This is a genomic window from Pseudonocardia alaniniphila (genome assembly GCF_022524485.1).
Taxonomy (GTDB): Bacteria; Actinomycetota; Actinomycetes; order Mycobacteriales; family Pseudonocardiaceae; genus Pseudonocardia; species Pseudonocardia alaniniphila.
On record NZ_JAKXMK010000028.1, the window covers coordinates 1 to 111,883 of the forward strand.

At 70.1% G+C, this 111,883-nt stretch carries 114 protein-coding genes, 2 tRNA genes, 1 other RNA gene and 1 pseudogene (1 of these 118 cut by a window edge); 58 read left to right on the forward strand and 60 right to left on the reverse strand.

The window, feature by feature from the left end; genetic code table 11:
• From MMF94_RS28720 to MMF94_RS43610, 5 genes are all read left to right on the forward strand, one after another.
• Positions 1-1,082: glycosyltransferase (locus MMF94_RS28720; protein WP_241040350.1), on the forward strand; the 1,082-nt coding region annotated here is incomplete at its 5' end.
• Positions 1,079-2,968 carry a right-handed parallel beta-helix repeat-containing protein gene (locus MMF94_RS28725; protein WP_241040351.1) on the forward strand — a complete coding sequence of 630 codons (1,890 nt, stop codon included), beginning with the start codon at positions 1,079-1,081 and terminating at the stop codon, positions 2,966-2,968. The genes MMF94_RS28720 and MMF94_RS28725, both read left to right, overlap by 4 nt.
• Positions 2,965-3,951: a polysaccharide lyase gene (locus MMF94_RS28730; protein ID WP_241040352.1), complete on the forward strand. Its 987-nt coding sequence runs from the start codon at positions 2,965-2,967 to the stop codon at positions 3,949-3,951. The genes MMF94_RS28725 and MMF94_RS28730 overlap by 4 nt, the downstream gene beginning before the upstream one ends.
• Positions 3,952-4,131: 180 nt before the next feature.
• Positions 4,132-4,395 (forward strand): hypothetical protein, encoded by a 264-nt coding sequence (locus MMF94_RS28735; protein WP_241040353.1) that lies wholly within the window; start codon positions 4,132-4,134, stop codon positions 4,393-4,395.
• Positions 4,278-4,679: an alpha/beta fold hydrolase gene (locus MMF94_RS43610; protein WP_338104379.1), complete on the forward strand. Its 402-nt coding sequence runs from the start codon at positions 4,278-4,280 to the stop codon at positions 4,677-4,679. Before MMF94_RS28735 ends, MMF94_RS43610 begins: the two co-directional genes overlap by 118 nt.
• Before the next feature lie 16 nt (positions 4,680-4,695).
• Here MMF94_RS43610 and MMF94_RS28745 read toward each other — a convergent pair whose 3' ends face one another.
• Both MMF94_RS28745 and MMF94_RS28750 read right to left on the reverse strand, forming a co-directional pair.
• The gene (locus tag MMF94_RS28745; RefSeq protein ID WP_241040355.1) at positions 4,696-5,244 is read right to left on the reverse strand and encodes a hypothetical protein; all 549 of its coding nucleotides are present in this window, start codon (positions 5,242-5,244) and stop codon (positions 4,696-4,698) included.
• A 53-nt stretch (positions 5,245-5,297) separates the two neighbouring features.
• Positions 5,298-7,376 carry an NAD(+) synthase gene (locus tag MMF94_RS28750; protein ID WP_241040356.1) on the reverse strand — a complete coding sequence of 693 codons (2,079 nt, stop codon included), beginning with the start codon at positions 7,374-7,376 and terminating at the stop codon, positions 5,298-5,300.
• A gap of 148 nt (positions 7,377-7,524) precedes the next feature.
• Between MMF94_RS28750 and MMF94_RS28755 the strand changes: the two genes are divergently transcribed.
• The gene (locus tag MMF94_RS28755) at positions 7,525-7,725 is read left to right on the forward strand and encodes a hypothetical protein (protein WP_241040357.1); all 201 of its coding nucleotides are present in this window, start codon (positions 7,525-7,527) and stop codon (positions 7,723-7,725) included.
• A 114-nt stretch (positions 7,726-7,839) separates the two neighbouring features.
• Here MMF94_RS28755 and MMF94_RS28760 read toward each other — a convergent pair whose 3' ends face one another.
• Positions 7,840-12,210, reverse strand: a complete 4,371-nt coding sequence (locus MMF94_RS28760) for a Pls/PosA family non-ribosomal peptide synthetase (protein WP_241040358.1) — start codon at positions 12,208-12,210, stop codon at positions 7,840-7,842.
• A complete protein-coding gene (gene ectB, locus MMF94_RS28765) occupies positions 12,207-13,493 on the reverse strand; it encodes a diaminobutyrate--2-oxoglutarate transaminase (protein ID WP_277398846.1) in 1,287 nt (428 codons plus the stop codon). The genes MMF94_RS28760 and ectB overlap by 4 nt, the downstream gene beginning before the upstream one ends.
• A 387-nt stretch (positions 13,494-13,880) precedes the next feature.
• Between ectB and MMF94_RS28770 the strand changes: the two genes are divergently transcribed.
• Positions 13,881-14,624, forward strand: a complete 744-nt coding sequence (locus tag MMF94_RS28770; RefSeq protein WP_241040360.1) for an SDR family oxidoreductase — start codon at positions 13,881-13,883, stop codon at positions 14,622-14,624.
• Positions 14,625-14,634: 10 nt separating this feature from the next.
• On the opposite strand, the gene MMF94_RS28775 is transcribed toward MMF94_RS28770, so the two are convergent.
• From MMF94_RS28775 to MMF94_RS28820, 10 genes and pseudogenes are all read right to left on the reverse strand, one after another.
• Positions 14,635-15,408 carry an SDR family oxidoreductase gene (locus MMF94_RS28775; RefSeq protein WP_241040361.1) on the reverse strand — a complete coding sequence of 258 codons (774 nt, stop codon included), beginning with the start codon at positions 15,406-15,408 and terminating at the stop codon, positions 14,635-14,637.
• 60 nt (positions 15,409-15,468) lie between these two features.
• Positions 15,469-16,452, reverse strand: coding sequence for a Bug family tripartite tricarboxylate transporter substrate binding protein (locus tag MMF94_RS28780; protein WP_241040362.1), 984 nt, complete (start codon positions 16,450-16,452; stop codon positions 15,469-15,471).
• 17 nt (positions 16,453-16,469) lie between these two features.
• On the reverse strand, positions 16,470-17,441 hold the full coding sequence (locus MMF94_RS28785) for a tripartite tricarboxylate transporter substrate binding protein (protein ID WP_241040363.1): 972 nt from the start codon (positions 17,439-17,441) through the stop codon (positions 16,470-16,472).
• A 37-nt stretch (positions 17,442-17,478) separates the two neighbouring features.
• The gene (locus tag MMF94_RS28790; protein WP_241040364.1) at positions 17,479-18,150 is read right to left on the reverse strand and encodes a 3-oxoacid CoA-transferase subunit B; all 672 of its coding nucleotides are present in this window, start codon (positions 18,148-18,150) and stop codon (positions 17,479-17,481) included.
• The gene (locus tag MMF94_RS28795; RefSeq protein ID WP_241040365.1) at positions 18,147-18,812 is read right to left on the reverse strand and encodes a 3-oxoacid CoA-transferase subunit A; all 666 of its coding nucleotides are present in this window, start codon (positions 18,810-18,812) and stop codon (positions 18,147-18,149) included. The genes MMF94_RS28790 and MMF94_RS28795 overlap by 4 nt, the downstream gene beginning before the upstream one ends.
• Positions 18,809-20,464, reverse strand: coding sequence for a thiamine pyrophosphate-binding protein (locus tag MMF94_RS28800; RefSeq protein ID WP_277398847.1), 1,656 nt, complete (start codon positions 20,462-20,464; stop codon positions 18,809-18,811). The genes MMF94_RS28795 and MMF94_RS28800 overlap by 4 nt, the downstream gene beginning before the upstream one ends.
• On the reverse strand, positions 20,457-21,425 hold the full coding sequence (locus MMF94_RS28805) for a Bug family tripartite tricarboxylate transporter substrate binding protein (RefSeq protein ID WP_241040546.1): 969 nt from the start codon (positions 21,423-21,425) through the stop codon (positions 20,457-20,459). The genes MMF94_RS28800 and MMF94_RS28805 overlap by 8 nt, the downstream gene beginning before the upstream one ends.
• Complete coding sequence (locus MMF94_RS28810; RefSeq protein WP_241040547.1) at positions 21,425-22,207, reverse strand: tripartite tricarboxylate transporter permease; 783 nt, start codon at positions 22,205-22,207, stop codon at positions 21,425-21,427. The genes MMF94_RS28805 and MMF94_RS28810 overlap by 1 nt, the downstream gene beginning before the upstream one ends.
• 73 nt (positions 22,208-22,280) lie before the next feature.
• Positions 22,281-22,991: pseudogene (locus MMF94_RS28815) on the reverse strand (tripartite tricarboxylate transporter permease); the annotation flags it as partial.
• A 1-nt stretch (position 22,992) separates the two neighbouring features.
• Positions 22,993-23,493: a tripartite tricarboxylate transporter TctB family protein gene (locus MMF94_RS28820; RefSeq protein ID WP_241040366.1), complete on the reverse strand. Its 501-nt coding sequence runs from the start codon at positions 23,491-23,493 to the stop codon at positions 22,993-22,995.
• Positions 23,494-23,641: 148 nt separating this feature from the next.
• On the opposite strand from MMF94_RS28820, the gene MMF94_RS28825 reads away from it, so the two are divergent.
• From MMF94_RS28825 to MMF94_RS28835, 3 genes are read left to right on the forward strand one after another with little or no spacing between them, the layout of a single operon-like run.
• Positions 23,642-24,553 (forward strand): LysR substrate-binding domain-containing protein, encoded by a 912-nt coding sequence (locus MMF94_RS28825; protein ID WP_241040367.1) that lies wholly within the window; start codon positions 23,642-23,644, stop codon positions 24,551-24,553.
• Positions 24,546-25,103: a DinB family protein gene (locus MMF94_RS28830; protein ID WP_241040368.1), complete on the forward strand. Its 558-nt coding sequence runs from the start codon at positions 24,546-24,548 to the stop codon at positions 25,101-25,103. The genes MMF94_RS28825 and MMF94_RS28830 overlap by 8 nt, the downstream gene beginning before the upstream one ends.
• Positions 25,104-25,111: 8 nt before the next feature.
• Positions 25,112-25,798: a FadR/GntR family transcriptional regulator gene (locus MMF94_RS28835; RefSeq protein WP_241040369.1), complete on the forward strand. Its 687-nt coding sequence runs from the start codon at positions 25,112-25,114 to the stop codon at positions 25,796-25,798.
• Between the two features lie 72 nt (positions 25,799-25,870).
• On the opposite strand, the gene MMF94_RS28840 is transcribed toward MMF94_RS28835, so the two are convergent.
• Both MMF94_RS28840 and MMF94_RS28845 read right to left on the reverse strand, forming a co-directional pair.
• A complete protein-coding gene (locus tag MMF94_RS28840; RefSeq protein ID WP_241040370.1) occupies positions 25,871-26,854 on the reverse strand; it encodes an aldo/keto reductase in 984 nt (327 codons plus the stop codon).
• Between the two features lie 99 nt (positions 26,855-26,953).
• Positions 26,954-27,724, reverse strand: a complete 771-nt coding sequence (locus MMF94_RS28845; RefSeq protein WP_241040371.1) for an SDR family NAD(P)-dependent oxidoreductase — start codon at positions 27,722-27,724, stop codon at positions 26,954-26,956.
• 452 nt (positions 27,725-28,176) lie between these two features.
• Between MMF94_RS28845 and MMF94_RS28850 the strand changes: the two genes are divergently transcribed.
• Positions 28,177-28,434: a hypothetical protein gene (locus MMF94_RS28850; protein WP_241040372.1), complete on the forward strand. Its 258-nt coding sequence runs from the start codon at positions 28,177-28,179 to the stop codon at positions 28,432-28,434.
• A gap of 29 nt (positions 28,435-28,463) precedes the next feature.
• Here the strand turns inward: MMF94_RS28850 and MMF94_RS28855 are convergent, their stop codons facing one another.
• Positions 28,464-29,462: an N-acetylglucosamine kinase gene (locus MMF94_RS28855; protein WP_241040373.1), complete on the reverse strand. Its 999-nt coding sequence runs from the start codon at positions 29,460-29,462 to the stop codon at positions 28,464-28,466.
• 109 nt (positions 29,463-29,571) lie between these two features.
• On the opposite strand from MMF94_RS28855, the gene MMF94_RS28860 reads away from it, so the two are divergent.
• From MMF94_RS28860 to MMF94_RS28890, 7 genes are all read left to right on the forward strand, one after another.
• Positions 29,572-30,528, forward strand: a complete 957-nt coding sequence (locus MMF94_RS28860) for a MurR/RpiR family transcriptional regulator (RefSeq protein ID WP_241040374.1) — start codon at positions 29,572-29,574, stop codon at positions 30,526-30,528.
• Positions 30,528-31,304 carry a sugar isomerase domain-containing protein gene (locus tag MMF94_RS28865; RefSeq protein WP_241040375.1) on the forward strand — a complete coding sequence of 259 codons (777 nt, stop codon included), beginning with the start codon at positions 30,528-30,530 and terminating at the stop codon, positions 31,302-31,304. Before MMF94_RS28860 ends, MMF94_RS28865 begins: the two co-directional genes overlap by 1 nt.
• Positions 31,305-31,409: 105 nt before the next feature.
• Complete coding sequence (ngcE, locus tag MMF94_RS28870) at positions 31,410-32,837, forward strand: N-acetylglucosamine/diacetylchitobiose ABC transporter substrate-binding protein (protein WP_241040376.1); 1,428 nt, start codon at positions 31,410-31,412, stop codon at positions 32,835-32,837.
• 6 nt (positions 32,838-32,843) lie between these two features.
• Positions 32,844-33,755, forward strand: a complete 912-nt coding sequence (locus tag MMF94_RS28875) for a carbohydrate ABC transporter permease (protein WP_241040377.1) — start codon at positions 32,844-32,846, stop codon at positions 33,753-33,755.
• An 11-nt stretch (positions 33,756-33,766) separates the two neighbouring features.
• Entirely contained in the window at positions 33,767-34,687 is a 921-nt protein-coding gene (locus tag MMF94_RS28880; protein WP_241040378.1) for a carbohydrate ABC transporter permease, read from the forward strand.
• 64 nt (positions 34,688-34,751) lie between these two features.
• Entirely contained in the window at positions 34,752-35,897 is a 1,146-nt protein-coding gene (locus MMF94_RS28885) for an alpha/beta hydrolase (protein WP_241040379.1), read from the forward strand.
• A gap of 127 nt (positions 35,898-36,024) precedes the next feature.
• Positions 36,025-36,759, forward strand: a complete 735-nt coding sequence (locus tag MMF94_RS28890; protein WP_241040380.1) for a maleylpyruvate isomerase family mycothiol-dependent enzyme — start codon at positions 36,025-36,027, stop codon at positions 36,757-36,759.
• A 29-nt stretch (positions 36,760-36,788) separates the two neighbouring features.
• On the opposite strand, the gene MMF94_RS28895 is transcribed toward MMF94_RS28890, so the two are convergent.
• Together MMF94_RS28895 and MMF94_RS28900 are read right to left on the reverse strand one after the other, a co-directional pair.
• Positions 36,789-37,238, reverse strand: a complete 450-nt coding sequence (locus MMF94_RS28895) for an MSMEG_6728 family protein (protein WP_241040381.1) — start codon at positions 37,236-37,238, stop codon at positions 36,789-36,791.
• A gap of 10 nt (positions 37,239-37,248) precedes the next feature.
• Complete coding sequence (locus tag MMF94_RS28900) at positions 37,249-37,848, reverse strand: hypothetical protein (protein ID WP_241040382.1); 600 nt, start codon at positions 37,846-37,848, stop codon at positions 37,249-37,251.
• Positions 37,849-38,017: 169 nt separating this feature from the next.
• Here MMF94_RS28900 and MMF94_RS28905 point away from each other — a divergent pair, with 169 nt between their 5' ends.
• From MMF94_RS28905 to MMF94_RS28920, 3 genes are all read left to right on the forward strand, one after another.
• On the forward strand, positions 38,018-38,539 hold the full coding sequence (locus MMF94_RS28905; RefSeq protein ID WP_241040383.1) for a VOC family protein: 522 nt from the start codon (positions 38,018-38,020) through the stop codon (positions 38,537-38,539).
• Between the two features lie 312 nt (positions 38,540-38,851).
• On the forward strand, positions 38,852-39,883 hold the full coding sequence (locus tag MMF94_RS28915) for an LCP family protein (RefSeq protein ID WP_277398849.1): 1,032 nt from the start codon (positions 38,852-38,854) through the stop codon (positions 39,881-39,883).
• Positions 39,884-39,947: 64 nt separating this feature from the next.
• On the forward strand, positions 39,948-41,111 hold the full coding sequence (locus MMF94_RS28920) for a serine hydrolase domain-containing protein (protein WP_241040385.1): 1,164 nt from the start codon (positions 39,948-39,950) through the stop codon (positions 41,109-41,111).
• Positions 41,112-41,132: 21 nt separating this feature from the next.
• Here the strand turns inward: MMF94_RS28920 and ku are convergent, their stop codons facing one another.
• Complete coding sequence (gene ku, locus MMF94_RS28925; RefSeq protein WP_241040386.1) at positions 41,133-42,059, reverse strand: non-homologous end joining protein Ku; 927 nt, start codon at positions 42,057-42,059, stop codon at positions 41,133-41,135.
• A gap of 83 nt (positions 42,060-42,142) precedes the next feature.
• Between ku and ligD the strand changes: the two genes are divergently transcribed.
• On the forward strand, positions 42,143-43,054 hold the full coding sequence (ligD, locus tag MMF94_RS28930; RefSeq protein WP_241040548.1) for a non-homologous end-joining DNA ligase: 912 nt from the start codon (positions 42,143-42,145) through the stop codon (positions 43,052-43,054).
• A gap of 174 nt (positions 43,055-43,228) precedes the next feature.
• Positions 43,229-43,837, forward strand: coding sequence for a putative glycolipid-binding domain-containing protein (locus tag MMF94_RS28935; RefSeq protein WP_241040387.1), 609 nt, complete (start codon positions 43,229-43,231; stop codon positions 43,835-43,837).
• A 20-nt stretch (positions 43,838-43,857) separates the two neighbouring features.
• Here the strand turns inward: MMF94_RS28935 and MMF94_RS28940 are convergent, their stop codons facing one another.
• The 3 genes from MMF94_RS28940 to MMF94_RS28950 are packed head-to-tail and all read right to left on the reverse strand — an operon-like array spanning position 43,858 to position 47,426.
• Complete coding sequence (locus MMF94_RS28940; RefSeq protein WP_241040388.1) at positions 43,858-44,796, reverse strand: prephenate dehydrogenase; 939 nt, start codon at positions 44,794-44,796, stop codon at positions 43,858-43,860.
• Positions 44,797-44,826: 30 nt separating this feature from the next.
• Complete coding sequence (locus MMF94_RS28945; protein WP_241040389.1) at positions 44,827-46,155, reverse strand: amidase; 1,329 nt, start codon at positions 46,153-46,155, stop codon at positions 44,827-44,829.
• Between the two features lie 53 nt (positions 46,156-46,208).
• The gene (locus tag MMF94_RS28950; RefSeq protein WP_241040390.1) at positions 46,209-47,426 is read right to left on the reverse strand and encodes a M20 metallopeptidase family protein; all 1,218 of its coding nucleotides are present in this window, start codon (positions 47,424-47,426) and stop codon (positions 46,209-46,211) included.
• Positions 47,427-47,518: 92 nt separating this feature from the next.
• Between MMF94_RS28950 and MMF94_RS28955 the strand changes: the two genes are divergently transcribed.
• The 3 genes from MMF94_RS28955 to MMF94_RS28965 all read left to right on the forward strand — a co-directional run bounded on the left by MMF94_RS28955 (position 47,519) and on the right by MMF94_RS28965 (position 48,983).
• Complete coding sequence (locus MMF94_RS28955; RefSeq protein WP_241040391.1) at positions 47,519-48,040, forward strand: tRNA adenosine deaminase-associated protein; 522 nt, start codon at positions 47,519-47,521, stop codon at positions 48,038-48,040.
• A gap of 62 nt (positions 48,041-48,102) precedes the next feature.
• Positions 48,103-48,537: a nucleoside deaminase gene (locus MMF94_RS28960; protein WP_241040549.1), complete on the forward strand. Its 435-nt coding sequence runs from the start codon at positions 48,103-48,105 to the stop codon at positions 48,535-48,537.
• Positions 48,538-48,557: 20 nt separating this feature from the next.
• Entirely contained in the window at positions 48,558-48,983 is a 426-nt protein-coding gene (locus tag MMF94_RS28965) for an NUDIX hydrolase (RefSeq protein ID WP_241040392.1), read from the forward strand.
• Between the two features lie 181 nt (positions 48,984-49,164).
• Here MMF94_RS28965 and MMF94_RS28970 read toward each other — a convergent pair whose 3' ends face one another.
• From MMF94_RS28970 to MMF94_RS29000, 7 genes are all read right to left on the reverse strand, one after another.
• On the reverse strand, positions 49,165-49,419 hold the full coding sequence (locus MMF94_RS28970; protein ID WP_241040393.1) for a type II toxin-antitoxin system Phd/YefM family antitoxin: 255 nt from the start codon (positions 49,417-49,419) through the stop codon (positions 49,165-49,167).
• Positions 49,420-49,438: 19 nt separating this feature from the next.
• Complete coding sequence (locus tag MMF94_RS28975) at positions 49,439-50,188, reverse strand: amino acid ABC transporter ATP-binding protein (RefSeq protein ID WP_241040394.1); 750 nt, start codon at positions 50,186-50,188, stop codon at positions 49,439-49,441.
• Positions 50,185-51,039: an amino acid ABC transporter permease gene (locus MMF94_RS28980; protein WP_241040395.1), complete on the reverse strand. Its 855-nt coding sequence runs from the start codon at positions 51,037-51,039 to the stop codon at positions 50,185-50,187. Before MMF94_RS28980 ends, MMF94_RS28975 begins: the two co-directional genes overlap by 4 nt.
• Complete coding sequence (locus tag MMF94_RS28985) at positions 51,036-51,896, reverse strand: ABC transporter substrate-binding protein (RefSeq protein ID WP_241040396.1); 861 nt, start codon at positions 51,894-51,896, stop codon at positions 51,036-51,038. Before MMF94_RS28985 ends, MMF94_RS28980 begins: the two co-directional genes overlap by 4 nt.
• A 112-nt stretch (positions 51,897-52,008) precedes the next feature.
• Positions 52,009-53,019 (reverse strand): amidohydrolase family protein, encoded by a 1,011-nt coding sequence (locus MMF94_RS28990; RefSeq protein WP_241040397.1) that lies wholly within the window; start codon positions 53,017-53,019, stop codon positions 52,009-52,011.
• Positions 53,019-53,420 (reverse strand): metal-sulfur cluster assembly factor, encoded by a 402-nt coding sequence (locus MMF94_RS28995; protein WP_241040398.1) that lies wholly within the window; start codon positions 53,418-53,420, stop codon positions 53,019-53,021. Before MMF94_RS28995 ends, MMF94_RS28990 begins: the two co-directional genes overlap by 1 nt.
• Before the next feature lie 77 nt (positions 53,421-53,497).
• Positions 53,498-54,247, reverse strand: a complete 750-nt coding sequence (locus tag MMF94_RS29000) for an IclR family transcriptional regulator (protein ID WP_241040399.1) — start codon at positions 54,245-54,247, stop codon at positions 53,498-53,500.
• Positions 54,248-54,412: 165 nt separating this feature from the next.
• On the opposite strand from MMF94_RS29000, the gene MMF94_RS29005 reads away from it, so the two are divergent.
• From MMF94_RS29005 to MMF94_RS29025, 5 genes are all read left to right on the forward strand, one after another.
• Positions 54,413-54,500 (forward strand) — tRNA-Ser (locus tag MMF94_RS29005).
• Positions 54,501-55,169: 669 nt separating this feature from the next.
• Positions 55,170-55,697: a glyoxalase superfamily protein gene (locus tag MMF94_RS29010; RefSeq protein WP_241040400.1), complete on the forward strand. Its 528-nt coding sequence runs from the start codon at positions 55,170-55,172 to the stop codon at positions 55,695-55,697.
• 303 nt (positions 55,698-56,000) lie between these two features.
• A complete protein-coding gene (locus tag MMF94_RS29015) occupies positions 56,001-56,666 on the forward strand; it encodes an AAA family ATPase (RefSeq protein ID WP_241040401.1) in 666 nt (221 codons plus the stop codon).
• A 111-nt stretch (positions 56,667-56,777) separates the two neighbouring features.
• Positions 56,778-57,317 (forward strand): helix-turn-helix domain-containing protein, encoded by a 540-nt coding sequence (locus tag MMF94_RS29020; RefSeq protein WP_241040402.1) that lies wholly within the window; start codon positions 56,778-56,780, stop codon positions 57,315-57,317.
• Positions 57,277-57,873 (forward strand): IS630 family transposase, encoded by a 597-nt coding sequence (locus MMF94_RS29025; RefSeq protein ID WP_241040403.1) that lies wholly within the window; start codon positions 57,277-57,279, stop codon positions 57,871-57,873. The genes MMF94_RS29020 and MMF94_RS29025 overlap by 41 nt, the downstream gene beginning before the upstream one ends.
• Positions 57,874-57,880: 7 nt before the next feature.
• On the opposite strand, the gene MMF94_RS29030 is transcribed toward MMF94_RS29025, so the two are convergent.
• Positions 57,881-59,068, reverse strand: coding sequence for an MFS transporter (locus MMF94_RS29030; protein ID WP_241040405.1), 1,188 nt, complete (start codon positions 59,066-59,068; stop codon positions 57,881-57,883).
• Positions 59,069-59,154: 86 nt separating this feature from the next.
• Between MMF94_RS29030 and MMF94_RS29035 the strand changes: the two genes are divergently transcribed.
• Positions 59,155-59,604, forward strand: coding sequence for a helix-turn-helix domain-containing protein (locus tag MMF94_RS29035; protein WP_241040406.1), 450 nt, complete (start codon positions 59,155-59,157; stop codon positions 59,602-59,604).
• A 246-nt stretch (positions 59,605-59,850) separates the two neighbouring features.
• Here MMF94_RS29035 and MMF94_RS29040 read toward each other — a convergent pair whose 3' ends face one another.
• The 7 genes from MMF94_RS29040 to MMF94_RS29070 form a co-directional block, all read right to left on the reverse strand.
• Complete coding sequence (locus MMF94_RS29040) at positions 59,851-61,083, reverse strand: RNA polymerase sigma factor (RefSeq protein ID WP_241040410.1); 1,233 nt, start codon at positions 61,081-61,083, stop codon at positions 59,851-59,853.
• On the reverse strand, positions 61,080-61,433 hold the full coding sequence (locus MMF94_RS29045) for a YciI family protein (protein ID WP_241040550.1): 354 nt from the start codon (positions 61,431-61,433) through the stop codon (positions 61,080-61,082). Before MMF94_RS29045 ends, MMF94_RS29040 begins: the two co-directional genes overlap by 4 nt.
• 21 nt (positions 61,434-61,454) lie before the next feature.
• Complete coding sequence (locus MMF94_RS29050; RefSeq protein WP_241040411.1) at positions 61,455-62,180, reverse strand: dihydrofolate reductase family protein; 726 nt, start codon at positions 62,178-62,180, stop codon at positions 61,455-61,457.
• Between the two features lie 167 nt (positions 62,181-62,347).
• Positions 62,348-62,968: an RBBP9/YdeN family alpha/beta hydrolase gene (locus MMF94_RS29055; RefSeq protein ID WP_241040412.1), complete on the reverse strand. Its 621-nt coding sequence runs from the start codon at positions 62,966-62,968 to the stop codon at positions 62,348-62,350.
• A gap of 157 nt (positions 62,969-63,125) precedes the next feature.
• Positions 63,126-63,479, reverse strand: coding sequence for a VOC family protein (locus MMF94_RS29060; RefSeq protein WP_241040413.1), 354 nt, complete (start codon positions 63,477-63,479; stop codon positions 63,126-63,128).
• Between the two features lie 162 nt (positions 63,480-63,641).
• Positions 63,642-64,049 carry a RidA family protein gene (locus MMF94_RS29065; RefSeq protein WP_241040417.1) on the reverse strand — a complete coding sequence of 136 codons (408 nt, stop codon included), beginning with the start codon at positions 64,047-64,049 and terminating at the stop codon, positions 63,642-63,644.
• A gap of 129 nt (positions 64,050-64,178) precedes the next feature.
• Entirely contained in the window at positions 64,179-65,009 is an 831-nt protein-coding gene (locus MMF94_RS29070) for a transglutaminase-like domain-containing protein (RefSeq protein WP_241040418.1), read from the reverse strand.
• A 426-nt stretch (positions 65,010-65,435) separates the two neighbouring features.
• On the opposite strand from MMF94_RS29070, the gene MMF94_RS29075 reads away from it, so the two are divergent.
• Both MMF94_RS29075 and MMF94_RS29080 read left to right on the forward strand, forming a co-directional pair.
• Complete coding sequence (locus MMF94_RS29075) at positions 65,436-66,101, forward strand: VOC family protein (protein WP_241040420.1); 666 nt, start codon at positions 65,436-65,438, stop codon at positions 66,099-66,101.
• 50 nt (positions 66,102-66,151) lie between these two features.
• Complete coding sequence (locus MMF94_RS29080) at positions 66,152-66,910, forward strand: SDR family oxidoreductase (RefSeq protein ID WP_241040421.1); 759 nt, start codon at positions 66,152-66,154, stop codon at positions 66,908-66,910.
• A 20-nt stretch (positions 66,911-66,930) separates the two neighbouring features.
• Here the strand turns inward: MMF94_RS29080 and MMF94_RS29085 are convergent, their stop codons facing one another.
• Together MMF94_RS29085 and MMF94_RS29090 are read right to left on the reverse strand one after the other, a co-directional pair.
• The gene (locus MMF94_RS29085) at positions 66,931-68,103 is read right to left on the reverse strand and encodes a Cmx/CmrA family chloramphenicol efflux MFS transporter (protein ID WP_241040423.1); all 1,173 of its coding nucleotides are present in this window, start codon (positions 68,101-68,103) and stop codon (positions 66,931-66,933) included.
• Between the two features lie 255 nt (positions 68,104-68,358).
• Positions 68,359-69,216: an aminoglycoside phosphotransferase family protein gene (locus tag MMF94_RS29090; RefSeq protein ID WP_241040424.1), complete on the reverse strand. Its 858-nt coding sequence runs from the start codon at positions 69,214-69,216 to the stop codon at positions 68,359-68,361.
• 158 nt (positions 69,217-69,374) lie between these two features.
• On the opposite strand from MMF94_RS29090, the gene pyrE reads away from it, so the two are divergent.
• Positions 69,375-69,905 (forward strand): orotate phosphoribosyltransferase, encoded by a 531-nt coding sequence (gene pyrE / locus MMF94_RS29095; RefSeq protein ID WP_241040425.1) that lies wholly within the window; start codon positions 69,375-69,377, stop codon positions 69,903-69,905.
• Positions 69,906-69,945: 40 nt separating this feature from the next.
• Here pyrE and MMF94_RS29100 read toward each other — a convergent pair whose 3' ends face one another.
• The 4 genes from MMF94_RS29100 to MMF94_RS29115 form a co-directional block, all read right to left on the reverse strand.
• Positions 69,946-70,269, reverse strand: coding sequence for a winged helix-turn-helix domain-containing protein (locus tag MMF94_RS29100; protein WP_241040426.1), 324 nt, complete (start codon positions 70,267-70,269; stop codon positions 69,946-69,948).
• A complete protein-coding gene (locus MMF94_RS29105) occupies positions 70,266-70,718 on the reverse strand; it encodes a hypothetical protein (RefSeq protein ID WP_241040427.1) in 453 nt (150 codons plus the stop codon). The genes MMF94_RS29100 and MMF94_RS29105 overlap by 4 nt, the downstream gene beginning before the upstream one ends.
• 125 nt (positions 70,719-70,843) lie before the next feature.
• Positions 70,844-71,146 (reverse strand): putative quinol monooxygenase, encoded by a 303-nt coding sequence (locus MMF94_RS29110; RefSeq protein ID WP_241040428.1) that lies wholly within the window; start codon positions 71,144-71,146, stop codon positions 70,844-70,846.
• Between the two features lie 102 nt (positions 71,147-71,248).
• Positions 71,249-72,322 carry a GlxA family transcriptional regulator gene (locus tag MMF94_RS29115; RefSeq protein ID WP_241040431.1) on the reverse strand — a complete coding sequence of 358 codons (1,074 nt, stop codon included), beginning with the start codon at positions 72,320-72,322 and terminating at the stop codon, positions 71,249-71,251.
• A 149-nt stretch (positions 72,323-72,471) separates the two neighbouring features.
• Between MMF94_RS29115 and MMF94_RS29120 the strand changes: the two genes are divergently transcribed.
• Complete coding sequence (locus MMF94_RS29120; RefSeq protein WP_241040432.1) at positions 72,472-73,251, forward strand: class I SAM-dependent methyltransferase; 780 nt, start codon at positions 72,472-72,474, stop codon at positions 73,249-73,251.
• Between the two features lie 23 nt (positions 73,252-73,274).
• On the opposite strand, the gene MMF94_RS29125 is transcribed toward MMF94_RS29120, so the two are convergent.
• Entirely contained in the window at positions 73,275-73,775 is a 501-nt protein-coding gene (locus MMF94_RS29125; RefSeq protein ID WP_338104376.1) for a DinB family protein, read from the reverse strand.
• A gap of 214 nt (positions 73,776-73,989) precedes the next feature.
• On the opposite strand from MMF94_RS29125, the gene MMF94_RS29130 reads away from it, so the two are divergent.
• Complete coding sequence (locus MMF94_RS29130) at positions 73,990-75,078, forward strand: alanine racemase (RefSeq protein WP_241040434.1); 1,089 nt, start codon at positions 73,990-73,992, stop codon at positions 75,076-75,078.
• A gap of 437 nt (positions 75,079-75,515) precedes the next feature.
• Positions 75,516-76,790 (forward strand): cytochrome P450, encoded by a 1,275-nt coding sequence (locus MMF94_RS29135; RefSeq protein WP_241040435.1) that lies wholly within the window; start codon positions 75,516-75,518, stop codon positions 76,788-76,790.
• Here the strand turns inward: MMF94_RS29135 and MMF94_RS29140 are convergent.
• Both MMF94_RS29140 and MMF94_RS29145 read right to left on the reverse strand, forming a co-directional pair.
• Positions 76,733-77,755 (reverse strand): threo-3-hydroxy-L-aspartate ammonia-lyase, encoded by a 1,023-nt coding sequence (locus tag MMF94_RS29140; protein ID WP_241040436.1) that lies wholly within the window; start codon positions 77,753-77,755, stop codon positions 76,733-76,735. The two genes, MMF94_RS29135 and MMF94_RS29140, sit on opposite strands and share 58 nt — an antisense overlap.
• 146 nt (positions 77,756-77,901) lie before the next feature.
• A complete protein-coding gene (locus MMF94_RS29145) occupies positions 77,902-78,825 on the reverse strand; it encodes a hypothetical protein (RefSeq protein ID WP_241040437.1) in 924 nt (307 codons plus the stop codon).
• Positions 78,826-78,884: 59 nt separating this feature from the next.
• Here MMF94_RS29145 and MMF94_RS29150 point away from each other — a divergent pair, with 59 nt between their 5' ends.
• Positions 78,885-79,361, forward strand: coding sequence for a class F sortase (locus tag MMF94_RS29150; RefSeq protein WP_241040439.1), 477 nt, complete (start codon positions 78,885-78,887; stop codon positions 79,359-79,361).
• A gap of 72 nt (positions 79,362-79,433) precedes the next feature.
• Here the strand turns inward: MMF94_RS29150 and MMF94_RS29155 are convergent, their stop codons facing one another.
• The 6 genes from MMF94_RS29155 to MMF94_RS29180 form a co-directional block, all read right to left on the reverse strand.
• Positions 79,434-79,709, reverse strand: a complete 276-nt coding sequence (locus tag MMF94_RS29155) for a GlsB/YeaQ/YmgE family stress response membrane protein (RefSeq protein WP_241040440.1) — start codon at positions 79,707-79,709, stop codon at positions 79,434-79,436.
• A 320-nt stretch (positions 79,710-80,029) separates the two neighbouring features.
• The gene (locus MMF94_RS29160) at positions 80,030-80,998 is read right to left on the reverse strand and encodes a universal stress protein (protein WP_241040441.1); all 969 of its coding nucleotides are present in this window, start codon (positions 80,996-80,998) and stop codon (positions 80,030-80,032) included.
• Between the two features lie 328 nt (positions 80,999-81,326).
• A complete protein-coding gene (locus MMF94_RS29165) occupies positions 81,327-82,151 on the reverse strand; it encodes an inositol monophosphatase family protein (RefSeq protein ID WP_241040442.1) in 825 nt (274 codons plus the stop codon).
• A gap of 163 nt (positions 82,152-82,314) precedes the next feature.
• The gene (locus MMF94_RS29170; RefSeq protein WP_241040443.1) at positions 82,315-84,723 is read right to left on the reverse strand and encodes an ABC transporter permease; all 2,409 of its coding nucleotides are present in this window, start codon (positions 84,721-84,723) and stop codon (positions 82,315-82,317) included.
• Complete coding sequence (locus tag MMF94_RS29175; protein ID WP_241040444.1) at positions 84,723-85,424, reverse strand: ABC transporter ATP-binding protein; 702 nt, start codon at positions 85,422-85,424, stop codon at positions 84,723-84,725. Before MMF94_RS29175 ends, MMF94_RS29170 begins: the two co-directional genes overlap by 1 nt.
• Before the next feature lie 17 nt (positions 85,425-85,441).
• A complete protein-coding gene (locus MMF94_RS29180; RefSeq protein ID WP_241040445.1) occupies positions 85,442-86,083 on the reverse strand; it encodes a M15 family metallopeptidase in 642 nt (213 codons plus the stop codon).
• A 416-nt stretch (positions 86,084-86,499) separates the two neighbouring features.
• Here MMF94_RS29180 and MMF94_RS29185 point away from each other — a divergent pair, with 416 nt between their 5' ends.
• Positions 86,500-87,195, forward strand: coding sequence for a response regulator transcription factor (locus MMF94_RS29185; protein WP_241040450.1), 696 nt, complete (start codon positions 86,500-86,502; stop codon positions 87,193-87,195).
• On the forward strand, positions 87,188-88,288 hold the full coding sequence (locus MMF94_RS29190) for a sensor histidine kinase (protein ID WP_241040451.1): 1,101 nt from the start codon (positions 87,188-87,190) through the stop codon (positions 88,286-88,288). Before MMF94_RS29185 ends, MMF94_RS29190 begins: the two co-directional genes overlap by 8 nt.
• A 64-nt stretch (positions 88,289-88,352) precedes the next feature.
• On the opposite strand, the gene MMF94_RS29195 is transcribed toward MMF94_RS29190, so the two are convergent.
• A complete protein-coding gene (locus MMF94_RS29195; protein ID WP_241040452.1) occupies positions 88,353-88,712 on the reverse strand; it encodes a hypothetical protein in 360 nt (119 codons plus the stop codon).
• Between the two features lie 216 nt (positions 88,713-88,928).
• A tRNA-Ser gene (locus tag MMF94_RS29200) sits at positions 88,929-89,013 on the reverse strand.
• Positions 89,014-89,067: 54 nt separating this feature from the next.
• On the opposite strand from MMF94_RS29200, the gene ffs reads away from it, so the two are divergent.
• The 3 genes from ffs (at position 89,068) to MMF94_RS29215 (ending at position 94,012) form a co-directional block, all read left to right on the forward strand.
• Positions 89,068-89,162: signal recognition particle sRNA small type (ffs, locus tag MMF94_RS29205), an RNA gene on the forward strand.
• Between the two features lie 58 nt (positions 89,163-89,220).
• Complete coding sequence (locus MMF94_RS29210; RefSeq protein ID WP_241040454.1) at positions 89,221-91,527, forward strand: DNA polymerase III subunit gamma and tau; 2,307 nt, start codon at positions 89,221-89,223, stop codon at positions 91,525-91,527.
• Positions 91,528-91,648: 121 nt separating this feature from the next.
• Positions 91,649-94,012, forward strand: a complete 2,364-nt coding sequence (locus tag MMF94_RS29215; RefSeq protein WP_241040456.1) for an HAD-IC family P-type ATPase — start codon at positions 91,649-91,651, stop codon at positions 94,010-94,012.
• A gap of 11 nt (positions 94,013-94,023) precedes the next feature.
• Here the strand turns inward: MMF94_RS29215 and MMF94_RS29220 are convergent, their stop codons facing one another.
• A complete protein-coding gene (locus MMF94_RS29220) occupies positions 94,024-94,815 on the reverse strand; it encodes an N-acetylmuramoyl-L-alanine amidase (RefSeq protein WP_420852451.1) in 792 nt (263 codons plus the stop codon).
• Positions 94,816-94,964: 149 nt separating this feature from the next.
• Between MMF94_RS29220 and MMF94_RS29225 the strand changes: the two genes are divergently transcribed.
• Positions 94,965-95,285: a YbaB/EbfC family nucleoid-associated protein gene (locus tag MMF94_RS29225; protein ID WP_241040552.1), complete on the forward strand. Its 321-nt coding sequence runs from the start codon at positions 94,965-94,967 to the stop codon at positions 95,283-95,285.
• Between the two features lie 3 nt (positions 95,286-95,288).
• Positions 95,289-95,906, forward strand: coding sequence for a recombination mediator RecR (gene recR / locus MMF94_RS29230; protein ID WP_241040461.1), 618 nt, complete (start codon positions 95,289-95,291; stop codon positions 95,904-95,906).
• Positions 95,907-95,982: 76 nt separating this feature from the next.
• On the opposite strand, the gene MMF94_RS29235 is transcribed toward recR, so the two are convergent.
• The gene (locus tag MMF94_RS29235) at positions 95,983-96,168 is read right to left on the reverse strand and encodes a hypothetical protein (RefSeq protein WP_241040462.1); all 186 of its coding nucleotides are present in this window, start codon (positions 96,166-96,168) and stop codon (positions 95,983-95,985) included.
• A 388-nt stretch (positions 96,169-96,556) separates the two neighbouring features.
• Between MMF94_RS29235 and MMF94_RS29240 the strand changes: the two genes are divergently transcribed.
• From MMF94_RS29240 to MMF94_RS29275, 8 genes are all read left to right on the forward strand, one after another.
• On the forward strand, positions 96,557-97,429 hold the full coding sequence (locus MMF94_RS29240) for a helix-turn-helix domain-containing protein (protein ID WP_241040463.1): 873 nt from the start codon (positions 96,557-96,559) through the stop codon (positions 97,427-97,429).
• 334 nt (positions 97,430-97,763) lie between these two features.
• Entirely contained in the window at positions 97,764-97,952 is a 189-nt protein-coding gene (locus tag MMF94_RS29245; RefSeq protein ID WP_241040464.1) for a DUF397 domain-containing protein, read from the forward strand.
• Between the two features lie 202 nt (positions 97,953-98,154).
• Complete coding sequence (locus MMF94_RS29250) at positions 98,155-98,313, forward strand: hypothetical protein (protein WP_241040465.1); 159 nt, start codon at positions 98,155-98,157, stop codon at positions 98,311-98,313.
• Positions 98,314-98,566: 253 nt separating this feature from the next.
• A complete protein-coding gene (locus MMF94_RS29255) occupies positions 98,567-100,243 on the forward strand; it encodes an ABC transporter substrate-binding protein (RefSeq protein WP_241040466.1) in 1,677 nt (558 codons plus the stop codon).
• A 115-nt stretch (positions 100,244-100,358) separates the two neighbouring features.
• The gene (locus MMF94_RS29260) at positions 100,359-101,363 is read left to right on the forward strand and encodes an ABC transporter permease (protein WP_241040467.1); all 1,005 of its coding nucleotides are present in this window, start codon (positions 100,359-100,361) and stop codon (positions 101,361-101,363) included.
• 31 nt (positions 101,364-101,394) lie between these two features.
• The gene (locus tag MMF94_RS29265) at positions 101,395-102,318 is read left to right on the forward strand and encodes an ABC transporter permease (protein WP_241040468.1); all 924 of its coding nucleotides are present in this window, start codon (positions 101,395-101,397) and stop codon (positions 102,316-102,318) included.
• 159 nt (positions 102,319-102,477) lie between these two features.
• Positions 102,478-103,458: an ABC transporter ATP-binding protein gene (locus MMF94_RS29270; protein WP_241040469.1), complete on the forward strand. Its 981-nt coding sequence runs from the start codon at positions 102,478-102,480 to the stop codon at positions 103,456-103,458.
• Positions 103,459-103,463: 5 nt separating this feature from the next.
• Entirely contained in the window at positions 103,464-104,579 is a 1,116-nt protein-coding gene (locus tag MMF94_RS29275; RefSeq protein ID WP_241040470.1) for an ABC transporter ATP-binding protein, read from the forward strand.
• Here the strand turns inward: MMF94_RS29275 and MMF94_RS29280 are convergent.
• Positions 104,557-105,165 carry a DedA family protein gene (locus tag MMF94_RS29280; protein ID WP_241040471.1) on the reverse strand — a complete coding sequence of 203 codons (609 nt, stop codon included), beginning with the start codon at positions 105,163-105,165 and terminating at the stop codon, positions 104,557-104,559. The two genes, MMF94_RS29275 and MMF94_RS29280, sit on opposite strands and share 23 nt — an antisense overlap.
• A gap of 121 nt (positions 105,166-105,286) precedes the next feature.
• Here MMF94_RS29280 and MMF94_RS29285 point away from each other — a divergent pair, with 121 nt between their 5' ends.
• Positions 105,287-105,898: a hypothetical protein gene (locus MMF94_RS29285; protein WP_241040472.1), complete on the forward strand. Its 612-nt coding sequence runs from the start codon at positions 105,287-105,289 to the stop codon at positions 105,896-105,898.
• Between the two features lie 45 nt (positions 105,899-105,943).
• Here the strand turns inward: MMF94_RS29285 and leuA are convergent, their stop codons facing one another.
• A complete protein-coding gene (gene leuA, locus MMF94_RS29290; protein ID WP_241040473.1) occupies positions 105,944-107,740 on the reverse strand; it encodes a 2-isopropylmalate synthase in 1,797 nt (598 codons plus the stop codon).
• Between the two features lie 310 nt (positions 107,741-108,050).
• Here leuA and MMF94_RS29295 point away from each other — a divergent pair, with 310 nt between their 5' ends.
• The 3 genes from MMF94_RS29295 to MMF94_RS29305 all read left to right on the forward strand — a co-directional run bounded on the left by MMF94_RS29295 (position 108,051) and on the right by MMF94_RS29305 (position 111,122).
• Positions 108,051-108,353, forward strand: a complete 303-nt coding sequence (locus MMF94_RS29295; RefSeq protein WP_241040474.1) for a hypothetical protein — start codon at positions 108,051-108,053, stop codon at positions 108,351-108,353.
• A gap of 255 nt (positions 108,354-108,608) precedes the next feature.
• Positions 108,609-109,874, forward strand: a complete 1,266-nt coding sequence (locus MMF94_RS29300) for an aspartate kinase (RefSeq protein ID WP_241040475.1) — start codon at positions 108,609-108,611, stop codon at positions 109,872-109,874.
• 144 nt (positions 109,875-110,018) lie between these two features.
• Positions 110,019-111,122 carry an aspartate-semialdehyde dehydrogenase gene (locus MMF94_RS29305; RefSeq protein ID WP_241040476.1) on the forward strand — a complete coding sequence of 368 codons (1,104 nt, stop codon included), beginning with the start codon at positions 110,019-110,021 and terminating at the stop codon, positions 111,120-111,122.
• 24 nt (positions 111,123-111,146) lie between these two features.
• Here the strand turns inward: MMF94_RS29305 and MMF94_RS29310 are convergent, their stop codons facing one another.
• Positions 111,147-111,883, reverse strand: partial view of an endonuclease/exonuclease/phosphatase family protein gene (locus tag MMF94_RS29310; protein WP_241040477.1) — the 3' portion only. It continues 214 nt past the right edge of the window; the window shows 737 of its 951 coding nt (coding positions 215-951); its start codon lies beyond the right edge, outside the window — the gene reads right to left on this strand; it ends in the stop codon at positions 111,147-111,149.

Genomic DNA, 111,883 nt, shown 5'->3' on the forward strand with positions numbered 1-111,883 from the left:
ATCGGGCCAGCGTGAGTGTGGTGGTGCCGGTGTACCAGGAGGATCCGGCGGTGTTCACCGCGGCGATCGAGTCGTGGTTGGACAACGACGTGCTGGAGGTCATCCTGGTGATCGACGCTTCCGACACGACGTGTCGGGAGATCGCCGCCCGGTATCCGGTCACGGTGTTGGTGACCGATGTGCCCGGGAAGCGGGATGCGTTGCGGCGGGGGTGGAACGCCGCGGCGGGGGAGTTGGTCGCGCTGGTGGATTCAGACACGATCTGGGCCCCGGATGTGGCCGAGCAGGTGTGTAAGCCGTTCGCCGATCCCCGGATGGGTGGGGTCGGGACGCGGCAGAGTGTCTACGGTTCGAGTGGGTTCCTGGCGCGGATCACCGACATGTTCCTGGATCACCGGTATTTCGACGAGAACGCCTCGCAGAGTCTGTTGGGCCAAGCGGTGTCGTGCCTGTCGGGGCGGACGGCGGTGTATCGGCGGGAGTTGTTGCTCGAGATCGAGCACGATTTCATGAACGAGACGTTTCTCGGGGTGCCGTGTCTGTCCGGTGACGACAAGCGTTTGACCACGCTGATCCTGGAGCGCGGGCACAAGACGTTCATGCAGCGCTCGGCCGAGGTGTGGTCGACTTTCCCCGATCATTGGCGGATCTTCGTGCGGCAGCGTTTGCGGTGGGCCCGCAACACGTGGCGGTCGGACCTGCGAGCACTGTCGCGGCGGTGGGTGTGGCGTCGTCCTTTCCTGGCCTACACGATGATCGACAAGGCGGTGTCGAGCTTCACCCTGCTCCTCGGGTTGTCCTTCATGATCGCCTCGATCGTCGAGCGGCAGTGGGTGTTCGTGATCGTGCTGGCTCTGTGGTGGCAGATCAGCCGGTCGGCGAAGCTGTTGCCCCACCTGCGCAGGCGTCCGTCCTCGTTCTTCTACATCCCCGGCTACATCGCCGTGTCCTGGCTCATGGCCGTCATCAAAATCCACGCCCTGGCCACCATCCGCCAACAACGCTGGCTCACCCGCCAAGTCGCCGTCGAAAACGGCACCGTCGTCCGCACCAACGAGCAGCCGGAGGAGATTCCGGCATGACGCGCGTATGCATGAGCATTCTGCTCGTGACTTTTGTGGTCGCGGCGTTCCTCGGAATCGGCACGGGCACCGCCGCCGGTACACCCCTGCTCGCGCCCATCGCCTGGTCGGCTCCGGTGCAGCTCGCCCCCGAGGATCAGCGGATCCGGAAGCAGTGGGAGGACCGGGGGCGTCCGAACAAGATGGTGATCGTGCGAGACACCCGGATCGATGCGGTGACCGATGGGCAGGTATCGCAGCGGGTGCCCTCGGGCTCGGCCGCGCTGAGCCTCGCAGCATTGGACCGCATGCTCGCTCCGGGCTGGCTGACCATCACCGACGGCACCGCGGAGCTGGGGGCCACCATCGTGCTGACCAGGGGAACCGCGTTGGACGTCAGCGGCGTGCGCACCCTGAGGCTCACCGGCGGCGACAGCACGACGCAGACGGCGTCGATCTACACCGGCGGTGGGCGCTTGAGCTTGAGCGGGGTCACGGTCACCTCGTTCGATCCGGCCACCGGGAACCCGGTGCCCCTCGCGCCGGGACGGCCGTCGATCGTGGCCGCGGCCGGCGGCAGGCTGGAGGTCACCGACTCCACGATCAGCGACCTGGGCACTCCGGCCAATGAGGTCGACAACGGCCGGCCCGCAGTGGCGTTCAACCCCGCCAGCAGCGGTTCGCTGGTGCGCACCACACTGCAGCGCAGCAGCACCGGCGTGGAGCTGTCCCGGTCCGACGGCGTGCGCCTCGAGGGGGTGACCGTCACCGAGTCCACCGGCGACGGCATCGTCTTCCGCGGTGACAGCGGCACGACGATGACCGAGGTTCATGCCGAGCGCAACGGCCGTAACGGCCTGCTGTTCACCATGCTCAGTGCCGACCGCCGCCCCGCGGGCAGCACGAGCCGTCCGGTGGCATCCGTGACGGGCCGCCGCATCACGGGTGTGTCCACAAAGGGCAACGGTGAGTACGGCATGGTGCTGGTCGGGCAGCAAGGCGCGCATGTCATCGGAGTCGCCACGACCGCGGACAAGGCCGGCGGGCTGCGAGTGAGCCGGTCCAATGACACGCTGATCGCCGGCTTCACCGCCACTGACCAGCCGGTCGGCTTGTTCACCCACATCAACACCACCAACACGGTGCTCGAAGGGGTGCGGACGACGGGTGGGCGCCGTGGCGTGGTGGCGGAGAAGAGCACGCAGGGGCTGACCATCACGGACTCGACGTTCCACGGCGCCCGGGTGGCCGGGATCTCGGTCGGTGGTCAGGACGTGCAGCTCACCGGCGTGCGCGTGAGCGACTCGGGCACCGGCGTGCGTATCGAGCGCGGTGCCCGCACGATCACGTTGACCGGGCTCACCCTGGTGGGCGGGCACCACGGCGTCGTCGCCACCCCGAACACCAGCGGGGTGGTGGTGCAGGATCTGGTCGCCGAACACGTCGCCGCCGACGCCGTGCGCACGTTCAGCCCGGACACCCGCATCATCGGTGGTCGCATCACCGGCGGTGCCACCGCGATCGACGTCGCCGCCGCGGCCACGATCTCCGGCATCACCATCAGCCAGGCCCGGGAGGGCATCCGGACCCGATCGACCCAGCCGGTGCACGCCCACAACATCGACGTCACCACGAGTTCGCTGGGAATCAACGCCGCCCCCGGCAGCCCGTTCACGCTCACCGCGTCCCGGGTGCACGCTCTCGAGTCGGTGCGCGGTCAGGTGGGCCAGCACGGCATCAACGAGCTGAGCCTGCCCCCGCTCAACCTGCTCGGGGCGATCGGCGTGCCACTCATCCTGCTGGCGTTCGTGCTGGAGCAGGTGCACGTTCGCCGGCTACGACGCGCAGGAGCAGACACGAGGCGTCGCCCACCGCCCGCGTACCCGCCTCCCACGCCGAAGCAATGATCCGCAGACACGTCGTCGAACAACCCGCCGGGCCGACCCCGCCGCGGGCCGGGGGCCTGCGTGGATCGGTGCTGCGGATGCGCCGCCCGGCACGGCATGAGCACCGGGGCGTCCGGCGCCGGATCGCCGCGGGTGTCGTGGCGGTGGCGGCACTGGCCGCGTGCCAGGCCGCGCCGCCCGCGGAGCGCGTGACGTCGTTGGACCCCGAGGTGTTCCCGGCGAAGCTCCAACAGTTCCTGGGTAACCAACTGCACTACACCGACCACGGCGACTTCGGCCTCGACCACGCCGAACTCCTGACCACCACCCCACCCGACCGGCGATTCCTACGCATCACCTACCCCGCAGGCTCCGCCAGCCGATCCGCAGGCGGCACCGACGGCGGCACCCAGGCCTACCTCGAACTCCCCCAGCCCACCGACACCCTCGACCTGTACTACCAACTCCGCTTCCCCTCCGGCTTCGACTTCGTCAAAGGCGGCAAACTCCCCGGCCTCTACGGCGGCACCACCACCAGCGGACAACACATCCCCGACGGCACCAACGGCTTCTCCACCCGCTACATGTGGCGCGCCGACGGCAACGCCGAGATCTACGCCTACCTGCCCACCTCCCGCGACCACGGCACCTCCCTCGGCCGCGGCTGCTGGCAGTTCACCCCCGGCACCTGGACCAGCCTGCGCCAACGCGTCCAGCTCAACACCCCCGGACTCAGCAACGGCCGCATCACCGTCTGGCAGGACGACAACCTCGTCCTCGACCACACCGGCCTGCAATTCCGCACCACTGACGAGCTCCGCATCCAAGGCCTGTTCTTCTCCACCTTCTTCGGCGGCGACGACACCACCTGGGCCACACCCACCGACCAACACACCGACTTCGCCGACTTCACCCTGACCACCGGCACCCCGCCGCCCGACACACCGGCGCCCGACACCCGCCCGATGGCCGACACGGACTGCGGAACGGGCGACGCGTCATGACCAGGCAGGCCGGCGACCAGCGGTGGAAGGTAGTGCTCGCAGAGGTGACGGACCGGTGGAGATCCCGCGAACGCGGGTCGTGGCGGTAGCCGTTCCGTCACCCTGAGGTGTTAGCGTCCCGCCGTCAGCGTCGCCGTGGAGCCCACCGCGGCTCGCCCGTCCATCTTTCGGAGGCGACCGATGAGCGGCCCGAACATCGACCCCGCAGCAATCCCCGACGGGCCGATCGCGGCGGGTACACCCGCCGCGGAGGCCCAGGAGCACCCCCCGGTCTGGGACGTCCGCGGCAAGCGTTGGGACTACGTCGCCAAGCTCGGCGGATGGGTGTGCGAGCACGACGCAGGCACCCTGAGCCGCGACATCGGCTCCATCCCCGTGGAGTTCCAGCCCACCTACGGCTACCCGCCGCCGCACCCGCCGGTTCTTCCTGGCGACCCGCTGTAGCGGATCCGTCAGAAGCTCGCTGCCGGCGCCCGGCCCAACTGGTGCCCCAGAGCATCCGGGCCTTCACCGGGCCACTGACCGCGGCGGCGTGGAAGACGATCCCCTCCGCCTTCGTGCGCTGCGAGAACGACCAGATCTTCCCGCCTGTGCTCGACGAGCGGGCGCACGAGCGGGCAGGCGCGGTCTACCGGCTGCCGAGCTCCCACTCCCCGTTCCTGTCCATGCCCGAGGAGCTTGCGGCTCTCATCGGCAGGATCGTGGGCACCGCGCCGGGCGGCCGCTGAGGGACCCGCCTCGCCTTCAGCTTGCCGGTGCCTTGTCCCCGGTGGGCGTGATGACGAACCAGGTGTTGTCCAGGCCGTTCCGTCCGGCATTCGGGTTGCCGCCGGGGTCGTCACGGTCACGGTAGAGGGGCCATCCGGCGAGCGTGAGCTGCGTGGTGCCCTCGGGGCGCGTGATCGTGCCGACCGCGCCGGGGTCGACACCGAGGAGCTGGGGCTTCACACCCGCGGTGACCAGCACGGGCAGCCACGTCTGGGCGCACTCTCCGGTGCAGTTCGACGTGGGTGGGTTGGCGCTGTCGGCGTCGGATCGGTACATGAGGTGCCCGGCGCCGTCGGTGGTGACGACGCCGAGCGGACCGGTCTGCACGGCCCACAGAGCCGGCGCACTGGACTCGTGGCCCTGGTGTCCACCGTGCTCGCCGTGCCCGCCGGGTTGCTGCGCACCGCTCGGTGCGGCGGCTGGCGGCGCGGCCGGAGCCGGGGGTGGCGCGGCGGTGCAGCCGGCGACGGCGAGCGCGCCGGCGGCCAGGACGGAACCGATGAGTGCGAGCCTGGAACGGGACACGGCTGCCGATCCTCTCGCTAGGCCCGTTCGGCGTCGACCCCCGGGGGTCGATGTCATTCCTCGGGTACCTCGCGATCGATCTCGTCCAGCCAGATCCGGGCGGACATGTCGGAGGGGGCCCGCCAGTCGCCGCGGGGGGAGAGTGATCCACCGGCGGAGACCTTCGGGCCGTTGGGCAGGGCGGAGCGTTTGAACTGGCTGAAGCTGTAGAAGCGCTTCGCGAAGACCTGCAGCCAGTGGCGGATCTCGGCGAGCGTGTAGGACGGGCGCTTGTCGGCCGGGAATCCGGAGGGCCACTTGCCGGCGTCGGGGTCGTGCCAGGCGTGCCAGGCCAGGAACGCGATCTTCGAGGGGCGGAACCCGTAGCGCAGCACGTGGAACAGGGAGAAGTCCTGCAGGGAGTACGGGCCGACCATGGCCTCGCTGCTCTGGACCTGCTCGTCCTCGCCCGTGGGGACGAGCTCGGGGGTGATCTCGGTGCCGAGCACGGACTCCAGGACCTCGCCGACCTCCGGCTCGAACTGCTTGGAGCTCACGACCCAGCGGATCAGGTGCTGGATCAGGGTCTTGGGCACCCCTCCGTTGACGTTGTAGTGCGACATCTGGTCGCCCACGCCGTAGGTGCTCCACCCGAGCGCCAGCTCGGAGAGGTCGCCGGTGCCGAGCACGATCCCACTGCGCTGGTTGGCCGCCCGGAACAGGTAGTCGGTGCGCAGACCGGCCTGCACGTTCTCGAAGGTGACGTCGTACTGCGGCTCGCCGCGGGAGAACGGGTGGCCGAGGTTCGTCAGCATCAGCCGGGCGGTGTCGGTGATGTCGATCTCTTCGAACGTGATCCCGAGCGCTTGCGCCAGCCGCATCGCGTTGCCCTTGGTGTGCTCGCCGGTGGCGAAGCCGGGCAGGGTGAAACCGAGGATGTCGCTGCGCGGGCGCCCCAGGCGGTCCATCGCCTTCGCGGCGACGATCAGGGCATGGGTGGAGTCCAGCCCGCCGGAGACGCCGATCACCACCTTCGGTTGCCCGATCGCTCGCAGCCGCTGCTCGAGCCCGGAGACCTGGATGCTGTACGCCTCGTAGCAGTCCTGCTCGAGCCGCGACTCGTCCGCAGGCACGAACGGGAACCGCTCGATCTCGCGGCGCAGCCCGATGTCGCCGCGGGGTGGGTCGAGGCGGAACTCCACACGCCGGAACTCGTCCGTGCGCGCGGAGTGGTGGCGGCGGTTGTCGTCGAAGGTGCCCATCCGCAGCCGTTCGGCCCGGATGAGGTCGAGATCCACGTCGGCGACCGAGCGTCGCTCACCTTCGGGGAAGCGCTCGGTCTCGGCCAGCAGCACGCCGTTCTCGTAGATCATGGTCTGGCCGTCCCAGGCCAGGTCGGTGCTCGACTCGCCCTCACCCGCGGCCGAGTACATGTAGGCGGCGAGGCACCGTAACGAAGCCGAACGGCAGAGCAGCTTGCGGTCCTCCGCGCGCCCGATGGTGATCGGGCTGCCCGACAGGTTCGCCAGCACCGTGGCACCGGCGAGCGCTGCCTCCGCGCTCGGCGGCACCGGTATCCACATGTCCTCGCAGATCTCCACGTGCAACACGAGCCCGGGCACGTCTGTGGCTGTGAACAGCAGGTCAGGTCCGAACGGGACATCTACGCCCGCGTCGGGGCCACCGATCCGGATCGTCGTGACGATGTCATCGCCGGGGGCCAGTTGGCGGCGCTCGTAGAACTCCCGGTAGGTCGGCAGGTACGACTTCGGCGCCACGCCCAGCACCCGTCCGCGGTGGATCACCACGGCGGTGTTGTAGACGCGATGGCGGAACCGGAGCGGCGCACCCACCACCAGCACCGGGAGCAGGTCGGCCGACCCGGTGACCACGTCGAGCAACGCCTCCTCGACGGAGTCCAGCAGCGTCTCCTGCATCAGGATGTCCTCGATCGAGTACCCCGACAGCGTCAGCTCGGGGAACACCGCCACCCCGACGCCGTCGTCGTGGCACTCACGCGCGACGCGCAGCACCGCCTCGGCGTTGGCGGCCGGAACGGCGATCGAGGTCTCGGTCGTGCATGCCGCCACCCGGACGAACCCGTGGCGGTATGCGGAGTGGAAGTCCATGCGAGCGGAGACGACCTTCCTCATGAGGGGCAACACCGGAGAACCTGCTTTTAGTGTGCCCTTCCTGTGCAGCGGGGGAACGTCAGCCGCGCTGCGGGTGCGGTCTTCGTCCGGTTTGGGGGCGGTCACGTGCCGGGTACCGGGAGTACACGATCTCGGGGGAGCTGGGTGCATGGGCCGGGTAGGTGGAGTGATCGTCGTCCTGTGGCTGGTGATCGGGTTGCTCGCGGCCTACCAGCGCGGCTACTTCGAACGGTCGGAGGTGAACTGCGCCGAGCTCGGAACGGTGCTGGTCACGATCGTCGTCGGGCCGTTGAACTACCTGGGGGTGAACCCGCGGATCGAGTGTGAGGTGCCCCGGCCGTCGCCGTGAGACCGTCGGAGCCGTCGCCGTGAGGCGGTCGGAGCCGTCGCCGTAGCCGCGGTTACAGCCGGGATCGCAGTGGCGCCGCATCCCCGGTGCGGCGCCACTGCAGGCGGTCGGCGCTCAGCTCCTCCGCCGCCGCCAGTGAGTGATGGTGCGGGTCTCCGGGGTGCCCGACTCGGCCCCTGGTGCCTCCGGGCGGCGGGTGCGGGGCAGCTCGGCGTGTGCGGCGGCCGACCCTGAGGGGGCACGGGTCACCGTGCACCGGGCGGGCCCGGTCTTCCTGGCCTTGGCGTGCCGTCCGTGCCGGGCCTGCCAGGCGGCCAGCCGGGCGGCCTCCCGGGCCTCGCGGTCGAGCTTCCGGACGAGCCGGCGGACCGTCGGGGAGACCACCGGAGCATCGCCTTCCGCAACCTCACGGGCCGGGTTGCCCCGCCACCGGGAGTCCGCGACCGGCTCCTCGCCCTTCATCAGGAAGGAGTCGGCGTCGACCACGACACGCTCGCCCATGGTCACGCCGTAGTGCACCCAGGCGTTGGCGCCCACGGTGCTGCCGTTCCCGATGACGGTGTAGCCGGACTTGAAGCTGCCGTCCTCCAGCGAGTGGCACTGGATCGTGGCCTGCGCTCCGAGGGTGCAGTAGTCGCCGATCGTCACAAGCGTCTTCTCCGGGATGCCGGCGCCGTCGTCGAACAGCTTCTTCCCGACGCGCACGCCGAGCATCCGCCACACGATCGACTTGAACGGCGTGCCGTTGAAGATCTGCAGGTAGCCGGTTCCGCTCAGTTTCCAGAGGCGTTCGTGGCGCCAGAAGTACGGCTGGTAGATCGAGCAGAACTGCGGTGAGAGCCGGCGGAACCCGATGCTCGCGCGTTCGGCCAGCACCGAGAACAGCGTCGTGAACACCAGCGCTGCGATGATTCCGAGCGCGTACGAGCTGACTCCGATGTCGCTGTAGAAGTAGGTCGACAGCAGCCCGATGAGGACGACGCCGAACCACTGCAGCCATCGTTGCAGGAGGAACATCGCGATCGTGATCGCGTTGGAGCGGTTCTTCCGGGCCAGGCGCGCCGGAAGCTCCTCGGGGCTGCGGTACCACTCGAGGTCGACGTCGCGCTGCACCGAGCGGGGGATCTCGAAGGGGGGAGACCCCAGCAGGCCCACGCCTTCCCGCACCGGCCCGTCGACGGGGATCATCGCCTTCGTCGCGAGGAGGATGTTGTCCCCGGTCCGTCCTCCGGCCGGATAGGTGACGGCGTTGCCGATGAAGCTGTTGGCGCCGAGTGACACCCGCGACACCATGAACGACGTGTTCGAGTAGTCGGCGTTCGCGAGCGACAAGCCGTCCGAGACGAGCGTGCCGGTGCCCACGTGGGACAGGAACGGCGACTCGTGCTTCTCCATCAGCCCGAAGTTCGACCCCGTCTGCTGCACGGTGGAGAGGTCGTAACCGAGCAGCTGGAGGTAGCGGATGATGAAGGAGCTGTCGCCCAGCAGGTTGGTGAAGAACGGGATGTTGGTCAGCCGGCGCAGAGCGCGGTGGGCCGTGTAGCGGAACCCGTAGAGCGGGTGCGCGGTGTCCGGCGGGACGATCCTCCTCAGCACACGCGGCACGATGGCCGCCGCCAGCAGCCCGAGGAGCATCACGCCGAACAGCAGCGCGCCGGAGACGAGGAAGTAGTCCACGTAGAACCGGGGTTGGGCGAACACGCTGCGGTCGGTGCCGTCCACCACGGCCTGCACCGCTGATGCGGTGTTCACGGCCGGGAAGACGCTCGGCAGGAGGACGAAGATCAGCCCGGTCGCGAGGGGGGCCCAGATCAGGAGCATCGCGAGGAGCTGAGTGGCCCCGTACGTGAAGCGGCGCAGGCCGTTGCCACCCTGCGACTCCATCCGTCGGTAGTCGGCTGTCGTCTCCTGGGCGGGAGAGCCGTGGTAGCGCTTCCCGGCCGGCACCTTCTGCCCGATCCGCAGTGCCGATGTGTGGCCGAGCTGGGCGCCGTCCCCGACGGCGGTGTCGATCTCCAGCACGGTGGCCTCGCCGATCAGGGCGTTCGCCCCGATGTCGACGCGGCCCGTCCGGATCCACCCGGACTCGGCGTGGTAGCCGCTGAAGTACGAGTCCTTACGCACGACGGCGCCTGCGCCGATGGTGATCAGGTCGCTGCAGACCGGCAGCGCCGTGGAGAGGACCACGGCTCCCTTGCCGACCTTCGTCCCCAGCATCCTGAGGTAGACCAGGTACAGCGGCGAGCCGACGAACGCCAGCGCGGGGCTGATCCGCAGCAGTTGGCGCACGATCCAGAACCGCAGGTAGCGCAGACCCCAGATCGGGATCACGCTCGCCTTCCACCGGCCGATCAACACCCATTTCGCCACGACCGGGAGCAGGGTGAGGACGAGGAACACGGCCCCGCCGAGTGCGACCGAACGCAGGTAGATGTCGAGGATGCCGGTCGCGTCGGACAGCCACCCGTACGCGGTGACGCCTGCGAAGGCGACGAGGTAGGCGAAGCCCAGGTACACCGCTGTCTGCGCCACACCGGTGAGCAGGTACGGCACGGTGCCTGCCCGGCGGATCGTGCGCGGCTCGGCGGAGGCCTGGCGAGGTGCGGCGTCCTGCAGCGTCGCCGAGAGCGCGCGCACCGTCGGGTTCAGGTACACGTCCTTCATGGCGATCGGGGGCAGCTGCTCGTGCACGCGCAGCTTGGCCGACATCTGCGCGATCAGCAGGGAGTTCATCCCGAGGTCTTCGAAGAGGTTGCTCTCGACGGACACGCGGTCGAGCGACAGCATCTCCGCGACGGTGCCGGCCAGCAGCGTCTCGACCTCGCCCTCGGCTTCGACGATCTCGCCCTGCGCGGCCGTGTACCGGGGGCCCTGCGGGGCAGGGAGGTTCTTCCGGTCGGCCTTGTCGCTGGGCAGCATCGGGATGTGCTCGAGCTGCTCGAAGTAGGCGGGCACCATGTACGACGGCAGCCGCCTGCGCAGCTCGTCGTGCACGCTGTCGATGTCCGCGGGCTGCCCGGGGCGACGCAGTGTGTAGTAGGCCACGAGCTCCACCACGCCCGGGGCGGGCTCGTAGGTGTCCACCACGGCCTGGGCGATCTCCGGCAGCTGCAGGAGCAGCGACTCGATCTCGGTCAGCTCGATGCGGTAGCCGCGGACCTTCACCTGCGTGTCGATCCGGCCGAGGCATTCGACGAGACCGTCCTCGGTGATCCGGCCGAGGTCACCACTGCGGTAGATCAGGCCGGACGTGTTGTTGGGGATGCCGATGACGTCGGGAATGAAGGCCTTCGCGGTGAGGTCGTTGCGGCCGACGTATCCGGCGGACAGGCCGATGCCGGCGATGCCGATCTCGCCCAGCTGCCCGGGGGGAAGCGGACGCTGGTCGTTCTCGTCGAGGATCACGACCGAGTACGTGGGGAGGGGCACGCCGATCGTCACGGGCCGGTCGGGTTCCAGTGTGGTCCACGTGGCGGTGACGGTGGCCTCGGTCGGGCCGTAGACGTTGAGGAAGCGCCGTCCGGGGCGGTGCCAGCGGGTCACGAGGTCCTGCGGGCACGCCTCGCCGGACACCAGAAGGAACCGCAGGTCGGGAAGGTCGTCGTCCATCGTCGCGAGCAGCGTGGGAACGCAGCACATCGCGGTGACGCGCTCTTCGCGCAGGAAGTCGGCGAGATCCTCGCCCAGCAGGCTGCCGCCCCGCTTCGGCACGAGCGTCGCGCCGACCACGAGCGAGATCCAGATCTCCTCGACGGAGAAGTCGAACGCGATTGTCATGCCCTGGTACATGCGGTCCTCGGGCACCACGCCGTAGACCTCGGCCGCGACCCGCACGAAGTTGCAGATGCTCGCGTGCTCGATCGCGACGCCCTTGGGCCGTCCCGTCGTGCCGGAGGTGTAGATGATGTAGCAGAGGTCCTCCACCGGGGTGCCCTGCTCGACGGCACTGAGCCGCGAAGGGTCCTGGGCGTCGACCTGCTCCTGCACCTCGTCGACGCACACCACCGCGGCACCCGGTTCTCCCACACGTTCGCGCAGGTGGGAAAGGGTGAGCACGACGGTGACGCCGGCGTCGCCCACGATGTAGGCGATGCGGTCGGCGGGGAACACCGGGTCGAGTGGCACGTACGCGGCGTTGATCTTGAGCACGGCGAGGATGGCGGTGTAGGACTGCAGCGGCTCGTCGAACACGAGCCCAACCCGCGAACCCGGCCCCACGCCCTGGCTGCGCAGGAACCGGGCCATCCGGTTCGCGCGGGCGTCCAGCTCCGGATAGGTCACTGCGAGATCCCGGCCGGCCACGGCCAGGTGGCCGGGGTCCCCCTCGGCGCGGAACGAGTCGCATCGCTGCTCGAACAGGTGGTGCAGCCGTTCACCCGGGGTCCAGCGGACCGACTGGTCGGCATCGTCGCTGCTGAGTACCAGATCGGCTAGTCGACCGAACTCCCCGACCGGTCGAGTTCCCTGGTCGAATCCCGTGCTCATGCGACGGCGTGCAGGCCGGCCGCGGCTGATTCCTCGAGGATGTCGAGGCCGCGGTTCAGGATCTGCTCGGACGTGGTGAGCGGGGCAAGGATCTTGATGACCTCGTCCTTGGGCCCGGCGGACTCGATGATCAGACGCCGCTGCGCGCTGCGGCGGCAGATCTCGGCGGCGACGTCCCCGTCGCGGACGTCGATGCCCTGCATCATCCCGCGGCCCTTGACCGTGGCGCCCGGAACGAGCCGGGCGATGCGGGCCAGTCGCTCGCCGACGAGGGCGCTGCTGCGCTCGATCTCGTGCTGGAAGCTCCGGTCACCCCAGAACTTCTCCAGCGCCACACGTGCGGTGACGAAGGCGTGCGCGTTGCCGCGGAAAGTGCCGTTGTGCTCGCCCGGCTTCCAGACGTCGAACTCCGGTTTTATCAGGAGCAGCGACATCGGCAGGCCGAAACCGGAAATGGACTTGGACAGCGTCACGAGATCCGGGGTGACGCCCATGCCCTCGAAGCTGAAGAACGAACCCGTACGCCCGACACCGGCCTGGATGTCGTCGACGATGAGCAGCGCGCCGTTGGCCTTGGCGATGGCAGCGACACGGCGCAGCCACGGCCGTGAGGCGACATTGAGGCCGCCCTCGCCCTGAACCGTCTCGAGCAGGATCGCGGCGGGGGCGTCGACACCGCTGGACGGGTCGGACAGCACACGCTCCAGCAGTTCCGAGGTGTCGACGGAACCTCCGAGGTACCCGTCGTAGGGAAGACGGGTGACGTCCGGAAGCGACACGGTGGCGCCGCCCATGCGGTGGTCCCGGTTCCCGGTGGCGGCGAGAGCGCCCTGGCTGACGCCGTGGAACCCGTTCGTGAACGCGATGACGTTGCGGCGCCCGGTGGCCTTTCTGGCCAGCTTGAGCGCGGCCTCCACCGCGTTGGTTCCGGTCGGGCCGGTGAAGTGGATCCGGTAGTCCATGGAGCGCGGCTCGAGGACAAGACCCTCGAAGGTCTCGAGGAACTCCATCTTCGGTCGCGTGAAGAGGTCGAGACCCTGCGCGATGCCCCCGCGGCGGATGTGGGCGACGAGCGCCTCAGCCATGTCGGGGTCGTTGTGGCCGTAGTTCAGGGAGCCTGCCCCGGCGAGGAAATCCATGTACTCGCGACCGTCGGCGTCCCAGACCAGGGTGCCGCGGGCCTCCTCGAACACGATCTCGTACTTGCGGCTGTAGCTGCGCACTCGCGACTCACGGCGCGCGAAAACTTCCTTCCCGGTTGAGCCCCGGTTTTCAGTGACCATGTATGGGGCTACGCGGCGGCCCGGGATTTTGTTCGCACTGTCGGCCGTGACCGTACTCACCCCGTTTACGGCAATGCCTTCTCTCAATGATTCGTAAGGTTGCAGTAAAAGAAGAACCGAGATGAAACCATGGTTACGGGTGCTAACCGGACACTGTCGGGGAGGCGGCGGAACGCACTGGCGCAGGTGTGATCCCGGCCATGGCAGATTGTCCGTGAAGCCCGGAATAACCCCTCGACCGCCGCTGTCCGCACACCATCCTCGACGCCCCCGGTGACGGAGCGTGCGGCAGCGGGTGCGTCCGCGTGGATACGGTCTGTGCTGCCCGGCAACAGTGCGGCCGGCGCGGGGCCGGCCCGCCCGGCCTCACGATCGAAGGGGGAAGCGGTGGCGGACGAACCAGTCGCGGTGGTGACGGGTGCGGGTTCCGGGGTCGGACGGCTCATGGCGCGGGCCCTGCTGGAGAACGGGTTTCGCGTGGCGCTCGCGGGCAGACGCCGCGAGGCCCTGGACGGCACGGCTTCCGGCGATCCGGCGGCTCTGGTGGTGCCCACGGACGTGGCCGACGCCGGCTCCGTCGCCCAGCTGTTCGACACGGTGCGGGACACGTGGGGCCGGGTCGACCTGCTGATCAACAATGCCGGCAGTTTCGGCCCCAGCGGCAGCCCCGACGAGATCGCCGTCGAGGACTGGACGGCCGCCGTGGCCACCAACCTGACGGGCACGTTCCTCTGCACGCGCGAGGCCTTCGCGACGATGCGCGCCCAGCAGCCGCAGGGCGGGCGGATCATCAACAACGGGTCGATCTCCGCCCACGTCCCGCGCCCCGGAAGCGCCGCGTACACCGCGACGAAGCACGCGATCACCGGCCTGACGAAGTCGATCTCGCTGGACGGCCGCCCCTACGGCATCGCGTGCGGACAGATCGACATCGGCAACGCGGCCACCGAGATGACCGCGGGGATCTCCACCGGTGCGCGTCAGGCCGACGGCAGCGTCCGGCCGGAGCCGACCTTCGACCCCGCCCATGTCGCCGAGGCGGTGCTGTTCATGGCCCGCCTGCCGCTCGACGCCAACGTGCAGTTCCTCACCATCACCGCCACGACGATGCCGTTCATCGGGCGCGGGTGACCGCAGCCGGTCAGTGCGCGCGGATCATCCCGCCGTCGCACCGGACCTGCTCGCCCGTCACGTAGGACGCCGCGGCGCTCGCGAGGAACGTGACGACGGCTGCGAACTCCTCGGGCGTGCCGTAGCGCCCGGCGGGGATCGTCGCCTCGGCGCGGGCCCGCTGCTGGTCCGGCGTGGTGCCCGAGCGCTCGGCGACGGCGCGATCCAGCACGGCGACGCGGTCGGTGTCGATGCGGCCGGGCAGCACCATGTTGACCGTCACGCCGTCGGCGGCGACCTCACCGGCGAGGGTCTTGAGGTATCCGGCCAGTGCGGCGCGTGCCGCGTTGGACGCCACGAGCCCATCGATCGGCTGCTGCACGCCGCTCGACCCCACAGCGACGATCCGGCCGAACCCGCGCTCGCGCATGCCCGGCAGCACCCCGGCCACGAGCCGCAGGTGGGGCTGCACGAGGAGGTCGACGGCGGTCGCGAACTGCTCGGGGGTGAAGTCGGCGGCCAACCCCGGCGGCGGCCCGCCACCGTTGAGAACCAGCACGTCCACCGGCCCGAAGCGCTGCTCGGCCTCGGCCACGAGCCTCGCGGGCACGCCGGGATCGGCGAGATCCGCCTCGACCCCGACGGCCGACGGCAGCGCGGCGGCCTCCTTCTGCACCAGCTCACCGCGCCGGCCCACGAGCACGACGTTGGCGCCCTCCGCAGCGAGCGATCGGGCCACGGCGAGCCCGAGCCCGGAGCTCGACCCCGGCACGATCGCGGTGCGTCCCTGCAGTCCCGTGTCCATCAGGCGCTCACCGCCGCCATGTCCTGCAGACCTCGATCACTGGGTTCCATGTGTAGGGAGTCAACCACCTCGCAGCTCCTGCGCCACCGGGCCGTACACGCGGACGATCTCGTCGAGCATGGTCCGGAACTCGGCCGCGCCGATGAACTCGTCCGGCACGTACGCCTCGTCGAGCTGGGTGCGCAGGGCCGGGTCGGCCAGCCCGGCGCGCATCGTCTCCTCCAGCTCCGCGATGATCTCGGGCGGCGTTCCCACCGGCGCGCCCAGCCCGAACAGCGAGGTGCTGTAGGTGAGGCCCGGGAAGCCCAGCTCGGCCAACGTGGGGGTGTCCGGGAGGTAGTCGACCCGCTCGGCGGGACTGATCGCCAGCGGCCGGAACTCGCCCGCGTCGAACTGGGCCCGGATGTCCTGCGAGACGTTGACCAGCAGCGCGTCGACCGTGCCACCGAGCAGCGCCTGGATGAGCTCCGCGTTGCCGTTGAACGGAACGACGGTGACCTGGACGCCGTACTCGCTCGCCAGCCTGCGTAGCTCGATGCCCTGCGACGTGGTGGCGCCGGGCGTCCCGACCGTGAGCTCGCCGGGGCGTGCACGAGCGGCGTCGAAGAACGCGGCGGCATTGGCGAACTCGGAGCGCGCACCCACGGCCAGCACCGACGGCACCTCGGTGATCACGCCGATGGTCTCGAAGTCCTCCGGTCCGTAGGACACGTCCTGGATGAGCGGGGTGACCACCGTCGAGGGGGCCGCGACCAACGTGAGCGTGTGGCCGTCGGGCTCGCTGCCCACCAGTTCGTTCATCGCGAGTGCCCCGGCAGCGCCGGGCAGGTTCTCGACGATGACCGGCTCGCCCAGAGCACGCTCGAGGTGCGTGCCCATCGTGCGGGCGGCGAGGTCGGTCGGGCCGCCCGCGGTGTAGGGGACGATCACCCTGATCTCTTTCGTCGGATACTCCCCGGCCGCCTCGGGCGCGCTTCCTCCTTCCGAACAGGAGACCGTCAGCGCCGTCATGGCGGCGAGGGCCGCCCATCTTCCGTACCGCATCATCCGGGTCCTCCCGCTCAACCGGTCAGGATCGGCTCGTACACGGCCCGGGTGCGGTCGAGGACCGCGCGCAGGTCGGCGGCACCGACGAAGCTGGTGCCGGTGTAGCGCTCGCCCACCCTCGCCACGACGTCCGGATCGGCGTGCGCGCGGCGCAGCGCGTCCTCCAGCCGGGTGGCCACGGCGGCGGGCAGCCCCGCCGGCCCGGCCAGCCCGAACGTCGAGCCCGACAAGGTGAGACCGGCGAACCCGGACTCGACGAGCGTGGGGGTGTCGGAGAGCCAGTTCAGGCGCTGCTCGGTGGACACCGCGAGTGGCCGGAATCGGCCGGCGTCGATGTTCTCGACGACGTCCTGCGATGCGTTGATCAGGACGGCGTCGACGTTGCCGCCCAGCAGCGCGGTTGTCATCTCGGCGTTGCCGTTGAACGGGACGACGGCGAACTCGACGCCGTGCTCGTCGCGCAGGCGTTGCAGCTCGATCCCCTGCGGGGTGGACGCCCCGGGCACCGCCACGGACACCGCACCCGGCTGTGCGCGCGCGGCCGCGACGAGCGCCGCGATGTCACGGTGGGGCGATCCGGCGCCGACGGCGAGCAGCGACGGCACCTCCGACATCACGCCGACGGGGGTGACATCGGCGGCGGTGTAGCCAACGTCGTTGGCGAGCGGCGTCAGCACCACCGTGCCTGCGGTGATCAGCGCCAACGTGTGCCCGTCCGGGTCCGCCGAGACGAGCTCCTGCGTGGCGAGCGCCCCGGATCCACCGGGTTTGTTCTCGACGACCACCGGCTGCCCCAGGTCCCGTTCGAGGAACTCCCCGTAGGCGCGCGCGGTGAGGTCGGTGGGCCCGCCCGCGGCGTAGGGCACGAGCAGCCGGATCGACTCGCTCGGGAAACCGGCGTCAGCGCGCTGCTGGCCCCCACAGGCGGCCAGCAGCGCGAGCACGGCGAGGGTGATCGCCGTCCGGCCGAGGATGCGACGTTGCACTGGTTCCTCACGGTCGGTGGTCGGGACGGGGCAGCGGTCAGGTGGGGACGAGCACGGCGAGGTCGGCGGCGAAGTGCAGCGGAGCGGCGGTGACGGCCCGCAGGTCGTCCGGGGTCGTGCCGGCCACGAGCTCGCGGACCACGAAGCCGTCGGGCGTCACGTCGATGACGGCCATGTCGGTGTAGACGCGGTCCACCACGGCAGCGGCGGTGAGCGGGTAGCTGCACTCGGCGAGCAGCTTCGGCCGGCCGTCACGGGTGGTGTGGGTGGTCATGACGAGCACCCGGCGCGCACCGACGGCGAGGTCCATCGCCCCGCCGACGGCCGGCGGCATCGTCGCCTCGTCGGTGGCCCAGTTGGCGAGGTCGCCGGTTGCGGAGACCTGGAACGCGCCGAGCACCGTGATGTCGATGTGGCCGCCCCGCATCATCACGAAAGCGTCGGTGTGGTGGACGTAGGCGCCGCCGGGCAGCAGCGTCACCTGCTCCTTGCCTGCGTTGATCAGCTCGGGGTCACCGGTGCCGGGCGCGGGTGCCGGTCCCATCCCGAGAATCCCGTTCTCGCTGTGATAGATGATCTCCCGGTCCGGCGGGACCACGTCGGCCACGAGCGTGGGCATGCCGATCCCGAGGTTGACGTACGAGCCGTCCGGGATGTCGTGTGCCACCCGGCGTGCCATCTCCTGCGCGGTCAGCCTGCGATCGCTCACGCCGGCACCTCCACCACGCGCTGAACGAAGATCCCGGGTGTCACCACGGCCTCCGGGTCGAGCGTCCCGAGCTCGACGAACGTGCGCACCTGCGCCACCGTCAGCGCGGCGGCGGTGGCCATCACGGGACCGAAGTTGCGGGCGGCGCTGTGGTAGACGAGGTTGCCCCAGCGATCGGCCCGGTCGGCCTTGATGAGGGCGACGTCGGCCGGCAGTGGCTTCTCGAACACGTGCCTGCGCCCGTCGATCACCCGCACCTCCTTGCCTTGCGCGAGTGGGGAGTCGGCGCCTGCCGGGGTGAAGAAGCCACCGAGCCCCGCCCCTGCCGCACGCATCCGCTCGCTGAGCGTGCCCTGGGGCACCAGCTCCAGCTCGATCTCGCCGGCACGCCAGAACTTCTCGAACCAGACGGAGCCCGCCGACCGCGGGTACGAGCAGATGATCTTCCGGACCCGGCGCTCGCGGATGAGCGCCGCGATGTCGGTCTCGCCGCTGCCCGCGTTGTTGGTGACGACGGTCAGGTCGCGAGCTCCCAGTTCCAGCACGGCGTGCACGAGGGCCACCGGCACTCCGGAGTTGCCGAACCCGCCCACCAGCACCGTCGCGCCGTCACCGATCCCCGCCACGGCGTCGGCCAGCGACGCCACCCGTTTGTCGATCACCGCGGCGCCTTCGCGCGGTACCACCGCGGTGAGGTCGAGGGTGGCGGAGTGAGCGCGGCACGGACAGCGATGAGGTTCGGGCCGTCGGCGTCGAGGCTCTTCGCCAGCGCGGCCTCGAACGCGTCGCCGAACCCGTCGACCTGTTCCCCCGGCACCCCGAACGCCGCGGCGAGCGCGACGAAGTCGGGGGTGGCCAGGTCGACGCCACGAGTGGGCACCCCCGCCTGCACCTGGTCGAAGCGCAGCATCCCGTAGCCGCCGTCGTCGACGAGCACGACGGTGAGTGGCAGCTGCTCCTGTGCCGCGGTGGCCAGCTCACCGCAGGCGAAGAGGAAGCCACCGTCGCCCACCACCGCGACCGCGCGGCCCACACCGGCGGCGGCCGCGCCGAGCGCGGCCGGGAAGGCGAAGCCCAGCGTGCCCCAGCCCATCGGGTAGGCGAGCCGGCGCGGACCGGGCACGCGGTGGAAACCGGCCACCCAGTAGCCCGCGATGCACATGTCGGCGAGCACCGTCGCGTCGGCGGGGACCAGCCGGTCGAGCGCGTCCAGCAGCAGAGCGGCCTGCGGCTCCTCCTCCCGCACCAGCGCCGCGACCTCACCGCGCAGCCCCTCGATCCGCGCGGTGAGGTCGCCCCGGCCGTCGCGGGCCGGAACGGCGGCCGCCAGCCGTTCGGTGACGGCCAGCGCGTCGCCGACGAGGACGAGGTCGGGCCGGTAGTTCTTCGCGGCGTCCTCGGCGTCGACGTTGATCGCGAGCAGCGCGGGCGGTGCGGGCATCCGCCAGTTCTGGGTGGTCATGCCGTCGAAGTCGCTGCCGATGGCGATCACGAGGTCGGCCTGGTCCCACAGCGCCCCGATGGCCGGGACGTGCGCGGGGCCGGGCACCAGGCACGGGTGGTCGGGCGGGAGGACCCCGCGGCCGTTGTACGTGGTGATCACCGGGGCGCAAAGCCGTTCGGCGAGCAGACCCACCGCGTCGCCCGCGCCGGCCCGCAGCGCCCCGCCCCCGACCCACAGCAGGGGCCGCTGCGCGCGCTCCACCATCGCGAGCGCATCCCGCAGCTCACCGCCGGACGACGGGCGTTGCGGGGGGAGGCCGGGATCGGCGTGCGAGCCGCCGGTGGCCTGGCTGAGGAGATCGGTGGGGACGCCCAGGTAGACCGGGCCCGTCGGGGCGGCCAGCGCCGTCCGGCCGGCCAGCAGGACGGCGGCGTACAGCTCGGATGCCGCGCCGGCGGTGGTGGCCGCCTTGGTCACCGGGGCGAACATCGCCGCCTGGTCGCGGGTCTCGTGCAGCACGCCGCGGTACACGCCGGGACGGCGCAGCGTCGACGGGATGTCGGTGGCGAGCACGAGCACGGGTGCGCCCGACGTCATCGCCTCGCCGGTGGCACCGAGGGTGTTGGCCGCGCCCGGCCCGGTGGTCACCACCGCGACCCCCAGCCGTCCCGTCGCTCGTGCGTACCCGTCGGCCGCGTAGGCGGCGGCCTGCTCGTGCCGCACGCCCACCAATCGGATCCCGGCGGCCGCGCACGCCTCCCACACGGGCAGGTTGTGCACGCCGGGCAGACCGAACGCGATGTCGACGTCGAGCTCGCGCAGCGCCTCCACCAGCGCGGTTGCTCCGCTGTCCGCTCCTACCTCAGCCACCGGCCACCCCTCGAAACGTCTGCTCGGTCTCGGCGAACAGCGCCGCGAGCTCGGCGCCGCCCATGAACTGCCCGGGCACGTATCGCTCGTCGAGGCCCTGGCGGACTCCAGCATCCGCCGAGGCGGCGCGCATCGTCTCCTCCAACCGGGCGATCACGGGCTGGGGCGTCCCGCCCGGTGCGATCACGCCGAACGTCGTGGTGCTCTTGGTGATCTCCGGAAACCCCTGCTCCACGAAGGTCGGCGCGTCCAGGTAGGGCAGGCGCTCCTCGGTGCCCACGGCGAGCACCCGCAGGGCACCCGACTCGATCGAGGGCAGCATGTCCTGCGAGACGTTGACGAACCCGGCGGTCGTGTTGCCGCCCAGGAGCGCCGTCAGTACCTCCTGGTTGCCGTTGAACGGCAGCACCGTCAGCGGCACGTCGTAGAGCTGGGCGATGCGGCGCGTCTCCGCGGCGTGGGTGTTGGTCGCCCCCGGTGTGCCGACGGTGACCTTGGCGGGATCGGTTCGCGCGTCGGCGAAGAGCGCCCCGAGATCGGTGTAGGGCGAGGTGGCCGGGACGACGAGCGCCGAGGGCACCTGCGTGATCACGCCGATCGGTGCGAAGTCCTCGCGGGTGTAGCCGACGTCGTTGACCAGGTAGTTGAGCACGGCCGTCGGCAGGGCGGTCATCGAGAGCGTGTGCCCGTCCGGATCGGAGGAGAGGAGCCGCTGGTAGGCCGCCGAGCCCGAGGCGCCGGGCTCGTTCTCCACCACGACGGTCTGGCCGAGCGTGCTCTCCATGTACTTCGCGAGCGAGCGCGCAGCGATGTCGGTGGGGCCGCCTGCCGTGTAGGGGACGAGCATGCGGATCGGCTCGGACGGGTACGCGGCAGGCTCACCGGAGCCGGCCCCCTGGCCGCAGGCCGCGAGCACGAGTGCCGCCGTGAGCACGGCGGCGAACAGGCGCAGTCGGTTCATCACTCTCCCGGGGTCGTGCGGCGGTCGGGCTCGGGTGTGGACGTGGCGAGCTCGTCCTCCGCCGGGAGGGCGCCGGCACGCTGCACGAGACGACGTCGACGGGCGGTCACGATGCCGGCCACGATGACGAGCGCCATCACCAGGAAGATCCCGCCGGAGATCGGCCGCGTGACGAAGATGTCCAGGCTGCCGCCGGAGATCAGCATCGACTGGCGGAACGCGCGTTCGAGGATCGGGCCGAGCACGAAGGCCAGCACGAGCGGGCCGGGCTCGAACCCGGTCTTCTTCATCAGCCAGCCCAGCACGCCGAACGCGAGCACCACCCACATGTCGGTGACGTCGTTGTTGATCGAGAAGACGCCCGCCATCGTCACGAGCAGGGCGAACGCGGCGAGGATCCCGGCCCGCACCCGCAGGATCTGCACGAACACCCCGACGAGCGGGATGTTCAGCGCGAGCAGCATGAGGTTGCCGACGAACATCGACGCGATCACGCCCCAGAAGATCTCCGGGTGCTGGTCGATGAGCTGCGGGCCGGGCGTGATGCCCTGCACGAGCAGGGCTCCGAAGATCAGTGCGAGCACGACGTTGGCCGGGATGCCGAGCGTGAGCAGCGGGATGAACGCCGACGTCGACGAGGCGTTGTTGGCCGTCTCGGGGCCTGCGACGCCCTCGATGGCGCCCTTGCCGAACCGGGTCGGGTCCTTCGCGCGGCGCTTCTCCAGTGCGTACGAGGCCAGCGACGAGACGACCCCGCCACCCCCGGGGAGCACACCGATCACGAACCCGAGCATCGCTGCCCCGGCCGATCGCGCCCGCGGACCGGCGCAGGTCGGTGCGGCTCGGCCAGATGTTCCTGATCCTCTTCGTGACGGCCTGGACCTTCTCGGTGCGCTCCAGGCTGTGCAGGATCTCGCCGACACCGAACAGCCCCATCGCCACGGCGACGAAGTCCAGCCCGTCGAAGAGCGAGACCTCGCCGAACGTGAACCGGGTGGTGCCGGTGATCGGGTCCTGGCCGATCGTGGCGAGCAGGAGCCCCAGCGCTGCCATGCTCAGGCTCTTCAGCGCCGAACCGGTGCCCAGGTACGTCACGAGGAGGATCCCGAGCACCGTCAGCGCGACGTACTCGGGCGGCCCGAAGGAGACGGCGAGCGATGCCAGCGGCGGGGCGAGCAGCGTGAGCCCGACGACTGCCAGGATCCCGCCGATGAACGAGCCGATCGCGGCGATCCCCAGCGCCGGCCCGGCACGGCCCTGCTTGGCCATCTCGTAGCCGTCGAAGGTGGTGACGACGGACGCGGCCTCGCCCGGCAGGCGCAGCAGCACCGAGGTGATCGTGCCGCCGTACATCGACCCGTAGTAGATGCCGGCCAGGAGGATGACGGCCGTGCTGGGCTCGATCTCGTAGGTCAGCGGCAGGAGCAGGGCGATCGTCGCGGTCGGGCCGAGACCCGGGAGCACACCGATGACCGTGCCGATGAGCACGCCCACGAAGACGTAGAGGATGTTGACGGGGTCGAGCGCGACCGCGAAGCCCTGGGCGATCCCCTGCAGCAGGTCCATGTCAGGCGCCGACCAGCCCGGCCACGACGTCGTCGGGGAACGGCACCCCGAGCAGCTGGTCGAACAGCAGGTAGATCCCGACGGACCCCGCGAGGGCGAGGCCGAGCGACCAGCGCCGGCTCTCCCCGCCGAAGACGCGCAGCCACAGCAGGAGCATCAGGAAGGCCGGGAGCAGGAACCCGATCGCCTCGAACGCCAGTATGAACACGGCGAGCCCGGCCACGCCGCCGGCGATCCGCGCGGAACCGCGCGTCCAGGGCTCGTAGTCGGCGGGGTCGTCGACCACCACGAGCACCAGAGAGGTGCCGGTCAGCAGCAGCGCGACGATGAACGGCCACAGCCCCGGGCCGGGTTCGGTCAGCGCACCGAGGGACAGCCCGGCGGCACCGACGAGGGCGGCGACACCGATGCCGAGAACCACGAGCGGGCCGAGCCGATGAAGCTGTCCGCGCAGCCAGTGGTGCGCCGCGCCACCCGTCGACGGCGCTGTCGAACGATCCATCGGCACCTCACCCGTGAGGGACGAACGCTGTGAAACGGACATTAGGCAGGCACACTGATCCGGTCCAATACAAGATCACGGCACCACTGAGAGCGCAGGCTTATCAATCCGCTGCATCAGTGCCGCCACCAGCGAAGGGGTGAAGACGATGGAGCTGCGGCACCTCCGTGCATTCGCCGCAGTCGCCGAGGAGCTGCACTTCGGCAGGGCCGCCGCCCGGCTGCACATGGCCCAGCCGCCGCTCAGCCAGCAGATCAAGCATCTGGAACGAGACCTCGGTGTGCTGCTGTTCGAGCGCACCACCCGGCAGGTCCGCCTCACCAACGCCGGCGTCGTCTTCCTCGACCATGCCCGCCGCGTGCTCGCCGAGGCGGATCGGGCCCGGGAGTCCGTGCTGCTCGCGGAGCGGGGTGAGCGCGGGGAGATCCGGCTCGGGCTCACCGGCGTGACCACGTGGCGGCTGTTGCCCAGGATGACCAGGGCGTACCGAGAGCGCTATCCGCTGGTACGCCTCGAACTGCACCCCTCCGTCTTCAGCGGCCCGCAGACGAGCTCGCTGCTCGACGGCGGCATCGACGTCGGCATCCTGCGGGCGCCGGTCCCATCACCACTGGCCAGCCGGACCATCGTCGACGAAGAGCTGATGGCCGTGCTGCCCGAGGAACACCCGCTCGCGGCCCGGCCCGCCGTGGCGCTCGCCGACCTGGCCGAGGAGAACTTCGTCAGCTACCCGGCGCAGCAGGGCTCGTTCCTGCGCGACACCGCGATGCGCGCGTGCTCCTCCGTTGGCTTCTGGCCCCGGGTCGCGCAGGAGGCCAAGGACACCTACACGGTGGTGGCGCTGGTCGCGGCCGCGGTCGGCGTCGCGCTGCTGCCGGAGTCAGCGGAGGAGCTGCAGTTCGAGGGCGTCGTCTTCCGGCCGGTCACCGGCGCCGACGTGCGGGTGCCGATCGCGCTCGCCTGGCGGGACGGCGATCCGTCCCCGCTGCTGGCCAACTTCCTCGCGGTGGCCGCGGCGACCCTCCCCACGCCGGACCCCACCGGGAGCAACGTTGGCTGAGCCGCTACCTCCGCTCGCGGGCGAGCACCACGTCTGCCCCGGGTGCGACATGTCCTACGCCACGACCGCCATCCCCGCGGCGCTGGCCGCGCTGGAACAGATCCCCGACCAGGTCCGTGCAGCCGCGTTGGCCGTGCCGGAGGCCGTACGCCGGACGCGACCCGAGCCGCAGACCTGGTGCGTCGTCGAGTACGTGTGCCACGTCCGGGACGTCTACGCCACTTACACGATCCGGCTGCACCGCACACGCACCGAGCTGCGGCCGTCGCTCGAGCCCATGCTCAACGACATGCGTGCACGCCGCTTCCGTTACGCCCGGCGTGACCTGGCCGCAGTGCTCGACGAGCTGGCCGACAACGTCCAGGGCTTCCGCGACGAGATCTCACGCACCGCGGATGCCGAGTGGGACCGGGTGGCCACCCGGTTGCCGCACGAGGTGCGTTCGGCGCGGTGGCTGGTGCGCCAGGCACTGCACGAGGGTCGCCACCACATCCGGGATATCACCGCCGTAGGCCGAGCAGCAGTAGGCTCCGAGACATCCGATGTCTAGGAGGCTGCGTGCCCGTCACTGACGAAGCCATCGAGAAGATCAAGGCGATGATCGTCTCGGGTGAGCTGGGGCCGGGTGCGCGGCTGCCGCGCGAGGCGGACCTCGCCGAGCGGCTGGGGCTGTCCCGCAACTCGCTGCGGGAGGCCGTCAAGGCGCTCTCCCTGATCAGGGTGCTCGACGTCCGGCAGGGCGACGGCACCTACGTCACCAGCCTCGACCCGAACCTGCTGCTCGACGCGATGACGTTCGTCGTCGATTTCCACCGCGACGACACGGTGCTGGAGTTCCTCGAGGTGCGGCGCATCCTGGAACCCGCCGCCACCGCGATGGCTGCCGTCACGATGACCGACGAGCAGATCGACGGTCTGCGCGCCGTGCTCGCCGAACTCGACCCGAATCCCGGCGTCGAGGACCTCGTGGCCAACGACCTCGAGTTCCACCGCCGGGTGGCGGTCGGCAGCGGCAACACCGTGCTGTGCTCGCTGATAGAGGGCCTCTCCGGCCCGACCACCCGCGCCCGGATCTGGCGCGGGCTGACGCAGGAAGGTGCGGTCGCGCGCACGATCGAGCAGCACACCGCGATCTGCGACGCGATCGCCGCACGTCAGCCCGAGCTCGCCCGCGCGTGGGCCACGATCCACGTGGCCGGCGTGGAGCAGTGGCTACGCAGCGCCCTGGGCGAACCGACCCCCTGACGCGGTCCGGGCCGAAACATCCGAGCACGGGCGCGCGTGGAGCCCCGCGGGTTCAGGGCGACCCGCGGGGGGTCAGGGGAGGACGTCGGGGCGGATCAGGCCCTCTTCTGCCAGTTCGGTCCACAGGTCTCCCGGCACCGGGACGGCCGCGGCGGCGGTGTTCGCCGCCGTCTCGGCCGCGGTGCGGGCCCCCAGCAGCACCGAGGCGACCTCGGGGCGCGCACCGGCGAACGCGATGGCGGCGGCGGGCAGCGCGACACCGTGGCGGCGACAGACGGCACTGATGGCGACGGCGCGTTCGCGCACCTCCGCGCGAGCCGGCTGGTAGTCGTAGGTGGCGTCGGCGGGCGGGTCGTCGGTGGCGAGCAGGCCGCTGTTGAACACACCCGCCGCCAGTACGGACACACCACGGCGCGCGCAGGCCGGGAGCAGTTCGTCGGCCGCGGACTGGTCGAGCAGCGTCCACCGCCCCGCGACGAGCACGGCGTCCACATCGGTCTCGGTGACGAACCGGGTGAGCATCGCCGCCTGGTTCATCCCCGCCCCGATCGCCCCGATCACGCCCTGGGCGCGCAGGTCGTGCAGCGCCGGGTAGGCCTGCCCGGCGGCCTCGGCCCAGTGGTCGTCGGGGTCGTGGATCAGGACGAGGTCGATGCGGTCGAGCCCGAGGCGCTCCAGGCTGTCCTCCAGGCTGCGCCGGACGCCGTCGGCGCTGAAGTCCCACACACGGCGGTGGTCGGCGGGCACGTCGAAGCCGGCCTCGTCGTCGCGCCGGTGGGCGCCTGCCGGGTCGGGCACAAGCAGCCGTCCGATCTTGGTCGAGATCGTGTACTGCGCTCGTGGCCGCCCGGACAGCGCCACTCCGAGCCGCCGCTCGGCCAGGCCCAGACCGTAGTGCGGCGCCGTGTCGAAGAACCGGATGCCGCGGGCCCAGGCCTGGTCGATCGTGGCGATCGCGTCGGCGTCGGGTACCTCCCGGTAGAGGTTGCCCAGCGGCGCCGTGCCGAGCCCGATCCGGCTCACCGGCACGGCCGAACGACCCAGCAACGCGCTCATGGCAGCAGGATGGTCGTTGCGGCAGACGCGCCCACGGCACGTCGCGCGGGGATCGAAGTCATCGTTGGTCTCCTCGGCGTCGTTCGAGTCGGTCCGGACTCAGTCCTGGCGGGGCCGAAGCCGCAGGCCTTGCATGCCACCGTCCACGGCGAGCGCCGTGCCGGTGGTGGCGCCCGCCAGCGGACCGGCCAGGTAGGCGATGGCCGCGGCCACCTCCTGCGCCGACACCAGACGCCCCATGGGCTGGCGGGCCTCCAGCGCAGCCCGTTCGGCGGCGGGGTCGTCGGCCGCGTCGAGGAGCCTGCCCACCCAGGGGGTGTCGGCGGTGCCCGGGTTCACACAGTTGACGCGGATGCCGTCGGAGATGTGATCGGCCGCCATCGCGAGCGTGAGCGACTGCACCGCGCCCTTGCTCGCGCTGTAGAGCGCCCGTTGCGGCAGCCCCGCGGTGGCCGCGATGGAGCAGGTGTTGACGATCGCAGCGGCGCGCGAACGGCGTAGGTGGGGGAGCGCGGCCCGGCTCAGGCGCACGATGCCGAGCACGTTGACGTCGAGCACGCGCTGCCACTCCGGCAACGGATTGGTCTCCACCGTGCCCTGGGCGCCGATGCCCGCGTTGTTGACCAGCACGTCGAGGCCACCGAGGCGCTCGACGGCGGTGGCGACAGCGGCGTCCACCGAGTCCTGGTCGGTGACGTCGGCGGTCAGCCCGAGGAGAGGCGCCGGGACGCCCGACGGGTCCAGGTCCAGGCAGGCGACCCGTGCGCCGCGCTCGGCCAGTAGCTGCGCGGTGGCGAGCCCGATCCCCGAGCCGCCGCCGGTGACCACCGCGGCCAGCCCGGCGAACTCGCCATTACCCGCTGCGCTCATGCAGTGCTCCGCTTCGTCTCGTCGGCCCGGACCGCGCCGCAGGGGAAGCGGTGCCCGTCCAGGGTCCATGGCCTTGATCTCGGCTCCCGGTGCGGGGAAGCACCCAGACATCCGATGTATCGCGCGTCTTTATACGGCCATCGACGGAGGGACCGCAAGACCATCGCGTGAACCGGCGGATCGGACATCCGACGTCTTCATTTTCCTGCCGGATTCGGCGGCATTGCCGGAATCGGCGCGTGACTCTTTCCCGCCCGACATCTCCGCGCTGTTCCGTGCGCGCGGACTCGTTCACGCGATCTCCCTAGCGTCGCTTCACCACCAGCAACTCCCTCGACGCCGCCCAGGCGGCCTCCGTTCTGGAGGCGTACGCCCGGACACCGGGTGTTTTCCTGCACCACGCCGGTCACACCCGTCGCAACCACCACACCATCAGTCCCACCGCGCCGCTCGTGACGTTGCAGGAGGTGGCGGCAGCCAAGGAGTACCCGGGCGGATTCTCGATCCTTCGGCTGCACACCGAGGGTTTCGCGCTGAACTTCTACAAGTCGCGCAGCGACCGCGCGCGGGAATGGAGTGAGCGCAGCCGCCAGGAGATGATGGGCACCTGGCCGCAGTTCGCATTCGGCAACAACGTCACCGACCGCAATACCGTCGCGAAGGCGGATCGGTGCGGGCTCCGCCGGCCGAAGCGCCATAGCAGCACCTGATCACGCTGCTCGTGATCGCAGCCCCGGCGTCAGGTCCCGAGAATCGCCGCGTGCAGTTCCGCCGCCCGTCCGGGAGGCACCGAGCGCGCCGCTGCGAGCCATGCGGCTGCGCGCGCCGCGTCGCCTGCGGTGACCACACATCCTGGCCAGCGGGCCGCGAGCCGGGCGCGCGTGAGCTCGGCGACCGGCGTGTCGCCGGCGACGACGCTGCCTGCCATGACGATCGGGGTGCGCTCACCGGGGTCACGGATCGGTTCGACGTCGGCGACGAGCGCCGATGCGGCCTCCGCGACGATCCCGCCCGCGACGGCGTCCCCGGCCCGGGCGGCGACGCTCACCAGTGGTGCAAGCCGTGCGAGCGCGATGGGTGGGCCGGCGTGCACCGCGTGCACGATCCGCTCGGCGGTGTCGGCCGGGGCGTCGGCGTCCAGCGCCGTCGCCGGCACCGGGTCGCCCGTTCCCGTGCCGAGCAGTGCCTCGACGACGCCGCCCACCAGTGACGTCGCGGCTCCCCGGCCGTCGAGCGCGGCGAGCGCGGCCCGAACCGCCCGCTGCCCCAGCCAGAACGCCGATCCCGTGTCGCCCACGAGCCAGCCGTGGCCGTCCGTCCCAGCGGTGCGCTCCCGGCCGGTGATCCGCGCCGCCGTCGCCCCGGTACCCGCGATGAGCACGGTGCCGTCCGGTTCGGCTGTGCCGGCCGCGAAGGCGACGATCACGTCGCCGACGACGGCAGGACGGCAGGGCAGGCCGACGGCGTGCGCCAGGTCGGCGAGATCCGCCGCCATGGCGGGCAGCTGCATCGGGCCGACGCCCGCCATCCCGAGCACGGCCGATCGCACGTCGCCTGCCGGGAGGTCGTGCAGCACGGCGCGTAGCGCGCCGGCGAGGGCACGGAAGGCCTGGTCGGGCGGGTGCGAGACCGGGTTGCCGCCGGGCCCCTCCGCCGCGCCGAGCAACCGTCCCGAGCCGTCGACGACCGCGGCGCGCGAGCGGCTGCCGCCCACGTCCATCCCGAGGAACAGCTCCACCGGCGCCCCCTCTAACAGAAATGTAAACGTCTTACCGAAGCCTTGACAGTTCACCCGACGCGGTGGAAATTTTCACCACCCTGCTCGGCCTCGAAAGGTTCTACTGAAGATGTTGGTCGCCGGATCCGCGTCCCCCGCCGAAGCGGGCACGGGTCAGCTGCTCGTGCATCTCCGCAGCCTGCTTCCAGGGCTCGCCGGCGCATTGCGGCAGGTCGCGAACGTGATCCTGGAGGATCCGGCCTGGGCGTCGAGGGCGACGATCGTGGAGTTGGCGGAACGCAGCGGCACCTCGCCCGCCACCGTCACCCGCTTCTGCCGCACCCTCGGCGTGGCCGGTTACACGGAACTGCGCGTCGGCATCGCCACCGAGATCGGCCGGGCCGACCAGGCCGGCTGGGAGGTCGGCATCGGCGCGGACGTGCTGCCCACCGACCCGATCGACCGCGTTCTGCGCACGCTGCTCGCGGTCGACGTGCAGGCCATGCACGAGACCGCCGCGGCGCTCGACCTCTCCGCCGTCGACGCCGTGGCCGACGCGGTGGTGGCCGCCCGGCGGGTGGACTTCTACGCGGCGGGTGGCAGCGCGGCCGTGCTCGAGGACCAGCAGCTGCGGATGTACCGGATCGGCATCGCCACCTGGACGTGGGCCGACGTCCACAACGGACTCACCAGCGCCGCGCTGCTCGGACCGGGCGACGTGGCGATCGCGCTCTCGCACAGCGGCCGCACAACCGAGACCGTCGAGATGCTCGCCGAGGCGCGCCGCCACGGCGCCACCACCGTGGCGATCACCAACTTCTCGACGTCCCCGATCGCGGACGTCGCCGACCACCTACTGGGTACCTCCGTGCGGGAGACGGCGTTCCGCGCGGGCGCGATGTCGGCCCGCCACTCCCAGTTCCTGGTGCTGGATCTGCTCTACCTCGCGGTCGCACAGCGCACCCACGAACGTTCGACCGAGGCGTTCGCCCGCACCGCCGATGCCGTGGCCGCCCACCGCACTCCGTACGAGCCGCGCGCGAGGGGTGGATCCGCGCGCTCCGCCGACCCACAGCGAGGAGCCTGATGACACCCGGGACGAACACGAACTCCACGCCCGTGTCGGCGGCGGCCTACGCCGAGGCTGCGGCAGCCGCCGTACATCGCGTGTCCACCGAGCAGGCGGACGGCGTCGCGAAGGCGGCCGCCCTGCTGGTTGACGCGCTGCGTGCGGGTGGGGTGGTGCAGGCCTTCGGCACCGGCCACTCGCAGGCGCTGGCCATGGAGATCGCCGGCCGGGCCGGAGGGCTCGTGCCCACCAACATGATCGCCCTGCGCGACCTGGTCATCCTGGGCGGCGACGCCCCGGACGTGCTGTTCACCGAGCACCTCGAGCGCGACCCGGCAGTGGCCCATCGGATCTACGAGCTGGCCGGGGTGCATCCGGCCGACGTGTTCGTGATGGCGTCGAACTCGGGGGGCAACGGTTCGGTCGTGGAACTCGCCCGGCTGGTCAAGGAGCGCGGGCACGGCCTGGTCGCGATCACCTCGATGGCCCACAGCTCGCAGGTCACCTCGCGGCATCCGTCCGGGCTGCGGCTGTTCGAGATCGCCGACGTGGTCCTCGACAACGGGGCGCCCTACGGCGACGCGGTGCTGACCACCGGCGAGATTGCCGTGGGCGGCATCTCGTCGATCACCGCGGCCCTGCTCGCCCAGATGGTCGTTGCCGAGGTCGTGCGCACGATGCTCGCCGCAGGCGAGACCCCGCCCGTCTATCTCTCCGCCAACATCCCCGAGGGCGACGCCCACAACTCGGCCCTGGAAGCCCGCTACGCGGGTCGCATCCGCCGACCCGCCTGAGCAACGCCCCCGAGCCCCACCTACTCGTCCGCTCCCCGCCGACACCCGGCACTCCCGCACTCCGTCGCCATCGATCAACCGCACCACCAGCTCAAGGAGACACCTATGAACCCGTCTCGCCCCATGCCCGGACTCGACCGCCGGCAGTTCCTGCGGCGGCTGGCGGCCGCGGGCCTGCTCGCTGTGCCCGGGGCGGGGCTGCTCTCCGCCTGTGCCACCGGGGGCGGAGGGACCACCAGCGCGGCGCAGGGCCAGGTCAGCGCCACCAACCCGCTCGGCGTGGCCACCGACGCCCCGCTGGACGTCGTGATCTTCAAGGGCGGCTACGGCGACGACTACGCCCTCGCCCACCAGGCGATGTACAAGGAGCAGTACCCGCAGTCGCAGGTCAAGCACTCGGCGAGCACGCAGATCGCGCAGGAAATGCAGCCCCGGTTCGTGGCGGGTAACCCCCCGGACGTCCTGGACGACTCGGGCGCTCAGAAGATCGAGTACGCGGTGCTCGTGAACGACAACCAGCTGACCGACCTCGGCCCTCTGCTCGACGCTCCCTCGGTGGACGACCCGAACGTCAAGGTGCGCGACACGCTGCTGCCCGGCGTGATCGAGCAGGGCACCTTCGGCGACAAGTTCGTCATCCTCAACTACGTCTACGAGACCTACGCGATCTGGTACTCGAAGCCGCTGTTCGAGAAGAACGGCTGGCAGGTGCCCACCACGTGGGACGAGATGATGGCGCTCTCCGAGACGATCAAGGCCGCCGGGATCGCCCCGTTCACCTACGGCGGCGTCAACGCGGGTGACTACGTCATCGACCTCAACCTGGGCGCGGCCATCAAGCAGGGCGGCCTCGACGTCGTCAAGAACATCGACAACCTGCAGCCGGGCGCCTGGACACAGGACACGGTGCTGGCGGCGACGCAGCGGCTCGAGGAGATGGTCCGCAAGGGCTACTTCATGCCGGGCTCGGAGGGCCTCAAGCACACCGAGGCGCAGACGGCCTGGGTGCAGGGCAAGGCCGCGTTCTACGTCTCCGGATCGTGGCTCGAGAACGAGATGAAGGGCATCGCTCCGCCGGACTTCGCGATGGCCATGCTGCCCGTTCCCGTTCTCGACAGCAGTGCGGCAATGCCCGTCACGGCGCTGCGCACGCAGCCTGCCGAGGCATTCGTCGTTCCCGCGAAGGCGAAGAACGTGAACGGCGGCATGGAGTACCTGCGGCTCATGCTCTCGAAGCAGGGTGGCTCGAAGTTCGCCGAGCTCACCGCGTCGGTGCCTGCGGTGAGGGGCGCCACCGCCGATGCGAAGAAGACACCGGCGCTGGAGTCGCTCTCGGCCGGTCTCGCCGCGGCCGGTGACAATGTCTTCAGCTGGAACTTCCGCACCTGGTACTCGACCTATTCAGAGCTGCTCAAGACGGAGACGTCCAACCTGCTCGCCGGCCGGACCGACGCGGCGGGCTACCTCGCGAAGATGCAGGCGGAGACCGACCGCGTCGCCGCAGACCAGAGCATCACCAAGTACAGCCGCTGACCAGTCATGCGCCACGGAAAATACCGGTTCATCGCCAGCTTCCTGGTGGTCCCGCTCGTGTTGTACGTCGTGTTCGTCGTATCGCCCTATGCCCAGGCGTTCTACATATCGATGACCGACTGGCGGGGCTTCTCCGGCCAGCAGAACTTCGTCGGCTTCGACAACTACGTCGAGCTGGCCACGGACGGCAGGTTCTGGCGGGCGATGAGCCACAACGGGCTGCTGCTCGTCGTGGTGCCGCTGGTGACGATCGCGTTCGCCCTGTTCCTGGCGGCCGTGACGACCGTGGCGGGGCGTCAGGGCGCGGTGGGTCGCGGCGGGGTGCGGGGATCACGCCTCTACCAGGTGGTGTTCTTCTTCCCGCAGGTCGTGCCCGTGGTGATCGCCGGTGTGCTCTTCGGGTTCTTCTTCAACCCCGACGCAGGCCTGCTCAACGGGGCGCTGCGGGTGGTGGGCCTCGACGGGCTCACCCGCTCGTGGCTCGGCGACACGACGTTCGCCCTGCCGTCGGTGATGGCCGTACTCATCTGGGGTGCGGTCGGCTTCTACTACGTGCTGTTCAGCTCGGCGATGAAGTCGGTGCCACCTGACGTGTTCGAAGCGGCCGTGCTCGACGGTGCCGGCCGCATTCGCACCTTCTGGAGCATCACGCTGCCGATGATCTGGGACAGCGTCCAGGTCTCCTACATCTACCTGGGGATCATGGTGCTCGACGGGTTCACGCTGCTCCAGGTGATGCTGCCCGACGGCGGCCCGGACGGGTCCACCCAGGTGGTGTCGCAGTACCTGTACCGCAGCGCCTTCACCGAAGGCCGGTTCGGCTACGCGTCGGCCGTCGGGGTGGCGCTGTGCCTGGTCACGCTGCTGCTGGCGGTCGCCGTCCTGCGGCTCACCCGCCGTCAGCAGACCGAGTACTGAGGAGTACGGCGATGACACTCGGCACGTCGGCCTCGGCACCGGCCACGGTGCCTCCCGACCGGCCGCAGCGGCGACGCAGCGATGCCGGGGCACCCGGAGCCTCGACGGGTGAGCGGACGCTCAACGTGTTCACCCACGGCTTCCTCGCGGTGTGGGCGATCCTGGTGGCGGCCCCGCTGCTCTGGGCCGTGCTCACATCGTTCAAGACCGACAGCGAGATCTTCACCAGCCCGTGGAGCCTTCCTGCGCAGTGGCAGTTCGGGAACTTCGCGCGGGCCTGGACCACCGCCAACATCGGCACCTACTTCCTCAACAGCCTCATCGTCGTCTCTGCCTCGGTGGTGCTGGTGATGTTGCTGGGATCGATGGTGGCCTACGTACTGGCCCGCTACGAGTTCCCCGGTCGGGGCGTCATCTACTACGCGTTCATCGCGGGAATGACGTTCCCGATCTTCCTGGCGCTGGTGCCGCTCTTCTTCGTGGTGCAGAACCTCGGGATGCTCGGCACCTACCAGGGGCTGGTCCTCGTCTACACGGCGTACGCGCTGCCGTTCACCGTCTTCTTCATGACCGGGTTCTTCCGGACGCTGCCGAGCGCGCTCGCCGAGGCCGCGATGCTGGACGGCTGCTCGCACGCCGGGGTGTTCTTCCGGATCATGCTGCCGCTCGCCCGGCCGGGGCTGATCAGCGTGGGGATCTTCAACTTCCTCGGGCTGTGGAACCAGTACATGCTGCCGCTGGTGCTGATGCCCGACAGCGATCACTACGTGCTGTCGCAGGGGCTCGCCGTGCTGGCGGCGAACCAGGGCTACCGAAGCGACTGGAGTGCCCTGTTCGCCGGACTGGTGATCGCGCTGTTGCCGGTGCTCGCCGTGTACGTCGTCTTCCAGCGCCGGATCCAGGACGGACTGAGCGTGGGGGCCATCAAATAGTGACCAGGAGGGTCGTGGCCGTCGACACGGTGAACGGCGGATTTACGCGACGTACCGTGTGAGGGTGATCGGGTCGAGAGCACGGCTCCGGGCACTGCGATGGGGCCTACGCGCGGTGTTCGGCTTGCCGCAGCCTGTGAAGAGGGCGCTGGCCGGTCGACGGGTGGAGTTCGACGGCCAGGTGCTGGACCTGGACCTTCAGCTTCTGGGCCGGATCGACCGGCTGCTGGCGAGCCCGGCCGGTGGCACCGTCGACCAGGCCGCGCTGGCCGAGCAGCGGCGCCAGGCCGACCTCGCGGCCGAGATCGTGGCCGACGCCCGTCTGGACGACATCGTCACCGAGGACCTGCAGGTGCCCGGGGGAGCCGGGCCGCTCGCCGCCCGGCTCTACATCCCGCCCGCGGTACCCGAGACCGCTGGGCTGATCGTCTACTTCCACGGCGGCGGGTTCGCGCTGGGCAGCCTCGCGTCCACGGATCCGCTGTGCCGCCTCCTGGCGGCCCAGTCCGGCGTGCGGGTGCTCTCCGTGGACTACCGGCTGGCCCCGGAGTACCCCTACCCCGCAGCCCTCGAGGACGCCATCGCCGCGTACCACGGAGCGAGGGCCGACGCCGCCGTCCTCGGTGCCGACCCCGAGCTGATCGCCGTGGGCGGCGACAGTGCCGGCGCCAACCTCGCCCTCGTCGTCGCCCAGCAGCAGGCGACCACCGGGGGCCCGCTGCCTGCGTTCGTCCTCGCGCTCTACCCGGTCACCGACATCGACCGCAGCGGCGGCTCGCGCGAGCTGTTCGGCAACGGCTTCGGCCTGACCGCGGAGTACATCCGCGAACTGGAGCGGCTCTACCTGCCCGACGGTGTGCCGTCCGACGACACCCGGGGCGCCATCCTGCGCGCCGACGACCTGTCCGGCATGCCGCCCGTGTACCTGGCGACGGCAGGGTTCGACCCCCTGCGTGACGAGGGCGAGGAGTTGGCCGAGCGGCTGAACGAGGCCGGGGTGCCCGTGGTGGCCCGACGCTTTCCGGGGCTCGTGCACGGCTACGCCAGCTTCACCGCCGTCTGCGCCGCCGCCCGCGACGCCACCCTCGACGCGGCGAGCGCGCTGCGTGCGGCGCTCGCGCTGGTGGAGAGCAGGCAGTCGGCCGCGCTCAACGGCCGGGCCGTCCTCGGCTCCCTGGAGCGCGCTCGCACCGCCACGGGCAGTCCCTGAGATCTCGGCGACCGTTGCCCGACCTGCACCTTCGGCGCTGCCCCGTCGGGGGCTACGGTCGAGGCGACTCGATCGACGAGTGGGACGAACCGCCGCAACGGGGCGGTCGGGCACGGCTGGAGGGCGCATGGATCGCCAGGACGTCAGTGTGACCCTGCCCTGGATGGGTGCCGGCACCGAGCTTGTCGTTCGCGCGGTCGACGCGCTGCCCGACGACGCGTTCCGGGCGCCGAGCGCACTTCCCGGATGGAGCAGGGCCCACGTCATCGCCCACCTCGCACGCAACGCCGAAGCCCTGACCAGACTCGCGACCTGGGCGCGCACCGGCATCGAGACGCCGATGTACGCGAGCAGCGACCAGCGCGCCGCGGAGATCGAGTCGTCGGCGCAAGCGCCGGCCGACAAGCTGCGCAGCGAGTTGGTGAGCACAGCGGACGATCTCGACGCTGCCCTCGCCGCGCTCGACGGCGCCACGTGGCAGGCCCAGGTGCGCAGCGCTCTCGGCCGCGCGATCCCCGGCGCCGAGGTGCCCTGGATGCGGGTACGGGAGGTGTGGCTCCACGCGGTCGACCTCGACGCCGGGATCACGGTCGCCGACCTGCCGCCGGCAGTGGTCGATGCCCTGCTGGACGAGGTCACGGTGACCCTGTCCGAGCGCGACGGCTGCCCGTGCGCCCGGCTCGCGCCGTCCGACCGGGACCGCAGGTGGGCCCTCGGGGCGGGCCTGGACCCCGTCGAGCTGCGTGGTGACGCCGCCTTCGTGCTGGGCTGGCTGGTCGGCAGGCCCGCACGGGCCGAGGTCGTGGCGATCGACGCGGGCGGCTCGCCCGTCGCGGTGCCGCAGGCGCCCCGCTGGTTGTAGCGGGTCACTGCTGATCACGGCCCGGGTCGTCAGACCGGCCAGAAGTAGCCTGACTCCGGGTCGGCGTCCGGGAACAGCGGGCCGTAGAACTGCGGGTCCTTGCGCACCAGCGCGGAGCGGTGGCTGCGGTGCACACGCTCGTCCCCGATCCACTCGGGGAGCAGCGCCCGGGCGGCGAGCTCAGCCTGCGTGCGCGGCGACGGGAGCCCGTGTTCGGCGAGGTCGGTGCCGATGGTCGCTGCGCACGTGTCGGCCCGCCCCCGCCCCACCCACTCGGCGCACACCGCCAGCCCGTAGGCCGCGACGGCCTCTGGGAACCCGGCCCACATGCGTACAGCGGGGTGGTGTTTCCATCCGTAGGTCGTGCGGGTCACCGCGCGCAGTACCTGTAGCGCCTCCACGCGTTGCTTGCCCAACCGGCGGTCGTCGAGCACCGCGGCGCTCGCCGCGAAGTCGGGATGGGGGAGGAAGGTCTGCATCCTCGTCCGCCTACTCCCGCTCGACGAGGGTCACGACGCGGGTGAGTGACGGCGTGCTCGGCGTCGACCCGAAACCGAACCGGACGGGCGGTGTCACCGGGGCGAGGTCGCCCTGGTCGATGCCGTCCCAGGACGTGCTCGCGGCCGTCAGGCCGTGCAGGTCGAGGGCTGCGTAGTACTCCCGGCGGCCGCTGCCGGCGCTTCCCCTCGTGCGCACGCCGGGAAGCACGCGCCGCGCAACGAGGTCGACCGCGCTGATCCAGAGCGGGCTCATGGCCAGGGGCCGCGGCACCGCGCGGAGCAGGAGCCCGAGCGCGGGCCGTGCCCCGACGGTGAAGCCGAGCACCAGGGGCGCGGCGTCCACCTGCCACCGTGTCCCGTCGACCTGGGCGCGCACCGGCGTCACCCGCACGTCGTCGAACAGGTAGGTGGCGGCCACGAATCCGGCCACCTCCGACGACGGGGCGAGCAGCACCCGATGCCCATCCGCCTGTTCCACCATGACGTCGGTGAACGTGCCGAACGGCGACCGCGGCCAGTGCCCCACAACGACGCGCAGGCCCGCGGACGTGCCCAGGCCCGCGATCCAGCCGTCGAAGTGGTCGGTCATCGTGCTCCTTTCCGGTCTCTCGGGGACTACCCGCAACGACGTGGCCGACATTCGGCGTGCAGACGCGGGGCCTCCCGGCTGACAGGCTTGAAGCCGAGTCCGAGCGGAATGTTGACGTAGCAACTAATGTTGTCCGAGGCACAGCAACGCCAGGGAGACGGAGGATCCGATGCCACAGCCAGAGGGTGCCGAGCTGGAAGCCGTGCGCGCCCGCCGTGCCGCGCTCAAGGAGAAGTACCTGCGGCCGGTGGGAGACCGCCCGGCCACCACCGTGCGCGGTGTGCACCACCTCGCGCTGGTCGCACGCGACGTCGAGGAGACGATCAAGTTCTACCAGGATCTCCTGGGGTTCCCGCTGGTAGAGCTCGTGGAGAACCGGGACTACCAGGGGTCGAGCCACTTCTTCTTCGACATCGGCAACCGCAACCTGCTCGGGTTCTTCGACTTCCCCGGGCACGACCATCCCGACTACTCGGAGACGATCGGAGCGGTCCAGCACCTCGCGCTGTCCACGTCCGCGGAGGAGTTCGCCGCCACCCGCAAGCGCCTCGATGAGGCCGGCATCACCTATCTCGGCCCGGATCGGGGCGTCGACAACAGCCTCTACATCCGTGATCCCAACGGAGTGGGCATCGAGTTCTACTGCGAGGAACTCGGACTGTTCGAAGGGGAGCCGCTGCTCTCCTCGTAACGCCCGTCCGGCGCGAAGTGGTGACGATCACGCAACCGTTCAGGCACCCGGGGCGTCCTCTCCTGTAGGACAACTGCGTCGTGTGACCGTCGAACCCGTTTCGTCGGTGACGCGCCGTAGGCCGGGATGGTGAGCAGCATGAACGGTGAGTACCGAGGGCCAGGCGGCCCGCCACCGACGGCGCGACAGCCGCGACGTGGTGGCGGACCGGGCTGGGGGCAGCCGCAGCGGCCCCGCCCCCAACCGCCCGGCCGCCCGATGGCGCCGCCGCCCGGCCCGCCGATGGGGGTGCCCGCCGGTGCTCGGCGGGCCATGCGCGACACCGCACTGCTCCCGTCAGGCCCTCCCGGGCCCGGGTACGCACCGCCGCCCGGTCCGCCGCCGCGCAGGCCCGTGGGCGTCCGCCCCGTCCGGCGTCCGCGGTGGGGGCGGCGGATCGGTGTCACCCTGCTCGTCCTGTTGCTGCTCGTGGTCGGGTTCGGCGTCTACATCGACACCACGCTGAACCGTGTGGCTGCTCTCCCGGCCGACAGCACCGCGACCTCCAAGGGCACCAACTGGCTGATCGTCGGGTCGGACAGCCGGGCCAACCTCACTCCCGAGCAGCGCAAGGAGTTCGCCACCGGCGACCCGGAGTCCGAACTCACCGACACGATCATGCTGCTGCACACCGGTAGCGGCCCCACCACCCTGGTCAGCCTCCCGCGCGACTCGATGGTGGACATCCCCGGTCACGGGCGCCACAAGATCAACTCTGCGTACGGGCGCGGTGGTGGCGCTGACGGCGGCGGCCCCGAACTGCTGGTCCAGACCGTCGAGCAGGCCACCGGCCTGCGCATCGACCACTACGCGGAGATCGGGTTCCTCGGCCTCGTCTCGATGGTGGACGCCGTGGGCGGCGTGGACATGTGCGTGCCGGAGTCGATCAAGGACCCCAAGGCCGCGCTGGACATCAAGGCCGGCTGCCAGACCCTCGACCAGGCCACGGCGCTGGGCTACGTCCGCACGCGTGCCACCGCGAGCTCCGACTTCGGGCGCGTGGAGCGGCAGCGGGCGTTCATCTCCGCGCTGCTGGACAAGGTCACCAGCCCGGCCACGCTGCTCAACCCGTTCCGGATCGTGCCGCTGGCCACCGGCCTGTCCGGCGCCATCACGGTCGACGACAGCACCCACGTCTGGAACCTCGCAAGCTTGGGGCTTGCGATGCGCGGGCTGTCCGACGGCGTCTCCACCACCGTGCCGGTGCGCGACGGGGTGGTGAACTGGGATCGCCAGCGTGCCAGCGCGCTGTTCCAGGCGATCGCCGACGACGAGCGGCCGCCGGAGAGCGCCCTCGGCCCCTGACCGTCGCACGATGAGTTCCGGCCAGGATGTCGGTCATGTCTCTCGACGACCTCGAGGAGAGCGCATGACTCAGCACGCGGATGGCGGACCAGCAGCCGGCACGAGCTACGACGGGATCTGGCGGGTGCCGGACGCGCAGGTGGCGTCCGGCCGGATCCCCGGTTACGTGGGCGCGGTCCGCGTCCGTGGCCGGGTGGAGGTCCGGGCAGGCGGCACGATGGCCGTCGGCCCGCAGAGCGCGGCGATGGATGAGCACACCCTGTTCCGCATCGCGTCGGTCACCAAGCCGATGGGGGGTGCTCTCGCGCTCGCCCTGGTGGAGGAGGGCTTACTCGCCCTCGACGACCCGATCGCGCGCTGGCTGCCGGAGGCGGCGAACCCACGCGTACTCGTCGCGCCCCACGCGCAGCTTCACCGCACCACGGAGGCACAGCGGCCGATCACCGTGCGGCACCTGCTGACGATGACGTCCGGCTGGGGCGCTGTGTTCGAGGAGACCCCGCTGCAGGCGGCCATGATGGAACGGGGCGTCTACCCCGGCCCGCTGCCGCCTCCCATGACCGGCGACGAGTTCGTGGCGCGAGTCGCCGACCTGCCGCTCGCGTTCCAACCGGGGGAGGGCTGGCTCTACGACACCGGCACCGATCTCCTCGGTGTCCTGCTGGCCCGGGCCGCCGGCAAGCCGCTCTCCGACCTGCTCGCCGAGCGCATCACCGGACCGCTGGGCATGACGTCCACGAGCTTCTGGACGCCGGATGTCCATCGGCTCGCCACGGCCTATCGGCCGGAGGCCGACGGACTGGAGGTGTTCGACCCACCGAGCGGCGCCTTCGCCTCGCCGCCCGGGTTCGAGAAGCTGAGCGGAGGCCTGCTGTCCACGGCGTCCGACGTCCTGCGCTTCTACTGCGCGATGGCCGACGGCGGCGCACCGGTGCTGTCGTCTGCCTCGGTCGCCCTCATGACGTCCGACGCGCTCACCGGCGCGCAGCGCAGCCAGGCTCTTCCCGTGCTCGGCCCCGGCGTGTCCTGGGGCATGGCCACGAGCGTGGACATCGAGGCCGTGGAGCCGTGGATGGCGCCGGGCCGGTGGGGCTGGGACGGCGGCACGGGCACGACCGCGCGTGTCGACCCGAGCCGCGACACGGTCGGGGTTCTCCTGACCCAGCGGTTGATGACCGGACCGCTGGACGGCTTCGACGACTTCTGGGCGGCGGTGGCCGCCGTCTGATCCGGCGGTTCGCGCCGCGCGTCAGGCCGGCTTGCGAGTGCGCTTGCGGGGCGCCGGAGCCTCGTCCTCCGCGGCCTTCTTCTTGGCGGGGGGCTTGCGGGCCGGAGCCTTCTTCTTGGTGGCGGAGTCGTCCGACGTGGTGCTCGACGATGCCGCCGCACCGGATCCGGCCCGAGCGGCCTCGACGCTGGCCTGCAGGGCGCTCAGCAGGTCGGTCATGCTGTCCGGGCCCTCGTCGCGCTTCGCGGCGACGGGCGCCGGACGGGTGTCGCCGGTGGTGCGCTTGCGCTCGATGAGCTCCACCACGGCGTCGCGGTACTCGTCGTGGAACTGCTCGGGGTCGAAGTCGGAGCCGAGGCTCTCCACCAGCGACGCCGCCATCGTCAGCTCCTGGGGCCGCAGCTCGACGTCGGCGTCCAGGATGTCGAACTCGGGTTCGCGCACCTCGTCGGGCCACAGCATCGTCTGCAGGACGATCGCCTTGTCCCGCACGCGCAGCAGCGCCATGCTCTCCCGCTGGCGCAACGCGACCTTGACGACCGCCATCCGATCGGTCTGCACCAGCGCCTCGCGCAGCAGCGCGTAGGGCTTGGCCGCCTTGGCGTCGGGCTCGAGGTAGTAGCTCTTCTCGAACAGGAGTGGGTCGATCTGGTCGGCCGGGACGAACTCGATGACGTCGATCTCGTGCCCGGTGGCGGTGGGCAGCGAGTCGAGGTCCTCCTCGGTCAGGGTGATCAGCTCGCCGTCGTCGGTCTCGTAGCCCTTCACGATGTCGGCGTACTCGACCTCCTCGCCGTCGACCGAACAGGTGCGCTTGTACTTGATCCGTCCACCGTCGGCGCCATGCACCTGGTGGAACCGGATGTCGTGGTTGGTCGTGGCCGAGTACGCCTTGACCGGCACACTGACCAGACCGAACGACACTGCGCCGCTCCACATCGCGCGCATGCAGGCCCCTGTTCCCTCGTGGGCTATCCCGCCAGCAATATGTGTGAATCTCTCTCTGATGCCAGCATGACGGCGTGCAGCCCATGCTCGCCACCCCTGGAGCCCTTCCGAATGGTCCGGAATGGGTGTTCGAGGTGAAGTGGGACGGCATGCGGCTGCTCGCCGACGTTGCCGACGACCGGGTGCGGCTCACCAGCCGCAGCGAGCGTGACGTCACGCCGAACTTCCCCGAGCTCGCCGAACTCACCCGGCTCGCGCCCGACGTCCTGCTCGACGGCGAGGTCGTGCTGCTCGAAGGCGGCGTACCGAGCTTCACTGCTCTGCTCGAACGGATCCACGCTCCCGTCCTGCCGCGCACGGTGCAGGAGCGGCCGGTGACGTACATGGTGTTCGACGTGCTGCGCCTCTACGGCGTCTCGCTGCTGGAGCGCCCCTTCGAGGAACGCCGAGCCACCCTCGAGCGTCTCGATCTCGCCGCGATACCGGTGCTGTCGCTCTCACCCGCCTACACCGACGGCCTCGCGCTGCTGGAGGCCACGCGGCAACGGGGCATGGAGGGGGTGGTCGCGAAGCGGCGCGACGGCGTCTACCGGCCGGGCCGCCGGGGTCCGGGATGGACGAAGGTCACCCATCGGCAGACGCAGGCGTGCGTCGTCGGGGGGTGGCGGCCGGAACGCGGCAGCGCGAGCCGGATCGGCGCGCTCCTGCTCGGGGTCCCCGACGGATCCGGGCTGCGGTTCGCGGGCCGGGTCGGTTCCGGACTCGCCGGCGACACCGCCCAACGCGTCTTGCGGGACCGGCTCGTCGAGGCTCCGGGGTCGCCGTTCGTCGAGCGCCTGCCCCGACCGGATTCCGCCGACGCGCACTGGTGCGAGCCGGAGATCGTGGTCGAGGTCGCCCACACCGGCTGGACCGAGGCCGGCCGCCTGCGACAACCGGTTTTCCGGGGAGTCCGTGACGACCTTGACCCCGAACAGGTGCGTGCCGAAAAGTGATCCTCACCCGACTGGCCGATCCGTCCCGTGGCGGGCAGGATGTGGCCCGTCACACGCTCGAGAAGGGGGCGGCCAACTGGTGCATGCGCCTGCGCATATGTCACCCACCACTCCGGTGAGGTGCTGAGTGTCACCCTCGGTGATCCGACTCCGCCCTCGTCTACGGTGGTGGCGATGACGACGATGCTCACCTGGCAGGCCGACGGAGGCCATGGGCTCGAAGGTGCGCGCCTGCTGCTCCAACCCCACGGCTATCGCGCCCTGGGCCGGATGGTCAAGGCAGAGCCCGAAGGCGACTTCACCGCCTCCTACCGGCTGATCGTCGGTGAGGGCGGCGAGCTGGTGCGGCTCTCGGTCACCGCGGCCACCGCGGAGCGCGAACGTCACCTGACGATCAACCGCACCGACGACGGCGTCTGGCTTCTCGACACCGGCGCGGGCGGCGGCACCACCCGCGCCGACTTCGCCGGCATCGTGGACGTCGATCTCGAGTACAGCGCGATGTTCAACACCTTGCCGATCCGCCGTCTCAACCTGCACCGGCAGCCCGGTGAGCACCTGATCCGGATGGTGTTCGTCTCGTTACCCGGCCTCGACGTCGAGGTGGTCGAGCAGATCTACCGCACCGTGTCCGTGCTGGACGAGCACACGGGCGAGGCGGTGGTGGAGTTCCGCACCGGCGATTTCGTGGCGGAGCTGGTGGTCGACTCCGACGGCGTGGTTCTCAGCTACCCGGGTATCGCCACGAGGCTCCTGCAAGGGTCCACGCCCGCGGCCGGCTGACCCGGCGCCGGGGCAGGAGCTCAGTCCTTCCAGCCGACCACGGCGTCACCGCGGCGGCCGATGTCCCGCAGCGCCGACAGCGACGAACGACGCTTCACCTGCACCCCCTGTGGGTCGCGGGCGGCCGCCCACCGTTGCCGTCCGGCGTGCCCGGCGCGCACCGTGGCTGCCAGGCCTCCCGTCGAGGCCAGCGCCCCGCGCATCGCGCCGAGCCGGCCCAGTGCGTCGTCCACCGCCCCGAGCAGCGCGTCGCGGTTGCCCTCGCACATCGCGAGCACCAGTTCCGGGCGGGTGCCCGCCACACGGGTGCCGTCGGCGAACGAGGACGCGGCGAGTGCCAGCGGCAGGTCGTCGTCGCCCGCCGCGCCCACGGCGGCGAGCACGGCCGCCAGCAGGTGCGGTAGGTGCGACACCCGGGCCACGGCGATGTCGTGCTCGTCGGTGGCCGCGGGCACCACGCGCGCCCCGCACGCCCATGCCAGTTCGGCGACGTCGGCCCATACGTCGAGGTCGAGACCGTCGTCGGAGGCCACCACCCACGCCGCGCCTGCGAAGAGGTCCGCCTTGCCCGCCGCCCAGCCGGACTCCGCCGTGCCGGCCATCGGGTGGCCACCCACGAAACGGGCCCGCGGGGCGTACCGCTCGACGGTATCGGCCACGGCGACCTTGACGCTCACCGTGTCGGTGAGGCGGCAGGCCGGCGCCACCGCGTCGACACGGCGCAGCACGTCGGGCAGCGCCGGGAGCGGCACGGCCAGGACGACGAGCGCGTCGGTCTCGGCGGCCCGGCGCAGCGCCGCGTCGGTGTCGGTGGTGACGTCGAACCCGTCGGCGTGCGCGTCCGCCGCGTCCGCCGCGGTGCTCGCGCCCCACACCGTCCGGCCGGCCTGCTCCGCGGCCCGCAGGAGCGAGCCCCCGATCAGCCCGGCGCCGATCACGCACACCGCACGTTGCGTCACCCCACGAGAGTATTCGCTGCGCAACCCCGGTCAGTCCCGGGCCAGGGCCGCCGCGACGCGCAGCACCCCACGCTCCTCCAGCTTGACGCCGACGATCTGCACCCCGGCCGGCAGGCCGCCATCGGGAACGTCACCGGGCACCGACACGGCGGGCCACCTCGTGAGGTTGAAGGGCAGCGTGAGAGCGAGCAACTGTGCCCGGACGAGCACGCTGCGGCCGTCGACGTCGACATCGGCCACTCCTAGCGGGGTGGCGCGCAGCCGTGTGGTGGGCAGGACGAGGACGTCGACGTCTCCGACGGCCTCCCGCATCGCGGCCGCGAGCCTGCGCCTGGTCCGCAGCGCGTCGACGTACTCGCGGGCCGGCTGCTCGGCATAGGGCAGTAGCCGTTCCCTGGTGACGTCCTGGTAGCCCTCCGGGCGCTCGGCGAGCCACGCCGCGTGGGTGGCGTAGGCCTCGGCGCCGACGATCACCGGGTAGGTGGCGGCGAGCTCGTCGATCATGGGCGTGCTCACCTCGACCACGGACGCGCCGCGGGCCCGCAGCGTCTCGACCGCGGCGTCGACCGCCGACGGGAGCGCCGGGTCGAAGGCCCGCCAGTAGTCGTCGACGAGCACGCCGACGCGGACACCGGTGACGCCGGGTGCCTGGATCCCCCCGCCGGTGCCGTCCGGCCTGCTCAGCACGTCCCAGGCCACTCCGGCGGCGTGCACGTCCGCGGCGAGCACGCCGACGTGGTCGCAGGTCTCGGAGAGCGGGAACACGCCGTCGGTGGAGAGCGTGCCGAAGGCCGGCTTCAACCCGACGACGCCACACAGCGCCGCCGGCGTGCGGACGCTCGCACCGGTGTCGGTGCCGAGCGCGAGGGTCAGATGGCCGGCGGCGATCGCGGCCGCGGAACCCGAGGACGACCCACCGGTGATCCGGGTGCGGTCGTGCGGGTTGAGTGCCGGACCGGTGGCCGCGGCGTCCCCCGTGGGGCCGTAGGCGAACTCGTGGGTGTGCAGCTTCGCCACCACCACCGCACCAGCGGCGCGCAGCCGCGCGACGACCGGGGCGTCGGCGGTAGCCGGTGCTGCGTCGGCCAGCACGTTCGAGCCCGCCCGTGTCGGCAACCCGGCCACGTCGAACAGGTCCTTGACCCCTACCGCCACGCCGTGCAGCGGCCCGCGCCACTCGCCGCGAGCCAACTCCTCGGAGAGCTCCTTGGCCTGCGTGATCGCTCGCTCGGCGTCGAGCGTGATCACGGCGTTGTGCTGGTCGGCGGCGAGGCGGTCGAGAGTCTCGGTGACGTGCTCGACGGGAGAGAGCGCTCCCGAACGGAGTGCCATCCCGAGCTCGCGAAGTGAGGCGATCACGGGTTCATCCTCACCCAAGACCCCAGCAACCGTACGTCGAGCACGATCGCGACCTACTTCGCGAGGGCGTCCAATGCCAGCCCGGCGTAGACGGCCACTCCGGACGCCATCGCGTCCTCGTCGAACACCACGCGATTCGAGTGGTTGGGCGGAGCGGTTCCCGGATGGACGTTCGGCGGGCAGCCTCCGAGGAACGCCAGAGCACCGGGCACCTCGGCCAGCACGTAGGAGAAGTCCTCGGCCCCCATGATCGGGGTGTCCATCGTGACGACCCGATCGCGCCCGAGCACCGTGTAAGCGAGCTTGCCGACCCGGTCGGCGGCGTCGGCGTCGTTCACGGTGACCGGGTAGCCCGGCTCGATGTGCACCTCCGCGGTGCAGCCATGAGCCATCGCGATGTATCGGCAGACGCGCTCGATCTCGTCGTGCACGGTGGCGCGAGCGGTCTCCGAGAGGGTGCGCACCGTGCCTTCCATGAAGGCCGTCTCCGGAATGATGTTGTTCGTCGTACCTGCGACGATCCGCGCGATCGTCAGCACCACGGGGTGGTGCGCGCTGACCCGCCGCGTCACCGCCGTCTGGAGCGCCCCCACCATCGCCGCGGCAGCGGGCAGGGGGTCGAGTGCGTCGTGCGGGGCGGAGGCATGGCCGCCCCGGCCACGGACCGTCACCGTGACCGCGTCGGCCGCCGCCATCAACGGCCCCGGACGGACGTGCACCTCGCCCGACGGGAGTGTGGCGCTGATGTGCAGCGCGTAGGCGGCGTCGGGGCGCCCGGCGGGCCCGGTGCGGTCCAGCAGGCCCTCGTCGATCATGTACCGGGCGCCGTGGAAGCCTTCCTCGCCGGGCTGGAACATGAAGAGCACCCGTCCGGCGAAGTCGTTCCGCCGCGCGGCCAGCACCCGGGCCGCCGAGGCGAGCATCGCCACGTGCGTGTCGTGACCGCAGGCGTGCATGGCGCCGTCGGTCTCGGAGGCGAACGAGAGCCCCGTGTCCTCGGCCAGCGGGAGCGCATCCATGTCGCCGCGCAGGAGCACCGTCGGCCCGGGGCGGGCACCCTCCAGCACGGCCACCACCGAGCTGACGGAACGACCCAGATGGACCTGTAGCGGGAGGTCTGCGAGAGCGGCGACGACCGCATCTCGGGTGTGGGGAAGGTCGAGTCCGAGCTCGGGACGGCGATGGAGGGCGCGGCGCAGCGCCACCGTCCGTGGCTGGACGCCGCGAGCCTGGGAACGGAGGGTGGTGAGCAATGCGACATCCGGTGGCATGAGGGCGATCTTGGCAGCTCTGGCAGGTGACGAGCAGGTTCACTTCTAGTTGTGGTTTGGACCACAGTCGGTCGGAGGCTTACCGTAGTGGCATGGCGGTGCAGAGCATCGAGTCGCGCGCAGAGGTGCGTGAACAGGCCCTGCCCGGATATGCCGTAGCGGCTATCCGGGAGGACGGGCAGTGGCGTTGCTCGCGGATGTCGGCCGAGGCGCTCGTCGACCTGGACACGGCGATCACCGAGCTGAGGGAGCTTCGCTCCACCGGAGCGGTGCTGGGTCTGCTCGATGTCGACGACGAGTTCTTCGTCCTGTTACGGCCCACCCCGGGCGGCATCTCGCTGATGGTGTCCGACGCCGTCGCGGCGCTGGACTACGACGTGGCGGCCGATGTCCTCGACCTCCTGCGGCTGGAGCTGCCGCCGGAGGACGAAGCCCTCGACGCCCCGCCGTGGCCGGAGGGCGACCTCGCGATCCTCGCCGATCTCGGGCTTCCCGCCGACGAGCTGGAGGTGCTCGCGGGCGAGGTCGAGCTCTACCCCGACGAGCAGCTGGCCGCGATCGGGCGCCGTTGCGGGTTCGCCGATGCCCTCGCCGAGGTCGTCGACGCGCGGTGACCCCAGCGTGGGGCGCCGGCTCGGCGTCCACCGGTCCGCTCTCCGCCGCAGCGGACGAGGCGCTGATACGGCGCGCCATCGAGGTCGCAGGGGCCGCGCCCCGCACCGGTGACGTGCCGATCGGGGCCGTGGTCGTCGACTCCGAAGGCCGTGAGCTGGCCGTGGCGTGCAACGCCCGGGAGGCCTTGGGTGACCCCACGGCACACGCCGAGATGCTGGCGCTGCGGGCGGCTGCCGCTGTGCGAGGGGAGTGGCGCCTCGAGGGCTGCACCCTCGCCGTGACGGTCGAGCCCTGCACGATGTGTGCGGGAGCGATCGGGCTCGCCCGGGTGGCGCGCGTGGTGTTCGGGGCGTGGGAACCGAAGACGGGTGCGGCCGGCTCACTGTGGGACGTTCTTCGCGACCGGAGACAAAATCACCGGCCCGAGGTGGTCGGCGGGGTACTGGAGCGGGATTGTGCGGCCCTGCTGGAGTCATTCTTCGCGGGCTTTCGCTGAGCACGCGCTAGCCTGCGCCAGTGGAGCAGGTGGTGGTGCAACAGACCCGCGTCGGGGCGTACGTCGTCTGTGTGCGTGATGGTTCGCTGCTGCTCGTCCGGTTCCGCCGCAGCGATCGCTGGACGTTGCCCGGTGGCGGGCTCGACCACGGTGAGCGGCCCGAGGACGGCGCCGTGCGTGAGGTCGAGGAGGAGACCGGCCTACAGATCGCGCTCGGTTCGGTGATCGGGGTCGACTCGACGCGCTGGGACCGGTCGAGCGACGGCAACCCGATCGACATGCACGCTCTGCGGATCCTCTACACCGCCGAGGTGATCGGCGGCTCGCTGCGCGACGAGATCGACGGCAGCACGGACCGCGCCGAGTGGGTGCCGCTCGCGGAACTGGCCGACCGGCCTCACATCGGGCTGGTCGACATCGGGCTCGCCGCCGCGGGCCACGCCTGACCGCTACACCGCTAGCGTCCGCAGGCCCACGGCCTCCGCTGCCGCGATCTGCCGACGGTCGTAGGACAGCATGACCCCTGCGTCCAGCCGGAGGGCTGCGGCGACGTGCAGGGCGTCGAGGCGCCTCGGGCAGTGCGGCGCGCGAGCAGCTTCGCGGCAGCGGACGACTCCACGTCGACGGTCAACGGTCCCCGCGGAGGTCGTCGAGGTCGTCCTTCAGCGGATGGTCCAGCTGTACACGCGGGAGGTCGGCGAAACCTCCCTTGACCGCCGCTCGCTGGATCGGGAGCACAGCTCCGGGCCGGAGCGGCGGCGGGACCAGCACGGCGACGACCTCGCCGTTGTTCGTCACCGCGATCGTCTCGCCTGCCTGCACATCGTGCAGCATCGCGCTGCTGTTGTTGCGCAGTTCGTGGTCCGAAATCGTCCTGCCCATGAGCTCACCCCCGTAGCAATCACACCAGGCGGCCCGCTGCGATCACCCGGGCGAGGAACTGCCGGGTGCGCTCGTGGACCGGATCGCCGAGTACCTGACCCGGTGGTCCCGACTCGAGCACGCGGCCACCGTCGAGGAAGCACACCCGGTCGGACACCTGCCGGGCGAACCCCATCTCGTGCGTGGCCATGAGGATCGTGATGCCCGTCTCGGCCAGCTCCCGGACGATCGTGAGCACCTCGCCGACCAGCTCGGGATCCAGGGCCGAGGTGATCTCGTCGAGCAGCAGCAGCCGCGGCCGCACCGCGAGGGCGCGAGCGATCGCCACCCGCTGCTGCTGGCCACCCGAGAGCCGGTCCGGATAGGCGTCGGCGAACGCGCCGAGCCCGACCCGGCGGAGCAGCTCGTGGGCCCGCCCGTCCGCCTCGGCTGCCGGCACGCGGTGCACCACCCGCGGCGCCAGCGCCACATTCTCGACGGCGGTCATGTGCGGGAACAGGTTGAACGCCTGGAACACGATCGCCATGCGCCGCTGGGCAGCGGCGACGTCGGCGCGCGGGTCGGAGACGTCCACGCCGTCGAGGAGGACCAGCCCGTCGTCGATCTCCTCCAGCAGGTCCACGCAGCGCAGCAGGGTGGACTTCCCCGAGCCCGACGTACCGATCAGCGTGACCACCTGATGCTCGTCGACGCTGAGGTCGACGCCGTCGAGCACGGTGGCCGAGCCATAGCGTTTGACCACTCCGCGTACCTCGAGCACGGGGGTCATGACCATCCCTGCCTGCGGGCGGCCCGCGCGGCCACGGCGTCGGCGACCCGGCCGGTCGGGATCGCGAGCAGCACGAACAGCAGCGCCGCCACCACGTACGGCGTGAAGTTGAACGTGCGGGCCGACTCGATCTGCGCCGCGCGGATCGCGTCCACGGCGCCGAGCACGGAGATCAGCCCGACGTCCTTCTGCAGCGCGACGAAGTCGTTGAGCAGCGGTGGCAGCACCCGGCGCACCGCCTGCGGCAGCACCACCAGCCGCATCGACTGGCGGTGGTTGAGCCCCAGCGAGCGCGCAGCCGCCCGTTGCGAAGGATGGATCGACTCGATGCCGGCGCGGAACACCTCCGCCACGTACGCCGAGTACACGAGGATCAGCGTGACCGTCCCGAGCACCGCGGTGTCGGTCGGCACGCCCGTCAGCCGCAGCGCCGGCAGCCCGAACCCGATCAGGTACAGCGCGATGAGCAGCGGCAGCCCACGGAACAGGTCGACGTAGCCGGTGGCCAGCGCCCGCACCGGGAGGAACACAGGTCCGCGCAGCGTGCGCAGCACCGCGATCACCAGCCCGAGCACCAGGATCCCGATCTCGGCCACCACGAGCACGCGGATGTTGAGCCAGAGGCCGTCGAGCACGGCGGGCAGCGACGCCCAGGCCGCGTGCGGGTCGAAGAACGTCTCGCGCACCCGCGGCCAGCCGGGCGAGCTCGCGATCCCGACGCCGACCACCACGGCGAACACGAGCGTGGACGTGAACGCGACGAGGGTGGAGCGCCGGGCGCGCGAGCGCCGGTAGGCGAGCCGCTCCCGCGCGAGGGGGCTCAGCTCCGTCGCGCCCGGCGCCGCACTCACCGCAGTTCCGGCGCCGACCCCGCCGAGGCGAGCCACTGCTGCTCGAGCTGGTCGAGGGTGCCGGCTGCCCGTAGCCGGTCGACGGCGTCGGAGACGCACTTGGTGAGCGGGCTGCCCTTGTCCAGGATGGCGCCGAACTGCTCGGGCGTGCCCGGGGCAGCCGGGAGCTGCCCGACGATCTTGCCGTCGGTCAGCTCGGCCGAGGTCATGTAGAACGCCGTGGGCAGGTCCACGACGATCGCGTCGACCTGGCCGTTCGTGAGCGCCAGCTTGGCGTCGTCGTTGGTGTTGAACACCGCAGGCTGGGTTGCGGGTGCGATCTGGGAGACGATCGCCTCGTAGCTGGTGCTGCCCACCTGAGCACCCAGCCGGGCGGTCTTCAGCCCGTCGATCGAGGTCGCGCCGGCGAACCGGCTGGACGCCACGGTGACCACGGCCTGTTTGACGTCGTAGTAGGGGGCCGAGAAGTCGACGGCCTGCCGCCGCTCGTCGGTGATCGAGAACTCGGTGAGGTTGAGGTCGAAGGTCTTGGGCCCGGGCTGGACGGCGGCGTTGAACGGCACCCGGGTCCAGGTCACCTTGTCGCGGGGATACCCGAGTTGGTCGGCGATCGCGTAGGCGACGGCGCTCTCGAAACCACGGCCCGACGTCGGGTCGTCGTCGATGTACCACGGCGGGTAGACGGGCTCGTCCGTTCCCACGGTCAGGGTGCCGGCGGTGCGGGTCGGTAGCGCCCCCGGTGCGCACGAGGCGCCCGCGGCCGGTGCGGTGTCGTTGGTGTCGGCCGGGGCGCAGCCCGCGGCGAGGACGAGCGCGACCGCCACGAGCAGACGCCGGGCGGGGAGTGGAGAGGGCACGGGGCGATTCTCGCCCGTGGGAGCAAGCGACGTCGATGATCGCCGCCACGCGGCGGTGCCCGGGCCAGGGCACGCACCTGCCACGCACCCTGGCCCGGGACCGCCGGGGCGGTCAGTGGGTCTGAGGCCTCCCCAGCCGCCGCTTGGTCGCCTCGACATCGAGACCGTGCAGCCGCAGCAGGTTCTCCCCGAGGATCTTGCGTTTGGCCTGGTCGGTGAGCTGCGGGTAGCCGTAGCCGTCGCAGAGATCCTGCGGGATCTGGAAGTCCATGAAGGCCTTGATCGCCCACTGCGGGTGGAAGATCGGCGCCTCCGATCCGTAGACGATCTTGTCCTCGCCGCACCAGAACAGCAGCTTTCCGAGGATCTCGGCGAACATTCGCGGCGCGCGGACGAGGAAGTTGATGGTGGCCGCGAGCGAGGCGTGCAGGTTCGGGTACCGGATCAGCTGCCAGCACGTCTCGTCGATGAACGGCAGCCCGACGTGGTAGATCACGAAGTTGATGTCCGGGAAGTTGGCGGCGGCGCCGTCCATGTCCCAGGTCTGGGTGTGTTCGATCGGTTGTGGGCCCAGCGGCACACCCTTGTGCACACCGATCAGGTTGACGCCGAGCTCCTGCGCCTTCTCGAAGATCGGGAATGCGACCTTGGGGTCGTCCATCCGCCAGGGGAACGGCGAGCCGTAGTCGTAGCGGACGTTGTAGAACTTGAACGCCTTGGCACCGAACTCCTTGACCTGGCGTTCCATGAGGTCGAGCGCCTTACGGCCCTCGAGCGGATTCACCGAACCCCACAAGATCGTGCGGTCGGGGTCACGGGCGGCCAGCTCCGCGCATTCCTCCCACGGCGAGAGACCGTCGCGGTAGAGGTCGGTGAGCGGCAACGGCATGGCCACGAGCATGTCCGTGTCGGACTGGTCGTAGATCATCTGCCGGATGTCCGACGGCGTCCAGTCCTTCAGGAACTCGTCCGCGGAGAGCTTCGGTTCCGTATCCGGGGTGAGCGTCGCGTGGAAGGCGTAGAGGTGGTTGGAGAACATCTCGCCCGGTTTGCCGAAGGCGTTCTTGGGCGAGAAGTTGAACGGGTGTGCGACCCCGTCGAACACGAATGCGTCGCCGATCATCAGATGGCCTCCTCGACCTGGGGACGGTGCGCCGCGACGTAGGCGTCACGGTCGGGCACGGCGGTGGGGGTGGGCAGGAAGCGGAGCTTGCGCACGGCCGACTCGGACAGCCGGTCGCTGGTCCAGGCCTCGTCCCAGACGATCTCGACCTCGGCGCTCTCCACGCCGGGCTGCGCCGTGATCGCCTCCTCCACCTCGGTGAGCACGCGAGACGCGAACGGGCACCACCCCGATGTCAGCAGCAGTTCGACACGGGCGTGGCCGTCGCGCAGGGCCACCGACCGGAGCAGGCCCATGTCGACGACCGATATGCCCTTCTCCCGGCAGCACGGGTCGTAGACGTCCGACAGGGCGGCGGTGGCCCAGTCGGGAACGGCCGGATGTGCGGCGTGCGGATCCATGCAGTGATCGTGTGACGCCGCTCTCATGACCGAAAGGGCGGTGATTTCAGATGGTGCGCCGACCGGTCAGGGCAGCCTCACTCGATGGTGAGCGCCCGTGAAACCCGCGCCGCGCACGCGCGCAGCGTCTGGCGGGGCACGTCCGGACGTCGAAGCGCCCCGGGCGACGTGACGACACCGAGCGCGCCGACCCCGTCCACTGTGGTCACCGGCGCTGCGAGGCAGCAGACCCCCACGGCGTACTCCTCGTCGTCGACGGCGAGGGCGTCCGGAGCGGGAAGCCGGTCGCGGAGCCGTCGACGGTCGACGACGGTGCGCGGGGTGAGATCGTGCAACGGGTGCCGGGCCAGATAGTCCTCCCGGTCCGCAGCGGTGAGCTGGCCGAGAATCGACTTGCCCAGCGCCGTGGCGTGGGCGGCATGGTGGATCCCGACCCAGAGATCGATGCGCGGAGCCCGCGGGCTGTCGATGATCTCGACGACGACGATCTCGCCGTCGACGTGGCGGGCGAGGTAGACGGCGCTGCACAGCTCGTCGCGCAACCACTCCAGAGCCGGCCGGGCTCGCGCGACCCCACGGGCCGCCGTCCCGTGGCTGCGTACGACGTCGATCCGGTGCCCGAGCACGTACGACCCGTCGTCGAGACGCTGCAGGTAGCCCTCATGGGTGAGGGTGCGCAGCAGATGGTAGGTGGTCGGGAGCGGCAGCCCGGTGGCCCGTGCGAGCTCCTTGGCGGGCGCGCGACCGTCCCGCTCGGCGACGACCTCCAGCAGCCGCAGGGCACGCTGCACCGACTGGATGAGGGTCGGACCGCTCTGCTCGCCCACGTCACCGCTCCTTCGCGGGGTGTCCCGCTCCGGAGCCTGGCAGAACGTCGCCGTGATGGGAACGGCCCGCCCGCGCTTTGCACGCCGGACCTGATCGTCGCAGGCTCTCCGGGCTCTACGAGGACCGTGCGAAGCGCGCGGACGGCACCTTGTAAGCTCATCGGCGGTAGCGTGTCCGAGCGGCCGAAGGAGCACGCCTCGAAAGCGTGTGAGGTGCAAGCCTCCGTGGGTTCAAATCCCACCGCTACCGCCAGCCTCACCAGGCGAGACGCCGGGAAGGTCCACACGGACCAGACCGGCGTTTCTGCTTCTAGTCTCACTTGCCGTCCGCCGGCCCCGAGCCGACCTGCCAGATCAGCCCACCGACACGGCTCGCGATGTCGCGTTGGATCGGCGCCGTGATGTGCTGGTACGGGCCGCCATCGCCGTGTGCGACCAGCCCATGATCCCCATGACCGCGTGCTCAGGGACGCCGGGCAGGAGCAGCACCGTCGCGGCCGTGTGTCTGGGCGACGTCGAGCATCAGGTGGGCCCGCCCTGTCAAGCATGTCCCGAGACTCGACACAGTGACCGTCCATCTTGCTGCCGATTCTGCCTCTATTGGATCCTCCGACAGCGCGTGGCCGGCCACGCCGGCCCTACCGCTCGCTCACTACGCCTCCGGCCCGTTCGCGGCGTCGGCGCCGGCTACCCGGCCCGACCCGCCGGCAAGCGAACGATCGCGCGACCCGATTTCGAGACTCACAGAGGGCGTGGATTTACCGCTACTGTCGGCCTCAGGCCCCGGTGTGGCCTGCCGCCCGCTCGCCGTCAGGCGTGGTGCACACACCGGATTCGGTCGTCACCGTCTGCCTCGCGCACGGTGTCCGTCCAGCAACGCGGGCACTGGGCGAGCGACACCGGGACAAGGCCGACGATGGACATGACTACTGATGCGGCCAAGGCCGCGGCTCGCCGGCTGCGCGCTGATCTTGCCGAGCAGAGCATCACGATCAGCCACAGCGCGGCGCTGGAGCTGGTCGCGCACCAGCTCGGACTGTGTGACTGGAATACCGCCAGCGCGCAGCTCGGTCGGCGCCAGGACGATGCCGTTGGAGTCGGCGCTCCGGTGCCGGTCCTTCGGGTTCAGCGCTTCGAGGACGTCCGGTCGTTCTACATCGACTTCCTCGACTTCGCCGTCGAGTGGGAACACCGCTTCCAACCGGGCATGCCCTTGTACGTCCGCATTCCGCGCGGTGACGCCCGTCTTGACCTCTCGGAGCACCATGGTGACGGAACCCCGGGAGCCGTCGTGTGGATACCAGTTGCGGACGCGACGCGACTGCATGCGGAGCTGAACCGGAAGTACTACCCGTCGATGCGCCCGGGACTCGACGACGACGCGCCCGGCGGGCCGACGATCGAGGTGATCGACCCGTCTGGGAACACTCTGCGCTTCTGCGAAGCCTGAAGACTCCGGGCTCCGCCTGGACCCTGCACCGCTCGGAGATCCGGGGGAGTGCGGCGGGGCGGTGATCTCCTCAGGGCGCGCCGAGACGGCTGGCAGGGACCAGCCCGCGCCGCGAGGAGATCCCCACCAGGACCCAGCGTGCGAGATGTCAAGAACAACCCGCGCGGAATATGCACCGACGCAACAGATGGAGGGCCATTCCACCGCAGGTCAGAGCCGATATGCCAGCGCAATGTAAATCCCCTTGCGGCAGGCTGGTAGCGGCCGGGATCAGTGCTCCGATGCGCCGAGTACATTTCGCCGATGCCTCGCCTGATCCATCTCAATGGTCCGCCTGGCGTCGGGAAGTCGACTGTCGCCCAGATGTATGCCGATCGGCATCCGGGTGTGCTCAACCTCGACACCGATCAGGTGGTCAGCCTCATCGGTGGCTGGAAGGACAACTTCTGGGAGACGCTGAAGCCAGCCCGGATCCTCGCGATCAGCATGGTCGAGACCCACCTGCGGACCGGTCACGACGTCGTGATGCCTCAGCTGGTGACCGCGCCAGACGAGATCGAAGGCTTCGAGACCGCCGTCCACCGGAGCGGCGCTGAGTATCGCGAGGTCGTCCTGTTGGCTGAGAAGCAGCAGGCTCTCGACCGTTTTGCGTGCCGGGCGGCGAGCGGCGATCCAGCCCATCACCGTCATATCGACGAGATCGTCGCGCGCAGCGGCGGCCCGGCACTGTTGAGCCGAATCCACGACCAACTCACTGAGTTCCTCCGCGGCCGGCCAGACTGCGCGGTCGTGTACACGGACGGACGCGACCCTCAACAGACCTACGACGCTGTATCCGTCGTGCTCGCCGACCCGGATCAGGCTCGAGAGCCTTCTCGAGCAACGACAGCGCTTCGCGGCCCTGTCGGCGTCGGAATCGACCGGGTGGACGAGCTTGCCGTTGATGATCTTCGACAGTCTCAGTCGTAGTCTCGTTCGGCGCCGTTCGGCTAGTGGCTCGACACGCTGAGTCGGCCGGGTAATTGATCTTGGTGGTTGCGGTGGTGAGGCTGTCTTCACGTCGTGTGTGTGGGGGTGAGGGTGGCTCGTAAGCCGAGTGTGTTCGTGCGGCCGCTGTCGATGGACGAGGGCCGCAAGCTGCAGCGCATCACGAGGACTGCGAAGAATTCGGTCCGGATGCGACGGGCGATCGTGGTGCTGATGTCGGCCCAGGGCCAGACGGTCCGGGATATCTCCTCGTTGTTGCAGGTCAGCGATGACTACGTGCGGGATGTGATCCACGCGTTCAACGAGCGGGGGTTCGACGCGCTGGACCCAAAACCGAGCGGGGGACGCCCGAGGAAGATCGGTGAGCAGGTCCGCACCTGGATCTGTGTGATCGCCCGGACGTCCCCCGCCGACTGGGGTATCACGGCGTTCTCGACCTGGTCGTTGGCCAAGTTGCGCGACCACCTCCTGCGTGAGGGCATCGTCGCCGAGCTCAGCCGAGAGACGCTGCGGCGCATCCTGCATGCCGGTGGGGTGTCCTGGCACCACGACCACGTGGAAGGCCTCCACCGACCCGGACTTCATTGCGAAGATGCGCCGGGTCCTGGATCTCTACGACCATCCACCAGCTGATGGGCGGGTGGTTTGCGTGGATGAGTTCGGACCGTTGAACCTGCAGCCCCGTAAGGGCAAGGCTTGGCGCCCTCACGGCAGACCGCGCAGGTTGCGGGCGACCTACACCCGCCCGGCCGGGGTGATGCACATGCTCGCCGCGTTGGATCTGACGACCGGCCGGCTGTTCTACCGGATCCGGGCACGCAAGCGCTGGATCGAGTTCCTCGACCTGCTCAAGGCCCTACGGACCCGCTGGCCAGGCGAGAAGCTCTACGTGGTGTGTGACAACTTCTCGCCCCACCGCCACGCTCAGGTCCGCTCCTGGTGCGCGGCCAACACGATCGAGTTGGTGTTTCTTCCGACCTACGGTTCCTGGCTGAACTGGATCGAGAGCGAGTTCGCCGCGCTGCGCTACTTCGCGCTCAACGGGACCGACCACCGCTCTCACGCCGAACAGAACGCCGCGATTGCCGCCTACGTCCGTTGGCGCAACACCCACACCCAGCCGAAGGCCAACTTCGCCGTCGGCTCACCGATCCGGACCTGGACCAGTTACCCGACCAAGGCAGCGTGACACGCCACTAGTTGATTGATCTCTTGGGAGTGGTTTCTGAGGGCACGATCACTGCTGTCATCACCGCGCCGGCTACTGCGAGAAGTGTGGCGGTGTTGCATGCGATGCTCAGGCCGGTGATCTGCGCCAGGATCGGGCCGAGAACGGCGCCGGTGAGGATTGCTGCCGCTTCAATGATCCCGAAGACCGCGCTGATCCGTCCGAGCGCGGAGCCGGGAACGGTCCGTTGCCAGACGGTCCGTGGTGCGCCGAGCACCACTGAGCCGGACATCCCGATGACGGCAGCGGCCATGAGCGCCAGCGGTAGTGCGGTCGCGTTGACCAGCACGGCGAATCCGGCCGCAGTCATAGCTTGCGCGCTGGAGAGCAACAGGCGGATCGGGATCCGGTCCACGAGGAGTCGCAGCAGCGGGGCGCCGAGGAGGAATCCAACGCCGAGTGCTGAAAGGACGGTTCCGATCGCGGTTGGTCCCCCGAGGTGCTGGACCCCGAGAGGAACGAGCAGCGCGCTGAGCGCGGCGTTCGCCACGAGGAACACTCCGGTGGCCGGCAGCAGCGCCGCGACCACGGGGTGTTCAGGAAGCACCTGCAGGCCGGCTCGGAAGGACGAGCGATCGCCTCGGGGGTTCGGACGGCCTCGTTTTCTTGTCATGATGATGGCGATCGCGGATAGCAGGTAGGTCGCGATGTCGATCGCGACGAGAACCGGGAATCCTGCTGTGAGTAGTAGTGCGGCGCCGAGCGGCCCGCCGACCAGTCGCACGGTGCCGTTGATGATGGCGTTGAGGGCGTTCGCGCTGCGGAGCAGTCCCGTGCCGACGACGGCGGGAAGGTGGGCCTGCATCGCCGGGGTGAAGATGACGGTGGCGGCGCTCTCGAGAAGTACGGCTACGTGAACTGTCCACGGCGCTGTGTCAGCGGTGAACAGTAAGGCGATAGCAGCGGCGCGGAACAGGTCGGTGCAGATCAGGAGCATGCGGCGGTCCATCCGGTCGGCCAGCACGCCCGCGATCGGGCCGAGCAGCAGGAACGGTAGGTACTCGGCGGCGACGACGAGACCGGTCGCCAGCAGTGAGTCTGTCGTGGCCAGCACGTGCGCCGGCGCGGCGATGACCAGCAACCAGGACCCGAGTCCGCTCACCAGAGTGGCGCTCCACAGCAGTCGGAAGTCGCGCACCCGTAATGCCTGGAGCATCAATCCTCCGGGTTGTGTCCTGACAGAATACAATTCTGACGAGACACAACTACCAGAGTGGGTCCTGTGAAGATAGGGTGCTCGCCATGGAGATGCTGGGCCCGCGGCTCCGTGCGTTGCGCGCAGCGGCAGGCCGCACGGTTGCCTCGGTCGCCGCCGACGCCGGCCTGTCGGTGCCTTACATCGCGAACCTGGAGAACGGACGGGGCAACCCGACTCTCGCTGCGCTCGATCGTCTGGCCCGTGCGCTCGGAACCGAGCTGTCGGTCGATCTCGGCGAGCCGGGCGCAGCGCCGACAGTTGGGCCACCTGCATCTCTGATTCGGGTGGCTCGCAGCGAGCGGTTCCGCAGGATCGCCGTCGAGCTGGCCGGCCCGGACCGGAATGCGAATCAGGTCGCCACCGGGCTGGTTGACCTGCTCGCCCGCGTCGGTCCGGCGCTTGGCGTCGAGCCCGATGACGTTGACTGGTGGCGCCTGCTCGACGCACTACTGCTTGTCGGTCTGCACCCCAGTTCCAACAGCGCGCGGTCGTGAGAACAGTGATGCTGCCAGGAATGGCGCCACAATCCCTGCAGTTCAGAGCACGTCGATCGTCTTCCTGAACCGTGCGTCTCGCCGGGCCTGGTTCACGGTCTTGCCGAATCCGACTCTAGGGATCAAGGTGCCGCCTCTCGCGGCGCGCGAAGTAGCCGGCCCCGGCAGCCCGGCAGTCAGCGGCGCCCAGCCCTACGTCGGCACCGCGGACGGTCACCTCTGACCGGCCCGGGTCGCGATGGTCGGTCACCCCAGCCGTGCGGCGCGGGTCAGGAGGTGGCGCCTCTCGGGTTCGCTGGTGGTCCGGCGGGCCGCCTCCTGGTAGCCGGCACGCGCCACGTCGTGGTCGCCGGCCATCTCCAGCAGGTGGGCCCGCACGGACACGAGGTGGTGGGACGCGGAGATGCGCTCGTCGGTCGACAAGGTGTCGAGTACGGCCAGCCCGGCCGTGGGCCCCTGCACCATCGCCACCGCCACCGCCTGGTTGAGCGTCACCGTCGGGTTGGGCGCCACTCGCTGCAGCAGGGTGTAGAGGGCCAGGATCTGCGGCCAGTCGGTCGCTTCGGCAGTGGGTGCCTCGTCGTGGACGGCGGAGATGGCGGCTTCGAGCTGGTAGGAGCCGAGCGGGCCCCTCGACAAGGTATCGGTCACCAGGGCCACACCTTCGGCGATGGCTGCGGCGTCCCACAGCGTCCGGTCCTGGTCGCTCAGCGGCACCAACGACCCGTCCGGGGCCGTGCGGGCCGGGCGACGGGCATCGGTCAGCAGCATGAGAGCCAGGAGCCCGGCCACCTCGCCGGCGCCGGGAACCAGCCGGTGGAGCTCGCGGGCCAGCCGGATGGCCTCATCCGTCAGCTCGGCCCGCACCAACCGGGTTCCCGACGTCGCCGTGTAACCCTCGTTGAAGACGAGGTAGACCACATGGAGCACGACGCCGAGCCGCTCCGCCTGCTCAGCCGGCGGCGGTAGCTCAAAGCCGGCCCCGGCTGCCTTGATGCGCTGCTTGGCCCGGCTGATGCGTTGCGCCATGGTCGCTTCGGGCACGAGGAAGGCCCGGGCGATCTCGGCGGTCGACAGACCTCCGACTGCCCGCAGGGTCAACGCGACCTGCGACGGGGGCGTCAGGGCCGGATGGCAGCACAGGAACAGCAGCGTGAGGGTGTCGTCGCCGGTGGGGCCGCGGGCATCGAGGTCGGGGTGCACCTCGCCGTCGGCCGGGGGCGGGGTGCGGAGGGCATCGGCCTCCTCCCGCCGCCGGCGGGCGATGTCGCTGCGCAGCTGGTCGGCGAGGCGACGCGACGCCACCGTCACCAGCCACCCTCGTGGGTTCTCCGGCCACCCCTGCACCGGCCACTGGGCCGCGGCCGCCACCAGCGCCTCCTGCACGGCGTCCTCGCAGGCGTCGAAGTGGCCGTAGCGGCGCACCAGCGCACCGAGCACCTCGGGCACCAACCGCCGGACGGCCCTCCAGTCGGTCACGGCTCCACGTTGGCCTCGTGCATAAGGGGCCGGACCTCGACGCCCCAGTAGCGCGCCGCCGGGTTGCGGGCAGCGATCTCCAGGGCTCGTTCCAGGCTGTCGCAGTCGACGATCGTGAAGCTGCCCAGGTACTCCTTGGCCTCGGCGTAAGGGCCGTCGGTCACAACCGGCGTCCCGGCCGTGGCCCGGACCATCTTGGCGTTCACCTGGTCGGCCACGCCGTAGGCGCCGACCAGCTCACCCGACTCGAACAGCTCGTGGTTGAGGGCGTCGGTCTCGCGGATGATCTCGGCGAAGGTCTCCGCACCCACAGAGCTGAAGGCTTCCTCGTTGCCGTAGATCAGCAGCATGTACTTCACAGCTCGCTCCTCTCACTGCTCCGGCTGGGCCGATCCGACCAGTTCGCCACTGGCGCCGCGATCGTCCAGCACCAGCTTCGACCGCCCGGTGACGGTGTAGCGAATGTGGGTGACCTCGGGCGCCTCGACGACCCGGGTCGGGACCAGCTCGATGCCGTCGTCGGCGCCGAGACCGAGGCTGGGGTCGAACAGGCGCTGGCCGTCGCCCAGCAGCACCGGGGCGATGTGCAGCTCGAGCTGGTCGAGCAGCCCGGCGGTCATCACCTGGCGCAGGAGCTCCCCGCCGCCGGCCACCGCCACGTCCTTGCCACCGGCGGCGTCCCGGGCCAGCTCGATGGCTCGCTCGAGTCCGTCGGTGACAAAGGTGAAGGAGGTGCCCCCCTGGCGTTCGAGCACCTCCCGGGGACGGTGGGTGAGGACGAACACGGGGGCGTGGAACGGCGGCTCCTCGCCCCACGGGACCTCGCCGCCGTCGAACATGCGCCGGCCCATGACGTAGGCACCGGCGGCCGCGAACGTCTCCTCGATGATCTCCGAGTTGATCGACTGCTCGCCGCCGGCGAAGCCCTGCCGCTCGCGCCAGGCCGCGGCGTCGACGGCCCAGCGGGTGACCCGGAAGAAGCCGGGCGCTTCGGGGCCCCGCATCCAGCCGTTCATGTCCTTGGGGTCCCGTGTGTCCCGCGGCCCTGTGTAGAAGCCGTCGAGCGACACCGACATCTGGGCGGTGACCTTGGTCATGTTCGTGTGCCTCTCATGGTGGCGGCCCCTGTGGCCGCCGGTACGCAGAGGTCGGAGCGGACCCACCGTTCTCTACACACGCCGGCAAGAAAACTGAGGGGAAGTGGGTACCGCAGGTTGCGGCCCCGCCGGGCTGTCGCTTTCCGGTCTCAGCTGCGCCGGCGACCTCACGGTCCGGTGGTGGCGGACACGGGGGTCTTTTCGTGTAGGCACCAGTCGAGTGCGGCCGGCCACTGGCCGTATCCGTCTGCGGGGGTGATGTGGCCGGCGGCGGGGAGGATGTCGCAGTCCAGGTCGAGCGCGGCGCTCCACGCGCGCGGGTCGGCAGGCGCGTATGGATCGGTCTCCGAGACGACCACATGCGGCGGCTTGGCCGACGCGGCCTTGAGGAGCTCGCGGTCGACGCGCTCGAGCTTGAACTCTTCGTTGCCGTTGGCCGCGGTGAACGCTTGCGCACCGAGCGGGGACACCAGCAGCACCCGGGTGACGCGCAGGTCGGCAGGCAGGGTCTGGGCGGCCTGCAGCCACAGGGCGCAGCCGAGGGAGTGACACACCACGACGCGTTCCTGGTCGCCGAGCTGGGCCAGTTCGGCGTGCAGGAGATCGATCCATTCGCTCATCGACGGCTGCTCGGGCGCGGGAAACTGCGGATAGAGCACCTGCTCGCCCCGCTGGCGCAGGGCCTCGGTCAACCACCACAGCCAGTGCTGCCGCGGGCGACGGTGCTGCACGCCGTGCACCATGAGAAAGCGCCGCGCCGGCGGAGGCGAGCTGGACATCTCGGTCATCTGTCTCCTGATTTCTGTTCCCGTGGTCCTCGATCGTCCTCCACGCCGCGCCGGCTGCATCGAGGGCGGCAGCGCCGTCGCTCCGCGATGCCGGTCGGGTGGCCATTGGTCATCGAGGCATGGTCAGCTGAAGCCAGGAGGCCATCGATCCCTCGGGTCAGTCCCGATGGTCGACGATATTGACAACGTTGCCGTCGGGGGCACGGACGAGGAATCGCCGTACGCCCCAGTCCTCCTTCGTCAACGGACGCACGATCTCGAAGCCCAATTCCTGCGCTTCCGCGTAGGCGGAGTCGACATCGTCTGTGAGTACGGAGACGACCGAGTCCTCGGGTGACGTGGCGTCGCGGGTGACGAGTTGGATGTAGGCGCCGGTTTCGGGGGAGATGTAGCGAGCTACCCACCCCATGTTGAATCCCTCGGTGCTCAGCCCGAGGTAGTCGGTGTAGAAGCTCTTCGCTGCGTCGACGTCGGCCACCCGGAGGTTGGCCACGATGCGGTTAACGCGCATGGGATCCTCGCTGTTCGCTGTCCATCGCTCTCGGTCGCCAACGATCCACGCCCGCTGCCGCCCGCAAGGGCGCCTCCGGCGTCGTTACGCAAATGGCTCTCGACCAGCCTTGCCCCGATGCACCCGACGAGGCCCGGATGCGGGAACTGTTCGCGGCGTCCGCTAGTCGCGGACTGCGGCGATCGCCTCCACCTCGACCAACTGGTCGTCGTAGCCGAGGACCGTGACGCCCATGAGCGTGCTCGGGACATCGTGGTCGCCGAAGGCGTCCCTTACGACCTCCCACGCGGTGACGAGATCGGCTCGGCGGGAGGAGGCGACAAGAACGCGGGTGCTGATCACATCCTCGATCGTGGCTCCGGCCTCGGCGAGTGCCGTGCGCATGTTCTCGACGGCTCTGGCGGCTTGCCCGGCGTAGTCACCGACGGCCGCGGTAGTGCCGTCGGCGTTCAGCGGGCAGGCTCCAGCGAGGAAGATCAGCCGAGCGTCGGCCGGCGCGGTTGCGGCGTAGGCATACTCGGCGACGTCGGAGAGGGACTTCGAGCGGATCAGTGTCACTGCCTTGGTCATCGGTCCTCAAGCTAACCGATCTCCTCGACGTGGACTGACGATAAGCCCGGGCACGCCACCCTGTGTCGACTGTTCGCGCCGCTCACCCTGACCAGTTAGGGCCGCGTCGTGAGTAGATCGACGCTTCGATCAGCCGATCATCTCGTGAGGCACGGCGAGATCTTCTGACTGGTAAACCCGGCTGATCGTCGCTGGATCATCACTCGTGCAAGCCTCGGCCACGCGGTCCATGAGCGTGTCGTACTCCGGGCCGGTCAGCCCCTTGTACGAGGCCTCCATGCGGCCCCATTCGTCCCACGGCAACATCTCCAGCTTGGAGAGCGACGCAAGGTCACGGATGGCGTTCCCGCGGATTTCTCCCACGCCCCACGCATCGTCGACGTCGGCGACGCCGAAGGTGTCGGGATCGATCGAACCGCTGCGATACAGAGCCCACGCCTCTCCTCCGGTGAGAAACTGCCCGGGCGCGAGGTCCTCCGGGTGATCCACGATGTCCCGGCCGAGCATCTCGGAGTCGATGCGGATCCACCGCTGATCCTCGGGGAGCCAGTACTCCGTGATCCAGTGATCGACGCTCCGTGCAGAGATGAAGTAGGTCGCGAAACCGCACCGCGCTCTGGCCGGTATGCCGCGCAGCCGTAGGAGAGCGGTGCTCAGGGTGGCGAAGTGGCGGCAGGTGCCGACCACTCGGTGCGCGGGAGCCCGCGGGTGGTGAAGGGGAGCGGGATCGAGGTCTGAGAGGACCGTGATCAAGTCGTGAACCGGTCGGATGGCACGCTCGGTTTGCCGTCGTTCCGGCAGGCCCTGAGCGGCTGCCTCGTCAGGTTGGATGACCAGGCCCTGTGCCACCGTGCAGATGCCTACCGGGTCGCCCGGGAGATCGTCGGCGAGCCACAACTGCTCCGGCTCGAAGCTGGTGAGTGGACCGGGCTCGCTGTAGCTCCGCAGGTCGACAGCCACGATCCGGATGCTAACGGCATGCGCGTCAGCAGCATCTGCAGATCAACAACTCGGGTTCGGCCGGGCGGGTCCCGGTGCCGCGCACCGAGGTGTCACTCCACCAGGGAGCAAGGCTCGCACGTTGCGTGCGTATGGGTGCAGGGAAGGGGTGGGTGCTTGCCACGGCCATCTGGCCGGTCCACGCTGAGAACGAAGACGGCAAGGGCGAGTCGATCCAGCACCGATTCGCGCACAATCCGGGACGATCAAGAACGACGACACCGGTGACGTCGCCAACGACCCTTGACGGCCGGCACCGGCAGAAAACGTGCATCTGCGATCGGACCTGCTGAAACGCAGACCAGGGGGCCGCCAGGGTGCCTTCATGGTGCGCCCGAACGGTGAAGCGCGGCGGTCATCCCGTGCACACAACTCAAGGAGACCGCGATGAGCACAACGGATTTCCGGAGCAGCGGCCAGAGCGGCAAGGACGTCGACCTGAAGCTCGAGGTGGTGGTCATCCCCGTCTCGGACGTCGACCGCGCGAAGGATTTCTACGAGGGCCTGGGGTGGCGGCTCGACGCCGACTTCGCCTTCGACAACGGCTTCCGGGTCGTCCAGTTCACGCCACCCGGCTCGGGCTGCTCGATCCAGTTCGGGACGGACATCACCCCGTCCACGCCCGGCTCGGCTTACGGCCTCTACCTGGTCGTCTCCGACATCGAGGCTGCGCGCGACGGGCTCGCGGCTCGCGGTGTCGACGTCAGCGAGGTGTTCCATGCCGACACGCCGGGCGCACAGTTCCAGCCCGACGGCAGCGGTCGCGTCAGCAAGCCGGCGCCCGATCATGCCAGCTACGGTTCGTTCGCCACGTTCAGCGATCCGGACGGCAACGGCTGGCTGGTCCAGGAGGTGACGACGCGGCTGCCCGGCCGGGTCGACGCCGCCGACACGGCGTTCGCATCCGCGGCGGATCTCGCGAGCGCGCTGCGGCGTGCTGAGGCCGCCCACGGTGAGCACGAGAAGCGCACAGGTCAGGCCGATGAGAACTGGCCCGACTGGTACGCCGAGTACATGGTGGCGGAGCGGGCCGGGACGGAACTGCCGACGTGAGCGGCTACCACGTCATCGTTCTCGGCGGCTTGCCGGAGTGAGGAGGAATCATGACGGGCACAACCACTCCTTTTTCCGCTCAGCGCGCACCGGAACTGCTCGGACAGACTGTTGTCGTGATCGGCGGCAGCGCGGGAATCGGGTTGGAGACAGCCCGACGCGCCCGTGCTGAGGGTGCCGAAGTCGTCATCACCGGCCGCAATTCCGATCGGCTCGAACAAGCGGCGGTGGAAGTCGGCGCGCGGAGCACCGCGGCCTTCGACGCCAACGACGCCGCTTCGCTGGAGGGGTTCTTCCAGGACCTGCCGGCGCCGATCGACCATGTGATGGTCACGGCAGGCGGCCCCCGATACGGACCCTTGCTCGAGATGGACTCGGCCCAGGTGCGCGACGCGATCAGCGACCACGCGGTGCTGGCGCTCGCGGTCGCGCGCAACGCCGCCGGGAAGATGAGGCCCGGGGGCACGCTGCTGCTCATGGGCGGTACCGGTGGCCGGCGTATCGGTCACGGCCTCGGGATCGTCTCCGCCGCCACAGCCGCGCTGCCTCCGTTCACGGCAGCCCTCGCGCTGGAGCTCGCGCCGGTTCGCGTCAACCTCATCGCCGCAGGCTTCGTCGACACGCCGTTGTCGGCATCGCTGCTCGCAGACCGACTCGAGGAGCGCCGCAATGAGCTCCGGGAGAAGCTCCCGATCGGCCGTGTCGTCGGCCCCGCCGACGTCGCCGCGCTCGCCGTCCACATCATGAGCAACACGGCGCTCACCGGCGCGACGTACGACATCGACGGTGGCCAGCAGTTCATCTCATGAAACGCGGGCCCGGCCTGCGATCACAATGAGCGTGCAGCGACTGCGCTGTCCCGCCTGTTCGACGAGGCGGTGCAGGCAGCGGTCACGAGTCCGGCTGCGCCGAGGGCCGCGCTGATCCAGATCGGCGCCTGCGCCGACTGCGTGGCGTCCAATGCAAGTCCGCCGAGCGCCGGGCCGATTGCAGCCCCCACATTGAACGACGCCGTCGCGTAGCTCCCGCCGAGCGTCGGAGCATCGACGGCCAGCACCAGCGCTCGGGCGATCACCGTGGAACCGACGGCGAAGGACAGCGCGCCCTGCACCCCGATCGCGATCAATGCGACGGTGGGGTGGACGGCGGTGAGAGCGAAGGTGGTCCAGCCGAGAACCAGCATGACTCCGCCGACCAGGATGACGATTCCTGCGTGTCGATCGGCGAGGCGACCGGCTGCCGTCACGCCGACGAACGACCCGATTCCGAAGAGCGCCAGCCCGATCGGCACCCAACCCGGGTCGAGACCGGACCGGTCGGTCAACACCGGGGCCAGGTACGTGAACGTGCAGAACGTGGCTCCGTTGACCAGCGCTCCGACCAGCAACGTGAGCGCCAGATTCGGCCGCCGCAGGGCGCCGAGTTCACCGACCACTCCGCCGACCCGGTGTCGACCTGCGGTCGCGGGAACGCCGAGCACGACGCCGATGATCGCGGGCAGCGAGATCAGCGCCACGGCCCAGAACGCCGAACGCCAGCCCCATGCCTGGCCCAGCAACGCCCCGGCGGGCACGCCGGCCACGCACGCCAGCGTGGTGCCGGCCAACAGGAGCGCTGTCGCACGTCCGGTCCGCTCACCGGGCACCATGCGAACAGCCACGGCGAGCGCGACGGCCAGGAAACCGGCGTTGGCGAGAGCTGAGATCACCCGCGTCGCGAACAGCACGGTGAACGACGGTGTCAGCGCTCCCACGACGTGCACCGCCACGAACACGGTGAGAAAGGCCAGGAGCGCGGCGCGAGGCGGGAACCGGCGGCACAGCACCGCCATCCCAGGGGCTCCGACGATCATCCCGACGGCGAAAGCCGATGTCAGGGATCCGGCAGCCGCTGTGGAGATCGCCAGTTCAGCGGCGATCTCGGGCACCAGGCCAGCGAGCATGAACTCCGATGTCGCTTGCGCGAACACCGCTACAGCGAGCATGTACAACGCAACAGGCATGACAGAACTCCGCAACCACGAGGGGAGACCGTCGCTGGGGCGCGCCGGAACATCACGACGCGGCGCCACGCAGACGGTCAGGAACCGTGCGAGAACACGGCTTCCGGAGAACGCCACCTGTGCCGAACACGCTCATCGAGGGCCAGAACTCGCGGCCCTGGGATCCGGACTGCGAGCGCAGGTATGCGGCGTAGCCACCGGAAGGCCGGTGGCTACGGTCTGTTCGCCTCGGGGCTGTTCACGATCTCGACGCTATCACCGCTGTACCAGCGCATGTCCACGGCTTTCGTCTCGGCCCGGCGGCGAACGGGAATCGTCAGCGAGCCCGTCGGAGTCCATCCAGCGGACGACGCGTCCGACGCAGTCGTCGATTGCCGCGGCGTCGGAGTCGTCGAGCAGGTACTTGACGATCTGCTCCAGAGCGAATGTGCCGTACCACGTCCGGGCTCGGGTGTAGGTCGCTTCGTCGACGGTCTTCGCGATCGTCGGCCAGCCGTGCCAATGGGCCAGGCAAGCGACGTCGATGGCGGGATCGAAGGCGTGGGCGAGGTCCCAGTCGAGTACACCGATGACGTCGCCCTCTGGGGACCAGTGCATGTTCTCGCCGGTGAGGTCGCCGTGGACGAGTCGGGGCGGCACGGGGTCGAGCGCCAACACCGCAGCCGTGCGTCGGACGGCGGAGTCGTGTAGGCGTGGTGGAAGGCGTGGAACGGCCTCGGCGAGGATCAGCTCTTCCCATCGTTGCCTGCCGGCGTAGGCGTGGGGGACGTCGAGGAGATCGATCAGCGGCGCCAGGTCGACTGCGGCGAGTGCGTCGAGAACGTTGCGGAGGGTCGTCGGATCACCGTTTCCGCGTGGCGCATAGCTACCGGGGATCCATGAGACGGCGACGGCGGTCCAATCCGATGTGGACACGACCGGGCTCAGTGGGATCGGCGTGGCAAACGGGAGTTCGGCTTGGGCCAGTGCTTCGAGCAGGGCCGTGCGGCGCGGAAGTGACTCGACGGCAGGTGCCGAGCGGGCGATCCGCACGGCTGCGACGTCCGGGATGAGAACGACGTCGTGGGAGCCACTGGGAATGACGGTGGTGCGGGCGAGGCTGGTGCTCGGCAACAGTGTCCCGACTATGCCGACCTCGCGATCTGTCGGCGGACGCGGGATCACCAGCCGAGAGTAGATCAGTGATCTGCCCACGCAGTGGTTGCCGGCGCACGCGGAAGCACTCCTGGGTCCGTGCCCGGCCCCGAAGTATGCAAAGGGACGATGGCCGGGTGGAGAAGTACGAATTGGCGGCCGCGCTGTATGACGTCTCGCATCTCACAGGAAGATTCGTGCTGCGCTCTGGCAAGACGACATCGGAGTACTTCGACAAGTACCGCTTCGAGTCCGACCCGGCGCTGCTGGGCGCCATCGCCGAGCGGGCCGCCGGCGAGATGCCATCAGGAGTTGACGTCCTTGCGGGCTTGGAGCTCGGCGGGGTCCCCGTCGCGACGGCTCTGTCTCTGAGGTCCGGCCTCCCGGTGGTCTTCGTGCGAAAGCAGGCGAAGACCTATGGCACCAGCAAACTCGCCGAGGGTGTGGACATCGCGGGTCGCAACGTGCTGGTTGTCGAGGACGTCATCACCTCAGGCGGCCAAGTGGCGCTGTCGACACTCGAGCTGCGCAAGCTGGGGGCTGTCGTGACCGACGTTCTCTGTGTCGTGGACCGGGAAGAAGGTGGAGTCGAGAGACTGGCTGAACATGGGCTGAAATTGCACGCCCTGTTCACAGCGGCCGAGCTGAAGGTCTCTGCCGCACTCTGAACCCTGCCGCACGGCCCGACCGGCGGTTCTGATGCTCGCCTCACTCGTCGCCCGCGCGTCCGGACGCCGACGTCGCGCGGCTGACCAGTTGCCGCAGGGCCTCGACATGGCTGTCGAAGGCCGTGCGGCCTCGCGGGGTCAGGGTGACCAGGGTGCGGCGCCGGCGGCCTGCGCCTTCCTTGCGGACCTCCGCGTACCCGGCGTCGGCGAGGGTTGAGACCTGTTTGGAGAGTGCGGAGTCGGTGAGTTGGAGACTCTCTTTGAGGAAGCTGAACTCGGCCCACTCCGTTGCCGCGAGCAGCGCCATCAGACTCAGCCGGGTCGGCGGATGGATCAGTTCGTCGAAGCCGGGCGGTGTGGTCATGCAGTCGTCCGGTGCAGCAACACCCTGTACAGCGGCTGGGTGACCGCGATGAGGGCGACGACCAGCACCCCGAGAAGGGTGTAGCGAATCGGGATGTCGATCTGGTCGACCAGCCACATTCCACCGAGGGTGAGGGCGCCGAATGCGATCGCGAAGCCGCCGACCACGGCCCAGAATCGACCGGTCAGTTGAGATTGGTGCATGAGCGCCTTGCTGCGCTTGCCGGCCTGGGTGAAGCAGGTCAGGGCGGCCACCAGTGCTACGCCCAAGAGGGTCAACTGCAGGGCCGGGGCCACGGGTAGATCCAGTGCCGCGAACCCGGCGACCAACGCGGCCATGCCGGTGGCGTCCCAGCCTCGGTGCCGACCACGGGATGCGCCGTCGATGACCTGGTTGCGGCGCTTGGCGATCTCCGTGAGCTGGGCCTGGGCGTCCTCGGTGTTGCTCATGACCGTTACCTCCACAGTTTGACTTGCCTGTCAGGAAAGTTAACACACGACTTTCCTGCCGGGCAAGTCAAGCTGAGCAGGCGAAACGCCGTCGAACGGCGATGCCGCTTCGCGGCGCGCTTCGGCTAGTGGGGAAGCTTCGCGGCGAGCACGTCCACCGGGCTGATGGTCGGCGGCACGCTGAACAGCTCTGATGTGCGGGCCACGATCGCGTCGCGGACCTTGCCCTGCAAGTGGGCCTCGCGGTCGTCCTCGGTCTCGAACGCGTCGAAGATCCGGAAGGACGTCGGTCCGGTGCGGAAGGCGAACCAGGCGAGCGTTCCCGGCTCGGCGTCCACCAGCGTCTTCGCGTCGATGAGGAACTTGGCGACGTCGTCTTCCTTCCCCGCCTGTGCTTCGAACTCGACGAAGAAACCGTATGCGGGCATGGTGTCCTTTCCTGGGTTGGCGGCCGGTTGGTCCGACGCTGGCTGGCTGGACCTGTCGTCAGTGCACAGATTCCGCCAACCTCGTCCCAGATCTCGCCAACCTCATTCGTCGCGGTGCGCGTCCGCCGGTGTCCGATCCGACGAGCTCGTCGTTCGTTCGGGACGGAATGTTTTCCGGTAGCCGGCGGCGGACGTTCCGACCTGCCTCTCGAAGTTGCGCCGCAGCGTCTCCGGCGAACCGAAGCCCACCATCACCGCAATCTCCGAAACCCGGTAGTCGGTTGTTTCCAGGAGAACCTTCGCCCGGTCGACGCGCTCCCGGATGATCCAATCGAAGACGCTCATCCCGGTGCTCTGCCGGAACTTCCGCACAAGGCTGCGTTCGCTCATGTGCTCGTGGTCGGCGAGTTCGGCGAGTTCGGCGAGTTCGGCGAGCGTCAGCGGTTCATGGATGTGGTCGCGTAGCCAACGCAGAAACGAGTTGATGGGTGGTTCGTCGTCGAGACGGATGGAGTTCTTGATGAACTGTGCCTGGCCGCCAGGTCGGTGTGGTGCGCTGACCAGAATGCGCCCGAGGTCGTTGGCGTAGGCACGGCCGAGGTCCAGGTCGACGAGATGGAGAGCGAGATCGGTGGCGGAGAAGATGCCGCCGGAGGTGTGCACCGGTCCGTCGTCGACGTAGAGGTTCTCGGGCTCGAGGCGGACCAGCGGAAACTCCGCGCGGAACTCGTCGGAGAGCAACCAGTGTGTTGTGGCGCGGCGCCCGTCGAGCACGCCTGCGCGGCCGAGGATGAACGCGCCGCCGCAGAACGAGACCATGCGCGCACCTGCTTCACCGGCCGACCGAAGGTTCTTGAGGAGAACGTCACTTCGCGGGCTCAGTGGATCTTCGATGCCGGGAATCATGACGGTGTCGGCCGTCAGCATCGTCTCCAGGGGAGAAAGCTCGCCGGGATCGGCTCCGGACGGCAGGATGTACCGCTTCTCCTCACCGCACAGAATCACTTCGTACGGGCTGTCGTGGTCGCCGGTGACCGAGGCGATCGACGACATCCGCCGACCGAAGATCTGTTGCGCGATGGCCACTTCGAGTGCCACGGAGTCGGGAACGACCAGCAGTGCAATGACGTGCTTGTCGCGCCCGAGCGAAGTGGGCGGAAGCTTCCTGGGATGCATCGGATCTCCGGCTCGGCTGAGTACAGGGCCAGTAGCGTCCGCACCATCGTGGCTCGATCTGTGCAGATCTGGCAAAGCCTGTCAGAGCCCGAGCTCGCCCGGAGTCAAAACGGGTGGAGCCGGAAACGAGCGGCGATCAGCATGGCTCGGTGGCGTCAGAGCTGGTGGAGCACTACGGGGTCGACGGCGTCGAGGACACGCGCTTGAGCAGGTCACCGCACGGACGGTTGGAGTTCCTCCGCACCCAGGAGCTGATACGGCGCCTGCTGCCGGTCGCCCGCGCACGGATTCTGGACATCGGCGGTGGCACCGGGGTGCACGCCGCATGGCTGGCCGCGGACGGCCACGCCGTCCACGTCGTCGACCTGGTACCGCGTCACGTCGACGCAGCCGCAGCGCGTGAGGGCGTCACCGCCGAGGTGGGCGACGCCCGGCAGCTGAGCGCCTCCGCCGAGAGCGTTGACGTCGCGTTGCTCCTCGGCCCTCTGTATCACCTGGTCGAGCCCGCTGACCGCGGCCGGGCGCTGGCCGAAGCGAGGCGTGTCCTGCGGCCCGGTGGCCAGGTGGTGGTGGCTGCCATCAGCCGTTATATGTCCCTGCTGGAGGTCGGCGCCGAGGGCAGGTTGACCGCTGCGATGGAGCCGTCGGTCGCCTCCGTGATCGCGACCGGACGCTACGACGGGCATGCCGGTTTCGTCGGCGCTCACTTCCACACGGCGGACGAGTTGCACGCCGAGATGACGGATGCCGGATTGCGAGATGTCGCCGTCTTCGGCGTCGAGGGGCCGGCGTGGCCCGCACTCGACTCCGCCGGCCTGGCGGAGTTCGAGGCCAGGGTCGAGGCAGCGCTGCGATGCGCCCGTATGGTCGAGCGGGATCCACTGATGATCAACACCAGTGCTCATCTGCTCGGCGTGGGTCGCAAGTAGCGCGAGCACGCGCGGGCACGCGCCTAGGCACGTGCGGCCCGCAGCAACCGCAGCTGTCCGATTTCGGCGGTGTTCTTCGTCAGCTCGACGTTGACCCAGGCCACCATGTCCGCGACGGTGCGCTCCGGTTCGTCCGTCCACGGGAAGGGCGCGGCCTTGTCGAGGTCGGCGTCGCTGAACCCGTCGAGGACCGCCGACCATTCGGTGCGGAGGTAGCGCAGCCACGCGGTCGTCTTCTCACCGTCGCCCGGCCAGCTGATCTCGGTGCGGTCCCGGGGGTAACGGCCACGCGCGTGGTCGATCGTCACGGTCCACCACCAGCCGATGTGCCAGGTGATCCAGCCGATCGTGGGCACGGGGGTCGGCTCGGGCTCGCTGTCCTCCCAGTCAGGCGCCCAGGACCCGTCGGCGGTGGGTCGAACGGTCCAGCACAGGGCAGCGGGCTCCCACAGGAAGTCCTCGCCCTCCAACCGGTCCAGGTGGTACTCCAACAGCGACCAGGTCAGGTCGAACTGTGACTGCAAAAGGTCAGAACGGGACAACGGCACCGGCCGATCCTGACAGGAACGTCACAGTCGAGTCGCTGTTTTCGGTTGAACGGACGGCTGCTTGATGCAGACGTGGAGCTGCCGCAGCAGGTCAGAGGGCGCCTCGGTCAAGGATGCCGACGGCAGTGTGATCGGTCTCCCTTCAGCCGGTGTGAGGGGTCAGGGCTGCTCGGTGGTCGAGAATCGCGGCATGTCCGCTGCGATCGACCTGATCACCGGGGAGCTCGACACGCCGTTCGTGGCTGTCGATCTCGACGTCATGGAGCGCAACCTCGCGAGCATGGCCGGGGCGGCGCGGGCACGCGGTTTCGCGCTGCGTCCCCACGCGAAGACCCACAAGTGCCTCGAGATCGCCCGCCGTCAGGTCGAGCACGGCGCTGCCGGCCTGACGGTCGCCACTGTGGGCGAGGCGGAGATCTTCGCCTCGGGCGGCTTCACGGACCTGTTCATCGCCTACCCGATCTGGGCGTCGGGCGGGCGGGGCAACCGGCTGCGGGCCCTGGCCGAGCGCGCGTCGCTGCGGGTCGGCATCGACTCCGAGGAGGGGGCCCAGGCCCTTGCGAAGGCCGTGGCCGGCGCCGATGTGGAAGCTCTCGTCGAGATCGACAGTGGCCACCATCGCAGCGGCGTACGACCCGAGCAGGCTGCGGAGGTGGCCACGGCCGCGGCACGCGCGGGGTTGCGGGTGGTGGGGATCTTCACCTTTCCCGGCCACGGCTACGGCCCCGGACGGCGCGGGCAGGCAGCAGGCGACGAGGCCGGCGCGCTGAGCGAGGCGAGGGCGTCGATGCGGAAAGCCGGTCTGGACGTGGAGGTGTCGAGCGGCGGCTCGACACCGACCGCTGCGCTCTCCGACGCCGAGGCGCTCACCGAGATCCGGCCCGGCGTGTACGTCTTCAACGACACGCAACAGGCGGAGCTGGGCAGCTGCGACTGGGCCGACATCGCCCTGACCGCGATCAGCACGGTGGTGAGCAGCTCCGGCCAACGGGTCGTGCTCGACGCGGGCAGCAAGATCCTCGGTGCCGACCAGCCCGCCTGGGCCACCGGCGGCGGCAGACTTCCCGACCACCCGGACGCCCGTGTCGTCGCCCTGTCCGAGCACCACGCGACCGTCGTTCTCCCGGAGGACGGTGTGTCGCTGCGCCCTGGCGACGTCGTGCGGGTGGCGCCCAACCACGTGTGTGCGGCCGTCAACCTGGCGGACGGACTGATCGTCCTGGCGAAGGGCGCACAAGTAGACCGCTGGCATGTGGCGGCGAGAGGGGCGAACGCCTGACCCTGCGCGACATGGACACATCTCGCTGTTCGGCAGGCGCTTGTTCCTCGTCACGTGTCCATGTCGCACAAAGACCATGCGGAGACACGGCATACGCAGAAAGTTTCGTCGTGCGATCCACGATCCCGCTACGGTGACGGCGATGCTTGAGGACTACCGCGCCGGGGTCGGCATCGACCGTGCGGACGAAGAGGCTGACCCGGCCGCGGGGCGGCGCGTCGCGTCCCCGCTCCTCGTCCTGTCGGCCGACCGTGGATCAGTTCGCCGGTCTCCGCGGTGGCCACTCGATCGTCTCCGGCCACCTCATGGCGGAGGAATCACCGCACGAGCCGGCCGTAGTACTCATCACGTTGCTGAGAGTTTGATGAGGGCCAACGAGGCGTTTCCGGACACATGCGGAGGACGGCTTGTCCGGGTACCTGCCTAGAGTCGGGATCATGGGTGGTGTTCGCGGCCGCATCGTCGGCCTCCTGGCCCGTCGGCGCTTCGGTCGCAGACGTGCGGCCGGTGCGCCCGACGCGTTGCTGTCGCTTCTGCCCGACTCTGCGTTGGTGCCACTGCAACGCACCGGGCTCGATCCCGTCGCCGCGCTGGGCAACCTGCGCGAGCACGAACCCGTCAGCCGGCTCCGGCTGCCGTTCGGGCTCCGCGCGTGGGTGGTCACCGGCTACGAGGAGACCCGAGCGGTGCTGGGAGCGGGAAGCGCATTCAGCAACGACTTCACCAACCTCGTCGGCACCGTGGGCATCACAGCCGACCAGAATCCCGGCGGGCTCGGATTCACCGACCCACCTGCCCACACCCGCCTGCGCCGGATGCTCACCCCCGAATTCACCGGCCACCGGCTACGCCGGCTGGCCCCCCGAATCGAGGCCATCGTCGCCGGCCAGCTCGACGAGATGGCCTCGCTCGCCGAGTCGAACGGCGCCGTCGACCTGCTCCAGACCTTCGCGCTCCCCATCCCCTCGCTGACGATCTGCGAGCTCCTCGGCGTCCCCTACTCCGACCGCGCCGAATTCCAGCGGCTCAGCACCACCCGTTTCGACCTCCTCGGTGGGGTCACCGGTTCCCTCGGCGCGATCTCGGAGTCGATGGAGTACCTGCTCCGCATCGTGGAGAAGCAACGGGTCGAGCCTGGTGACGGCCTGCTCGGCATGCTCGTGCGGGAGCACGGCGACGACATCTCCGACCACGAGCTCGCAGGTCTCGCCGACGGGTTGCTCACCGGAGGACTCGAGACCACGGCGAGCATGCTCGCGCTGGGCACCATCGTCCTGCTGCAGCACTCCGAGAGCCGCCGCGCCGTGCACGACGACGACGCCGCGATCGATCCGTTCGTCGAGGAGCTGCTGCGGTATCTCACGGTCGTCCAGGTCGCGTTTCCGCGGTTCGCCAAGGAGGAGACGACGATCGGCGGCCAGACCATCGCGAAGGGCGACATCGTCCTCTGCTCGCTGAGCGGAGCCAACCGCGACGGCGACGGCCTCGAAGACTTCCACCCCGGACGCCCCAGCCGCCCGCACCTCGCCTTCGGCTACGGCCTCCACCGCTGCATCGGCGCCGAGCTCGCCCGCATGGAGCTGCGCACCGCCTACCCGGCCCTCATCCGCCGATTCCCGGAGATCCGGCTCGCCACCGACCCGGCCGACCTGTCCTACCGCAAGCTGTCCTTCGTGTTCGGTGTGGACGCGCTCCCCGTCACGCTCTCCTGATCGGATCGGCTCAGTAGGGCCACGTAGCGGTCGAGGTCGACGTTGCCGCCGCTCACGATCACACCTACCCGCTGGCCGGACAGCTCGGAGGCGAGCCTGCGCACCGCGGCGAAGGCCAGGCAGCCGGTCGGCTCCACCACGATCTTGAGGGTCGTGGCGAACACCCGCATGGCGTCGACCAGCTCGTCGTCCGTCGCGGTGTAGATGTCGTCCACCTCGCGCCGGATGATGTCGAAGGTCAGCTCACCGAGATGCTGGGTCTGGGCGCCGTCGGCGATGGTGACGGGCGTGTCGATATGGACGATCGATCCGGTACGAAACGATCGCAACCCGTCGTCCCCCGCCTCCGGCTCCACGCCGTAGATCCGGCATGCCGGCGACAGTGCCCGCGTGGCCAGCGCCGCGCCCGAGAGCAGACCGCCACCACCGAGGCAGACGAACAGCGCGTCGAGCTCGCCCACCTCCTCGATCAACTCCTTCGTGGCGGTTCCCTGCCCGGCGATCACGTCGGCGTGGTCGTAGGGCGGGATGAGCGTCATGCCTTGCCCGGTGGCCAGTGCTCGGCCGAGCTCCTCGCGGTCCTGGCTGTACCGGTCGTACTCGACGATCTTTGCGCCGTACCCGCGCGTGGCTGCGAGCTTGCTGGCCGGGGCATCGTGCGGCATGACGATCGTGGCCGGTATCCCGAGGATGTTGGCGGACAGCGCGATCGCCTGCGCGTGGTTGCCGGACGAGAACGTGATGACGCCCGCGCGCCGCTGCTCGTCGTCGAACCGGGACAGTGCGTTGAACGCCCCACGGAACTTGAACGCGCCCATCCGCTGGAAGTTCTCGCACTTGAAGAACACCGACGCGCCGATCTCCGCGTCCACCCGGCGGGAGGTCAGCACCGGTGTGCGGTGTGCGTGGCCGTGAATCCGCTCAGCGGCGGCCTCAACGTCGGCGTAGGTGGGTGGTGTGGGCATCGTGCTCCTGTCTTCGGCGCGTCTCTCGCATCGTGAACGACGCGCACCTCGGCGTTGTGAGCGGCCCGGGTTACGGGACGGCTCCTCCCTTCGTCGGCCGCGGGCGAGCAACCCGAGATCTGGATGAGAGGACGTTCATCCCGGTCTCACCCGATGCGTCCGGATGCCTCCATAGCGTCCTGATCAGCGGATTTCCCCGCTGGAACCCGGACGAGAGGCCGATCGCCATGAACATCATCGCTCGACGAATCCTCCTCGCGGCTGTCGCTGCGGGCACGGTCACGCTGGTCGGCGCCGCACCCGCCGTCGCCGCGCCGCAGGCCGTGCCGGCCCCCGCTGCCGTCGCGTCCGCCCAGAACGACGACGACGGCCCCGGTGACGACGGTCGTGGTGACGACGATGGCCGGGCTCCGGCTGGTGGGGTGCAGACCGGTACGGGTGGGCTGTTGGCCCCGGCGGATGACGACGATGACGACGATCGTCGTGGTGACGATGATGGCCGGGCTCCGGCTGGTGGGGTGCAGACCGGTACGGGTGGGCTGTTGGCCCCGGCGAATGACGATGACGACGATCGTCGTGGTGACGATGATGGCCGCGCTCCGGCTGGTGGGGTGCAGACCGGCACGGGTGGGCTGTTGGCCCCGGCGGATGACGACGATGACGACGACGGTCGTGGTGACGATGATGGTCGGGCTCCGGCGGGTGGTGTGCAGACCGGTACGGGTGGGCTGTTGACCCCTGCCGATGACGACGATCGTCGTGGTGACGACGACGGTCGGGCTCCGGCAGGTGGGGTGCAGACCGGTTCGGGTGGGCTGCTCGCTCCGGCCGACGACGACGATGACGACGGCGGGGCCCCCTCCGGCGGGGTCGACGCGGGCGCCGGCGGCACGGCCGGGGGCGCCGACCTCGCCGTCCCGCTCGGCGCGGCCGGTGTGATCGCGCTCGCCGGAGGGGCCGCGCTGGTCCGCCGTGGGTTCCGCGTGGACCGCACGGACTGACCGGACCTGCCATGCGCACCGGTATCCGTCCCAGTGCCCTGACCGTAGCCACGCTGGCCACAGCCGCATTCCTGGCCACCGGTTGCGGGACCGCCCGCGAGAGTGCGGCCCCGGTCGTCGCTCCGGCGATGACCGTGACCGCGGCTGCCGAGCCCGAGCAGGTCGCGGATCCCGTCCGGGTCCGCATCCCGCGGATCGGGGTGGACGCCGCGATCCTGGCGCTCGACCTCGACCCGCACGGGGTGCTGCCACCGCCTCCGACGAACCACGAGACCGGCTGGTGGCGCGCAGGGCCCGAGCCCGGCGAGGCGGGTCCTGCCGTGGTCGTCGGTCACGTCGACTCGCGGGAGGGACCCGCGGTGTTCTTCCGGCTCCGCGACCTCGGCCCCGGCGACCGGATCGCCGTGGACCGAGCCGACGGCACCACCGCGGAGTTCACGGTCGGCCGGACCGAGCGGTACGGGAAGAACTCCTTCCCGACCGCCGAGGTCTACGGCGACACCCCGAACGCTCAACTGCGGCTCATCACCTGCGGAGGGGCGTTCGACCGCAGGTCGGGGCACTACCTCGACAACGTGGTGGTGTATGCCGACCGGATCGGCTGAGCAGAACCCCATCAAACGACTGACGCCGGGCCCACCTCGAAGGGTGGACCCGGCGCCGGCCGTTGTCATGGGTTACCGATGGACGGACCTACGGCCGTACATGCCCGAGACGAGGAAGACCCCGAGAGCGGCCACGACGACCTGGAGGATCAGCTCTCCGATGTGGAAGCCCGCTCCGGTCGCGAACCCCAGGGCGCCTGCGATGAACGAGCCGATGAAGGCGGCGACGATACCGATGATGATCGTCAGCCAGATCGGGATCGGCTGCTTACCCGGCACGACCAGTCGGCCCAGAGCGCCGATGATGAGGCCGACGATGATCGCAGTGATGATGCCCGTGACGGTCACGGTTCCTCCAGCTAAGGCCCGGGGGCCGCTCTTGACGACCCGTTTCGGGAGGCTTCCCGATCAGTTCGGGAACCAAGCGTGATCGACACAACGCGGGCGCTCTTTGCGCCGATCGGGCTAACGACCGCCACCGAAGGACGTGCAGCGCCGAGCGCCGGATGGACTGATGCGTGATCGACACGGGTAGCCACGCGAGATCGTGGACGCGCTCAGGCCGGGCGGAGCGAGCGACGAGCTGTCCGGCGTCCCGTGGTCATCTCAACCGCAGAAGCCGGGCACATCGTTGCTCAGCCGGAGCGCGGCCCCTGCGGCGGATTCGTTCACCAATGTTCGTTTCGCGGCGTCACGGCTGATTTGTCCGGCGATGGGCCGGGCGTGTTCAGCAGCGGCCTACTGGTGACGACAGTGGGTCCCCCGCAGCTCCAGCAGACCGGGTCGGGATCGTGGTCGCGGCCCTCTACCTCGCACGTCGGGCAATGGTAGGCCGACACCCTCTGCTCCATCGCCGCGCGACGGCTCGGTACGACGACAGTGGGGACAGGCGTATCGCCCACGGTGGTGGCCATGTTGTTCTGGCGAGCCGGCCGGATCGAGCCCAGATCAGCGGAACCGATGAGGAGCACGTCGCCCGCCCCCCACTGCATCGTCCCGAGCCGGTCCCGGTGGAGGGCGCTGACCGGAACCGGCTGTGTCCGTTCGTGGCGCAGAGCGAGCTGCGCCGCCGCGGCGGCCACCGCATTCGACGGCCTCGGCTCGTCGTACCCGTAGGTGATCTGCGCAAGCCGCACCCGGTGCTCCGGGTGGTAGCCGATCGGGGCGAGCACGGTCGGCACCTGCGTGCCGCGCAACACGTCGCCGGTGACGCTCCCTACGGAGAACCGGTGGGATGGCTCATCCCGGGAGGCGCCGAGTACCACCATGCCGGCGTCGACCTCAGCGACCAGCGCAATGATCCCCTCGGCCGGTGAGCGCGCTGTGCGGGTCATGTACACCGCGTTCACGTCGTCTCCGAGGAATGCCTTGGCCTCGCCGAGCCCCTTCGCCGCGGACCTCCACAGGGACTCGGCATCTTCGGCGCCCCCCACTGCGGTGTGCGGGCTGCTCGCCATCTCGGGGATGATCGTGCAGACGGTCAGCACCACGCCCGGGGAGGAGAACAGGCGGGCCGCCGCGAGTGCCGCCTGGCCACCGCCGTCCGGTGAGTACGCCACTACGCAGTTCATGTCATTTCGCCCGGATCGTCCCGCCGAGTCGGCTGCGTTGCCGGGGGTGTCGATGCCTTCTTCCATGACCCGTTTCTCCGTTTTCCACACCGGTGGCGCCCGATCGCGAATGGATGCGTGGAACGCCGACGCTCGATGCTCGGCTGACCAGTTCGCGCGGTATGTGAGTATCGGAACGCACTACATGACAGCTGGTACAACGCAAGCCATCGTCGCGCCAGTGTCCGGTGCGATACATCGCAGCCAGCAGGTTCCAACATCCTGATGCCTACGGGGTCCGTGCATTCCTGCTAGCTGGAATGCTCAAGCGCCTTATCCTGACGATCGGCCCAGGTGAACGCATAAGGGCACGTAAGGATCGACGAGTCGATTGATCGCAACTGTTCGAAGGCGATCAGGACGTGCTCACCCCGGCGAACAAGGTGCGGTGGGCCGCATGCCAGGAGTCCTCGTCCGGTGCGCACAGCAAGCCGCCTGACATGCGGCCGACGCGGAAGGGGGCGCCGTCGAAATGGGCGCTGAAGCCGCCCGCCTCGCGGTGCAACAGCCAGCCTGCCGCGTGGTCCCACGGCATCAGGCGGTTGTAGGAGAGGAGGTGGCAATGCCCGGCCGCGGCCATCCGGTACTCGTGCCCGGCGCAACGGAACCACGTGTAACCACCCAGCGCGGACAGGTTCGCCGTGACCACGCTCCTCATCGATTCCGGCAGGAACTGCGCGCCCGCGACTGCTTCCATCTCGTTCACGGGCGCCGGATCGGCGACTCGTAACCGTGCGCCGGTGGAGCCGTCACGGCGGATCCACGCGCCCCCACCGTTGGTCGCGATCGCCGAGGTGCGGGTGACCGGGTCGTGGATGACGCCCGCGACGATCCGGCCTCGCTCGACGACTGCGGCCATGACGGCGAACAACGGGAGGCCGGCCACGAAGTTCTTCGTCCCGTCGAGGGGGTCGAGCACGAATGCGAGGTCGGCGTCGTCGAGGCCTTCCACGATGCCCGGGTCGTCGGCCGCGGCTTCCTCCCCGATCACGGTGGCTCGCGGGTGTTCGTGACGAATCACCTCCGTGATCGCCTTCTCCGCTGCCCGATCCGCCGTCGATACGATGTCGAAAGCTGACGTCTTGGATACGACGTCGGCAGCGGAAAGCCGTCCGAATCGAGGCATGATCTCCGCGGTGGCGACACTGCTCAGTACGTCGTCGACGAACTCGACATCCATGCCTCCAGGCTACTGTGCGACGGCGGTTCACGGCACAAGAGGCTCGATTCGCGCATTTCGGCGAACGGTATTCGGGAGGGGTATTTCGAGGTCCGGCGACCCATCTTCCGAACGACCAGCAGCTTCCTCCATCAGCCGCCGGCTCAGGCGATCGACGAGGGTGTCAGTCCAAGGACAGCCCTGCGGCCGGAGCTACCCGGGCGGCCCGGCGTGCCGGGAGAACAGAGGCGAGAAGTCCGGCCAGGGCGGCGATGAGGACGACGACGCCGAGTGCCGGCCAGGGGATGTGCATGGTGGCCTGGGCGAGGGCGCGCTTCACGAACGTCTCGTAGCCGACCCAGGCGAACCCGACCCCGATCACGGTGCCGAGCAGGGTGGCCACCACCGACAGCAGCACCGCCTCGCCCGCCAGCATCCGCCGCAGCTGACCGCGGGTGAGACCGAGCGCGCGCAGCAGCGCGTGTTCGCGGGCGCGTTCGAGTACGGACAGCCCCAGGGTGTTCGCGATCCCGATCAGGGCGATCGCCACGGAGATGCCGATCAGGGCGAGCACCGACCAGGTGAGGATGTCCAGCTGTCGGTCCTCGGCCGCTCGGGCCTGCAGCTGGTCGTTGGTCTCCGCGCCTGCCGCATCCGCCAGCCCGTCCAGATCGTCGACGAGCTGGAGCGAGTCGACGCCGGGGACGGCGCGGACCCAGATGACATGCGGTTCGGGGGCATCGGTGAGCTGTGCCAGGGTCTCGGGCGCGACCATGCCGGCCCGGCCCCAGCCGGTGAGGGCGATGACCCGCAGCTGGGCTTGCCGATCGCCGACGCGCACCGTCACCCGATCACCGCGCTGGATGCTCAGATCTTCGAAGGCTCCCAGGTCGAGCCTGATCGTCCCCGGCTCAACCCGGGAGAACGCCCCGCCGTCGCGGGCCACCTGCGCCGAGTCCGGCGCGGTGAGGACCGGGATCGGATCGGCGATCCCGGTGACCTGGGCCACGGCGCCGTCCACGGCGACGGCCTGCTCCACACCGGGAGTGCGACGAACCTGGTCGAGCAGGGCGGGGGTGACCGGCTCGTCGATCGAGGTGAGCGCGGCATCGATGGGGTGCTGTCTGTCGCGGTGCTCGTCCATCGCCGCACGCGTCGTGGAGATCCCGGTGAGCACGGCGGTCGTCAGAGTGACGCCGACCAGCAGAGCGGCGGTGGTGGTGGCGGTCCGGCGCGGGTTACGCACAGCGTTCTCGGTGGCCAGCCGCCCGGCGGGACCGAGCAGCGCGCCGGTGATCCGGACCAGGCGGGGGACGAGCACCGGCCCGAGGAGCAGGACGCCGGTGAACAGCGATCCTCCGCCGGCCAGCATGAGTGCCGTGCTGTCCCGGATCATCGCCACCCCGAGCACTGCGAGGCCGGTGACAAGGAGAAGCGCGGCGAGAGCCAGCCGCGCCCGGCCGGTGGCCGTGTGCACGTCGACCGTGGCCTCGGGGCGCAGCGCCGCCAGCGGGCTCACCCGGACCACGCGCCGGGTCGGCAACCAGGACGCGACCATGGTGACCACCAGACCGATGGCGAACCCGCCCACCAGCCAGGGCGTGGGCAGGTCGGGAGCGCCCATCGGGGTGCGGGGCGCGAGGGTGTTGATCAGGGCGATCAGCCCGTAGCCGAGACCGCCGCCGGCCAGTGTCCCGGTCAGCGACGCGAGCACCCCGACCGCGGCCGCCTCCCGGCGTACCGAACCCAGCACCTGCCGCCGGGTCGCGCCGACGCAGCGCAGCAGTGCGAAGTCGCGGAGTCGCTGCGCGAACAGGATGGAGAACGTGTTCGCGATGACCAGGACCGAGACGACGAGCGCGATGCCGGCGAACACCAGCAGCATCAACGCGAACGTGTCCGTGTCGTTGTTGAGCTTGGCCAGGCCTGCCGTGACGTACTCCTCCGCCGGATACGCTGCGGCGCCTTCCGGGAGCTGACCCACCTCTCCGCGCACCGCCACCCTGCCCACGTGGAAGGTGGGGGCGTCACGCCACTGCAGGAACTGCGGCCAGGTGACGTACACCGAGGCCTGGGTCATGGTGGAGGGCGACTCCACCAGTCCGACCACTCGTATGTCCGTCGTGGTGGGGCCCTCGCCGATCCGGATCAGGTCGCCGATCGCGATCTCCCGGGCCTGGGCGTCCCACACATGCACGACTGCCTCGCCCGTTCGTTCCGGGAAGCGGCCCGAGGTGAGCTTCTGCCAGCGCAACTCCTTCGTGGCGGCGATCGGCCCCACGGTCGTCTCGCCCTGCCAGTCGCCCGCGCGCGCCGGCAGGAAGACCCGGCCGAGTCCGTTGGCGTTGTCGCCGAGGCGATCGACGACCTCGATCGAGGTCGACGTGTCCAGGGATGCGTCCACAGGGTCGGCGTCGACCACGTAGTCGGCATTGCGGAACGCCGCCCCGAAGCTTTCCATGAGCCCGGCGCGTGCCCCGGACGTGAGCACGCCGATCACGACGACGAAGGCGACCGAGACGACCACCGCGATCGCTGCAGCGACGTACCTGCGCACGTGGGTCCGCAACGACGCGCGGAAGACGGTGCGCATCAGGCGATCCGCCCGTCCTGCATCGTGACCACGTCGTCGGCGTAGCTCGCCGCGTCCCGCTCGTGGGTGACCATCACGACGGTCTGGCCCAGCTCGCGCACCGACCGGCGTAGATGGTCCAGAACCTCCGCGGACGTGGTGCTGTCCAGGTTTCCGGTGGGCTCGTCGGCGAACAGCAGGTCCGGCTGGGTGACCAGGGCACGGGCGATCGCGACCCGCTGCTGCTGGCCGCCGGACAGCTCCGCGGGCCGGTGGCCGAGCCGGTCGGCCACGCCGAGGATGTCGGCGAGCGTGCGTGCGCGCTCCTTCGCCGCGTCGTCGATCCGGCGGCCGCCCAGCTCGAGCGGGAGCACGATGTTCTGGCCCGCTGTGAGCATCGGCAGCAGGTTGAACGACTGGAACACGAAGCCGACGTGCCGGCGGCGGAAGGTCGTGAGCGCGTCGTCGTCGAGTGATCCGAGGTCGGTGCCGGCCACGGTGACGGTGCCGCCGCTTGCCTGGTCGAGTCCGGCCAGGCAGTGCATCAGCGTGGACTTGCCGGACCCGCTCGGCCCCATGATCGCGGTGAACCGACCTCGGGGCAGGTCGAGGTCGATGCCGCGCAGGGCATGCACCTCGGTGTCGCCCCGGCCGTAGGTCTTGGTCAGGCCCCGCGCGCTGGCAGCCAGGATTTCCTGAGTGGCGTGCTGAGGGGTCGTCATGGCATGGCGGCTGCTGGTCAATTCTGCATCCTCGGATCTTGCGTGGGGTCGGCGTACATGGGCGGGCAACCGTCATCGACGGCGTCGGCGCGCAGTTCGAAGTGCCAGGGTTCGTTGCGGTAGATCTGGCAGAGCCCGTACTCGACGCCGTGCCTCGACAGCCACGCCGTGGCATCGGTGGGCCCGATGTCGACCGCGTTCCCGGAGGTGTGAAGAGAGGTGTCTGCTGTCGCGACCCACCGTTCGGCCTGCTCCTCCGAGCCGTACTCGGCGACGGCCTCGCGAAGCAGTTGGTCCTGGTACTCCGCGGAGCGCCAGCCGCTGTTGACGGTGAACCCGACCCCGTCGCCCGCAGCATCCGTCGCCGCTGCACGCAGGGCATGGAGGAGACCGGGCTCGAGGTTGGCCACGGCCGGGATCTCGTCGTCGAAGACCGTCACGCCGCCGGGGACGGCACCGTCGGCCTTGCCGAGTGCACCCTGACGGTCCCCGTGACGACCGTCGGTGCGTGGTGAAGGGTGACGCCGCCTGTCGTGATCTGCCTGGGGGGCCGCCGTTGCCGGAGCGGGTCGCGCGGCGGTATCGGGTGCCGCCGGAGGGGACGAGAACGCCGACTGGACGATCAGGGCTCCGATGACCGCGGCGATGACCACCGTCATGACGATGAGGATCGTCGAGCGTCGAAGGCGGGCTGCTCGTCGTGGCGGCTCGCGGTGGGACACGTCTCCGGTCGAAGTGGCGTGGTGTCGCCAGGACGGAGGCGGCTGTCGGTATTCCGACGACATGCGCCGACTCGTGCGTCCTACCTGGCAGCGGCCGACCCCGATGGGCTGCGTCGGATAGCGATCTCCGAACGCATCGGCCGGCGCCCGCGTCGTCCGCTTCACCGGTTCCGGCCCCGGTCCTCGGGCAGGAGGTCGTCGCATTTCGTGCTTGCGGACTCCAGAGACCGGGCGTGCTGTTCGTGTCGGTCCGCTGGTGGTCATGCCCGCAGTCAAGACAGCAGGGTGTTGCCAGCACGTATCCGGTTTTCGGTATGCCGACGATATGCCTCGGCTCGTAGCATCGAGGGCTTGTGCGTGTGTTGATCGTCGAGGACGAGCCCTATCTGGCAGAAGCCATCCGCGACGGGCTACGCCTGGAAGCGATCGCGGCCGACATCGCCGGTGACGGTGACACCGCTCTGGAACTGCTGGGTATCAACGCCTATGACATCGCCGTCCTCGACCGCGACATCCCCGGGCCCTCCGGCGACGAGGTCGCCGGACGCATCGTCGCCTCCGGCAGCGGCATGCCCATCCTCATGCTCACCGCTGCCGACCGGCTCGACGACAAGGCCTCCGGGTTCGAACTCGGCGCCGACGACTACCTCACGAAACCGTTCGAACTCCGCGAACTCGTGCTCCGGCTCAGGGCGCTCGACCGCAGGCGCGCACACAACAGACCACCCGTGCGGGAGATCGCAGGCCTGCGTCTGGATCCGTTCCGCCGCGAGGTCCACCGCGACGGCCGCTACGTCATGCTCACCCGCAAACAGTTCGCCGTGCTTGAAGTCCTCGTCGCCGCCGAAGGCGGTGTCGTCAGCGCCGAAGAGCTCCTGGAACGCGCGTGGGACGAGAACACCGATCCCTTCACCAACGCCGTGCGCATCACCGTCTCGGCGCTGCGCAAACGCCTCGGCGAACCCGGGATCATCGCCACCGTGGCCGGCGTCGGCTACCGCATCGACACGCAACCGGAGGCCGGGCACGAGGGAGGAGACCGTGGATAGAGCCCCTGGTTTGAGCGTTCGTCTCAAACTCGCCCTCAGCTACGCCGGATTCCTCATGCTCGCGGGCGCCTTGCTGCTCGCGGCTGTGGCGGTGTTCCTCATGCGATACCGGCAGGTGGCGAGGGACGTGATGGACGTGGTGATCGCACCTCCGGGCACCTACCTCCTGCGGGCCTTCGCCCCAGCGGCAATCGCAGTGATGGCGTTCCTGCTCGTGTTCGGTCTCCTGGGAGGGTGGATCCTCGCCGGTCGCATGCTCGCGCCTCTGACGCGTATCACCGATGCCACACGTACGGCCGCGAACGGATCGCTCTCCCACCGAATCCGGCTGCCGGGCCGCAGAGATGAGTTCCACGAACTCGCCGACGCCTTCGACACCATGCTCGCACGACTCGAAGCGCACGTCGCCGAACAACAGAGATTCGCAGCCAACGCCTCCCACGAACTGCGCACCCCATTGGCGATCACGCAGACACTTCTCGACGTGGCCCGCAACGATCCGAAACGCGACGCCGGTGAACTCGTCGATCGCCTCCACGTCGTCAACGCCCGAGCGATCGACCTCACTGAAGCATTGCTCCTGCTCAGCCGCGCCGACCAGCGGTCGTTCAGCCGAGAACGCGTCGACCTGTCTCTCATCGCGGAAGAAGCCACCGAAACACTCCTCCCCTTCGCAGAAAAGCGCAGCCTCACCATCGAGACGTCCGGTGACCTGACCCCCACCATCGGTTCACACGCGCTCCTCCTGCAGATGACGACGAACCTCGTGCACAACGCGGTCGTCCACAATCTGCCTGGACAAGGAACCGTGTGGGTCACGACCAGAGTTCACCATGAGAGTGCGGTGCTCACCGTCGAGAACACCGGCGAGAAGCTCACACAGGAGTTGATCTCCACGCTTGCCGAGCCGTTCCAGCGCGGCACCGAACGCATACACACCGACCACGCAGGTGTGGGCCTCGGACTGGCAATCGTCAAAAGCATCACTCAGGCACACGACGGAACCCTCACCCTCACCCCCCGGGCCGCCGGGGGGCTTCGCGTCACGGTGCAACTACCGGCCGCGCCACTGCACGCTCGCAGATGCGACTGACCGTGGGCTGTCCGACCGTCCGCATGACGTTCCGCCGGAAGTGCGGGCGTAGGGCTGCCTTGGGTTAGCGCAACCACCGCAGAGCTGCGTCGGCGCAGTCCTCGGGGCTGCTGTTGAAGGCGATGGCTGCGGCGGGTGCATGCTGCCGGACCAGGTTGATCACCTTCTCGAAGAACTCGAGCAGCGGCTCGTGACTGCGGATGCCGCCCCCGACCACCACACAGCCGTAGTCTCCGCGGGTCAGCGCCTCGACGATCGCCCCTTCGGGGTTCTCGTCGAGCGCCACCAGGCACCAGTCGGCTTCGAAATCGTGATCGTCGAAACGGGCTCGTCCGCGTGCTATCGCCGCCTGGACCGGCTTCGGGTCCCAGCCCTCGATCTTGGCGGGATCGAGCCCGACCACCAGTACTCGTGCGGCTGTCACGTGTTCTCCTCCTCGCGGAACGTTTCCATGCACCGGCTGCCGCAGCCGACGACTCGGCCGGACAGGGGACCGCGCCTTGCGTCACCTGGCGCAGACGGGGTTTGCGGCGTTCCGGTGAGTCTCGCGCGCAAGCGTTGGAATCGACTGAGCCGGGAACCGAAGACGAACGCCCGGCCCCGCAGGTGCGGTGACCGGGCGTTCGTGCTGCTCAGAGAGCGGAGGATGCGGGATTCGAACCCGCGAGGGCGTGAACCCAACACGCTTTCCAAGCGTGCGCCATAGGCCACTAGGCGAATCCTCCGTGTCGAAGCATAGCCGGGTCGCTCGCGCCGCCGACGTCGGCACTACACTCGTCCACGGACCCCGCGCGGCGTCCATCCTGTGAACTCCCCCAGGGCCGGAAGGCAGCAAGGGTCAACGGGCTCTGTCGGGTGCGCGGGGTCCCCTCATGTCCGCATGTGGCTTCCCCCGCGGCCCCCTGTCGGTGCCGGTCGGTAGCCTCGCGGCTGTGGCGCTGGCTCTGTACCGCAAGTACCGCCCGGCGAAGTTCTCCGAGGTGGTCGGGCAGGAACACGTCACCGATCCCTTGAGCACGGCGCTGGCCGCGGGCCGTATCAACCACGCCTACCTGTTCTCGGGGCCCCGTGGCTGCGGTAAGACGTCGTCGGCGCGCATCCTGGCGCGGTCGCTCAACTGCGAGCTCGGGCCCACGCCCGATCCGTGCGGTGTCTGCCCGTCGTGCATCTCACTGGCGCCGGGCGGTCCGGGCAACATCGACGTCACCGAGCTCGACGCCGCGTCCCACGGCGGTGTGGACGACACCCGCGAGCTGCGCGATCGCGCCTTCTTCGCCCCTGCGGAGTCCCGCTACCGGGTGTTCATCGTCGACGAGGCGCACATGATCACCACGCAGGGTTTCAACGCCCTGCTCAAGATCGTGGAGGAGCCGCCGGAGCACCTGGTCTTCGTGTTCGCCACCACGGAGCCCGACAAGGTGCTGCCCACCATCCGCTCGCGCACCCACCACTACCCGTTCCGGCTCATCCCGCCCGGCACGTTGCGCAAGCTGATGGAGCGGATCTGTGCCGACGAGGGCGCGGTCGTCGCCCCCGCCGTCTTCCCCCTGGTCATCCGGGCGGGGGGTGGCTCGGCACGCGACTCGCTGTCGGTCCTCGACCAGCTGCTCGCCGGAGCCGGACCGGAGGGCGTCACCTACGAGCGGGCGGTGGCGCTCCTGGGGGTCACCGACGTCGCCCTGATCGACGACGTCGTCGACGCACTGGCCGCGAGCGATCGGGCGGCCGTGTTCGAGGCGGTCGACCGGCTGGTCGAGGCCGGGCACGACCCTCGCCGGTTCGCCGCCGACCTGCTGCAGCGGCTGCGTGACCTCACGCTGCTGCAGGCGGTTCCGGAGGCGGCCGAGCGCGGGCTGGTGGAGGCCGCCGACGACGAGCTGGCGCGGATGATCGAGCAGGCCGGCAAGATCGGGCAGGCCACGCTCACGCGGTACGGCGAGATCGTGCACACGGGGCTCACCGAGATGCGGGGCGCCACGGCGCCTCGGCTGCTTCTGGAGCTGCTGTGCGCACGGATGCTGCTCCCCGCGGCCACTGTCGCCGAGCCGGGGCTGCTGGAACGTCTGGAGCGGCTCGAACGGCGCAATGCGATCGCGTCGGCTCCGCTTCCTGCGGACGAGACGGGTGCCGAGCCGCAGGAGCCCGTTGAGGGCCGCCGGCGGTTCCAGCGCCCGAGCGTACGGTCGGAGCAGCCCGCCGGAGCCCCGCCGCGGGGAGGGGACGACGGCCGGGTCGCCCGCCCGTCCGCCACCACTGCGCCGGCCCAGCGCGCCACCGATCCGCGAGGCGGGCCGTCCGCTGAGCCTCCTGGCCCCGTCGAACCCCAGGGCGGAGCACGCCCGGGCCCAGATCCGCGGGGCGGCGCGGCGGCCGAGCGCGTCCGCAGCGATCCACAGGGCGGCGAGCGCGCAGCCGCCGATCCACGACGCGAGGCCGCGGGAGGGCGGCCCGGCGTCGATTCCCGTGGCGGTGCCGTTCAGCGACCGGGTGGCGACGAGTCCGCCGCCGCGCGCCGCAGCACGGATGGAGCCGGTCGCCGACCGGGCACCGGCGGCGCCTCTTACGACAACCCCGGCCGCACGGCGTCCGACGGCGCTGGATCGGGAGCCGCAGCCGTTCCGGACGACTCGGCGTCCCGCTTCGACGGTGGCGCCCCCATGCGCCCGGCCGCACCCGCGGCTGCCGCCCCACTCGACGCCGCTGCTGTGCGGCGGGCGTGGCCCGAGGTGCTCGCGGTCGCCAAGGAGCGCAAGAAGCGCACGGCCGCGCTGCTGGTCAGCGCCACCGTCCGGGCGGTGGAGAACGACACCCTCGTGCTCAGCATCGGCACCGCGCCGCTGGCTCGGTTGCTCTCGGAGCAGAGCAACACCGAGGTGATCGCCGAGGCGCTGCACGCAGTGCTGGGCGTTCGCTGGCGGGTGCGCTGCGAGCACGGCGACGGGCCCGCGGCAGCGCCGGCCTCATCCGGCGGCTCAGCTTCAGCCGCCTCCTCCACACCGGCACCGCAGCGCCGCCCCATTCGCCCGCCTCCGGTCCGTCGCTCCACCGCTCCCGACGACGGCGTGCCACTTCCGCCCGAGCCGCCGGAGGAGGAGCCTCCGCCCGACGACGAGGAGTCGATGATCGCCGAGGCGGCCGCCGAGCCCACGGAGGCTCCCGTCGAGCGCCGCGACCCCGAGGAAGCGGCGATCGAGTTGCTGAGTGCTCAGCTGGGCGCCAGGGCGATCGACCACCGCTGACCGGCGCGAATAGCCAGGCCACGGTGGTCAGCAGCCAGTTCGTCCCCCCTGTCCACGCCGGTCGGGTGGTAGTGCGGGGCGATGGGTGGGTGGCGCCTGCACCGAACGTAGGGTCGGTTCCGTGAGCCCCGGACAGGTTCGGACGGACGTTCTCGTCGGGCTGACAGCCGACGAGGTGGCGGAGCGGTTCGCGACGGGTCGCACCAACGACGTGCCGGCCCGGGCGAGCCGCAGCGTCGCGGAGATCGTGCGGGCCAACGTGTTCACGCGGTTCAACGCGATCGTCGGTGTGCTGTTCGTGATCATCCTGGTGATCGGCCCGATCCAGGACGGCCTGTTCGGCTTCGTGATCATCATCAACACCCTGATCGGGATCGTGCAGGAGCTGCGGGCCAAGCAGACGCTGGAGCGGCTGGCCGTCATCGGTGAGGCCCGCCCCCGGGTGCGGCGCGACGGGACGTCGGTCGAGCTGTCTCCCAACGGGGTCGTGCTCGATGACGTCATCGAACTCGGGCCCGGTGACCAGGTCGTCGTCGACGGCGTGGTGCTCGCCGCGGAAGGGCTCGAGCTGGACGAGTCGCTGCTCACCGGGGAGTCCGACCCCGTGCACAAGCAGGTGGGCGACCAGGTGCTCTCCGGGAGCTTCGTGACCGTCGGCACCGGCGCGCAGCAGGCCACCAAGGTGGGCCGCGAGGCCTATGCGGCGAAGCTGGCCGAGGAGGCCAGCCGGTTCACGCTCGTCGAGTCCGAGCTGCGTTCGGGCATCAGCCGGATCCTGAAGATCGTCACCTATCTGATGGTGCCCGCGGCGGCGCTGATCATCTGGAGCCAGCTGCACACCGAAGGCACCGACGTCGACGACGCGGTGCGCGGGATGGTCGCCGCGCTGGTGCCCATGGTGCCCGAGGGGCTGGTGCTGCTCACGAGCATCGCGTTCGCGGTCGGGGTGATCCGTCTCGGCCGGCGCCAGTGCCTCGTTCAGGAGCTTCCGGCGATCGAGGGCCTCGCCCGCGTCGACGTGGTGTGTGCTGACAAGACGGGCACGCTCACCGAGAACGGCATGCGGCTGGCCAGGGTGGAGCCGTTCGGCAGGCGGGACGGGCTCTCGCTGAGCGGACCGCTCGGTGCACTGGCCGCCGCCGACCCCCGGCCCAACGCGAGCCTGGCCGCGGTGGCGGAGGCGTACGAGTCGCCGGGCTGGACGGTGTCGGCGACGGCACCGTTCTCGTCCGCGCGCAAGTGGAGCGGCGCGAGCTTCAACGGAAACGGCAACTGGGTGCTCGGCGCGCCGGACGTGCTCCTGCCGGAGGGCAGCTCCGAGCGCGCGGAGGCCGAGCGCGTGGGGGCCTCCGGCCTGCGCGTGCTCCTGCTCGGCCGCTCCGACGGCGCGGTCGACGCGGTGACGGCGCCAGGCACGGTCGAGCCCGTCGCGCTCGTCGTCCTCGAGCAGCGGGTACGGCCCGAGGCGGCCGACACGCTGGCCTACTTCGCGGCGCAGCGGGTCGAGGTCAAGGTCATCTCCGGGGACAACGCGGTGTCGGTCGGTGCGGTGGCGGCCTCGCTGCACCTGCCGCAAGCCGAGGCCCCCGTCGACGCGCGCCGGCTCCCCGAGGACCGGTCCGAGCTCGCCGGCGCGCTCGAGCACGGCACCGTCTTCGGCCGGGTCACCCCGGGACAGAAGCGCAATATGGTGGGCGCACTCCAGTCCCGCGGGCACACCGTCGCGATGACGGGCGATGGTGTCAACGACGTGCTCGCGCTCAAGGACGCCGACATCGGGGTCGCCATGGGCTCGGGGAGTCCGGCCACGCGGGCCGTCGCGCAGATCGTGCTGCTGGACAACTCGTTCGCGACGCTCCCGCACGTCGTGGCCGAGGGCAGGCGCGTGATCGGCAACATCGAACGCGTCGCGAACCTGTTCCTCGCCAAGACCGTCTACTCAGTGCTGCTGGCGATCCTCATCGGGTTGGCCGCGGTGCCGTTCCCGTTCCTGCCGCGCCACCTGACGCTGATCGGTTCGCTCACGATCGGCATCCCGGCGTTCTTCCTCGCGCTCGCACCGAACACCGAACGCGCCCGCCCCGGGTTCGTGCGCCGCGTGCTGCGGCTCGCGGCCCCGTCGGGAGTGATCGCCGGGGTGGCCACGGTGGTGACCTACCTGATTGCCCGGTCCGACGCCACGGCTACGGCCGTCCAGCAGAGCACCGCCGCGGTCGTGACGCTGTACCTCATCGCCACCTGGGTGCTCGTCGTCGTCGCACGACCGTTCGAGTGGTGGAAGATCGTGCTGGTCGCCGCCTCGCTGGCGGCGTTCTGCTACGCGCTGTTCCTGCCCGTGCTGTTCGGGCAGGCGTTCTGGCAGCTCGACCCCGGGGACACCTCGACGATGGTGCTGGCCGTGGTCGTGGCGGTGGTGGGTGCGGCGCTGGTGGAAGTGGCGGCGCGCATCAACAGTCGGATGGAACCTTCACCCGCCACGGCGTGAGACCCGACGGCTCAGCGGGGCAGGTTCAGGAAGGCCAGTACGCCCTGCGCCAGAGCCGTCGCGTAGCGGGCGCGCCCCTCCTCGCTGGACACCACTGCCGCCTCGTCGGGGTTGCGCATGTTGGCGCACTCCACGAGCGCGGTCGGGCGGGTGGCCAGGCTCAGCCCGGCCAGGTCGGAGCGCGGGGAGAGCCCGTCGCGGCCGATGTAGTTCGAATCCGTGAACCCGGCGGCCCGCATCGCGTCGCGGAGGCTGACGGACAGCTCGCGTGCCGGGCCCGCCTGAGCCGCGTTGAGCGGGGGGTCGGAGAACGCCACGTGGAAGCCGGTGTCGCGGGAGGCCGCGCCGTCGGCGTGGATGGAGACGACGGCGTCGGCGTCCGCGCTCTCCCCGGCACGCCCGCGCTCGTCGACGCACGGCCCGACACCGTCGTCGTCCGTGCGGGTCATGACGACCTGGACCCCGGCGGCGGTGAGCTGCTGCTCGACGCGTGAGGCGACGTCGAAGGTGAAGGCGTGTTCGGGGTATCCGGCGTTCGTCTGAGTTCCGGTGGTGTTGCAGGGCTTCGTGCCCCCGCGCCCGTCGGGCACCTGCCGGTTGATCTCCGCGGGGTTGCGGGAGTTGCGGCCGTTGTGGCCGGGGTCGAGCACCACCACGGGCGGGTCGGCAGCCGCCGGCGCCGGCGTCAGGGGCGGCGCCGCGATGGCAGCGGCGGGCAACCGCGGCGGGGTCGCGCACCCGCTCCCCACGGCGGTCAGCCCTGACAGCACGGCTCCGAAGAGCAGCAGGCGAGCGATCCGCACGTGGTCAGCGTGACACGGACGGCCGATGCGCCCCCGCCTGGGAGCGTCCCCCGGTCGTGGAGGCGTTAGCCTTTTGGCCTGAGCCGGACGCGCTGGACGCGCCGGGCACGACGTGCGAGGAGATCGCTGTGCAACCCGGTCAGCCCGATATGCAGATGATCCTGCAGCAGGCACAGAAGATGCAGGAGCAGCTGATGGCCGCTCAGGCCGAGCTGGCGGAGGCTGAGGTCGTCGGCCAGGCAGGCAACGGGCTGGTGCAGGTCACCAGCACGGCCGCCGGCGAGGTGCGCTCTGTGCGGATCGACCCGAAGATCGTCGACCCCGACGACGTCGAGACTCTGCAGGACCTCGTCGTCGGCGCGCTGCAGGACGCTGCGCACAAGGCGCAGGAGCTGCAGGCCGAGAAGATGGGACCGCTGGCCGGTGGTTTGGGCGACGCCGGCGGCTTCGGCCTTCCCGGTCTCGGCTAGCCGGTGTTCGAGGGACCGGTCCAGGACCTGATCGACGAACTGGGCCGGCTGCCGGGTGTGGGACCGAAGAGCGCCCAACGGATCGCGTTCCACCTGCTCGCAGCCGACCCCGTCGACGTGTCGCGGCTGCAGGACGTGCTCCAGAAGGTCAAGGAGGGCGTCCGCTTCTGCGAGGTCTGCGGCAACGTCTCCGAGCGGGAACGATGCCGGTACTGCTCCGATGCGCGCCGTGACCCCACGATCGTCTGCGTCGTCGAGGAACCGAAGGACGTGCTCGCCGTGGAGCGCACCCGCGAGTTCAAGGGGCGCTACCACGTGCTCGGAGGGGCGCTCGACCCGCTGGCCGGCGTCGGTCCGGACGGCCTGCGGATCCGGGAACTGCTCGCCCGACTGGGTGGCACCGGCCCGGCCCAGGACGAGGGCGAGATCGCCGAGGTGATCATCGCGACCGATCCGAACACCGAGGGCGAGGCCACGGCCACCTACCTGGTGCGGCTGCTCCGCGACTTCCCGGGCCTGTCGGTCACCCGATTGGCGTCCGGCCTTCCCATGGGTGGCGACCTGGAGTTCGCCGACGAGCTGACGCTGGGCCGCGCTCTGTCCGGCCGTCGCACCCTCTGAGTCGGGGGTCCTACGGCGGCGCCGGTGCACTGCCCGGCACCGCCGTGGCGCGATCACCCCCCGGGATCGCACCGCGTCAGTCGTCATCCCACTGGGGGTCGTAGTCGTCGACACCGTGGTACTCCGGTTGGCGGGCCTCCCAGTTCCGCCGCCGTTCCGCCGCGACCTCTCGCCATGACGGGGCCTGCGCGACGTCGACGATCCCCACGACGATCGCAATCACCACGATGAGGGCGACCCCGCCCACGATCACAGCGATCATGGCGACCACCTGCCCAGGTGGACGGCCACCCCGCGGGCGCTGCTGCTGATCTTTGTGTTCGACATTCCCATCGAGTCCCTTCTCGGTGTGCAACTCGTTCCGGCCGGCTGCCGGACAGCAGTGGTCCCGGGATTCGCACCGGGACGGGACGCGGCGCTCCGGGTAGCGGAGCGGACTTCGCGTCGAGCACAGGACTGGAGAGGCAGGCGTCGGAAGGTGTTCACGGCGGCCTCCTCTCCGGGGATGCCGCAGACGGGTGTGGTGGGTACCACATCCGACCTACGGATGCTTAGATTGCCTCAAGACAGTGCGTCATGCAATTGCAGAGAGCGTGTTGGCGCATTGATCACCCGCACGTAGCAGTGGTGGACGCGCGATCAGGAGAGGCATGGCCGCACCGCAGAGCCCCATCGGCTCCCGTCGCCGACTAGGAGCCGAACTTCGGCGTCTCCGGGGCAAGGCCGGGTTGACACTCGACGAGGTTGCGGACCTGATGACCTGCTCCACGTCCAAGATCTCCCGTCTGGAGACGGGGAAGGGCATCCCGAAGATGCCCGATATCCGCGAGTTGATACGGATCTACCGCGTCACCTCTGACACCGAGCAGGACATGCTGCTCCGCCTCGTGCGCGACGGCAGGCAGCCGGGGTGGTGGGAGCCCCTGACCGAAGGGGTGCACCCCGAGCGGTTCGTGCTGGACAACCCGGGCAGGTATGCGGCGTTGGAGAACGACGCCGCAGTGATCCACTCGTTCGACGTCACGCTGGTGTTCGGGCTTCTGCAGACAGCGGACTACGCCCGCACCGTCCTCTCGACGCTTCTGCCCCACCACTCTCCACAGGAGATCGACCGCCTCGTGGAGCTGCGCGTCACGCGGCAGGACGCCTTGCGCCGGACCAGCCCGCCCCCGCTCGAGCTCGTCGCCGTCCTGGACGAGGCGGTTCTCCGGCGGAAAGTCGGGGGAAGGGCAGTCTGGAAGGCGCAGCTCGAGTACATCATCGAGATGAGCGAGCTGCCGACCGTGTCGGTGCGAGTGCTGCCGTTCGAGTTGGGTTTGCTCCGTGCGCACTACGGACACTTCGTACTGCTCAAGATCCCCGACGAGCTGGGGTCTGATGTGGTCTACGTCGAGGGGCACGCGGGGGAGACGTACCTTGACGCGCAGTCCGAGGTGGACCGATACAAGGAGGTCTTCGCGGATGTCCTCCAGCACGCCCTCTCCCCGCATGAGTCGCGGGAGACCATCGCTCGATACCTGTGACTCGCGCTGCACGATCCAGCGGTGACGGCATGTGCTTCGCTCTCTGGGGCTTGCACGGTCGGGTATGCCGGATAGCAGGCTGAACCCAGCCAGTGTTTAAATCCGCCTGTCCCCACGGCTCCGCCGTCGGCTCTCGGCCCTCTGGGCGCGAACCGGTCGTCGATGCGGTCGCGGGGCTGCTGACCTGCTGCGTTTCCAAAATTCTCGACTGGGTGAGCCCCAAGATCAACTCTGGAGAGCGGAGGGCAAGATGACCGGCGTACGCCGTACCGGCGAGGGCTCGACCCTCGTTGTCGGTACAACCCACCGCTCCCCCAGGAAGGCCCCAGCACCAGTGATCGAGTACCAGATCAGCAGCTACTGCAATGGCGGCGGCTGCGTCGAGGTCGGGCGGACGCCCGGCGGTCCTGTCGTGGTTCGCGACAGCAAGGACCCCGAGCGCCGGGCCTCGCTCGTCTTCACCGCCGAGGAGTGGGCGGCGTTCGTTGCCGGGGTGAAGAACGGGGAGTTCGACCTGGCCTGACTGTGCCGGGCAACGTAACTGCGTCTCGGGCTCACTCGTCGGCGGACAGAGGTCCATCGTGGCGTCCGACGACGAGTGAGCCCGTACGCCCCCGTAAGCCGGGACGGCGCGCCGTTCATGTGAACGGCCCCCTGCGCCAACAGGGAGCCGCCCGTGCCCACCCCATGCAGAAGAAGGCGTAGTGACGGTACCGAATCGCAAAATGCCGGCGGACGACAGCTCGAAGATCCCCCTCAAAGTGCTGGTAGTGCTCATCCTCGGAGGGCTCGCAACCTGGGCGGCGATTGCCAACCCCGTCCTGGGTGTCGGCATCGGCGTGGGCCTCGCCACGATCGGCCTGCTCCTGGCGATCACCCGTTAGCCGTACGGTCCTGCCCGGTCTGACTGGCTCATAGGTTCGGACGAACGCGCCGCTCGTCCGCGGTTCTTCAACGCTGCGGGGCGGCTCTCGCCAGGTACTCCGGGAGCGCGCCCCACTGCAGACGGTGTCCGGCCGCGCGCCAGCCGTAGCCCAACCGTGACTCGAACATCTACCGATCGGTATCGCGGCCCATTACGTTCGGCATCCCCGCTCTTTACTGTTCGCGGGTCCAACCCGAAGAGGTGATGCCCGCATGAGGTCAGCTGCCCGACGTCTCGCGGCCGTGTTCGCGGCCGGAGCGCTCGCCGTCACTCTCGCCGCCTGTGCTCAGTCCGAGCGGGAAAACGGAGCTGCCGAGGGCGGGTCCGGCGCCACCGGCGGCACCCTGGTGTTCGGAGTGCCGGGGGCGCCCGACAACTTCGACCCGATGTTCGCCCAGGACGGCGAGACCTTCCGGCCGGTGCGGCAGATGTTCGACACGCTGATCACCTACAAGCTGGGTAGCTCCGAGCTCGCACCAGCGCTGGCCCTCGAGTGGACGCCGAACGCCGACTTCACCGAGTGGACCTTCAAGCTCCGCCAGGGCGTCAAGTTCCACGACGGCACCGACTTCAACGCCGAGGCCGTCTGCTTCAACTTCAACCGCTGGGTGAACCTGCCGAACGCTGCCGCACAGGCGCAGGCGGTCTACTACAGCGACACGTTCGAGGGCTTCACCAACAACCAGGCGAGCGCCACCGCCACACCCGTCTACAACTCGTGCTCCGCGCCCGACCAGTACACGGCCGTGATCAAGCTGAACCGCGCGAAGGGTGCCTTCCCCGCGGCGTTCGGTCTCACGTCGCTGTCGATCTCGAGCCCGACCGCGATGCAGCAGTACAACGCCGACCAGATCGAGCAGAGCGGCGAGGCCTTCACCTACGGCCCCTACGCCACCGAGCACCCCACCGGCACCGGTCCGTTCAAGTTCGAGAGCTACGACCGCACGGCCAACGTGATCACGCTCGTGAAGAACCCCGACTACTGGGGTGAGCCCGCCAAGGTCGACCGGTTGATCTTCCGCGTGATCCCGGACGAGAACGCGCGCAAGCAGGAGCTGCAGGCCGGCACGATCGACGGCTACGACTACCCGTCGCCCGCCGACTGGGAGTCGCTGAAGGGCAGCGGCTACAACGTGCTCGTCCGCCCGGTGTTCAACATCCTCTACCTGGGGATCAACCAGGCGAAGAACCCGGCGCTGCAGGACATCCGGGTGCGCCAGGCTCTGGCCTACGCGATCGACCGGGAGTCACTGGTGCGCAACCAGCTCCCCGAGGGCGCTGTGGTGGCCAGCCAGTTCCTGCCGGAGACGGTGGCCGGCTACGCGAGTGACATCCAGCCGATCCCGTACGACCCCGAGCGTGCCAAGGCGCTGCTCGCGGAGGCCGGTCAGTCGAACCTGACGGTCAACTTCTACTACCCGACCGAGGTCACCCGGCCGTACATGCCGAACCCCACCAACATCTTCACGGCGATCCAGGAGAACCTGCGCCAGGCGGGGATCACGGTGAACGCGGTGCCGCAGCCGTGGAACGGCGGTTACCTCGACTCCGTCAGCGTCAACGGGGTGCACGACCTGCACCTGCTCGGGTGGACCGGCGACTACAACGACGCGGGCAACTTCATCGGCACGTTCTTCGGCCGCAACAAGCCCGAGTTCGGCTTCACCGACCCGGCGCTCTTCCAGGAGATCGCGACCGCCGACACCACCTTCGATCCGGCGGGGCACGCCGCGGCGTACGAGCAGGTCAACCGAGACCTGATGACGAAGTACCTGCCGGCCGTCCCGCTCAGCAGCTCGCCGCCCGCCATCGTCGTACGGGAGAACGTCACGGGTCTGATCCCGTCGCCGTTGACGGACGAGCGGTTCTACACGGTCAGCAAGGGCTGACCCCGCCGACCCCGGGTGGCGCCGCCGACGATGTCGGCGCCACCCGGGTTCCCATGCGCCGCCGTCGGTAGCCACCCGCGGCGGCATATACGAGCGTTACACCAGGAGAGGGGACATGCTGCGATTCGTGTCGAGGCGCCTGTTACAGGTGATCCCGACGCTGCTCCTGCTGTCACTGCTCGTGTTCGCGTGGCTACGTAGCCTTCCCGGCGGTCCGGCATCGGCTTTCCTCGGCGACCGTGCAACACCCGAACGGGTCGCCGAGCTCAACCGCGTCCTCGGCCTGGACCAGCCGATCATCGTGCAGTACGGCCGGTTCCTCGCCCGCGTGCTGACCGGTGACTTCGGCACATCGTCGATCACCGGCGAGCCGGTGATGGCCGAGATCGGGCGCGCGATGCCGGCCACCATCGAGCTGTCGGTCGCGGCGCTGCTGATCGCGGTGTCGCTCGGCATCCCGCTGGGCTACCTCGCGGCCCAGCACCGGGGACGGCCGCTCGACGTCACCACCGTGATCGGCACGCTCGTGGGCGTCGCGGTGCCGGTGTTCTTCCTGGGCTACCTGCTCAAGGCCGTGTTCGCGGTGCAGCTGGGCTGGTTCCCACCGTCGGGCCGCCAGACGGTGGGCCTCGACGCCACGAACGTCACCGGCTTCGCGGTGCTCGACGGGCTGCTCACCCGGGAGTGGGATGCGAGCTTCGACGCGCTCGGCCATCTCGTGCTGCCCGCGGTTGCGCTGGCCACGATTCCGCTCGCCGTGATCGTGCGGATCACGCGGGCGTCGGTGCTCGACGTCTTCGGTTCGGACTTCGTGCGCACCGCCAACTCCAAGGGCCTCGCCCCCGGCACCGTGCGCAGCCGCCACGTCCTGCGCAACGCACTGCTGCCGGTGTCCACGACCATCGGCCTCCAGGTCGGCCTGTTGCTTGCCGGGGCGGTACTCACCGAGAAGGTGTTCGTGTGGGGTGGGATCGGCACACTGCTCGCCGACGCCATCACGCTCCGGGACTACCCGCGGCTGCAGGCGTTGCTGCTGCTGGGGGCGCTCGTGTACGTGCTGGTGAATCTGCTCGTCGATCTCTCCTACGCGATCATCGACCCGCGGGTCCGGCTCTCATGACCAGCGTTCTGGCAACGATCGGGTTTCCGGCATGACCACCACGTGGGCGGAGCGCCGGAAGGCGCGGATCGACGACCTCTCCGCCGGACGAAGCCTCAGCTCGGAGGCGTTCCGGCGGCTGCGCCGCGACCCGGTGGCGATCGCGGGCGCGGTGATCGTCGGCCTGTTCGTGGTGGTCGCCGCGTTGGCGCCGCTGATCGCCCCGCACGGGCCTGCCGAGGCGTTCCCGCAGCTGCAGGAGAACCTGCGGCCGGGCTCGATCCCCGGACCACAGGACGGCTTCCCGCTGGGCAGCGACCAGCTCGGGCGCGACTTCTTCTCCCGGCTGATCCTGGCCGCGCAACAGACACTGCTGGTGGGTGTGCTCGCCACGCTGATCGGGCTCGCGGCCGGCATCGTGATCGGCGCCCTCGCCGGCGCGTTCGGCGGCTGGGTCGACACCCTGCTCATGCGCATCACCGACGTCCTGCTGGCCATCCCGAGCCTGCTGCTCGCGATCTCCGTGGCCGCGCTGGCCGCGAGCCCGTCGCAGACCACGGTCATCATCGCGGTGGCGATCGTCGGTGTGCCGATCTTCGCGCGGTTGCTCCGCGGCTCGATGCTCGCGCAGCGGGAGAGTGACCACGTCGTCGCGGCCACGGCGCTGGGCGTGAAGCGGAGCGCGGTGGTGCTGCGCCACATGCTCCCCAACGCGATCGGGCCCGTGATCGTGCAGGCCACGCTCACGCTCGCCACGTCGATCCTGGACGCGGCAGCGCTGTCCTTCCTGGGCCTGGGCGACGCCGACCCCGGTCGTGCCGAATGGGGGCTCATGCTCGCGCAGGCGCAGACCTACCTCGACGTGCGACCCGCGCTCGCCTTCTTCCCGGCGGCCGCGATCATCGTGGTGGCGCTGGGCTTCACGCTCCTGGGCGAGTCGCTGCGCGAGGCCCTCGATCCGAAGGGGCGCCGATGAGCGAGCTTGCGAGCGAATCAGTGTCACAGCGCCTTCGCGAAGCGTCGACCGAGCGCAGCGAGGGAGTGCGATGAGCGAGCTTGCGAGCGAATCAGTGTCACAGCGCCTTCGCACTCTGACGTCTCCCGATGGGCCGACCGAGCGCAGCGAGGGAGTGCGATGAGTGCGTTGCTGGAGGTGCGTGACCTTCAGGTCGCCTTCACCCGCCGCCGTGAGCCCGACACGATCGCCGTCGACGGGGTGAGCTTCGACGTCGTCCCAGGCCAGGTGGTCGGCCTCGTCGGGGAGTCCGGTTGTGGCAAGTCGGTGACGTCGCTGGCGATCATGCGGCTGTTGCCCACTCGCGGGGTGCGGGTCACCGGATCGGTGCGGATGGACGGCACGGATCTGCTGACGCTGTCCGAGTCGCAGATGCGGGAGCGCCGCGGCCGTGACCTGTCGATGGTGTTCCAGGATCCGCTCTCGTCGCTCAATCCCGTGATCCCGATCGGCCTGCAGGTCACCGAGGTGCTGCGCCGCCACCGGGGCATGGCGGGCGACAAGGCCCGCAAGGCTGCGGCCGAGCTGCTGGAGCGGGTGGGCATCCCCGACCCCCGGCGCAGGCTCGACTCCTACCCCCACCAGCTCTCCGGCGGCATGCGCCAGCGCGCCCTCATCGCGATCGCCCTCGCCTGCCAGCCGCGGCTGCTCATCGCCGACGAACCGACCACCGCCCTCGACGTCACGATCCAGGCGCAGATCCTCGGGCTGCTGTCCGAGCTCGTGCAGGAGACGGGCGCGGCCCTGATCATGATCACGCACGACCTCGGTGTCGTCGCCGGGCTGTGCGAGACCGTGAACGTGCTCTACAGCGGACGGATCGTCGAGCGCGCGCAGCGGCACCGGCTCTTCGGCACGCCGCGCCACCCCTACACGCATGGACTGCTGCGCTCGATCCCCCGGCTGGACGCGCCGCCGGGGGAGGAGCTGGAGGCGATCCGCGGTTCCGTGGTCGACAACCTGCCGTGGGGCCACGCCTGCGCGTTCGCGCCGCGATGCCCGCGCGAGATCGAACAATGCACCGAGGTCAGCCCTCCGGTCGAGACGAGCGGTGGCCGGCTGCTGCGGTGCCACAACCCCGTTCCGGCAAGCGCGGAGTGACCGCCATGGAGACGAGCGAACCCCTGCTCGACGTCCGCGATCTCGCGGTCCACTTCCCGATCAAGCGCGGCGCCGTGCTCGACCGCACCGTCGGGCACGTGTACGCGGTGGACGGTGTCTCGCTCCAGATCGGACGTGGCGAGACCTACGGGCTGGTGGGCGAGTCGGGCTGCGGCAAGTCCACCCTCGGGCGGGCGATCCTGCGGCTCGTGGATCTGACCGCGGGGCAGGTGACGTTCGACGGCGTCGACGTGGCGCACCTGCGGGGTGAGCAGCTGCGCCGGATGCGCCGCCGCTTCCAGATGGTGTTCCAGGATCCGATGTCCAGCCTGGACCCCCGCCAGTCCGTGGAGTCGCTGCTCACCGAGGGAATGAAGGCCCACGGCCTCTCCCGCGGCCGCGCGGCCGACGGAGCGCGCCTGCGCGAGCTCGTCGACTCGGTCGGGCTGCCGGCAGGCGCGCTGCGCCGCTACCCGCACGAGTTCTCCGGCGGCCAGCGCCAGCGCATCGGGATCGCCCGCGCGCTCTGCGTCGAGCCCGATCTGATCGTGGCCGACGAACCGGTGTCGGCGCTCGACGTCTCGGTGCAGGCGCAGGTCCTGAACCTGCTCGGCAGGCTGCAGGCCGAATTGGGCCTCACCTACCTGGTGATCGCGCACGACCTGGCGGTTGTGCGGCACGTGAGCGACCGGGTGGGCGTGATGTACCTCGGTGGGCTCGTCGAGGAGGCGCCCTCCCAGGCTCTTTACGACGATCCGCAGCACCCCTACACGCGGGCCCTGCTCTCGGCAGTGCCGGTGCCGGACCCCGAGTTGGAGGACCGCCGGGAGCGAATCCTGCTCACCGGGGACCTGCCGTCGCCCGCTGCGCCCCCCAGCGGATGTCGCTTCCACACGCGTTGCCCGTGGCGTCAGCCGACGAGGTGCGACGACGAGCGGCCCTTGCTGCGCGTGATCGATGGAGCGCCCGCAGGGCACCGGGTCGCCTGCCACTACGCGGAGGACATCCGCAGTGGACGACTCCAGACGCACCGCGTCGACGTCGAGGCGGTCGACGACGTCCTCGCCCCGGGTGCGGTGCCGGACCTGCCCGGCTCGGTTACGGAGATCCTGGGTCGCTGAGCGGTGCTGCCTTGCTGGGCTGTGTGACCTCGGCAGATTCCCGCGCCCGGGCCCGGCGGGCGAGCAGCGCACCGAGGATGAACGCTGCCGGCACGCCGACTATGACGCCGAGCAGTGGGTCACCCGTCGCCTTCCCGCCGACGTAGCCGATCAGGACGTACACCGCCGACCACAGCAGCGCGCCGAGCACCGACGCCCGCGCGACCGCGCGCCACGGCAGGCGTAGAGCGCCGCAGAGCAGTGTGGAGACCACGACTCCGACCGGCACGAAGTACGACGGCACGATCACCGCCGCGCCGGCCGTGCGCACCCGGGACTCCACCCAGTCGGCCGCGCGTGCTCCTGCACGCCGTCGCCGGAGCCGCGCGAGCAGCGCGGGACCGGCGTACCAGCCGATGGCGTACTTGACGAGGTCGCTGAGGAGGGAACCGATCGCAGAAGCCACGATCACCAGCGGCAGCCACAGCGCACCTTCGGCCGACCACGACCCGCCGGCGACCAGCACCGGCTCGGCAGGGGTGAACGGTAGAGAAGTCCACAGCAAGACGACGAGATAGGCGGCGGTGGGGTTCACCGGCAGCTGCACACAAGGACGCTACCTGATTTACGAGCCGCACCTCGGAGCCGTATCGCTCGGATACGGCCGCCCAGGTAGCACTTCGGCTCCGAGCAGCGTGCATCCGCGGGGATGGGGGACAGTCCTTTCCATGGACGAGCAGCAATTGGTGGCGACGCGGCGTGCTCTGCACGGCGTGGCGGAGAGTGTGATCGCCGGCCCGCAGTACCGCGCGCACGGCACGATCCGGCTGTCGGTGTGCTCCGGTGGGTTCGCCGGGGTGGCGGCACCGCTGCGGGTGCAGGGCACCGACCTCGTCGGCCCGGACGGCAGATGGCCGCTGCACGGGACGCTGCGCGAGCTGGGGAAAGCAGCCGGTGTGGAGGCCGGACCACCCGAGGGGATCTACAGCGACACCTCGGGCGTCGACCTGGACGAGCCGCTGGCCGTGGACCCCTCGTCGGCAGCGCTGATCCTGGGCTGGTTCGCCCGGGGCGACGCCGGGCTGCGGGCGTTCGAGCCCGAGTCGAGCCCGGTGCTCTGGCCGGAGCATTTCGACCTCGGCATCTCCGTCGACGAGGTCAACTACGGGATCTCTCCCGGCGACGAGGGGAATCCCCTGCCGTACGCCTACGTGGGCCCGTGGACGCCGCGTGAGGGGGAGTTCTGGAACGCCCCGTTCGGTGCGCTGCGCTGGGCGAGCGACCTCCCTGACGAGGCGGCTGTGGCGGGGTTCTTCACCGAGGGCCGAAACCGGGCCTGACACGCGCGGGTACGGGTGCCCGAGCACCCGTACCCGCGCGAGCGGTCAGCGCATCGCGCGGTTGACCGCCGAGACCACGGCCTTGAGCGAGGCGTTCACGATCGAGCTGTCCACGCCGACACCCCAGAACACGGTGTCCTCCACGGCGCACTCGACGTAGGCGGCGGCCCGTGCGTCGTCACCCGCGGACATGGCGTGCTCGTGGTAGTCGAGCACCCGCACGTCGAAACCGATGCCTGCGAGCGCATCGACGAATGCCGCGATCGGCCCGTTGCCGCTGCCGGTGATCTCGTGCAGGTCGCTCTCGACGCGCACGGTGGCGACGATCTCGTCGGTGCCCTCGCCGTCGCTGGTGAGCCGATGGCGGATCAGCTTTAGCGGTGTGACGCGGCCGAGGTACTCGGTGTCGAAGACATCGCGCATCTCCTTGGGGGAGACCTCGCCGCCCTCGGAGTCGGTGACCTCCTGGATCACGCGGGAGAACTCCATCTGGAGCCGCCGCGGCAGATCCATCTGGTGCTCGGCCTTCATGATGTAGGCGACGCCACCCTTGCCGGACTGCGAGTTCACCCGGATCACGGCCTCGTAGGTGCGGCCGATGTCCTTGGGGTCGACCGGCAGGTAGGGCACCTCCCAGCGGAACTGGTCCACCTCGACGCCGGCCTCCGCTGCGTCGGCGTGCATGGACTGGAAGCCCTTGTTGATCGCGTCCTGGTGGCTGCCGGAGAAGGCCGTGTAGACGAGGTCGCCGCCCCACGGGTGCCGCTCGGGCACGTCCAGCTGGTTGCAGTACTCGACGGTGCGGCGGATCTCGTCGATGTCGGAGAAGTCGATCTGCGGGTCGATCCCTTGGGTGAACAGGTTCATTCCCAGTGTCACGAGGTCGACGTTGCCGGTGCGCTCGCCGTTGCCGAAGAGGCAGCCCTCGATGCGGTCGGCCCCTGCCTGGTAGCCCAGCTCGGCGGCGGCCACGGCCGTGCCGCGGTCGTTGTGCGGGTGCAGGCTGAGCACCACGCCGTCCCGGCGGGCCAGGTGCCGGTTCATCCACTCGATCGAGTCGGCGTAGACGTTCGGGGTGGCCATCTCGACCGTCGCCGGCAGGTTGACGATCATCGGCGACTCGGGGGTGGGTTGCCAGACCGCCGAGACCGCGTTGCAGACGTCCACGGCGTACTCGAGCTCGGTGCCGGTGTAGGACTCGGGGGAGTACTCGAAGCGCCAGTCGGTGGCGGGGTACTTCTCGGCGAACCGCAGCACGTCCTCCGCGCCGTCGGTCGCGATCTTGGAGATGCCCGCACGGTCGGAGCGGAACACCACCCGCCGCTGCAGGATCGAGGTGGAGTTGTAGAGGTGGACGATCGCGCGGGGAGCGCCCTCGCAGGCCTCGTACGTGCGCTCGATCAGCTCCGGACGGGCCTGGGTGAGCACCTGGATCGTGACGTCGTCGGGGATCAGGTCCTGCTCGATGATCTCCCGGACGAAGTCGAAGTCGGTCTGGCTCGCGGCCGGGAACCCGACCTCGATCTCCTTGTAGCCCATGCGTACGAGCAGTTCGAACATGCGGTGCTTGCGGGCCGGGCTCATAGGGTCGATCAGGGCCTGGTTGCCGTCACGCAGGTCGACCGCACACCACAGGGGGGCCGTGGTGATCCGTTTCTCGGGCCAGGTGCGGTCGGGCAGCGACACCGGTTCCACCAGCTCGTGGAACGGGCGGTAGCGGTGGATCGGCATATGCGAGCCGCGTTGCGGATTCCAGACGGGTTGTTCGTCGGGAGCGGGGCGGGACGGCTTACGCAGCCTGCTGGACGTCGACGAGCTGAAGGCGTCGGGCGAGGTGGTCATGCGGGCGTACTCCTGTGGTGGGCCGATCAAGCTTGATGACGTGACCGGCGCGCACGTCTGATCCCCGCGACGAGGGGCCGGTCGGTCAGACCCCGCCGCGGCGACGAAGGAGCAGGAGCGCCACGCCTTCGAGGTTAGCCCCAGCCGGGGGGAGTTCCGCAAGCGCCCTGTGTCCCCCGCGTCATCCCATTGGGTGATACCGGCTGGTAGGAGGAGGATGCGGAGCGTGTCACTATGACCGTGTTCGTGTCGGGGAGTGCTTCGTGCGGGTACAACGGAGTACAGGAGCGAGTGCCATGGGGAGGTCGTTGTGACAGTGGGAACCACGGCACGGCGGGGCATCGACGGCCTGGCCAGTGTCCTTCGGATCGTCGGCATGCTGATCGTGCTGGTCCTGGTGCTGCACATCGTGCTCACGCTGCTGGACGCCAACCCGGCCAACACGATCGCCACGACGATCAACCAGTTGGCCGACACGTTCAACCTGGGCCTGTCGAACCTGTTCCTGCCGCCCGACCACAAACTCCGCATCGTGCTCAACTACGGCACGGCCGCCCTGGTGTGGTTCGCGATCACCAGCGTCGTGGTGCGCATCGTGCGCCGCATCCCCTGAGACTCGATCTCGCTGAGTCTCGACGACCGAGCACCCTGCGTAGTCGAGTTCGTACCTGCACGCGGCCGTCGCTGATGCGAGTGGCCGCACCTGCTAGCGCCCGCTGTGGTGTGGACCATTCCAGTCGGTAGCGGGCATGCTGCCCGGTAATGTGGGATTCCGACCAGAACCTCGGCCGGTAGCGCTTGCGCGACTCTCGGTGAGGACGGTAGCCCACGGTGCCGCTGTACACGGCATCAGGACAGGAGGTCGGCGGTGGCCCTCGTCGTGCAGAAGTACGGCGGATCGTCAGTCCAGGATGCGGATCGGATCAAGAAGGTCGCCGAACGGATCGTCCGCACCCACAAAGAGGGTCACGACGTCGTCGTGGTGGTGTCCGCCATGGGCGACACCACCGACGAGCTGCTCGACCTCGCCGAGCAGGTGTCGCCGGCCCCGCCGCCGCGCGAGATGGACATGTTGCTCACCGCGGGCGAGCGCATCTCCAACGCCCTCGTCGCGATGGCGATCCACTCGCTGGGCGCGCAGGCCCGTTCGTTCACCGGGTCCCAGGCCGGCATGATCACCACCTCCAAGCACGGCGACGCGCGCATCGTCCAGGTCACCCCGCAGCGTCTGCGGGATGCGCTCGACGAGGGCTCGATCGTGCTGGTCGCCGGTTTCCAGGGCGTGAGCCAGGACTCCAAGGACGTCACCACGCTCGGTCGCGGTGGTTCCGACACCACGGCTGTGGCCCTCGCCGCCGCCCTCGAGGCGGACGTCTGCGAGATCTACACCGACGTCGACGGCATCTACAGCGCCGACCCGCGCATCGTGCCGGACGCCCAGCGCCTCGACAGCATCACCTACGAGGAGATGCTCGAGATGGCGGCCTGCGGCGCGAAGGTCCTCCACCTGCGCTCCGTGGAATACGCACGTCGCTACAACGTCCCGCTGCGGGTGCGCAGTTCGTACAACGACAAGCCGGGCTCGCTCGTCAGCGGCTCGATCGAGGAGATTCCCGTGGAGAAGGCGATCATCACCGGGGTGTCGCACGACCGGTCTGAGGCCAAGATCACGGTGACCGGGGTGCCGGACACCCCCGGCATGGCCGCGCGCATCTTCCGCGTCGTGGCCGACGCCGACATCAACATCGACATGGTGCTGCAGAACATCAGCCACTCCGGCGCCCGGCGCACCGACATCACGTTCACTTTGCCGCGCACCGACGGGCCGCGCGCCATGGCCGCGCTCACCGCAGCCCAGGACGAGATCGGCTTCATCGAGGTGCTGCACGACTCCGAGGTCGGCAAGGTCTCGCTGGTCGGAGCGGGGATGCGCAACCACCCCGGTGTCACGGCCACGTTCTGTGAGGCCCTGTCCAACGCCGGTATCAACATCGAGACGATGAACACGTCGGAGATCCGGATCTCCGTGATCTGCCGCGTGGAACAGCTCGACGCCGCGGTGCGTGCCCTGCACGCCGCGTTCGAGCTCGGGGGAGCGGAGCAGGCCGTGGTGCACGCGGGGAGTGGGCGATGAGCGAGCTTGCGAGTGAATCAGTGTCACGGTGCCTTCGCGAAGCGTCGGCGGAGCGCAGCGAAGGCGTGCGATGAGCGAGCGTGCGAGTGAATCAGTGTCACAGTGCCTTCGCGAAGCGTCGGCCGAGCGCAGCGAGGGCGTGCGATGAGCGAGTTCGACAGGCAGCGGGGAGAGGGCTCGCCCACCGGGGGGCCGGTCGTCGCGATCGTCGGGGCCACCGGTGCGGTCGGCACCACGATGATCGACATCATCGACAGCCGCGGGTCCGTTCCGTGGTCGGACATCCGGCTGGTGGCCTCGCCCCGGTCGGCGGGCCGGGTGCTGCCGGTGCGTGGCAAGGACGTCACCGTGCAGGCGCTCGCGCCGGAGGTCTTCGACGGCGTCGACATCGCGCTGTTCGATGTGCCCGACGAGGTGAGCGCCCAGTGGGCACCCATCGCCGCGTCCCGCGGCGCGGTGGTCGTCGACAACTCCGGCGCGTTCCGCATGGATTCCGACGTGCCGCTCGTGGTGCCCGAGGTGAACGCCGAGAAGGTCACCGAGCGGCCCAAGGGGATCATCGCCAACCCCAACTGCACCACGCTGTCGATGATGGCCGCGATGGGCGCGCTGCACCGTGAGTTCGAGCTCGAGGCGATCGTCGTCGCCTCGTACCAGGCGGCGTCGGGCGCGGGGCAGGCCGGGATCGACCGGCTCTACGCCGAGCTCTCCGCGGTGAGCGGCCACGAGGTCGGGATGCGCGGCGGCGACGTCGCCGAGGCACTGGCCGATGCCGGTCTCGACGCCACCGCTTCGCCGTTCCCGGCGCCGCTGGCCCTCAATGTGGTGCCGTGGGCCGGGTCGCTCAAGGACGACGGGTGGTCGTCGGAGGAGCTCAAGGTCCGCAACGAGGCCCGCAAGATCCTCGGCATTCCCGGCCTCAAGGTGTCGGCCACCTGCGTGCGGGTCCCTGTGGTCACCACGCACTCCCTCGCCGTGCACGCCACGTTCGCGCGTGAGGTGTCGGTGGACGGGGCGCGCAAGGTGCTGAGCGAGCAGCCCACGATCGTCCTGCGCGACGACCCCGCTTCGGGGGAGTGGCCCACGCCCGTCGACGCCGTGGGCGGCGACCCCACGTGGGTGGGGCGCATCAGGCAGGCGCTCGACTTCCCCAACACCCTCGAGCTGTTCGTGTGTGGCGACAACCTGCGCAAGGGCGCCGCGCTCAACACCTACGAGATCGCGGAGACGGTGGCCGCGCGGCTCTGACGCACGGCCTGCGGGTGGCCCGGCTCAGCCGGGCACCCGCAGCCGGGTGATGATCGCGCGGTGGTCGCTGCCCGCGATGTCGTGCACCTCGAACGACTCGGCGGTGATGCCGTTGTTGGCGATCACGTGATCGATCTGCGGCCCGAGGAGGTTGCGGAACCGAGGTGTGGGGCCCCACGTCGGCACGAGACCCTCACCGGTCTGTGCCCCGGCGTCGCCGCAACCGGCGATCGCGTCGCGCAGCACCGAGTGGTCGAGCGTGGCGTTGAAGTCGCCCGCGACGATCGCCGGGGTCGGGCCGGCGCACCACTGCCGGAGCAGGCCGAGATCCGAGCGCCAGTCCGGCACGCTGCCGGGCACCGGCGCCACCGAGTGGAACGCCGCCACACGCATGCCGCCCAGGCCCGCCCCGCTGAGCTCGATGTACGGGAACGCCGAGGTCTCCGTGCCGATCCGGGCCTGCACGTCGCCGAGCCGATCGGACACCGCAGTGGTGACGCCTTCGACATCGCGCCGGCGCGACCCGATCGAGCTCTCCAGGTGGTAGCCCATGGGCTCGACGAGCGGCCGGAGCCGGTCGGCGTAGCGCCCGCCCGCCTCGCTGAGCGCCACCACGTCCGGCCGCTCCTGTTCGATCAGCGCGGCGACCTGCTGGACGTCGGCCCTTCCCTCGAAGGTGTTGAAGGCGAGGACCGTGAGCGGCGTGCCGCCGGCGGGTACCGGATCGGCCACCAGGCGTGGCACGAGCATCGCAACGCCCA

Bases quoted from the DNA above. Each gene is read 5' to 3' on its own strand.
- MMF94_RS28725 (WP_241040351.1), top strand. From the start codon at position 1,079: ATGACGCGCGTATGCATGAGCATTCTGCTCGTGACTTTTGTGGTCGCG.
- MMF94_RS28730 (WP_241040352.1), top strand. From the start codon at position 2,965: ATGATCCGCAGACACGTCGTCGAACAACCCGCCGGGCCGACCCCGCCG.
- MMF94_RS28735 (WP_241040353.1), top strand. From the start codon at position 4,132: ATGAGCGGCCCGAACATCGACCCCGCAGCAATCCCCGACGGGCCGATC.
- MMF94_RS28750 (WP_241040356.1), bottom strand. From the start codon at position 7,376: ATGAGGAAGGTCGTCTCCGCTCGCATGGACTTCCACTCCGCATACCGC.
- MMF94_RS28755 (WP_241040357.1), top strand. From the start codon at position 7,525: ATGGGCCGGGTAGGTGGAGTGATCGTCGTCCTGTGGCTGGTGATCGGG.
- MMF94_RS28760 (WP_241040358.1), bottom strand. From the start codon at position 12,210: ATGAGCACGGGATTCGACCAGGGAACTCGACCGGTCGGGGAGTTCGGT.
- ectB (WP_277398846.1), bottom strand. From the start codon at position 13,493: ATGGTCACTGAAAACCGGGGCTCAACCGGGAAGGAAGTTTTCGCGCGC.
- MMF94_RS28775 (WP_241040361.1), bottom strand. From the start codon at position 15,408: ATGGACACGGGACTGCAGGGACGCACCGCGATCGTGCCGGGGTCGAGC.
- MMF94_RS28780 (WP_241040362.1), bottom strand. From the start codon at position 16,452: ATGCGGTACGGAAGATGGGCGGCCCTCGCCGCCATGACGGCGCTGACG.
- MMF94_RS28805 (WP_241040546.1), bottom strand. From the start codon at position 21,425: ATGAACCGACTGCGCCTGTTCGCCGCCGTGCTCACGGCGGCACTCGTG.
- MMF94_RS28820 (WP_241040366.1), bottom strand. From the start codon at position 23,493: ATGGATCGTTCGACAGCGCCGTCGACGGGTGGCGCGGCGCACCACTGG.
- MMF94_RS28825 (WP_241040367.1), top strand. From the start codon at position 23,642: ATGGAGCTGCGGCACCTCCGTGCATTCGCCGCAGTCGCCGAGGAGCTG.
- MMF94_RS28840 (WP_241040370.1), bottom strand. From the start codon at position 26,854: ATGAGCGCGTTGCTGGGTCGTTCGGCCGTGCCGGTGAGCCGGATCGGG.
- MMF94_RS28845 (WP_241040371.1), bottom strand. From the start codon at position 27,724: ATGAGCGCAGCGGGTAATGGCGAGTTCGCCGGGCTGGCCGCGGTGGTC.
- MMF94_RS28860 (WP_241040374.1), top strand. From the start codon at position 29,572: ATGTTGGTCGCCGGATCCGCGTCCCCCGCCGAAGCGGGCACGGGTCAG.
- MMF94_RS28865 (WP_241040375.1), top strand. From the start codon at position 30,528: ATGACACCCGGGACGAACACGAACTCCACGCCCGTGTCGGCGGCGGCC.
- ngcE (WP_241040376.1), top strand. From the start codon at position 31,410: ATGAACCCGTCTCGCCCCATGCCCGGACTCGACCGCCGGCAGTTCCTG.
- MMF94_RS28875 (WP_241040377.1), top strand. From the start codon at position 32,844: ATGCGCCACGGAAAATACCGGTTCATCGCCAGCTTCCTGGTGGTCCCG.
- MMF94_RS28880 (WP_241040378.1), top strand. From the start codon at position 33,767: ATGACACTCGGCACGTCGGCCTCGGCACCGGCCACGGTGCCTCCCGAC.
- MMF94_RS28890 (WP_241040380.1), top strand. From the start codon at position 36,025: ATGGATCGCCAGGACGTCAGTGTGACCCTGCCCTGGATGGGTGCCGGC.
- MMF94_RS28895 (WP_241040381.1), bottom strand. From the start codon at position 37,238: ATGCAGACCTTCCTCCCCCATCCCGACTTCGCGGCGAGCGCCGCGGTG.
- MMF94_RS28900 (WP_241040382.1), bottom strand. From the start codon at position 37,848: ATGACCGACCACTTCGACGGCTGGATCGCGGGCCTGGGCACGTCCGCG.
- MMF94_RS28905 (WP_241040383.1), top strand. From the start codon at position 38,018: ATGCCACAGCCAGAGGGTGCCGAGCTGGAAGCCGTGCGCGCCCGCCGT.
- MMF94_RS28915 (WP_277398849.1), top strand. From the start codon at position 38,852: ATGCGCGACACCGCACTGCTCCCGTCAGGCCCTCCCGGGCCCGGGTAC.
- MMF94_RS28920 (WP_241040385.1), top strand. From the start codon at position 39,948: ATGACTCAGCACGCGGATGGCGGACCAGCAGCCGGCACGAGCTACGAC.
- ku (WP_241040386.1), bottom strand. From the start codon at position 42,059: ATGCGCGCGATGTGGAGCGGCGCAGTGTCGTTCGGTCTGGTCAGTGTG.
- ligD (WP_241040548.1), top strand. From the start codon at position 42,143: ATGCTCGCCACCCCTGGAGCCCTTCCGAATGGTCCGGAATGGGTGTTC.
- MMF94_RS28935 (WP_241040387.1), top strand. From the start codon at position 43,229: ATGACGACGATGCTCACCTGGCAGGCCGACGGAGGCCATGGGCTCGAA.
- MMF94_RS28950 (WP_241040390.1), bottom strand. From the start codon at position 47,426: ATGCCACCGGATGTCGCATTGCTCACCACCCTCCGTTCCCAGGCTCGC.
- MMF94_RS28955 (WP_241040391.1), top strand. From the start codon at position 47,519: ATGGCGGTGCAGAGCATCGAGTCGCGCGCAGAGGTGCGTGAACAGGCC.
- MMF94_RS28970 (WP_241040393.1), bottom strand. From the start codon at position 49,419: ATGGGCAGGACGATTTCGGACCACGAACTGCGCAACAACAGCAGCGCG.
- MMF94_RS28975 (WP_241040394.1), bottom strand. From the start codon at position 50,188: ATGACCCCCGTGCTCGAGGTACGCGGAGTGGTCAAACGCTATGGCTCG.
- MMF94_RS28990 (WP_241040397.1), bottom strand. From the start codon at position 53,019: ATGATCGGCGACGCATTCGTGTTCGACGGGGTCGCACACCCGTTCAAC.
- MMF94_RS28995 (WP_241040398.1), bottom strand. From the start codon at position 53,420: ATGGATCCGCACGCCGCACATCCGGCCGTTCCCGACTGGGCCACCGCC.
- MMF94_RS29010 (WP_241040400.1), top strand. From the start codon at position 55,170: ATGACTACTGATGCGGCCAAGGCCGCGGCTCGCCGGCTGCGCGCTGAT.
- MMF94_RS29015 (WP_241040401.1), top strand. From the start codon at position 56,001: ATGCCTCGCCTGATCCATCTCAATGGTCCGCCTGGCGTCGGGAAGTCG.
- MMF94_RS29025 (WP_241040403.1), top strand. From the start codon at position 57,277: ATGCGCCGGGTCCTGGATCTCTACGACCATCCACCAGCTGATGGGCGG.
- MMF94_RS29030 (WP_241040405.1), bottom strand. From the start codon at position 59,068: ATGCTCCAGGCATTACGGGTGCGCGACTTCCGACTGCTGTGGAGCGCC.
- MMF94_RS29035 (WP_241040406.1), top strand. From the start codon at position 59,155: ATGGAGATGCTGGGCCCGCGGCTCCGTGCGTTGCGCGCAGCGGCAGGC.
- MMF94_RS29045 (WP_241040550.1), bottom strand. From the start codon at position 61,433: ATGCTGCTGATCTACGGCAACGAGGAAGCCTTCAGCTCTGTGGGTGCG.
- MMF94_RS29050 (WP_241040411.1), bottom strand. From the start codon at position 62,180: ATGACCAAGGTCACCGCCCAGATGTCGGTGTCGCTCGACGGCTTCTAC.
- MMF94_RS29055 (WP_241040412.1), bottom strand. From the start codon at position 62,968: ATGACCGAGATGTCCAGCTCGCCTCCGCCGGCGCGGCGCTTTCTCATG.
- MMF94_RS29060 (WP_241040413.1), bottom strand. From the start codon at position 63,479: ATGCGCGTTAACCGCATCGTGGCCAACCTCCGGGTGGCCGACGTCGAC.
- MMF94_RS29065 (WP_241040417.1), bottom strand. From the start codon at position 64,049: ATGACCAAGGCAGTGACACTGATCCGCTCGAAGTCCCTCTCCGACGTC.
- MMF94_RS29075 (WP_241040420.1), top strand. From the start codon at position 65,436: ATGAGCACAACGGATTTCCGGAGCAGCGGCCAGAGCGGCAAGGACGTC.
- MMF94_RS29080 (WP_241040421.1), top strand. From the start codon at position 66,152: ATGACGGGCACAACCACTCCTTTTTCCGCTCAGCGCGCACCGGAACTG.
- MMF94_RS29085 (WP_241040423.1), bottom strand. From the start codon at position 68,103: ATGCCTGTTGCGTTGTACATGCTCGCTGTAGCGGTGTTCGCGCAAGCG.
- MMF94_RS29100 (WP_241040426.1), bottom strand. From the start codon at position 70,269: ATGACCACACCGCCCGGCTTCGACGAACTGATCCATCCGCCGACCCGG.
- MMF94_RS29105 (WP_241040427.1), bottom strand. From the start codon at position 70,718: ATGAGCAACACCGAGGACGCCCAGGCCCAGCTCACGGAGATCGCCAAG.
- MMF94_RS29110 (WP_241040428.1), bottom strand. From the start codon at position 71,146: ATGCCCGCATACGGTTTCTTCGTCGAGTTCGAAGCACAGGCGGGGAAG.
- MMF94_RS29115 (WP_241040431.1), bottom strand. From the start codon at position 72,322: ATGCATCCCAGGAAGCTTCCGCCCACTTCGCTCGGGCGCGACAAGCAC.
- MMF94_RS29130 (WP_241040434.1), top strand. From the start codon at position 73,990: ATGTCCGCTGCGATCGACCTGATCACCGGGGAGCTCGACACGCCGTTC.
- MMF94_RS29135 (WP_241040435.1), top strand. From the start codon at position 75,516: ATGGGTGGTGTTCGCGGCCGCATCGTCGGCCTCCTGGCCCGTCGGCGC.
- MMF94_RS29140 (WP_241040436.1), bottom strand. From the start codon at position 77,755: ATGCCCACACCACCCACCTACGCCGACGTTGAGGCCGCCGCTGAGCGG.
- MMF94_RS29145 (WP_241040437.1), bottom strand. From the start codon at position 78,825: ATGCGGCTGTGGCCAGCGTGGCTACGGTCAGGGCACTGGGACGGATAC.
- MMF94_RS29150 (WP_241040439.1), top strand. From the start codon at position 78,885: ATGACCGTGACCGCGGCTGCCGAGCCCGAGCAGGTCGCGGATCCCGTC.
- MMF94_RS29160 (WP_241040441.1), bottom strand. From the start codon at position 80,998: ATGGAAGAAGGCATCGACACCCCCGGCAACGCAGCCGACTCGGCGGGA.
- MMF94_RS29165 (WP_241040442.1), bottom strand. From the start codon at position 82,151: ATGGATGTCGAGTTCGTCGACGACGTACTGAGCAGTGTCGCCACCGCG.
- MMF94_RS29170 (WP_241040443.1), bottom strand. From the start codon at position 84,723: ATGCGCACCGTCTTCCGCGCGTCGTTGCGGACCCACGTGCGCAGGTAC.
- MMF94_RS29175 (WP_241040444.1), bottom strand. From the start codon at position 85,424: ATGACGACCCCTCAGCACGCCACTCAGGAAATCCTGGCTGCCAGCGCG.
- MMF94_RS29180 (WP_241040445.1), bottom strand. From the start codon at position 86,083: ATGACGGTGGTCATCGCCGCGGTCATCGGAGCCCTGATCGTCCAGTCG.
- MMF94_RS29225 (WP_241040552.1), top strand. From the start codon at position 94,965: ATGCAGATGATCCTGCAGCAGGCACAGAAGATGCAGGAGCAGCTGATG.
- MMF94_RS29235 (WP_241040462.1), bottom strand. From the start codon at position 96,168: ATGATCGCTGTGATCGTGGGCGGGGTCGCCCTCATCGTGGTGATTGCG.
- MMF94_RS29240 (WP_241040463.1), top strand. From the start codon at position 96,557: ATGGCCGCACCGCAGAGCCCCATCGGCTCCCGTCGCCGACTAGGAGCC.
- MMF94_RS29250 (WP_241040465.1), top strand. From the start codon at position 98,155: ATGCCGGCGGACGACAGCTCGAAGATCCCCCTCAAAGTGCTGGTAGTG.
- MMF94_RS29255 (WP_241040466.1), top strand. From the start codon at position 98,567: ATGAGGTCAGCTGCCCGACGTCTCGCGGCCGTGTTCGCGGCCGGAGCG.
- MMF94_RS29260 (WP_241040467.1), top strand. From the start codon at position 100,359: ATGCTGCGATTCGTGTCGAGGCGCCTGTTACAGGTGATCCCGACGCTG.
- MMF94_RS29265 (WP_241040468.1), top strand. From the start codon at position 101,395: ATGACCACCACGTGGGCGGAGCGCCGGAAGGCGCGGATCGACGACCTC.
- MMF94_RS29270 (WP_241040469.1), top strand. From the start codon at position 102,478: ATGAGTGCGTTGCTGGAGGTGCGTGACCTTCAGGTCGCCTTCACCCGC.
- MMF94_RS29275 (WP_241040470.1), top strand. From the start codon at position 103,464: ATGGAGACGAGCGAACCCCTGCTCGACGTCCGCGATCTCGCGGTCCAC.
- MMF94_RS29285 (WP_241040472.1), top strand. From the start codon at position 105,287: ATGGACGAGCAGCAATTGGTGGCGACGCGGCGTGCTCTGCACGGCGTG.
- leuA (WP_241040473.1), bottom strand. From the start codon at position 107,740: ATGACCACCTCGCCCGACGCCTTCAGCTCGTCGACGTCCAGCAGGCTG.
- MMF94_RS29305 (WP_241040476.1), top strand. From the start codon at position 110,019: ATGAGCGAGTTCGACAGGCAGCGGGGAGAGGGCTCGCCCACCGGGGGG.